At 40.8% G+C, this 115,343-nt stretch carries 111 protein-coding genes, 17 tRNA genes, 9 rRNA genes and 2 other annotated features; of the genes, 130 read left to right on the forward strand and 7 right to left on the reverse strand.

Annotated features, from left to right (window positions below):
- Positions 1–88 precede the first annotated feature (88 nt).
- From spoIIE to rpsI, 99 genes are all read left to right on the forward strand, one after another.
- Positions 89–2,572, forward strand: a complete 2,484-nt coding sequence (gene spoIIE, locus MKX82_RS00385) for a stage II sporulation protein E (protein WP_237940520.1) — start codon at positions 89–91, stop codon at positions 2,570–2,572.
- Between the two features lie 78 nt (positions 2,573–2,650).
- Positions 2,651–3,388, forward strand: a complete 738-nt coding sequence (locus MKX82_RS00390) for a vWA domain-containing protein (protein ID WP_237940522.1) — start codon at positions 2,651–2,653, stop codon at positions 3,386–3,388.
- Positions 3,372–4,367 (forward strand): protein kinase domain-containing protein, encoded by a 996-nt coding sequence (locus MKX82_RS00395; RefSeq protein ID WP_341074487.1) that lies wholly within the window; start codon positions 3,372–3,374, stop codon positions 4,365–4,367. Before MKX82_RS00390 ends, MKX82_RS00395 begins: the two co-directional genes overlap by 17 nt.
- Positions 4,368–4,508: 141 nt before the next feature.
- A complete protein-coding gene (gene tilS, locus MKX82_RS00400; protein ID WP_237940524.1) occupies positions 4,509–5,894 on the forward strand; it encodes a tRNA lysidine(34) synthetase TilS in 1,386 nt (461 codons plus the stop codon).
- Positions 5,895–5,916: 22 nt separating this feature from the next.
- Entirely contained in the window at positions 5,917–6,465 is a 549-nt protein-coding gene (gene hpt, locus MKX82_RS00405) for a hypoxanthine phosphoribosyltransferase (protein WP_233318777.1), read from the forward strand.
- Between the two features lie 107 nt (positions 6,466–6,572).
- Positions 6,573–8,492, forward strand: a complete 1,920-nt coding sequence (gene ftsH / locus MKX82_RS00410; protein WP_233318775.1) for an ATP-dependent zinc metalloprotease FtsH — start codon at positions 6,573–6,575, stop codon at positions 8,490–8,492.
- Positions 8,493–8,677: 185 nt separating this feature from the next.
- A complete protein-coding gene (locus tag MKX82_RS00415) occupies positions 8,678–9,448 on the forward strand; it encodes a type III pantothenate kinase (protein WP_233318773.1) in 771 nt (256 codons plus the stop codon).
- A gap of 30 nt (positions 9,449–9,478) precedes the next feature.
- Complete coding sequence (gene hslO / locus MKX82_RS00420) at positions 9,479–10,357, forward strand: Hsp33 family molecular chaperone HslO (protein ID WP_233318771.1); 879 nt, start codon at positions 9,479–9,481, stop codon at positions 10,355–10,357.
- A 195-nt stretch (positions 10,358–10,552) separates the two neighbouring features.
- Positions 10,553–11,485 (forward strand): cysteine synthase A, encoded by a 933-nt coding sequence (cysK, locus tag MKX82_RS00425; protein ID WP_233318769.1) that lies wholly within the window; start codon positions 10,553–10,555, stop codon positions 11,483–11,485.
- Positions 11,486–11,632: 147 nt separating this feature from the next.
- The gene (locus tag MKX82_RS00430; protein WP_233318766.1) at positions 11,633–13,030 is read left to right on the forward strand and encodes an anthranilate synthase component I family protein; all 1,398 of its coding nucleotides are present in this window, start codon (positions 11,633–11,635) and stop codon (positions 13,028–13,030) included.
- A gap of 8 nt (positions 13,031–13,038) precedes the next feature.
- Complete coding sequence (pabA, locus tag MKX82_RS00435; RefSeq protein WP_341074491.1) at positions 13,039–13,623, forward strand: aminodeoxychorismate/anthranilate synthase component II; 585 nt, start codon at positions 13,039–13,041, stop codon at positions 13,621–13,623.
- A gap of 2 nt (positions 13,624–13,625) precedes the next feature.
- Positions 13,626–14,495 carry an aminodeoxychorismate lyase gene (gene pabC, locus MKX82_RS00440; protein ID WP_341074492.1) on the forward strand — a complete coding sequence of 290 codons (870 nt, stop codon included), beginning with the start codon at positions 13,626–13,628 and terminating at the stop codon, positions 14,493–14,495.
- Positions 14,496–14,497: 2 nt separating this feature from the next.
- A complete protein-coding gene (gene folP, locus MKX82_RS00445) occupies positions 14,498–15,328 on the forward strand; it encodes a dihydropteroate synthase (RefSeq protein WP_341074494.1) in 831 nt (276 codons plus the stop codon).
- A complete protein-coding gene (gene folB, locus MKX82_RS00450; RefSeq protein WP_251648007.1) occupies positions 15,321–15,683 on the forward strand; it encodes a dihydroneopterin aldolase in 363 nt (120 codons plus the stop codon). Before folP ends, folB begins: the two co-directional genes overlap by 8 nt.
- Complete coding sequence (gene folK, locus MKX82_RS00455; protein ID WP_251648006.1) at positions 15,680–16,210, forward strand: 2-amino-4-hydroxy-6-hydroxymethyldihydropteridine diphosphokinase; 531 nt, start codon at positions 15,680–15,682, stop codon at positions 16,208–16,210. The genes folB and folK overlap by 4 nt, the downstream gene beginning before the upstream one ends.
- Positions 16,159–16,374, forward strand: a complete 216-nt coding sequence (locus tag MKX82_RS00460; protein ID WP_233318752.1) for a helix-turn-helix domain-containing protein — start codon at positions 16,159–16,161, stop codon at positions 16,372–16,374. The genes folK and MKX82_RS00460 overlap by 52 nt, the downstream gene beginning before the upstream one ends.
- A gap of 20 nt (positions 16,375–16,394) precedes the next feature.
- On the forward strand, positions 16,395–17,393 hold the full coding sequence (dusB, locus tag MKX82_RS00465) for a tRNA dihydrouridine synthase DusB (RefSeq protein WP_233318750.1): 999 nt from the start codon (positions 16,395–16,397) through the stop codon (positions 17,391–17,393).
- Positions 17,394–17,572: 179 nt separating this feature from the next.
- The gene (gene lysS, locus MKX82_RS00470) at positions 17,573–19,066 is read left to right on the forward strand and encodes a lysine--tRNA ligase (protein WP_237940529.1); all 1,494 of its coding nucleotides are present in this window, start codon (positions 17,573–17,575) and stop codon (positions 19,064–19,066) included.
- Between the two features lie 402 nt (positions 19,067–19,468).
- Positions 19,469–21,017: ribosomal RNA gene (locus MKX82_RS00475) — 16S ribosomal RNA — on the forward strand.
- Positions 21,018–21,253: 236 nt separating this feature from the next.
- A 23S ribosomal RNA gene (locus MKX82_RS00480) occupies positions 21,254–24,189 on the forward strand.
- A 72-nt stretch (positions 24,190–24,261) separates the two neighbouring features.
- Positions 24,262–24,378, forward strand: a 5S ribosomal RNA gene (rrf, locus tag MKX82_RS00485).
- A 7-nt stretch (positions 24,379–24,385) separates the two neighbouring features.
- Positions 24,386–24,461, forward strand: a tRNA-Val gene (locus MKX82_RS00490).
- Positions 24,462–24,468: 7 nt separating this feature from the next.
- Positions 24,469–24,544 (forward strand) — tRNA-Thr (locus MKX82_RS00495).
- Between the two features lie 18 nt (positions 24,545–24,562).
- Positions 24,563–24,638, forward strand: a tRNA-Lys gene (locus tag MKX82_RS00500).
- 5 nt (positions 24,639–24,643) lie between these two features.
- A tRNA-Leu gene (locus MKX82_RS00505) sits at positions 24,644–24,728 on the forward strand.
- Positions 24,729–24,745: 17 nt separating this feature from the next.
- Positions 24,746–24,820 (forward strand) — tRNA-Gly (locus MKX82_RS00510).
- A gap of 15 nt (positions 24,821–24,835) precedes the next feature.
- Positions 24,836–24,924: transfer RNA gene (locus MKX82_RS00515), tRNA-Leu, on the forward strand.
- Between the two features lie 18 nt (positions 24,925–24,942).
- Positions 24,943–25,019, forward strand: a tRNA-Arg gene (locus MKX82_RS00520).
- A gap of 6 nt (positions 25,020–25,025) precedes the next feature.
- Positions 25,026–25,102 (forward strand) — tRNA-Pro (locus MKX82_RS00525).
- A gap of 19 nt (positions 25,103–25,121) precedes the next feature.
- Positions 25,122–25,197 (forward strand) — tRNA-Ala (locus MKX82_RS00530).
- A 192-nt stretch (positions 25,198–25,389) separates the two neighbouring features.
- Positions 25,390–26,938: ribosomal RNA gene (locus MKX82_RS00535) — 16S ribosomal RNA — on the forward strand.
- A 236-nt stretch (positions 26,939–27,174) separates the two neighbouring features.
- Positions 27,175–30,110, forward strand: a 23S ribosomal RNA gene (locus tag MKX82_RS00540).
- Between the two features lie 72 nt (positions 30,111–30,182).
- Positions 30,183–30,299, forward strand: a 5S ribosomal RNA gene (gene rrf, locus MKX82_RS00545).
- The 16S, 23S and 5S rRNA genes sit together here with 9 tRNA genes alongside, the layout of an rRNA operon.
- A 310-nt stretch (positions 30,300–30,609) precedes the next feature.
- A complete protein-coding gene (locus MKX82_RS00550) occupies positions 30,610–31,071 on the forward strand; it encodes a CtsR family transcriptional regulator (RefSeq protein WP_192486452.1) in 462 nt (153 codons plus the stop codon).
- A 24-nt stretch (positions 31,072–31,095) separates the two neighbouring features.
- The gene (locus tag MKX82_RS00555; RefSeq protein WP_233318650.1) at positions 31,096–31,644 is read left to right on the forward strand and encodes a UvrB/UvrC motif-containing protein; all 549 of its coding nucleotides are present in this window, start codon (positions 31,096–31,098) and stop codon (positions 31,642–31,644) included.
- Positions 31,645–31,647: 3 nt separating this feature from the next.
- A complete protein-coding gene (locus MKX82_RS00560; protein ID WP_192486450.1) occupies positions 31,648–32,715 on the forward strand; it encodes a protein arginine kinase in 1,068 nt (355 codons plus the stop codon).
- A 24-nt stretch (positions 32,716–32,739) separates the two neighbouring features.
- A complete protein-coding gene (gene clpC, locus MKX82_RS00565; protein WP_192486449.1) occupies positions 32,740–35,190 on the forward strand; it encodes an ATP-dependent protease ATP-binding subunit ClpC in 2,451 nt (816 codons plus the stop codon).
- Between the two features lie 96 nt (positions 35,191–35,286).
- A complete protein-coding gene (radA, locus tag MKX82_RS00570; RefSeq protein ID WP_192486448.1) occupies positions 35,287–36,666 on the forward strand; it encodes a DNA repair protein RadA in 1,380 nt (459 codons plus the stop codon).
- A 227-nt stretch (positions 36,667–36,893) separates the two neighbouring features.
- On the forward strand, positions 36,894–37,973 hold the full coding sequence (locus tag MKX82_RS00575; protein WP_192486447.1) for a PIN/TRAM domain-containing protein: 1,080 nt from the start codon (positions 36,894–36,896) through the stop codon (positions 37,971–37,973).
- Between the two features lie 18 nt (positions 37,974–37,991).
- On the forward strand, positions 37,992–38,681 hold the full coding sequence (gene ispD, locus MKX82_RS00580) for a 2-C-methyl-D-erythritol 4-phosphate cytidylyltransferase (protein ID WP_192486446.1): 690 nt from the start codon (positions 37,992–37,994) through the stop codon (positions 38,679–38,681).
- Positions 38,682–38,701: 20 nt separating this feature from the next.
- On the forward strand, positions 38,702–39,181 hold the full coding sequence (gene ispF, locus MKX82_RS00585) for a 2-C-methyl-D-erythritol 2,4-cyclodiphosphate synthase (RefSeq protein ID WP_237940531.1): 480 nt from the start codon (positions 38,702–38,704) through the stop codon (positions 39,179–39,181).
- Between the two features lie 79 nt (positions 39,182–39,260).
- The gene (gltX, locus tag MKX82_RS00590) at positions 39,261–40,718 is read left to right on the forward strand and encodes a glutamate--tRNA ligase (RefSeq protein ID WP_341074504.1); all 1,458 of its coding nucleotides are present in this window, start codon (positions 39,261–39,263) and stop codon (positions 40,716–40,718) included.
- A gap of 44 nt (positions 40,719–40,762) precedes the next feature.
- Positions 40,763–41,015: a binding site (T-box leader), on the forward strand.
- 97 nt (positions 41,016–41,112) lie between these two features.
- Positions 41,113–41,763: a serine O-acetyltransferase gene (gene cysE, locus MKX82_RS00595; protein ID WP_192486443.1), complete on the forward strand. Its 651-nt coding sequence runs from the start codon at positions 41,113–41,115 to the stop codon at positions 41,761–41,763.
- Entirely contained in the window at positions 41,763–43,160 is a 1,398-nt protein-coding gene (gene cysS / locus MKX82_RS00600; RefSeq protein ID WP_341074506.1) for a cysteine--tRNA ligase, read from the forward strand. The genes cysE and cysS overlap by 1 nt, the downstream gene beginning before the upstream one ends.
- Before the next feature lie 3 nt (positions 43,161–43,163).
- Positions 43,164–43,568 carry a Mini-ribonuclease 3 gene (locus MKX82_RS00605; RefSeq protein WP_341074507.1) on the forward strand — a complete coding sequence of 135 codons (405 nt, stop codon included), beginning with the start codon at positions 43,164–43,166 and terminating at the stop codon, positions 43,566–43,568.
- Positions 43,569–43,583: 15 nt separating this feature from the next.
- Complete coding sequence (gene rlmB, locus MKX82_RS00610; RefSeq protein ID WP_192486440.1) at positions 43,584–44,327, forward strand: 23S rRNA (guanosine(2251)-2'-O)-methyltransferase RlmB; 744 nt, start codon at positions 43,584–43,586, stop codon at positions 44,325–44,327.
- Between the two features lie 2 nt (positions 44,328–44,329).
- Positions 44,330–44,839, forward strand: coding sequence for an NYN domain-containing protein (locus MKX82_RS00615; RefSeq protein WP_192486455.1), 510 nt, complete (start codon positions 44,330–44,332; stop codon positions 44,837–44,839).
- Between the two features lie 70 nt (positions 44,840–44,909).
- Complete coding sequence (gene sigH, locus MKX82_RS00620; RefSeq protein ID WP_192486439.1) at positions 44,910–45,569, forward strand: RNA polymerase sporulation sigma factor SigH; 660 nt, start codon at positions 44,910–44,912, stop codon at positions 45,567–45,569.
- Between the two features lie 105 nt (positions 45,570–45,674).
- Positions 45,675–45,818: a 50S ribosomal protein L33 gene (rpmG, locus tag MKX82_RS00625; RefSeq protein ID WP_192486438.1), complete on the forward strand. Its 144-nt coding sequence runs from the start codon at positions 45,675–45,677 to the stop codon at positions 45,816–45,818.
- A 49-nt stretch (positions 45,819–45,867) separates the two neighbouring features.
- Complete coding sequence (secE, locus tag MKX82_RS00630; RefSeq protein ID WP_192486437.1) at positions 45,868–46,050, forward strand: preprotein translocase subunit SecE; 183 nt, start codon at positions 45,868–45,870, stop codon at positions 46,048–46,050.
- Positions 46,051–46,237: 187 nt separating this feature from the next.
- On the forward strand, positions 46,238–46,771 hold the full coding sequence (gene nusG, locus MKX82_RS00635; RefSeq protein ID WP_192486436.1) for a transcription termination/antitermination protein NusG: 534 nt from the start codon (positions 46,238–46,240) through the stop codon (positions 46,769–46,771).
- 173 nt (positions 46,772–46,944) lie between these two features.
- A complete protein-coding gene (rplK, locus tag MKX82_RS00640) occupies positions 46,945–47,370 on the forward strand; it encodes a 50S ribosomal protein L11 (RefSeq protein WP_141434103.1) in 426 nt (141 codons plus the stop codon).
- A gap of 115 nt (positions 47,371–47,485) precedes the next feature.
- Positions 47,486–48,175, forward strand: a complete 690-nt coding sequence (rplA, locus tag MKX82_RS00645) for a 50S ribosomal protein L1 (protein ID WP_192486454.1) — start codon at positions 47,486–47,488, stop codon at positions 48,173–48,175.
- Positions 48,176–48,233: 58 nt separating this feature from the next.
- Positions 48,234–48,377, forward strand: a sequence feature (ribosomal protein L10 leader region).
- Between the two features lie 29 nt (positions 48,378–48,406).
- Positions 48,407–48,907, forward strand: coding sequence for a 50S ribosomal protein L10 (gene rplJ / locus MKX82_RS00650; protein WP_192486435.1), 501 nt, complete (start codon positions 48,407–48,409; stop codon positions 48,905–48,907).
- A 61-nt stretch (positions 48,908–48,968) separates the two neighbouring features.
- Complete coding sequence (gene rplL / locus MKX82_RS00655; RefSeq protein ID WP_192486434.1) at positions 48,969–49,331, forward strand: 50S ribosomal protein L7/L12; 363 nt, start codon at positions 48,969–48,971, stop codon at positions 49,329–49,331.
- Between the two features lie 128 nt (positions 49,332–49,459).
- A complete protein-coding gene (locus tag MKX82_RS00660) occupies positions 49,460–50,065 on the forward strand; it encodes a class I SAM-dependent methyltransferase (protein ID WP_233318662.1) in 606 nt (201 codons plus the stop codon).
- 244 nt (positions 50,066–50,309) lie between these two features.
- Positions 50,310–53,870: a DNA-directed RNA polymerase subunit beta gene (rpoB, locus tag MKX82_RS00665; RefSeq protein ID WP_233318664.1), complete on the forward strand. Its 3,561-nt coding sequence runs from the start codon at positions 50,310–50,312 to the stop codon at positions 53,868–53,870.
- 120 nt (positions 53,871–53,990) lie between these two features.
- Entirely contained in the window at positions 53,991–57,590 is a 3,600-nt protein-coding gene (gene rpoC / locus MKX82_RS00670) for a DNA-directed RNA polymerase subunit beta' (RefSeq protein WP_233318666.1), read from the forward strand.
- 185 nt (positions 57,591–57,775) lie between these two features.
- Entirely contained in the window at positions 57,776–58,024 is a 249-nt protein-coding gene (locus MKX82_RS00675) for a 50S ribosomal protein L7ae-like protein (RefSeq protein ID WP_233318668.1), read from the forward strand.
- Between the two features lie 103 nt (positions 58,025–58,127).
- On the forward strand, positions 58,128–58,550 hold the full coding sequence (gene rpsL, locus MKX82_RS00680; RefSeq protein ID WP_233318670.1) for a 30S ribosomal protein S12: 423 nt from the start codon (positions 58,128–58,130) through the stop codon (positions 58,548–58,550).
- A gap of 42 nt (positions 58,551–58,592) precedes the next feature.
- Positions 58,593–59,063, forward strand: coding sequence for a 30S ribosomal protein S7 (gene rpsG / locus MKX82_RS00685; protein ID WP_127742395.1), 471 nt, complete (start codon positions 58,593–58,595; stop codon positions 59,061–59,063).
- 45 nt (positions 59,064–59,108) lie between these two features.
- Positions 59,109–61,184 (forward strand): elongation factor G, encoded by a 2,076-nt coding sequence (fusA, locus tag MKX82_RS00690; protein WP_233318672.1) that lies wholly within the window; start codon positions 59,109–59,111, stop codon positions 61,182–61,184.
- 113 nt (positions 61,185–61,297) lie between these two features.
- Positions 61,298–62,485, forward strand: a complete 1,188-nt coding sequence (gene tuf, locus MKX82_RS00695; protein ID WP_233318674.1) for an elongation factor Tu — start codon at positions 61,298–61,300, stop codon at positions 62,483–62,485.
- 252 nt (positions 62,486–62,737) lie between these two features.
- A complete protein-coding gene (locus MKX82_RS00700; protein WP_237940537.1) occupies positions 62,738–62,878 on the forward strand; it encodes a hypothetical protein in 141 nt (46 codons plus the stop codon).
- The gene (rpsJ, locus tag MKX82_RS00705; RefSeq protein WP_233318676.1) at positions 62,878–63,186 is read left to right on the forward strand and encodes a 30S ribosomal protein S10; all 309 of its coding nucleotides are present in this window, start codon (positions 62,878–62,880) and stop codon (positions 63,184–63,186) included. The genes MKX82_RS00700 and rpsJ overlap by 1 nt, the downstream gene beginning before the upstream one ends.
- A 38-nt stretch (positions 63,187–63,224) precedes the next feature.
- On the forward strand, positions 63,225–63,851 hold the full coding sequence (gene rplC / locus MKX82_RS00710; RefSeq protein WP_233318678.1) for a 50S ribosomal protein L3: 627 nt from the start codon (positions 63,225–63,227) through the stop codon (positions 63,849–63,851).
- 28 nt (positions 63,852–63,879) lie between these two features.
- Positions 63,880–64,503: a 50S ribosomal protein L4 gene (gene rplD, locus MKX82_RS00715; protein WP_233318680.1), complete on the forward strand. Its 624-nt coding sequence runs from the start codon at positions 63,880–63,882 to the stop codon at positions 64,501–64,503.
- Complete coding sequence (rplW, locus tag MKX82_RS00720; RefSeq protein ID WP_144458335.1) at positions 64,503–64,787, forward strand: 50S ribosomal protein L23; 285 nt, start codon at positions 64,503–64,505, stop codon at positions 64,785–64,787. The genes rplD and rplW overlap by 1 nt, the downstream gene beginning before the upstream one ends.
- Positions 64,788–64,816: 29 nt before the next feature.
- Positions 64,817–65,647 (forward strand): 50S ribosomal protein L2, encoded by an 831-nt coding sequence (rplB, locus tag MKX82_RS00725; RefSeq protein WP_233318682.1) that lies wholly within the window; start codon positions 64,817–64,819, stop codon positions 65,645–65,647.
- Positions 65,648–65,707: 60 nt separating this feature from the next.
- Entirely contained in the window at positions 65,708–65,986 is a 279-nt protein-coding gene (gene rpsS, locus MKX82_RS00730; RefSeq protein ID WP_233318684.1) for a 30S ribosomal protein S19, read from the forward strand.
- 18 nt (positions 65,987–66,004) lie between these two features.
- Positions 66,005–66,346 carry a 50S ribosomal protein L22 gene (gene rplV / locus MKX82_RS00735; RefSeq protein ID WP_233318686.1) on the forward strand — a complete coding sequence of 114 codons (342 nt, stop codon included), beginning with the start codon at positions 66,005–66,007 and terminating at the stop codon, positions 66,344–66,346.
- Positions 66,347–66,349: 3 nt separating this feature from the next.
- Positions 66,350–67,006 carry a 30S ribosomal protein S3 gene (gene rpsC / locus MKX82_RS00740; protein ID WP_127742415.1) on the forward strand — a complete coding sequence of 219 codons (657 nt, stop codon included), beginning with the start codon at positions 66,350–66,352 and terminating at the stop codon, positions 67,004–67,006.
- A gap of 2 nt (positions 67,007–67,008) precedes the next feature.
- Complete coding sequence (gene rplP / locus MKX82_RS00745; protein WP_127742417.1) at positions 67,009–67,443, forward strand: 50S ribosomal protein L16; 435 nt, start codon at positions 67,009–67,011, stop codon at positions 67,441–67,443.
- On the forward strand, positions 67,433–67,636 hold the full coding sequence (rpmC, locus tag MKX82_RS00750; RefSeq protein ID WP_003351417.1) for a 50S ribosomal protein L29: 204 nt from the start codon (positions 67,433–67,435) through the stop codon (positions 67,634–67,636). The genes rplP and rpmC overlap by 11 nt, the downstream gene beginning before the upstream one ends.
- Before the next feature lie 20 nt (positions 67,637–67,656).
- Positions 67,657–67,920: a 30S ribosomal protein S17 gene (gene rpsQ, locus MKX82_RS00755; RefSeq protein ID WP_233318739.1), complete on the forward strand. Its 264-nt coding sequence runs from the start codon at positions 67,657–67,659 to the stop codon at positions 67,918–67,920.
- Positions 67,921–67,960: 40 nt separating this feature from the next.
- The gene (rplN, locus tag MKX82_RS00760) at positions 67,961–68,329 is read left to right on the forward strand and encodes a 50S ribosomal protein L14 (RefSeq protein ID WP_016204567.1); all 369 of its coding nucleotides are present in this window, start codon (positions 67,961–67,963) and stop codon (positions 68,327–68,329) included.
- Between the two features lie 37 nt (positions 68,330–68,366).
- Complete coding sequence (gene rplX, locus MKX82_RS00765) at positions 68,367–68,678, forward strand: 50S ribosomal protein L24 (protein WP_233318690.1); 312 nt, start codon at positions 68,367–68,369, stop codon at positions 68,676–68,678.
- Positions 68,679–68,704: 26 nt separating this feature from the next.
- A complete protein-coding gene (gene rplE / locus MKX82_RS00770) occupies positions 68,705–69,244 on the forward strand; it encodes a 50S ribosomal protein L5 (RefSeq protein ID WP_233318692.1) in 540 nt (179 codons plus the stop codon).
- Between the two features lie 25 nt (positions 69,245–69,269).
- Positions 69,270–69,455, forward strand: coding sequence for a 30S ribosomal protein S14 (rpsN, locus tag MKX82_RS00775; RefSeq protein ID WP_009499044.1), 186 nt, complete (start codon positions 69,270–69,272; stop codon positions 69,453–69,455).
- A 29-nt stretch (positions 69,456–69,484) separates the two neighbouring features.
- On the forward strand, positions 69,485–69,883 hold the full coding sequence (gene rpsH, locus MKX82_RS00780; protein WP_233318694.1) for a 30S ribosomal protein S8: 399 nt from the start codon (positions 69,485–69,487) through the stop codon (positions 69,881–69,883).
- A 31-nt stretch (positions 69,884–69,914) separates the two neighbouring features.
- Positions 69,915–70,451, forward strand: a complete 537-nt coding sequence (gene rplF, locus MKX82_RS00785; RefSeq protein ID WP_233318696.1) for a 50S ribosomal protein L6 — start codon at positions 69,915–69,917, stop codon at positions 70,449–70,451.
- Between the two features lie 32 nt (positions 70,452–70,483).
- Positions 70,484–70,846, forward strand: a complete 363-nt coding sequence (gene rplR, locus MKX82_RS00790) for a 50S ribosomal protein L18 (protein WP_233318698.1) — start codon at positions 70,484–70,486, stop codon at positions 70,844–70,846.
- A 24-nt stretch (positions 70,847–70,870) separates the two neighbouring features.
- The gene (gene rpsE, locus MKX82_RS00795) at positions 70,871–71,377 is read left to right on the forward strand and encodes a 30S ribosomal protein S5 (RefSeq protein ID WP_233318700.1); all 507 of its coding nucleotides are present in this window, start codon (positions 70,871–70,873) and stop codon (positions 71,375–71,377) included.
- Positions 71,378–71,390: 13 nt separating this feature from the next.
- The gene (gene rpmD, locus MKX82_RS00800) at positions 71,391–71,573 is read left to right on the forward strand and encodes a 50S ribosomal protein L30 (protein ID WP_233318701.1); all 183 of its coding nucleotides are present in this window, start codon (positions 71,391–71,393) and stop codon (positions 71,571–71,573) included.
- Between the two features lie 32 nt (positions 71,574–71,605).
- Positions 71,606–72,046 carry a 50S ribosomal protein L15 gene (gene rplO, locus MKX82_RS00805; RefSeq protein WP_233318703.1) on the forward strand — a complete coding sequence of 147 codons (441 nt, stop codon included), beginning with the start codon at positions 71,606–71,608 and terminating at the stop codon, positions 72,044–72,046.
- Positions 72,046–73,341 (forward strand): preprotein translocase subunit SecY, encoded by a 1,296-nt coding sequence (gene secY / locus MKX82_RS00810; protein WP_233318704.1) that lies wholly within the window; start codon positions 72,046–72,048, stop codon positions 73,339–73,341. The genes rplO and secY overlap by 1 nt, the downstream gene beginning before the upstream one ends.
- A gap of 68 nt (positions 73,342–73,409) precedes the next feature.
- Positions 73,410–74,060 carry an adenylate kinase gene (locus MKX82_RS00815; RefSeq protein WP_233318706.1) on the forward strand — a complete coding sequence of 217 codons (651 nt, stop codon included), beginning with the start codon at positions 73,410–73,412 and terminating at the stop codon, positions 74,058–74,060.
- Positions 74,061–74,917: 857 nt separating this feature from the next.
- Positions 74,918–75,136 carry a translation initiation factor IF-1 gene (gene infA / locus MKX82_RS00820; protein ID WP_016204578.1) on the forward strand — a complete coding sequence of 73 codons (219 nt, stop codon included), beginning with the start codon at positions 74,918–74,920 and terminating at the stop codon, positions 75,134–75,136.
- A gap of 37 nt (positions 75,137–75,173) precedes the next feature.
- The gene (gene rpmJ / locus MKX82_RS00825; RefSeq protein ID WP_000868344.1) at positions 75,174–75,287 is read left to right on the forward strand and encodes a 50S ribosomal protein L36; all 114 of its coding nucleotides are present in this window, start codon (positions 75,174–75,176) and stop codon (positions 75,285–75,287) included.
- A 22-nt stretch (positions 75,288–75,309) separates the two neighbouring features.
- Positions 75,310–75,675, forward strand: coding sequence for a 30S ribosomal protein S13 (rpsM, locus tag MKX82_RS00830; RefSeq protein WP_127742447.1), 366 nt, complete (start codon positions 75,310–75,312; stop codon positions 75,673–75,675).
- Between the two features lie 21 nt (positions 75,676–75,696).
- On the forward strand, positions 75,697–76,086 hold the full coding sequence (rpsK, locus tag MKX82_RS00835; RefSeq protein WP_233318710.1) for a 30S ribosomal protein S11: 390 nt from the start codon (positions 75,697–75,699) through the stop codon (positions 76,084–76,086).
- A 177-nt stretch (positions 76,087–76,263) separates the two neighbouring features.
- Positions 76,264–77,208 (forward strand): DNA-directed RNA polymerase subunit alpha, encoded by a 945-nt coding sequence (locus MKX82_RS00840; RefSeq protein WP_233318741.1) that lies wholly within the window; start codon positions 76,264–76,266, stop codon positions 77,206–77,208.
- 59 nt (positions 77,209–77,267) lie between these two features.
- Positions 77,268–77,630 (forward strand): 50S ribosomal protein L17, encoded by a 363-nt coding sequence (gene rplQ / locus MKX82_RS00845; RefSeq protein WP_127742449.1) that lies wholly within the window; start codon positions 77,268–77,270, stop codon positions 77,628–77,630.
- Positions 77,631–78,028: 398 nt separating this feature from the next.
- Positions 78,029–78,868, forward strand: a complete 840-nt coding sequence (locus MKX82_RS00850; RefSeq protein ID WP_237940541.1) for an energy-coupling factor ABC transporter ATP-binding protein — start codon at positions 78,029–78,031, stop codon at positions 78,866–78,868.
- Positions 78,844–79,716 carry an energy-coupling factor ABC transporter ATP-binding protein gene (locus MKX82_RS00855; protein WP_233318713.1) on the forward strand — a complete coding sequence of 291 codons (873 nt, stop codon included), beginning with the start codon at positions 78,844–78,846 and terminating at the stop codon, positions 79,714–79,716. The genes MKX82_RS00850 and MKX82_RS00855 overlap by 25 nt, the downstream gene beginning before the upstream one ends.
- Complete coding sequence (locus MKX82_RS00860) at positions 79,713–80,510, forward strand: energy-coupling factor transporter transmembrane component T family protein (RefSeq protein ID WP_237940542.1); 798 nt, start codon at positions 79,713–79,715, stop codon at positions 80,508–80,510. The genes MKX82_RS00855 and MKX82_RS00860 overlap by 4 nt, the downstream gene beginning before the upstream one ends.
- A gap of 12 nt (positions 80,511–80,522) precedes the next feature.
- Positions 80,523–81,260, forward strand: coding sequence for a tRNA pseudouridine(38-40) synthase TruA (truA, locus tag MKX82_RS00865; protein WP_341074534.1), 738 nt, complete (start codon positions 80,523–80,525; stop codon positions 81,258–81,260).
- A 206-nt stretch (positions 81,261–81,466) separates the two neighbouring features.
- A complete protein-coding gene (gene rplM / locus MKX82_RS00870) occupies positions 81,467–81,904 on the forward strand; it encodes a 50S ribosomal protein L13 (RefSeq protein ID WP_127742459.1) in 438 nt (145 codons plus the stop codon).
- 21 nt (positions 81,905–81,925) lie between these two features.
- Positions 81,926–82,318: a 30S ribosomal protein S9 gene (gene rpsI / locus MKX82_RS00875; RefSeq protein WP_150911003.1), complete on the forward strand. Its 393-nt coding sequence runs from the start codon at positions 81,926–81,928 to the stop codon at positions 82,316–82,318.
- A 589-nt stretch (positions 82,319–82,907) separates the two neighbouring features.
- Here the strand turns inward: rpsI and MKX82_RS00880 are convergent.
- The 3 genes from MKX82_RS00880 to MKX82_RS00890 form a co-directional block, all read right to left on the reverse strand.
- On the reverse strand, positions 82,908–83,087 hold the full coding sequence (locus MKX82_RS00880) for a hypothetical protein (RefSeq protein ID WP_233318719.1): 180 nt from the start codon (positions 83,085–83,087) through the stop codon (positions 82,908–82,910).
- Between the two features lie 68 nt (positions 83,088–83,155).
- Positions 83,156–83,416 (reverse strand): WXG100 family type VII secretion target, encoded by a 261-nt coding sequence (locus tag MKX82_RS00885; RefSeq protein WP_341079336.1) that lies wholly within the window; start codon positions 83,414–83,416, stop codon positions 83,156–83,158.
- Positions 83,417–83,781: 365 nt separating this feature from the next.
- Positions 83,782–86,310 (reverse strand): LamG-like jellyroll fold domain-containing protein, encoded by a 2,529-nt coding sequence (locus MKX82_RS00890; protein ID WP_445738821.1) that lies wholly within the window; start codon positions 86,308–86,310, stop codon positions 83,782–83,784.
- Positions 86,311–86,637: 327 nt separating this feature from the next.
- Here MKX82_RS00890 and MKX82_RS00895 point away from each other — a divergent pair, with 327 nt between their 5' ends.
- From MKX82_RS00895 to MKX82_RS00905, 3 genes are all read left to right on the forward strand, one after another.
- A complete protein-coding gene (locus MKX82_RS00895; RefSeq protein WP_233318723.1) occupies positions 86,638–87,132 on the forward strand; it encodes a PH domain-containing protein in 495 nt (164 codons plus the stop codon).
- Complete coding sequence (locus MKX82_RS00900) at positions 87,129–88,604, forward strand: PH domain-containing protein (RefSeq protein ID WP_341074538.1); 1,476 nt, start codon at positions 87,129–87,131, stop codon at positions 88,602–88,604. The genes MKX82_RS00895 and MKX82_RS00900 overlap by 4 nt, the downstream gene beginning before the upstream one ends.
- Positions 88,605–88,725: 121 nt before the next feature.
- Positions 88,726–89,496: a TraR/DksA C4-type zinc finger protein gene (locus MKX82_RS00905; RefSeq protein ID WP_233318726.1), complete on the forward strand. Its 771-nt coding sequence runs from the start codon at positions 88,726–88,728 to the stop codon at positions 89,494–89,496.
- A 58-nt stretch (positions 89,497–89,554) separates the two neighbouring features.
- Here MKX82_RS00905 and MKX82_RS00910 read toward each other — a convergent pair whose 3' ends face one another.
- Complete coding sequence (locus MKX82_RS00910; RefSeq protein WP_233318728.1) at positions 89,555–89,806, reverse strand: sigma-G-dependent sporulation-specific acid-soluble spore protein CsgA; 252 nt, start codon at positions 89,804–89,806, stop codon at positions 89,555–89,557.
- Positions 89,807–89,986: 180 nt separating this feature from the next.
- Between MKX82_RS00910 and MKX82_RS00915 the strand changes: the two genes are divergently transcribed.
- The 3 genes from MKX82_RS00915 to MKX82_RS00925 all read left to right on the forward strand — a co-directional run bounded on the left by MKX82_RS00915 (position 89,987) and on the right by MKX82_RS00925 (position 92,417).
- The gene (locus tag MKX82_RS00915) at positions 89,987–90,427 is read left to right on the forward strand and encodes a DUF2521 family protein (protein WP_233318730.1); all 441 of its coding nucleotides are present in this window, start codon (positions 89,987–89,989) and stop codon (positions 90,425–90,427) included.
- A 109-nt stretch (positions 90,428–90,536) separates the two neighbouring features.
- On the forward strand, positions 90,537–91,253 hold the full coding sequence (gene cwlD, locus MKX82_RS00920) for an N-acetylmuramoyl-L-alanine amidase CwlD (protein ID WP_233318732.1): 717 nt from the start codon (positions 90,537–90,539) through the stop codon (positions 91,251–91,253).
- A gap of 123 nt (positions 91,254–91,376) precedes the next feature.
- Complete coding sequence (locus tag MKX82_RS00925) at positions 91,377–92,417, forward strand: Mrp/NBP35 family ATP-binding protein (RefSeq protein WP_233318745.1); 1,041 nt, start codon at positions 91,377–91,379, stop codon at positions 92,415–92,417.
- Positions 92,418–92,465: 48 nt separating this feature from the next.
- On the opposite strand, the gene gerD is transcribed toward MKX82_RS00925, so the two are convergent.
- Both gerD and pdaB read right to left on the reverse strand, forming a co-directional pair.
- Positions 92,466–93,038 carry a spore germination lipoprotein GerD gene (gene gerD, locus MKX82_RS00930; protein WP_233318734.1) on the reverse strand — a complete coding sequence of 191 codons (573 nt, stop codon included), beginning with the start codon at positions 93,036–93,038 and terminating at the stop codon, positions 92,466–92,468.
- Between the two features lie 168 nt (positions 93,039–93,206).
- On the reverse strand, positions 93,207–93,956 hold the full coding sequence (gene pdaB / locus MKX82_RS00935; RefSeq protein ID WP_341074541.1) for a polysaccharide deacetylase family sporulation protein PdaB: 750 nt from the start codon (positions 93,954–93,956) through the stop codon (positions 93,207–93,209).
- A gap of 219 nt (positions 93,957–94,175) precedes the next feature.
- Between pdaB and MKX82_RS00940 the strand changes: the two genes are divergently transcribed.
- From MKX82_RS00940 to MKX82_RS00995, 12 genes are all read left to right on the forward strand, one after another.
- Positions 94,176–94,409 carry a hypothetical protein gene (locus MKX82_RS00940; protein WP_233318738.1) on the forward strand — a complete coding sequence of 78 codons (234 nt, stop codon included), beginning with the start codon at positions 94,176–94,178 and terminating at the stop codon, positions 94,407–94,409.
- Between the two features lie 277 nt (positions 94,410–94,686).
- Positions 94,687–96,235, forward strand: a 16S ribosomal RNA gene (locus MKX82_RS00945).
- Between the two features lie 326 nt (positions 96,236–96,561).
- Positions 96,562–99,496: ribosomal RNA gene (locus MKX82_RS00950) — 23S ribosomal RNA — on the forward strand.
- A 228-nt stretch (positions 99,497–99,724) separates the two neighbouring features.
- A 5S ribosomal RNA gene (rrf, locus tag MKX82_RS00955) occupies positions 99,725–99,841 on the forward strand.
- Between the two features lie 10 nt (positions 99,842–99,851).
- A tRNA-Asn gene (locus tag MKX82_RS00960) sits at positions 99,852–99,926 on the forward strand.
- Between the two features lie 30 nt (positions 99,927–99,956).
- Positions 99,957–100,029 (forward strand) — tRNA-Thr (locus MKX82_RS00965).
- A 14-nt stretch (positions 100,030–100,043) separates the two neighbouring features.
- Positions 100,044–100,118: transfer RNA gene (locus MKX82_RS00970), tRNA-Glu, on the forward strand.
- Between the two features lie 3 nt (positions 100,119–100,121).
- Positions 100,122–100,197 (forward strand) — tRNA-Val (locus MKX82_RS00975).
- A 30-nt stretch (positions 100,198–100,227) separates the two neighbouring features.
- Positions 100,228–100,303, forward strand: a tRNA-Thr gene (locus tag MKX82_RS00980).
- Positions 100,304–100,331: 28 nt separating this feature from the next.
- Positions 100,332–100,415 (forward strand) — tRNA-Tyr (locus MKX82_RS00985).
- A gap of 36 nt (positions 100,416–100,451) precedes the next feature.
- Positions 100,452–100,526: transfer RNA gene (locus MKX82_RS00990), tRNA-Gln, on the forward strand.
- Between the two features lies 1 nt (position 100,527).
- Positions 100,528–100,600: transfer RNA gene (locus MKX82_RS00995), tRNA-Lys, on the forward strand.
- Between the two features lie 115 nt (positions 100,601–100,715).
- Here MKX82_RS00995 and MKX82_RS01000 read toward each other — a convergent pair.
- A complete protein-coding gene (locus MKX82_RS01000) occupies positions 100,716–100,889 on the reverse strand; it encodes an aspartyl-phosphate phosphatase Spo0E family protein (protein ID WP_192486552.1) in 174 nt (57 codons plus the stop codon).
- A gap of 405 nt (positions 100,890–101,294) precedes the next feature.
- Between MKX82_RS01000 and sigW the strand changes: the two genes are divergently transcribed.
- The 13 genes from sigW (at position 101,295) to MKX82_RS01065 (ending at position 115,256) form a co-directional block, all read left to right on the forward strand.
- The gene (gene sigW / locus MKX82_RS01005) at positions 101,295–101,858 is read left to right on the forward strand and encodes an RNA polymerase sigma factor SigW (protein WP_192486551.1); all 564 of its coding nucleotides are present in this window, start codon (positions 101,295–101,297) and stop codon (positions 101,856–101,858) included.
- Positions 101,859–101,875: 17 nt separating this feature from the next.
- Complete coding sequence (locus tag MKX82_RS01010) at positions 101,876–102,520, forward strand: anti-sigma factor family protein (RefSeq protein ID WP_192486550.1); 645 nt, start codon at positions 101,876–101,878, stop codon at positions 102,518–102,520.
- 218 nt (positions 102,521–102,738) lie between these two features.
- The gene (gene cdaA / locus MKX82_RS01015) at positions 102,739–103,560 is read left to right on the forward strand and encodes a diadenylate cyclase CdaA (RefSeq protein WP_192486549.1); all 822 of its coding nucleotides are present in this window, start codon (positions 102,739–102,741) and stop codon (positions 103,558–103,560) included.
- Positions 103,557–104,876, forward strand: coding sequence for a CdaR family protein (locus MKX82_RS01020; RefSeq protein WP_341074543.1), 1,320 nt, complete (start codon positions 103,557–103,559; stop codon positions 104,874–104,876). Before cdaA ends, MKX82_RS01020 begins: the two co-directional genes overlap by 4 nt.
- A gap of 42 nt (positions 104,877–104,918) precedes the next feature.
- The gene (gene glmM, locus MKX82_RS01025; protein ID WP_341074544.1) at positions 104,919–106,271 is read left to right on the forward strand and encodes a phosphoglucosamine mutase; all 1,353 of its coding nucleotides are present in this window, start codon (positions 104,919–104,921) and stop codon (positions 106,269–106,271) included.
- A gap of 460 nt (positions 106,272–106,731) precedes the next feature.
- On the forward strand, positions 106,732–108,534 hold the full coding sequence (glmS, locus tag MKX82_RS01030; protein WP_233316815.1) for a glutamine--fructose-6-phosphate transaminase (isomerizing): 1,803 nt from the start codon (positions 106,732–106,734) through the stop codon (positions 108,532–108,534).
- Positions 108,535–108,776: 242 nt separating this feature from the next.
- Positions 108,777–109,829, forward strand: a complete 1,053-nt coding sequence (locus MKX82_RS01035) for an iron-siderophore ABC transporter substrate-binding protein (protein ID WP_341074549.1) — start codon at positions 108,777–108,779, stop codon at positions 109,827–109,829.
- Complete coding sequence (locus MKX82_RS01040; RefSeq protein WP_233316817.1) at positions 109,822–110,862, forward strand: FecCD family ABC transporter permease; 1,041 nt, start codon at positions 109,822–109,824, stop codon at positions 110,860–110,862. The genes MKX82_RS01035 and MKX82_RS01040 overlap by 8 nt, the downstream gene beginning before the upstream one ends.
- Complete coding sequence (locus tag MKX82_RS01045) at positions 110,859–111,896, forward strand: FecCD family ABC transporter permease (protein WP_233316818.1); 1,038 nt, start codon at positions 110,859–110,861, stop codon at positions 111,894–111,896. The genes MKX82_RS01040 and MKX82_RS01045 overlap by 4 nt, the downstream gene beginning before the upstream one ends.
- The gene (locus MKX82_RS01050; RefSeq protein WP_233316819.1) at positions 111,896–112,699 is read left to right on the forward strand and encodes an ABC transporter ATP-binding protein; all 804 of its coding nucleotides are present in this window, start codon (positions 111,896–111,898) and stop codon (positions 112,697–112,699) included. The genes MKX82_RS01045 and MKX82_RS01050 overlap by 1 nt, the downstream gene beginning before the upstream one ends.
- 171 nt (positions 112,700–112,870) lie before the next feature.
- Positions 112,871–113,554: a DUF2278 family protein gene (locus MKX82_RS01055; RefSeq protein WP_233316820.1), complete on the forward strand. Its 684-nt coding sequence runs from the start codon at positions 112,871–112,873 to the stop codon at positions 113,552–113,554.
- A gap of 12 nt (positions 113,555–113,566) precedes the next feature.
- On the forward strand, positions 113,567–114,448 hold the full coding sequence (locus tag MKX82_RS01060) for an aminoglycoside 6-adenylyltransferase (RefSeq protein WP_233316932.1): 882 nt from the start codon (positions 113,567–113,569) through the stop codon (positions 114,446–114,448).
- A 109-nt stretch (positions 114,449–114,557) separates the two neighbouring features.
- The gene (locus MKX82_RS01065) at positions 114,558–115,256 is read left to right on the forward strand and encodes a YjjG family noncanonical pyrimidine nucleotidase (RefSeq protein WP_341074552.1); all 699 of its coding nucleotides are present in this window, start codon (positions 114,558–114,560) and stop codon (positions 115,254–115,256) included.
- The last annotated feature ends 87 nt before the right edge of the window (positions 115,257–115,343 follow it).

Below are 115,343 nucleotides of genomic sequence, written 5' to 3' on the forward strand. Positions count from 1 at the left end.
ATATAGGCTTGTCCGCTCTTTTGACAAACTTTTACTATTACAACTCTTATAATTGTGTGCAACGATACCTGATAGGGAGTTGAGTTAAATGGAAAAAGTGGAAAGGGATATTATGGACGGTATTGCAGATGTAGACTTTGGCAAATCAAAAGAGGGATTTGGCGTTATATATCATAAATTCCATACGAAAGTAGAAAGCTTTTTTTTGGCCAAAGGCTATATACTTTTGGTTATTGGTTTTCTTTTGGGGAGAGCGCTAATTCTGGCTAAACTGACCCCGTTTGTCCTCCCTTTCTTTGCGGCGGTGTACTTAACGCGAAAGGATAAGGCGCCTTTAGCGCTAGTAGGCTTAATTGGAGGAGCTGCTACTCTTTCCTTAAGGGAGGCTTTTATTAGTTTTATACTCGCATTTTTATTCCTCATTATTTATAAACCTCTCAGTAAGTGGAGAAAAAATGAGAATAATAATAATTTTGTCCCTGTTCTTGTACTTTCAACTGTTTTGTTAGTTAGCTTAGGCGAGTCTTATATTATTTCGGGCGCAATTACAATGTATGGAGCGATGATGGCGCTTGTTGAAGCGAGTCTAGGATATATTCTTACTTTAATTTTTATGCAGAGTCTGCCATTATTGACTATCGGCAAAAGGAGACAAGCATTAAAAACAGAAGAAATCGTATGTCTCATTATTATGCTGGCTTCTGTTATGACGGGAACAATCGGGTGGAGTCTGTATGACTTGTCAATCGAACATATTATGTCACGCTACTTAGTGCTTTTATTTGCATTTATGGCAGGTGCAACAATTGGCTCGACAGTAGGGGTTGTAACTGGTCTTATATTTAGTCTGGCAAGCATTTCGAGTTTCTATCATATGAGCTTGCTTGCGTTCTCTGGTTTACTTGGCGGATTATTGAAGGAAGGCAGAAAGGTAGGTGTTGCATTAGGACTTTATATTGCAACACTATTAATCGGCATGTATGGAGAAGGTGGCGGTGTGCTGTCAGTTTCCCTTATGGAAACAACTGTCTCTGTTTTTCTATTTATGCTTACGCCATCTTTACTTACGTCACGGATAGCTAAGCATATTCCAGGTACTGCCGAATATTCGCAGGAGCAGCAACAATATATGAGGAAAATGCGTGACGTCACAGCTCAAAGAGTCTCCCAATTTTCCACAGTGTTTGAAGCACTTTCAAATAGTTTTTCTGCGAATAATATACAAAAAGATATAGACGATTCAGATAGAGAGCTTGATTATTTCTTAAGCAATGTGACAGAAAAAACATGTCAAACTTGCTTTAGAAAAGAAGCTTGCTGGGCAAGGAACTTTAATACAACTTATGACTATATGAAAGATATTATGACAGAAATGTCAGAGACGGATGGTAGTATTTCATTAGGGTTATCACGAGAATGGGAGAAGCATTGTACAAGATCGAAAAAAGTAGTAGATGCGATTCATCAGGAATTAACACTGTATCAAGCAAACCAGAAACTTAAAAAGCAAGTTCAAGAAAGCAGAAAGCTAGTTGCAGACCAATTATTAGGTGTTTCAGAGGTGATGGGGGATTTTGCGAAAGAAATACAAAGAGAAAGAGAAAACCACCATAAACAGGAGGAATTAATACTTGAAGCTATCCAAGAATTTGGCATTCATATTGAGAATGTGGAAATTTACAGTCTAGAACAAGGAAATGTTGATATTGATATAACCATTCCATATAACACAGGATTCGGAGAGTGTGAAAAGCTTATAGCGCCAATGCTGTCAGATATTTTAAATGAAACAATCATTGTCAATAAAGAAGAGACTGGAGCTTATGGGAATGATTACAGCCATGCAACATTCCGTTCTGCAAAAGCATTTGTCGTTGAAACAGGTGTTGCTCATGCTGCAAAGGATGGTGGGTTTATCTCGGGAGACAGTTATTCAACGATCGAACTTGGATTAGGCAAATATGCTGTAGCAATAAGTGACGGGATGGGTAATGGAGAGCGGGCGCATATCGAAAGTGAGGAAACATTGCAGCTTCTCCAGAAAATACTTCAATCTGGAATTGAAGAACAGGTTGCGATCAAATCTATCAACTCTGTGCTGTCATTAAGAACAACTGATGAGGTATTTGCAACTCTAGATTTGGCGATGATTGATTTGCAAAATGCAAATGCTAAGTTTCTTAAAATTGGGTCCACACCAAGTTTTATAAAAAGGGGATCGAAAGTAATTAAAATACAAGCTAGCAACTTGCCGATGGGGATTGTTCAGGAATTTGATGTTGATGTGGTAAGTGAGCAATTAAAAGCAGGAGATTTATTGATCATGATGAGTGATGGGGTATTTGAGGGACCAAAGCATGTCGAAAACTTTGACTTGTGGATGAAGAGGAAAATCAAAGAGCTTAAAACAGAAAGTCCACAGGAGGTTGCTGACCTTATTATGGAAGAGGTTATCAGGTCTCGGTCTGGTCTAATTGAGGATGATATGACTGTGCTTGTAGCACAGATTAACCATAATATACCGAAATGGGCTTCTATCCCAATGAGAGGATTTCATCAAAAAGCAAACTAGTTCACTAAAATAGAGGTATAAATGCTCTCTTTTCCGTCGAAAATGGGACTAACTCATTAATAGATGGAGGGGAGAAATATGAAAACAGGTACAATAAAACAAATATTGCTTATAACAGACGGGTGTTCTAATCAGGGAAATGATCCAATTGCAATGGCTGCATTAGCGAACGAACAAGGAATTACTGTAAATGTAATCGGGGTAATGGAAAAGGATATTATTGATGATCGTGGTTTGAAAGAAATAGAGGAAATTGCCCTTTCAGGCGGAGGGGTGAGTCAGGTTGTATACGCTCAAGCTTTAGCGCAAACAGTTCAAATGGTAACAAAAAAAGCAATGACTCAAACATTGCAGGGCGTTGTCAACAAAGAGCTGCAGCAGATATTAGGAAAATCAAGCAGTGTGGAAGATTTACCACCGGAAAAACGGGGAGAAGTGATGGAGGTTGTCGATGAGCTCGGTGAAACAGTTGAGCTGGAGGTGCTTGTTTTAGTTGATACTAGTGCGAGTATGAAGCATAAGCTCCCTACAGTGAAAGAAGCTTTGATTGACTTGTCTTTGAGTTTGAATGCAAGATCAGGTGAAAACAGATATTCAGTATTTGTATTTCCCGGGAAAAAGAAAGATGTCGAAAAGCTGCTTGACTGGACTCCGCGGCTAGAATCATTAACAAGTATTTTTTCTAGGCTTACAACTGGGGGTATTACACCTACTGGTCCGGCTTTAAAAGAAGCAATCCAATACTTTAAGCAAAAACGTTCATTAAGGAGTCTGATTAGACGTGACGATGATGAATTCTATGAAGAGTCCATTTAAGATTAATCGCGGAACAATAATCAAAGGGAAATGGCATCGGAAGGATTATACCATAATTAAAGAGCTTGGCTTTGGGGCAAATGGGACTGTGTTTCTCGCAGACTCTGCCCTTGGAAAGGTTGCTTTAAAGCTAAGTGATAATGGCATGTCGATTATTTCAGAGGTAAATGTATTAAAATCCTTTGCTAAGGTCCAAGGTTACAGCCTTGGACCTTCTTTAATAGATGTTGATGATTGGGTCACGACGAGTGGAACAGTATCTTTTTATGTTATGGAGTATATAAATGGACCTGATTTATTAACTTATATTGAAAATAAGGATAGTTCTTGGGTCAATGTATTAATGATACAGCTATTAAAGGATCTTCAAGTTCTACATGATAACAATTGGGTGTTCGGAGATTTAAAGCCGGAAAACTTAATTATAAATGGGCCTCCTACTAGAATAAGATGTATTGATGTAGGTGGTACTACTATTATAGGCAGAGCAATAAAAGAGTTCACAGAATTTTATGACCGCGGCTACTGGGGACTCGGATCAAGAAAGGCAGAGCCTTCTTATGATCTGTTTGCTGTCGCTATGATTATGATAAATATTTTTTATCCGAAGAGATTTAATAAGCTAGAAGGAGGACTTAAGCAGCTCCAAATGATGATTCAAAAGAAGCGGGAATTATTACCTTATGAACAGGTGCTAACAAAAGCGCTAACTGGTAGATACGGCAGTGCTAATGAGATGAGAGGCGAGCTGATTAAACTTTCTAGCGGCCAAGAAGCTAGGACAAATACAAGGACAAGCAACTCTGGCAAAACAAAGGCTCCATCTATAAAAAACAGAGGGGCTAGTCCAAAAAGAGCACAGGCACAGCAAAAAAAGATGGCCAAAAAGAAAAAAAGGACAGGTTATCTAGAATCTATTCTATTAATAGTAGTCATATCATTGCTTTATATTGTATATATTTATGGTCAATTGACTTAATATACGATAGGAAACATAAGGGAAAGCATTTGATGTAGCTTTCGCAAAAATGTTATTCTTACATAAGCAGACTGCATGCTTACATAAAAAGGTCATAACAGATTACTATGCAGAATAGTGATAAATTAAGGAAGTATTTTAATGTTGGAAGAAAAGGTAGTAGAGTATCTGAAAAAGAAGGAATTGTCGCTTAGCGGTGCGAGAGTGCTTGTTGGAGTGTCTGGTGGACCAGATTCCTTGGCACTGCTTCACTTCCTTTGGAGCAAAGAGTCAGCCTGGAATATAAAGGTGATAGCGGCACATGTTGATCATATGTTCAGAGGGGAGGAATCATTAGAAGATGCAAAATTTGTAGAAGAATTTTGCAAGGGAAAATCCATTCCATTCATTTGGAAGCAAATCGATATGCCGGCTATTATAAAGCAAACCGGAAAAAATGGCCAGCTGGCTTCACGAGAATGCCGATATGCATTTTACAAAGAAATTATGGAAGAGAGTGGTATATCCCTTCTTGCCCTCGGTCATCATGCAGATGATCAGATTGAGACGATTTTAATGCGCTTGACGAGAGGAAGTAGTGCTAAGTCGAGAGCTGGAATTCCCTTCAGCCGCCCTTTTGGGCCGGGAAGATTATTTAGGCCATTTTTATGTTTAGAAAAGCAGGAAATAGAGGAATACTGTAATAGGCATATGCTTTTCCCTAGAAGAGATCCGAGCAATGATAAAGAAGTATACAGCAGGAACAGATTTCGAAAGCATGTTCTGCCATTCTTAAAGCAGGAAAATCCGAATGCCGCAGCCCATTTTCAGCGTTTTAGCGAGGAAGCGGAGGAGGACGAGGCCTTTTTATTGGCAGCAACGAAATCAGTTTGGAGTAAAGTGGTAAAGAGCCAGAGAGAAAATGAGATAACAGTTGATATTAACGCATTCCTCTCAATAGCTATTTCTTTACAAAGAAGATGTATTCATCTAATATTAAATTATCTCTATAAAGAGAAGATATCTTCCTTATCCGCATTACATACTAACCAAATTATTGCATTGTTTCAGAATCCTCATTCTTCCGGAAACATTGATCTCCCAGAAGGTTTGAAGGTAATTAAATCCTACCATTTGGCACACTTTCAATTAAATATTTCACCAAATGAACCCTTTTATCATGAATTTTTGAAATCGGGAGAGATATTATTACCAAATGGGCATTATATTAGGGTAGAATATACTAGCAGCATTCAAACTCCGATTGCAGATGCTATCCTTGTTGATCCTGAATCAATTACCTTTCCGCTTGTTATAAGGACAAGGAAAAACGGGGATAAGATACAAGTTAGAGGAATGAATGGGATGAAGAAAGTGAAGAAACTGTTCATCGATGCAAAGATTCCTCTGCAAGAGAGAGACGGATGGCCAATCATTACAGATGGGAACGATAACATATTATGGGTTCCTGGGCTAAAAAAATCTGTTTTTTCTTTAAAGCAGGCGAATAGTGGTTATAATCTATTAATAACATATAAAAAGCAATGATCTTCTAGGGGGCACACAAGCAATGAAACATGATATCGAAAAAATATTGATTTCTGAAGATGAACTACAAGGTAAGATTAAGGACCTTGGTTTTCAATTAACAGAGGATTATAAGGATAAATTTCCTTTAGCTGTGGGAGTGCTTAAAGGAGCTATGCCATTTATGGCTGACCTTTTGAAACGCATGGATACATATCTGGAAATGGACTTTATGGATGTTTCTAGCTATGGAAACTCAACAGTATCTTCTGGTGAAGTGAAAATCTTAAAGGATTTGGATACTTCTGTAGAAGGAAGAGATATCCTTATTATTGAAGACATAATTGACAGCGGCTTAACATTAAGCTACCTTGTTGAGCTATTCCGTTACCGCAAAGCAAAATCCATCAAGATTGTGACGCTGCTTGATAAGCCTTCTGGAAGGAAAGTAGATTTACAAGCTGATTACATTGGATTTATCGTTCCAGATGAATTTGTTGTAGGTTATGGACTTGATTATGCTGAAAGATACCGTAATTTGCCTTACATTGGTGTTTTAAAACCAGAAGTTTATACTAACAATAACGAGTAATTGGAGTGACAGGGAAGTTTTGTGTTCAAGAGGGTAATTTCTTGAATTTACACAATTTTCTATGTTACTATACAATATAGTTTGTTTACCGTGGGAGGAGGTAAGGGATGAACCGTATTTTCCGTAATACCATCTTTTATTTATTAATATTTTTAGTAATTATTGGTGTGGTAAGTTTCTTTAATGGTAATAACGAGCCAACCAAGCAATTATCGTATACCGATCTGATTAAGCACCTTGAAGAAGGTGATGTCAGTTCCATTACACAGCAGCCTGAACGAGGCGTTTTAGAATTACGCGGGCAGTTAGATTCTTACAGTGAAGATGAATACTTCGTTTCTTACGTAACGAATAATGAAACTGTTCAAAACCGCATTGATAAAGCGGCTACAGAAGGATCAAAAATTGATGTCCTTCCTGCTCAAGAAACGAGCAGCTGGGTGACATTCTTTACTTCTATTATTCCTTTTGTCATTATATTCATCTTGTTCTTCTTCTTGCTCAACCAAGCGCAAGGCGGCGGCAGTCGAGTAATGAACTTTGGAAAGAGCAAAGCGAAGCTTTATAATGAAGAGAAGAAGAAAGTCCGTTTTAAAGATGTAGCAGGAGCGGATGAAGAGAAGCAAGAGTTAGTAGAAGTTGTAGAATTCCTGAAAGACCCAAGAAAATTTGCTGAGCTAGGAGCAAGAATTCCGAAGGGTGTCCTTCTTAATGGACCTCCTGGAACAGGTAAAACATTATTAGCAAGAGCTGTCGCAGGTGAAGCAGGAGTTCCATTCTTCTCCATCAGCGGATCTGACTTTGTGGAAATGTTTGTTGGGGTCGGTGCATCTCGTGTACGTGACCTATTTGAAACAGCGAAAAAGAATGCACCATGTATTATCTTTATAGATGAGATTGACGCAGTAGGTCGTCAGCGTGGGGCAGGGCTCGGCGGAGGCCATGATGAGCGTGAACAAACTCTGAACCAATTGTTGGTTGAGATGGATGGTTTTGGAGCAAACGAAGGGATCATCATTATCGCTGCGACTAACCGACCGGACATTCTTGACCCAGCGTTATTGCGTCCAGGACGTTTTGACCGTCAAATCACTGTTGACCGACCTGATGTTACTGGCCGTGAAGCAGTATTGCGTGTACATGCCCGCAACAAGCCATTAGATCCATCAGTAGATTTAAAAAGCATTGCGATGCGTACACCTGGTTTCTCAGGCGCAGATTTAGAAAACTTGCTTAACGAAGCAGCACTTGTCGCTGCAAGAGCAGATAAGAAAAAGATTGATATGGAAGATATGGATGAGGCAACAGACCGTGTAATTGCTGGTCCGTCCAAAAAGAGCCGTGTCATTTCTAAAAAAGAAAGAAATATTGTGGCATACCACGAAGCTGGTCATACAATCATAGGTGTTGTCCTTGATGAGGCAGATATGGTGCATAAAGTTACCATCGTACCAAGGGGTCAAGCTGGAGGCTATGCAGTTATGCTTCCAAAAGAAGACCGCTTCTTACTGACAAGGCAAGAGTTGTTAGACAAAATTACTGGATTGCTTGGCGGCCGTGTGGCAGAGGATATTGTCTTCGGTGAAGTCAGCACTGGTGCACATAATGATTTCCAAAGAGCAACAAACATTGCTCGCAAAATGGTTACTGAATATGGAATGAGCGAAAAGCTTGGACCGCTTCAATTCGGTCAAGCGCAAGGAGGTCAAGTCTTCCTTGGCAGAGATTTGAATAATGAACAAAACTATTCAGATGCTATCGCATATGATATTGACCAAGAAATTCAACGCATCATTAAAGAGAGCTATGAAAGAGCGAAAACAATCTTAACTGAAAACAGGGAGAAGCTAAACTTGATTGCCGAAACATTGTTAGAAATCGAAACATTGGATGCGGAACAAATCACTAGCCTGTATAAAGATGGAGTTCTTCCAGACCGTTCTAAAAAAGCTGAATCATTCACAAATGATGATGTGAAAGTCAACATCAATATGAAAAAAGAAGATGAAGAGACTAAAGAAGATTAAAACCTTCACTATAAGGGAATGCACACTTGTGCATTCCCTTTTTTCTTCCGTAAAGTTCATTGGATTTCACTTACATATGCTCGTATGTTATGATATTTTAGTGCTAATAATCCATACATCTATTAAGGGCAACAGCTGCTTAAATAGATGGTGTTTGAAGAATAATAAAAAAGTGGTGACTGACTTTGATTTTTGTTTTTGATATTGGGAATACAAATATAGTGCTAGGTGTATACGAAGGCGATAAGCTGACACAACACTGGAGAATAGAAACGAACCGCTTTAAAACGGAAGATGAATATGGCATGATAATCAAGTCTCTGTTTGACCATGTGGGCTTAAAGTTTTCGGATATTGACGGAATTATTATTTCCTCTGTAGTACCGCCGATTATGTTCTCTCTAGAAAGAATGTGTCATAAATACTTTAATATTAAACCGTTAGTAGTTGGTCCTGGAACGAAAACAGGGCTGAACATTAAATATGATAATCCAAAAGAGGTAGGTGCAGACAGGATTGTTAATGCAGTTGCTGCGATACATGAATACGGGAGCCCATTAATAATTGTAGACTTTGGAACTGCAACAACATTCTGCTATGTTAATGAGCATAAACAATATATGGGTGGAGCTATTGCACCTGGTATTAATATTGCGACAGAAGCTCTATATTCTAAAGCTGCTAAGCTGCCGAGAATAGAAATTGCCCGCCCGGATGGAGTGGTAGGCAAAAACACAGTATCTGCTATGCAGTCTGGAATATTATATGGATATGTTGGACAAGTTGAGGGTATTGTAAAGAGAATGAAAGAGCAGAGCTCAGAAAATCCAAAGGTAATTGCAACAGGCGGACTAGCTAATCTCATCAGTCAAGAATCAAATGCAATTGACGTAGTAGATCCATTTTTAACATTAAAAGGTTTACAGCTTATATATAAGAAAAATAAGGAAAAGTAAGTAATAAGAATATAGGAAAAGAGGTATTTTATGAGTGATTATTTAGTAAAGGCTTTAGCCTTTAACGATCAAGTACGTGCATATGCTGTTAGAAGCACAGAGACAGTTGCTGAGGCTCAACGCAGGCACTACACTTGGCCTACTGCATCTGCGGCATTAGGAAGAACTTTATCTGCTACAGCAATGTTGGGAGCAATGCTTAAAGGTGATCAAAAGCTAACGGTGAAAGTAGATGGAGATGGACCTATAGGGCTAATCCTTGTTGATGGAAATGCGAAAGGTGAAGTAAGGGGCTATGTAACGAATCCACAAACTCATTTTGATTTAAACGAACATGGAAAGCTGGATGTTAGAAGAGCGGTAGGAACAGAGGGAACACTGTCTGTTGTTAAAGATATCGGAATGCGTGACTACTTCACAGGGCAAGTGCCGATTGTATCTGGGGAGCTTGGAGAAGATTTTACTTACTACTTGGTGACATCAGAGCAAGTACCTTCATCTGTCGGTGTCGGAGTACTTGTTAATCCAGATAACTCAATCTTAGCGGCTGGCGGATTCATCATTCAGCTTATGCCAGGAACAGATGATGAAACCATCACAAAAATTGAGAAGAGATTACAAGAAATACCGCCGATCTCTAAGCTGATTGAAAAAGGTCTTACTCCGGAAGAAATTCTGGAAGAAATCTTTGGAAAAGATAATATGAAAATTATTGAGAAGATGCCCGTATCGTTCACATGTACATGCTCAAAGGAGCGATTTTCAACGGCAATTATCAGTTTAGGCAAGGCAGAAATAGAAGATATGATCGCAACAGATGAAAAGGCTGAAGCACACTGCCACTTCTGTAATGAAAAATACCTTTTCTCCAAAACTGAATTAGAGGAGCTTCTTGAAGAAGCGCTATAAAAAATAAGCCTGGTGCATGTTTGCACCAGGCTTATTTTTTTATTCTGGTAAGTGGATTTTCAATCAAGGATTATGTTTGGATTTTTTCGAAAATAAGAACAAATCAATTGACAAAATGGGCATTCATTGATAAATTAATAATTAATAGAATACCAATTAAGATACTCGGATTAAGAGATAAGGGAGAGATTAAGAATGACTCGTATAGCTAATTCAGTTGTAGATTTAATAGGTCAAACTCCTATTGTAAAATTAAACCGTTTAACAGATGAAGCAAGTGCAGATGTATATCTTAAATTAGAATATATGAATCCAGGTAGCAGTGTTAAAGACCGTATTGCTCTAGCGATGATTGAAGCTGCTGAGCAGAGCGGTGATTTGAAGCCTGGCAGCACACTTATTGAGCCTACTAGCGGAAACACAGGGATTGGCTTAGCAATGGTTGCAGCTGCAAAAGGATATAAAGCAATTCTTGTTATGCCTGAAACAATGAGCTTGGAGCGCCGTAACTTGCTAAGAGCATACGGTGCAGAACTAGTATTAACACCAGGACCTGAGGGCATGGGTGGCGCAATTCGCAAAGCGGAAGAATTGTCTAAAGAAAATGGATATTTCCTACCACAGCAGTTTAAAAATGTTTCTAATCCTGAAGTTCATAGAAGCACTACTGGTCCAGAAATCGTGGCAGCTTTTGGTGATGAAGGCTTAGATGCGTTTATCGCAGGAATTGGCACTGGCGGAACAATTACAGGAGCCGGAGAAGTATTAAAAGAAAAATATAATGATATTAAAATATATGCAGTAGAACCAACGGATTCTCCAGTATTATCTGGAGGAAAACCAGGTCCTCACAAAATTCAAGGAATTGGGGCAGGTTTTGTGCCAGAAATCCTGAATAGTGAAGTTTATGATGATATTATTCAAGTAACAACAGATCAAGCATTCGAATATGCTAGAAAAGCAGGTAAAGAAGAAGGTATTCTTGGTGGAATCTCTTCTGGTGCTGCTATCTATGCTGCCATTAAGGTTGCTAAAGAACTAGGAAAAGGCAAAAAAGTCTTGGCTGTAATTCCAAGTAACGGAGAGCGTTATTTGAGCACAGCTTTATACCAATTTGATGAAGAGTAATCATGCAAGAAAAAGACAGCCGGTGGGCTGTCTTTTTTTTGCTTAGCAATATAGACGGCCACCTGAAAAATGCCGGCAAATTTTTTTGTTTTTCCTCTGCTTCATCATGTATGATGATAAAAGAGAAATAGAAGGAGCGAGAGTGAATTGAAAAAATTTAAGGTTTTCAGCAAGAGTTTAAGTATTTCATATGCTCAATTTTATGAGCAGTTCATTCAGTTATCCCAAGAATCACAGTATTATGCCATCTTGGAAAGCGGCAGGGGTGGAAGATACAGCATTGCTGCAATGAACCCTATTGCCACGATGATCGGAAAAGACAATACATTAGAAGTAGTGGGCATAGAGGGAACAACTATACATAAAGGCAATCCGCTCCATACAGTTAAACAGATAATGAAGGAGTATGAAGTAGAAGCTAACCATGAATCTCCAGAGTTTCAAGGGGGAGCGATTGGATTCATAAGCTATGATTATATCCGCTATATTGAAGAAATCCCGAATATTGCAGTTGATGATTTAGAAACACCAGATGTATTTTTTATGCTTTTTGATAATTGGTTTGTTTATGATCTGAAGGAAAACAAATTATGGCTGTCAGCCTTATACACAGAAGCAACTTCCTCCGAAGTGGAAGATAGAATAGATAAAGCAGTGGAAAAGCTACAGGAGAACAGGAAAGTTGAACACCAAATGCTTACTCCTGAAAAAACAATGGGACAAGAGGTTTCTATTAAGGATAATGAATTTCAACAGTCAGTCAGGAAAATACAAGAATATATTTCTCAAGGAGACGTTTTTCAAGTAAACTTGTCTGTTCGCCAAATGAAGTCACTAAACGTTTCAGCTTTGGAAGTGTATAATCAGCTGCGCATCCTCAACCCATCACCGTATATGGGGTATTTTCACACACCTGATTTTCAGCTTGTTTCCGGTTCGCCTGAGCTGTTAGTGAAGAAAAAAGGTGATGAGGTTAGTACTCGCCCGATTGCAGGCACAAGATCGAGAGGTAAAGATAATGATGAGGATCAGAAGCTTGCTGATGAACTCATTAACAGTGAAAAGGAACGGGCAGAGCATGTGATGCTCGTTGATCTCGAACGGAATGACCTAGGAAGGGTTTGTGAGTACGGTTCAGTTGAAGTTGATGAGTTCATGGCAATAGAAAAGTACTCTCATGTGATGCATATTGTTTCTAATGTCCGTGGGAAATTAGCTGCTAAGTATGATGAATACGACCTGATTGACAGTATGTTCCCGGGAGGAACGATAACAGGAGCCCCGAAAATACGAACAATGGAAATTATTGAAGAACTCGAGCCTGTAAGAAGAGGACCTTATACCGGGTCAATGGGCTGGATTGGTTTTAATAAAGATATTGAATTAAATATTATGATTAGAACGATGCTTGTGAAAGATAAGAAATCGTATGTACAAGCTGGGGCTGGGATTGTCATAGATTCTGTCCCAAGTAATGAGTATAAGGAATCAATGAAAAAAGCCAGAGCTCTATGGAATGCGAAAGAACTGGCAGAAGAGAAATAGGTGAAGAAATGATATATATGATCGATAATTATGATTCATTTACGTATAATCTTGTGCAGTATTTAGGTTCATTAGGCAGTGATCTGACTGTCAGCCGCAATGATAAAACTTCTTTAGAAGAAATCAGAAGAGTAAATCCTGAATACTTAATGATATCTCCAGGACCTTGTACGCCAAATGAGGCGGGGATAAGTCTTGAGGCGATAAGTGCATTTGCTGGAGAGTTGCCTATCTTTGGTGTGTGTTTAGGACATCAAGCAATTGCTCAAGCATTCGGTGGAAAGGTAATCCGAGCTGGAAATTTAATGCACGGCAAAACTTCTCCAATCTACCATGATAATAAGACTATATTTGAAGGCTTGCCGAACCCCTTCCCAGCAACAAGATATCATTCTCTTCTTGTCGAAAAAACTTCCTTGCCTGACTGTCTGGAAGTTTCTGCATGGACTAAGGAGGGGGAAATAATGGCGCTGCGCCATAAGGAGCTTCCTATCGAGGCAGTGCAATTTCATCCAGAATCAATCATGACAACAGCTGGTATGGATATTCTAGCCAACTTTGTTGAGTTATATAAAAAAGGGGCTGCTTCCTGATAGTGTATATTTATATAAATGGAGAAATCATCCCTCGCGAAAAGGCACAGATTTCTGTTTTCGATCATGGGTTTATGTACGGTGCTGGTCTGTTTGAAACTTTCCGCACATACAGAGGACATCCGTTCCTATTGGACAGTCATCTGGGCCGGCTTAATAAAGGGTTAAGGCAGCTGAATATAGACCGTTCCTTTTGCAGAGAAGAAACAAATCAAATCATTCAGCGATTATTGAATGAAAATAAGCTGGAAAATGCATATATTCGCTTTAATGTTTCGGCCGGAATCGGTGGTATAGGACTTCAAACATCCTCTTATACCGAACCAAACGTTATAATGTATATGAAATCATTGCAAACCGGTGAATCACTTGGAGAGAAAAAAGCGGAATGGCTGAGGATACGGCGGAATACTCCTGAGGGTGATGAAAGACTGAAGTCCCATCATTATTTGAATAACCTTTTAGCTAAGAGAGAGATAGGTGAGGATGTTCAGATGGAGGGACTTTTTTTGACAAAAGAAGGTTACGTGGCTGAAGGGATAACATCTAATTTATTTTGGATAAGAAATGGGATTTTATATACTCCAAGTGTGGAAACAGGTATATTGAACGGAATTACTAGACGGTTTATCCTAGCGTTGGCAGCTCAATCAGGGTTAGAGGTGCGGGAAGGACTATATAAGCAGGAAAATTTATTGGAGGCAGATGAGGTATTTATCACAAATTCCATTCAGGAAATTGTCGCAATCAAAAGTATTGGGTCAGAATCGTACAAAGGAGTCAGTGGTCCCATTGTGCAGATGCTCTATACAAGATATAAAGATAATTGTTCATACTTATGGTCAATTGATGAGTTAGGAGGACATAGATAAGGATGCAGAATATAAAATTCGGGAAGTACAAACTGCCGTTTCAAGAAAGAACAATTGTGATGGGCATATTAAATGTTAATCCAGATTCCTTCTCAGATGGGGGCAAGTATAACGAGCGAGACAAAGCACTATTGCATGCTCAGGAAATGGTTGAAAACGGCGCGGATATTTTAGATATTGGCGGAGAATCAACAAGACCAGGGTATACAGAAATCTCTGCAGAAGAGGAAATAGAAAGGGTTGCTCCTATCATTGAGTTGATCTCGAATGAAGTAGACGTTCCTATTTCCATTGACACTTATAAGGCAAAGGTTGCAAGAGCAGCTATGGCATCCGGGGCTCATATTATTAATGATATTTGGGGAGCAAAACGAGAACCAGAAATTGCAGCTGTAGCTGTAGAGTATGATGCACCGATTGTGCTTATGCATAATCGCAATGACAAGGACTATCAATCATTTGTAGAAGATGTTATTGCTGATATGAACGAAAGTATTGATATCTCCGTAAAAGCGGGTGTGAAAAAAGACAAAATCATTCTTGATCCAGGTATTGGTTTTGCGAAGGATTTAACGTATAACCTTGAAATGATGCGTAATTTGGACAAGCTCGTAGCACTAGGTTACCCTGTGCTGCTTGGCACCTCTAAAAAGTCCATGATTGGAAAGATCTTAGACTTGCCAGTAGCGGAAAGACTAGAAGGCACTGGTGCAACTGTATGTTTTGGAATTCAGAAAGGCTGCCAAATTATCCGGGTGCATGATGTCAAGGAGATGACAAGAATGGCTCGTATGATGGATGCTTTAATGGGAAAGGGGCAGTACGGTGGATAAGATAGCATTAAACAAAATGGAGTTCTATGGGTATCATGGAGTTTTCAAAGAAGAAACAAAACTGGGGCAAAGATTTATTATTGACCTAGAAGTTGAGACAGATCTACAACAAGCAGGAACTACTGATAATCTGGAGTATTCCATTAATTATGGACAGCTTTATTTCGATGTGAAGGAAGTTGTAGAAGGTGACCCTGTTAAACTGATTGAGTCTGTTGCAGAGGCAATAGCACAAAAGTTGCTGGGAAGCTACGAGCGCATTTTTAGTGTGATGGTACGCGTGATTAAGCCGGACCCGCCAATTCCGGGTCATTATCAATCTGTTTCTGTTGAGATAACGAGGAAGCGCGGATGAATAACGCGGCGTTCTTATCATTAGGATCAAATATAGGCAATCGATTGCAGAATTTGGAGGAAGCCGTCCGAAAGCTGAACCAATACGAGGATATAAAAGTGGTAAGTGTTTCCTCCATTTATGAAACAGATCCTGTAGGTTATAGGGATCAGGAAATGTTCCTAAATATAGCTGTTGAAGTATGCACTTCATTATCGCCGTTTGCATTATTAGAAGTTTGCCAAAGTATTGAGCAAGAACTTGGAAGGAAAAGGATAATTAAATGGGGCCCAAGGACAATAGACCTTGACATTTTATTGTATAATCACGAAAATATAGAATCAGAGAAGCTAATTGTTCCACATCCAAGAATAGAGGAAAGGGCTTTTGTTCTAATTCCATTAATAGAGATAGCTCCTTTCGTGAAGATACCGAATAAATCCACACGTTTACAAGAAAGTCTAGAGCTTTTGCAGGATAAAGAAGGAGTAAGAGTATGGAGACATCAGAAAAATGGGGAAGACGTATTCGAGCTTTTCGAAAACTAAAAGGATATACACAAGAGAATCTTGCTAAAGAACTGCTTGTGTCTGTATCTATATTAGGAGAAATAGAAAGAGGTAACCGAGTTCCCTCTGATGAGATAATTGATTCAATCGTTAAAGTGTTAAAGATAAGCAGAGAAGAGCTAGATCCGAATATTAATAGCTGAAAACAAAGGGAGGTAAAAATTTGTTTAAGATAGGCAATGTTGAGATGAATAACCGTGTTGTTTTAGCGCCAATGGCAGGAATATCTAACTCGGCATTTCGCTTAACAGTAAAGGAATTCGGCGCAGGTTTAGTTTGTGCAGAAATGATCAGCGATAAAGGGATTGTCTCAAAAAATCAAAAAACAATGAACATGTTATATATAGATGAAAGAGAAAATCCTCTAAGCTTGCAGATTTTCGGCGGAGAAAAGGAAACGTTGGTTGAGGCTGCTCGATTTGTTGATAAGAATACTAATGCTGATATTATTGATATCAACATGGGTTGCCCTGTTCCTAAAATTACGAAATGCGATGCAGGAGCTAAATGGCTGCTTGATCCCAACAAAATATATGATATGGTATCAGCTGTAGTTGAAGCGGTAGATAAGCCAGTTACAGTAAAGATGCGCATGGGTTGGGATGAAGAGCATATATATGCTGTGCGCAATGCCCAGGCAGTGGAGCGTGCTGGTGGTTCAGCAGTAGCACTGCATGGACGGACACGTGTGCAATTGTATGAGGGCCAAGCGAATTGGGATATTATCCGTGAGGTTAAGCAATCCATCAACATCCCGCTGATTGGGAATGGAGATGTTAATACGCCCCAAGATGCAAAAAGAATGCTTGATGAAACTGGTTGTGATGCAGTAATGATCGGCAGAGCTGCTTTAGGAAACCCATGGATGATCTATCGTACTGTAAACTATCTTGAAACAGGGAAGCTTGCAGGTGAACCATCTGTACGTGAAAAGATAGATGTTTGTATCCTTCATTTAGATCGTTTAATAAATTTAAAAGATGAATATATCGCCGTTAGAGAAATGAGAAAGCATGCAGCCTGGTACTTAAAGGGTATTCGAGGAAATGCGAAAGCACGCAATGGAGTGAATGAATGTGAAACTCGCGAGCAGCTCGTTTCGTTATTAAATGGTTTAGTATTGGAAGAAGAAGCGAAAGAAAGGGAAATTCAAGTAGGATAATACCTTATTTCTTATTTCATACACGACCAAAAGGCTGCCGGTGAAAAAAACTGGCGGTTTTTTTTCTTTTTTAGTGTCTGTAGTTGTAACATTGTGTAGAATAATAAAGTATGTAATTAAAGTCACGACTACCTTAAAAGGTGTCATACATAAATAAAGATGGTGGAGTTGATTTAAGCATGAGTCATGAAGAATTGAATTTAAATGACCAATTACAAGTTAGACGAAACAAAATGACTGATCTTCGTGATCAAGGTATAGATCCTTTCGGCAAAAGATTTGAACGTACCCATTTATCGGAGGAGTTAAAAAGCCAATTTGATTCTCTTTCTAAGGAAGAACTTGAAGAGAAGGGGATTATTGTTTCTCTTGCAGGGCGAGTAATGACTAAAAGAGGAAAAGGTAAAGCAGGTTTTGCTCATATTCAAGATCTTGCAGGACAAATCCAGCTTTATGTTAGAAAAGATGCTGTTGGAGAGGACCAATACGCAATTTTTAACACAGTAGATCTAGGGGATATTGTCGGAGTGGAAGGAACTCTATTTAAAACGAATGTTGGAGAGCTGTCTATAAAGGTTAAGGATTTCACTTTGCTTACAAAAGCATTGCGCCCGCTTCCTGATAAGTTCCATGGATTAAAAGATATTGAACAGCGCTACCGTCAGCGTTATCTTGATTTAATTTCTAGTGAAGAAAGCAAGCATACATTTATTCTTCGCAGTAAAATTATTCAGGCTATGCGCAGATACTTAGACGACCATGGTTATTTAGAAGTAGAAACACCGATGATGCATTCGATTGCAGGTGGTGCATCTGCACGTCCATTTATTACACATCATAATGCTTTAGATATGCCGTTATACATGCGTATTGCGATTGAACTACATCTGAAAAGATTAATTGTCGGCGGTATGGAGAAGGTTTATGAAATAGGCCGTGTATTTAGGAACGAAGGGGTTTCTACTAGACATAATCCTGAATTTACAATGATTGAACTTTATGAAGCGTATGCTGATTACCGTGATATCATGAGTCTGACAGAAAATTTAGTTGCACATATTGCTCAAGAAATTCATGGTACGACAACAATACCATACGGAGAATATGAAGTAGATCTTAAACCAGAATGGACAAGACTTCATATGGTTGATGCAATTAAACAATATACAGGTGTTGATTTCTGGCCTGAGATGTCAGTAGAGGAAGCAAGAAAACTAGCTAAAGAAAACAATATTGAAATCAATGAGCACATGACTTATGGACATATAGTTAATGAGTTCTTTGAGCAAAGAGTAGAAGAGAAGCTGATTCAACCAACATTTATTTTCGGGCACCCGCTTGAAATCTCACCATTAGCGAAGAAAAATGATGAGGATCCGCGATTCACTGATCGTTTCGAATTGTTTATCGTAGGTAGAGAGCATGCGAATGCATTTACAGAGTTAAATGATCCGATTGATCAAAGAGAAAGATTTGAAGCACAGCTGAAAGAAAGAGAGCAAGGAAATGATGAAGCTCATCTAATGGATGACGACTTTGTAGAGGCGCTTGAATATGGTATGCCTCCAACAGGTGGACTAGGTATCGGTATCGACAGACTAGTTATGCTATTGACAAATGCACCATCTATCAGAGATGTACTATTATTCCCATTAATGAGACACCGCTCATAATTAAAAAAGACCTGGAATGCAGAGACATTCCAGGTCTTTTAATATAATAAAAACTTTTAGGTTGTCTGCTGGTTTTGTTCATGTACTTATGGGTAAAATGCAGATATAGTTATTAGAATATTTTTTCTTTAAAAAAAGAGTTGCATAGGGTCGAATAGGGTGGTATATTTATATTCGTTGCTGAAACAAGCCAGTAACACAAATGAAAAATAATTTTAAAAACTGTTGACTTGAAAGTAGGCTTCTGGTAATATTAAAAAAGTCGTCTGATAGCGACAGAAATTGCTCTTTGAAAACTGAACAAACAAAACGTCAACAATAATCGTTTTTATAACTTGCGTTATAAAGATGAAAACAAAGTAACAAAAAGCTAGAGTTTAGCAAATGAGCTAATCTTACTCTTTATCGGAGAGTTTGATCCTGGCTCAGGACGAACGCTGGCGGCGTGCCTAATACATGCAAGTCGAGCGGACTTAAAAAGCTTGCTTTTTAAGTTAGCGGCGGACGGGTGAGTAACACGTGGGCAACCTGCCTGTAAGACTGGGATAACTTCGGGAAACCGGAGCTAATACCGGATAATCCTTTTCTACTCATGTAGAAAAGCTGAAAGACGGTTTACGCTGTCACTTACAGATGGGCCCGCGGCGCATTAGCTAGTTGGTGAGGTAACGGCTCACCAAGGCGACGATGCGTAGCCGACCTGAGAGGGTGATCGGCCACACTGGGACTGAGACACGGCCCAGACTCCTACGGGAGGCAGCAGTAGGGAATCTTCCGCAATGGACGAAAGTCTGACGGAGCAACGCCGCGTGAGTGATGAAGGTTTTCGGATCGTAAAACTCTGTTGTTAGGGAAGAACAAGTACGAGAGTAACTGCTCGTACCTTGACGGTACCTAACCAGAAAGCCACGGCTAACTACGTGCCAGCAGCCGCGGTAATACGTAGGTGGCAAGCGTTGTCCGGAATTATTGGGCGTAAAGCGCGCGCAGGCGGTCCTTTAAGTCTGATGTGAAAGCCCACGGCTCAACCGTGGAGGGTCATTGGAAACTGGGGGACTTGAGTGCAGAAGAGAAGAGTGGAATTCCACGTGTAGCGGTGAAATGCGTAGAGATGTGGAGGAACACCAGTGGCGAAGGCGACTCTTTGGTCTGTAACTGACGCTGAGGCGCGAAAGCGTGGGGAGCAAACAGGATTAGATACCCTGGTAGTCCACGCCGTAAACGATGAGTGCTAAGTGTTAGAGGGTTTCCGCCCTTTAGTGCTGCAGCAAACGCATTAAGCACTCCGCCTGGGGAGTACGGCCGCAAGGCTGAAACTCAAAGGAATTGACGGGGGCCCGCACAAGCGGTGGAGCATGTGGTTTAATTCGAAGCAACGCGAAGAACCTTACCAGGTCTTGACATCTCCTGACAATCCTAGAGATAGGACGTTCCCCTTCGGGGGACAGGATGACAGGTGGTGCATGGTTGTCGTCAGCTCGTGTCGTGAGATGTTGGGTTAAGTCCCGCAACGAGCGCAACCCTTGATCTTAGTTGCCAGCATTTAGTTGGGCACTCTAAGGTGACTGCCGGTGACAAACCGGAGGAAGGTGGGGATGACGTCAAATCATCATGCCCCTTATGACCTGGGCTACACACGTGCTACAATGGATGGTACAAAGGGCAGCAAAACCGCGAGGTCGAGCCAATCCCATAAAACCATTCTCAGTTCGGATTGTAGGCTGCAACTCGCCTACATGAAGCTGGAATCGCTAGTAATCGCGGATCAGCATGCCGCGGTGAATACGTTCCCGGGCCTTGTACACACCGCCCGTCACACCACGAGAGTTTGTAACACCCGAAGTCGGTGGGGTAACCTTTTAGGAGCCAGCCGCCTAAGGTGGGATAGATGATTGGGGTGAAGTCGTAACAAGGTAGCCGTATCGGAAGGTGCGGCTGGATCACCTCCTTTCTAAGGAAAAATGGAATTCGTTCCATTCACAGATTGTTGATGATTTTGTTGTTCAGTTTTGAGGGAGCAATTCCTCAAAACATCAGGGTAATGATTAACATCATTAGCCGAATTTGTTCCTTGAAAACTAGATTATGAATAGTAAGAACCAAGAAAGAAACCGAGTAATCGCCATCTTAGATTCTCTATTTAATAGAAGAATTTTAGGGTAAAGAGTAACATCTTTAGCCGAAACAAGTTAAGTTAGAAAGGGCGCACGGTGGATGCCTTGGCACTAGGAGCCGATGAAGGACGGTACTAACACCGATATGCTTCGGGGAGCTGTAAGTAAGCTTTGATCCGGAGATTTCCGAATGGGGGAACCCACTATCCGTAATGGGATAGTATCGTTACTTGAATACATAGAGTAACAGAAGGCAGACCCGGGGAACTGAAACATCTAAGTACCCGGAGGAAGAGAAAGCAAACGCGATTCCCTGAGTAGCGGCGAGCGAAACGGGATTAGCCCAAACCAAGAGGCTTGCCTCTTGGGGTTGTAGGACACTCTACATGGAGTTACAAAGGAACGGGGTAGATGAATAGGTCTGGAAAGGCCAGTCATAGAAGGTAAAAACCCTGTAGTCGAAACTTCGTTCCCTCCTGAGTGGATCCTGAGTACGGCGGGACACGTGAAATCCCGTCGGAAGCAGGGAGGACCATCTCCCAAGGCTAAATACTCCCTAGTGACCGATAGTGAACCAGTACCGTGAGGGAAAGGTGAAAAGCACCCCGGAAGGGGAGTGAAATAGATCCTGAAACCGTGTGCCTACAAGTAGTTAGAGCCCATTAATGGGTGATAGCGTGCCTTTTGTAGAATGAACCGGCGAGTTACGATTACATGCGAGGTTAAGTTGAAGAGACGGAGCCGCAGCGAAAGCGAGTCTGAATAGGGCGTAATAGTATGTGGTCGTAGACCCGAAACCAGGTGATCTACCCATGTCCAGGGTGAAGTCCAGGTAACACTGGATGGAGGCCCGAACCCACGCACGTTGAAAAGTGCGGGGATGAGGTGTGGGTAGCGGAGAAATTCCAATCGAACTTGGAGATAGCTGGTTCTCTCCGAAATAGCTTTAGGGCTAGCCTCAAGGTAAGAGTATTGGAGGTAGAGCACTGTTTGGACTAGGGGCCCCCATCGGGTTACCGAATTCAGACAAACTCCGAATGCCAAATACTTATCCTTGGGAGTCAGACTGCGAGTGATAAGATCCGTAGTCAAGAGGGAAACAGCCCAGACCACCAGCTAAGGTCCCAAAGTATACGTTAAGTGGAAAAGGATGTGGAGTTGCTTAGACAACCAGGATGTTGGCTTAGAAGCAGCCACCATTTAAAGAGTGCGTAATAGCTCACTGGTCGAGTGACTCTGCGCCGAAAATGTACCGGGGCTAAACGTATCACCGAAGCTGTGGATTGACATCTAGTGATGTCAGTGGTAGGAGAGCGTTCTAAGGGCGTTGAAGCTAGACCGTAAGGACTGGTGGAGCGCTTAGAAGTGAGAATGCCGGTATGAGTAGCGAAAGATGAGTGAGAATCTCATCCACCGAATGCCTAAGGTTTCCTGAGGAAGGCTCGTCCACTCAGGGTTAGTCGGGACCTAAGCCGAGGCTGAAGAGCGTAGGCGATGGACAACAGGTTGATATTCCTGTACCACCTTATGAATCGTTTGAGCGATGGGGGGACGCAGGAGGATAGGGTAAGCGTGCTGTTGGATTAGCACGTCCAAGCAGTTAGGCTGGTAATGAGGCAAATCCCATTACCGTGAAGGCGGAGCTGTGACGGCGAGGGAAATATAGTACCGAAGTTCCTGATTCCACACTGCCAAGAAAAGCCTCTAGCGAGATTCAAGGTGCCCGTACCGCAAACCGACACAGGTAGGCGAGGAGAGAATCCTAAGGTGAGCGAGAGAACTCTCGTTAAGGAACTCGGCAAAATGACCCCGTAACTTCGGGAGAAGGGGTGCTCTTTTGGGTGCAAGCCCGAGAGAGCCGCAGTGAATAGGCCCAGGCGACTGTTTAGCAAAAACACAGGTCTCTGCGAAGCCGTAAGGCGAAGTATAGGGGCTGACACCTGCCCGGTGCTGGAAGGTTAAGAGGAGGGGTTAGCGTTCGCGCGAAGCTCTGAATTGAAGCCCCAGTAAACGGCGGCCGTAACTATAACGGTCCTAAGGTAGCGAAATTCCTTGTCGGGTAAGTTCCGACCCGCACGAAAGGTGTAACGATCTGGGCACTGTCTCAACGAGAGACTCGGTGAAATTATAGTACCTGTGAAGATGCAGGTTACCCGCGACAGGACGGAAAGACCCCGTGGAGCTTTACTGTAGCCTGATATTGAATTTTGGTACAGCTTGTACAGGATAGGTAGGAGCCTTGGAAGCCGGAGCGCCAGCTTCGGTGGAGGCATTGGTGGGATACTACCCTGGCTGTATTGACATTCTAACCCGCACCCCTTATCGGGGTGGGAGACAGTGTCAGGTGGGCAGTTTGACTGGGGCGGTCGCCTCCTAAAAAGTAACGGAGGCGCCCAAAGGTTCCCTCAGAATGGTTGGAAATCATTCGTAGAGTGTAAAGGCACAAGGGAGCTTGACTGCGAGACCTACAAGTCGAGCAGGGACGAAAGTCGGGCTTAGTGATCCGGTGGTTCCGCATGGAAGGGCCATCGCTCAACGGATAAAAGCTACCCCGGGGATAACAGGCTTATCTCCCCCAAGAGTCCACATCGACGGGGAGGTTTGGCACCTCGATGTCGGCTCATCGCATCCTGGGGCTGTAGTCGGTCCCAAGGGTTGGGCTGTTCGCCCATTAAAGCGGTACGCGAGCTGGGTTCAGAACGTCGTGAGACAGTTCGGTCCCTATCCGTCGTGGGCGTAGGAAATTTGAGAGGAGCTGTCCTTAGTACGAGAGGACCGGGATGGACGCACCGCTGGTGTACCAGTTGTCTTGCCAAAGGCATAGCTGGGTAGCTATGTGCGGAAGGGATAAGTGCTGAAAGCATCTAAGCATGAAGCCCCCCTCAAGATGAGATTTCCCATAGCGTAAGCTAGTAAGATCCCTGAAAGATGATCAGGTTGATAGGTTTGAGGTGGAAGCGTGGTGACACGTGGAGCTGACAAATACTAATAGATCGAGGACTTAACTAATAAATGATTACTCATTCTTTCTTCTTACAACATAATCTAGTTTTGAGGGAATAACTCTCAAAATACAAATAGTCTGGTGGCGATAGCGAGAAGGTCACACCCGTTCCCATACCGAACACGGAAGTTAAGCTTCTCAGCGCCGATGGTAGTTGGGGGCTCTCCCCCTGTGAGAGTAGGACGTCGCCAGGCGTATAATGGAGGATTAGCTCAGCTGGGAGAGCATCTGCCTTACAAGCAGAGGGTCGGCGGTTCGATCCCGTCATCCTCCACCATACAAACGCCGATGTAGCTCAATTGGTAGAGCAACTGACTTGTAATCAGTAGGTTGGGGGTTCAAGTCCTCTCGTCGGCACCATCTTTTATTAATAGAGATGAGTCATTAGCTCAGTTGGTAGAGCATCTGACTTTTAATCAGAGGGTCGCAGGTTCGAATCCTGCATGACTCACCATTTATGCGGGTGTGGCGGAATTGGCAGACGCACTAGACTTAGGATCTAGCGCCGCAAGGCGTGGGGGTTCGACTCCCTTCACCCGCACCATTTAATTTAATACTCGAGCGGAAGTAGTTCAGTGGTAGAACACCACCTTGCCAAGGTGGGGGTCGCGAGTTCGAACCTCGTCTTCCGCTCCATTTTTAAAAAACAATGCCGGGGTGGCGGAACTGGCAGACGCACAGGACTTAAAATCCTGCGGTAGGTGACTACCGTACCGGTTCGATTCCGGTCCTCGGCACCATTGTTTTTCAAATATTTAGCGCCCGTAGCTCAATTGGATAGAGCGTCTGACTACGGATCAGAAGGTTATGGGTTCGACTCCTTTCGGGCGCGCCAAATATACGGGAAGTAGCTCAGCTTGGTAGAGCACTTGGTTTGGGACCAAGGGGTCGCAGGTTCGAATCCTGTCTTCCCGACCATTATTTCTCATTAAAAGATGGGGCCTTAGCTCAGCTGGGAGAGCGCCTGCCTTGCACGCAGGAGGTCAGCGGTTCGATCCCGCTAGGCTCCACCAATATTTTTTTGGGTATTGACAATGTATCCAATTTTTATTATAGTTGAAAAGCTGCATTAAGCAGTTTACTAATTGCTCTTTGAAAACTGAACAAACAAAACGTCAACAATAATCGTTTTTATAACTTGCGTTATAAAGATGAAAACAAAGTAACAAAAAGCTAGAGTTTAGCAAATGAGCTAATCTTACTCTTTATCGGAGAGTTTGATCCTGGCTCAGGACGAACGCTGGCGGCGTGCCTAATACATGCAAGTCGAGCGGACTTAAAAAGCTTGCTTTTTAAGTTAGCGGCGGACGGGTGAGTAACACGTGGGCAACCTGCCTGTAAGACTGGGATAACTTCGGGAAACCGGAGCTAATACCGGATAATCCTTTTCTACTCATGTAGAAAAGCTGAAAGACGGTTTACGCTGTCACTTACAGATGGGCCCGCGGCGCATTAGCTAGTTGGTGAGGTAACGGCTCACCAAGGCGACGATGCGTAGCCGACCTGAGAGGGTGATCGGCCACACTGGGACTGAGACACGGCCCAGACTCCTACGGGAGGCAGCAGTAGGGAATCTTCCGCAATGGACGAAAGTCTGACGGAGCAACGCCGCGTGAGTGATGAAGGTTTTCGGATCGTAAAACTCTGTTGTTAGGGAAGAACAAGTACGAGAGTAACTGCTCGTACCTTGACGGTACCTAACCAGAAAGCCACGGCTAACTACGTGCCAGCAGCCGCGGTAATACGTAGGTGGCAAGCGTTGTCCGGAATTATTGGGCGTAAAGCGCGCGCAGGCGGTCCTTTAAGTCTGATGTGAAAGCCCACGGCTCAACCGTGGAGGGTCATTGGAAACTGGGGGACTTGAGTGCAGAAGAGAAGAGTGGAATTCCACGTGTAGCGGTGAAATGCGTAGAGATGTGGAGGAACACCAGTGGCGAAGGCGACTCTTTGGTCTGTAACTGACGCTGAGGCGCGAAAGCGTGGGGAGCAAACAGGATTAGATACCCTGGTAGTCCACGCCGTAAACGATGAGTGCTAAGTGTTAGAGGGTTTCCGCCCTTTAGTGCTGCAGCAAACGCATTAAGCACTCCGCCTGGGGAGTACGGCCGCAAGGCTGAAACTCAAAGGAATTGACGGGGGCCCGCACAAGCGGTGGAGCATGTGGTTTAATTCGAAGCAACGCGAAGAACCTTACCAGGTCTTGACATCTCCTGACAATCCTAGAGATAGGACGTTCCCCTTCGGGGGACAGGATGACAGGTGGTGCATGGTTGTCGTCAGCTCGTGTCGTGAGATGTTGGGTTAAGTCCCGCAACGAGCGCAACCCTTGATCTTAGTTGCCAGCATTTAGTTGGGCACTCTAAGGTGACTGCCGGTGACAAACCGGAGGAAGGTGGGGATGACGTCAAATCATCATGCCCCTTATGACCTGGGCTACACACGTGCTACAATGGATGGTACAAAGGGCAGCAAAACCGCGAGGTCGAGCCAATCCCATAAAACCATTCTCAGTTCGGATTGTAGGCTGCAACTCGCCTACATGAAGCTGGAATCGCTAGTAATCGCGGATCAGCATGCCGCGGTGAATACGTTCCCGGGCCTTGTACACACCGCCCGTCACACCACGAGAGTTTGTAACACCCGAAGTCGGTGGGGTAACCTTTTAGGAGCCAGCCGCCTAAGGTGGGATAGATGATTGGGGTGAAGTCGTAACAAGGTAGCCGTATCGGAAGGTGCGGCTGGATCACCTCCTTTCTAAGGAAAAATGGAATTCGTTCCATTCACAGATTGTTGATGATTTTGTTGTTCAGTTTTGAGGGAGCAATTCCTCAAAACATCAGGGTAATGATTAACATCATTAGCCGAATTTGTTCCTTGAAAACTAGATTATGAATAGTAAGAACCAAGAAAGAAACCGAGTAATCGCCATCTTAGATTCTCTATTTAATAGAAGAATTTTAGGGTAAAGAGTAACATCTTTAGCCGAAACAAGTTAAGTTAGAAAGGGCGCACGGTGGATGCCTTGGCACTAGGAGCCGATGAAGGACGGTACTAACACCGATATGCTTCGGGGAGCTGTAAGTAAGCTTTGATCCGGAGATTTCCGAATGGGGGAACCCACTATCCGTAATGGGATAGTATCGTTACTTGAATACATAGAGTAACAGAAGGCAGACCCGGGGAACTGAAACATCTAAGTACCCGGAGGAAGAGAAAGCAAACGCGATTCCCTGAGTAGCGGCGAGCGAAACGGGATTAGCCCAAACCAAGAGGCTTGCCTCTTGGGGTTGTAGGACACTCTACATGGAGTTACAAAGGAACGGGGTAGATGAATAGGTCTGGAAAGGCCAGTCATAGAAGGTAAAAACCCTGTAGTCGAAACTTCGTTCCCTCCTGAGTGGATCCTGAGTACGGCGGGACACGTGAAATCCCGTCGGAAGCAGGGAGGACCATCTCCCAAGGCTAAATACTCCCTAGTGACCGATAGTGAACCAGTACCGTGAGGGAAAGGTGAAAAGCACCCCGGAAGGGGAGTGAAATAGATCCTGAAACCGTGTGCCTACAAGTAGTTAGAGCCCATTAATGGGTGATAGCGTGCCTTTTGTAGAATGAACCGGCGAGTTACGATTACATGCGAGGTTAAGTTGAAGAGACGGAGCCGCAGCGAAAGCGAGTCTGAATAGGGCGTAATAGTATGTGGTCGTAGACCCGAAACCAGGTGATCTACCCATGTCCAGGGTGAAGTCCAGGTAACACTGGATGGAGGCCCGAACCCACGCACGTTGAAAAGTGCGGGGATGAGGTGTGGGTAGCGGAGAAATTCCAATCGAACTTGGAGATAGCTGGTTCTCTCCGAAATAGCTTTAGGGCTAGCCTCAAGGTAAGAGTATTGGAGGTAGAGCACTGTTTGGACTAGGGGCCCCCATCGGGTTACCGAATTCAGACAAACTCCGAATGCCAAATACTTATCCTTGGGAGTCAGACTGCGAGTGATAAGATCCGTAGTCAAGAGGGAAACAGCCCAGACCACCAGCTAAGGTCCCAAAGTATACGTTAAGTGGAAAAGGATGTGGAGTTGCTTAGACAACCAGGATGTTGGCTTAGAAGCAGCCACCATTTAAAGAGTGCGTAATAGCTCACTGGTCGAGTGACTCTGCGCCGAAAATGTACCGGGGCTAAACGTATCACCGAAGCTGTGGATTGACATCTAGTGATGTCAGTGGTAGGAGAGCGTTCTAAGGGCGTTGAAGCTAGACCGTAAGGACTGGTGGAGCGCTTAGAAGTGAGAATGCCGGTATGAGTAGCGAAAGATGAGTGAGAATCTCATCCACCGAATGCCTAAGGTTTCCTGAGGAAGGCTCGTCCACTCAGGGTTAGTCGGGACCTAAGCCGAGGCTGAAGAGCGTAGGCGATGGACAACAGGTTGATATTCCTGTACCACCTTATGAATCGTTTGAGCGATGGGGGGACGCAGGAGGATAGGGTAAGCGTGCTGTTGGATTAGCACGTCCAAGCAGTTAGGCTGGTAATGAGGCAAATCCCATTACCGTGAAGGCGGAGCTGTGACGGCGAGGGAAATATAGTACCGAAGTTCCTGATTCCACACTGCCAAGAAAAGCCTCTAGCGAGATTCAAGGTGCCCGTACCGCAAACCGACACAGGTAGGCGAGGAGAGAATCCTAAGGTGAGCGAGAGAACTCTCGTTAAGGAACTCGGCAAAATGACCCCGTAACTTCGGGAGAAGGGGTGCTCTTTTGGGTGCAAGCCCGAGAGAGCCGCAGTGAATAGGCCCAGGCGACTGTTTAGCAAAAACACAGGTCTCTGCGAAGCCGTAAGGCGAAGTATAGGGGCTGACACCTGCCCGGTGCTGGAAGGTTAAGAGGAGGGGTTAGCGTTCGCGCGAAGCTCTGAATTGAAGCCCCAGTAAACGGCGGCCGTAACTATAACGGTCCTAAGGTAGCGAAATTCCTTGTCGGGTAAGTTCCGACCCGCACGAAAGGTGTAACGATCTGGGCACTGTCTCAACGAGAGACTCGGTGAAATTATAGTACCTGTGAAGATGCAGGTTACCCGCGACAGGACGGAAAGACCCCGTGGAGCTTTACTGTAGCCTGATATTGAATTTTGGTACAGCTTGTACAGGATAGGTAGGAGCCTTGGAAGCCGGAGCGCCAGCTTCGGTGGAGGCATTGGTGGGATACTACCCTGGCTGTATTGACATTCTAACCCGCACCCCTTATCGGGGTGGGAGACAGTGTCAGGTGGGCAGTTTGACTGGGGCGGTCGCCTCCTAAAAAGTAACGGAGGCGCCCAAAGGTTCCCTCAGAATGGTTGGAAATCATTCGTAGAGTGTAAAGGCACAAGGGAGCTTGACTGCGAGACCTACAAGTCGAGCAGGGACGAAAGTCGGGCTTAGTGATCCGGTGGTTCCGCATGGAAGGGCCATCGCTCAACGGATAAAAGCTACCCCGGGGATAACAGGCTTATCTCCCCCAAGAGTCCACATCGACGGGGAGGTTTGGCACCTCGATGTCGGCTCATCGCATCCTGGGGCTGTAGTCGGTCCCAAGGGTTGGGCTGTTCGCCCATTAAAGCGGTACGCGAGCTGGGTTCAGAACGTCGTGAGACAGTTCGGTCCCTATCCGTCGTGGGCGTAGGAAATTTGAGAGGAGCTGTCCTTAGTACGAGAGGACCGGGATGGACGCACCGCTGGTGTACCAGTTGTCTTGCCAAAGGCATAGCTGGGTAGCTATGTGCGGAAGGGATAAGTGCTGAAAGCATCTAAGCATGAAGCCCCCCTCAAGATGAGATTTCCCATAGCGTAAGCTAGTAAGATCCCTGAAAGATGATCAGGTTGATAGGTTTGAGGTGGAAGCGTGGTGACACGTGGAGCTGACAAATACTAATAGATCGAGGACTTAACTAATAAATGATTACTCATTCTTTCTTCTTACAACATAATCTAGTTTTGAGGGAATAACTCTCAAAATACAAATAGTCTGGTGGCGATAGCGAGAAGGTCACACCCGTTCCCATACCGAACACGGAAGTTAAGCTTCTCAGCGCCGATGGTAGTTGGGGGCTCTCCCCCTGTGAGAGTAGGACGTCGCCAGGCACCTGAAAAGTCTTAAAGGCATTTTGCTTTTAAGACTTTTTTTATTTATAACCCCCAAAAATCATGCTTCTTAAAATCCACTTACCATTACCTCAAAAAATGCTCATGCTATTACTTGAAAATCTACACAAATCCGACTATAGTTAAATATAATTTATCAATCCCCCCTCTAATACCTATAAAAATTTTTTCTCTAGGTTTGAAATTAAGCGATAATGGGAAAATTAATAAAACATCAATCTTGCTAAACGACTTTTTTATCATGTATAATTATAGTCAAATATAGTCAAAGTCAGAAGGGGGAGGCTTGGTGAGAAATATTTCGGATATAATTGAGCATTATTTAAAAGAAGTATTAGAGATGAGCGGAAAATCACTTGTTGAAATAAAACGAAGCGAAGTTGCCGACAAATTCGATTGTGTACCATCACAAATAAATTACGTCATCAATACCCGATTCACAATTGAAAAAGGGTATTTAGTTGAAAGCAAACGTGGCGGAGGCGGCTTCATTCGAATAATGAAGGTTCAATCACATGATTACGCTCATCTGATCGACCAATTACTTTCCCTTATTCAAAGTCGAATACCTCAAAGCAGTGCAGAAGACGTCATTTACCGTCTTGTTGAAGAAGAGGTCATAAATGAAAGAGAAGCGAAAATAATGCTAAGTGTTATTGATCGCTCTGTACTGTATCTTGACCTTCCATATAGAGATGAACTAAGAGCAAGACTGTTAAAAGCGATGTTAACTACCCTAAAATATAAATAATAATGTTAGTTGTGAGGTGAAAGCATGAATTGTTCAGAATGTAATCAAAGGCCTGCAACACTTCATTACTCCAAAATCATTAATGGGAATAAAACGGAATTTCATCTATGTGAACATTGTGCCAGAGAAAAGGGAGATTTGTTTACGGCAAATGAAACTCCGGGATTTTCATTCAATAGCCTGTTAGCCGGTTTACTAAACATGGAACCGAGCATTCAACATATTAAACATGACCCGTATCAAAAGGAAGCAGAGCTTCAATGTAAGGAATGCTCAATGACTTTCCCTCAATTCACGAAAATTGGGAGGTTTGGCTGTCCTAATTGCTATGAAACTTTCAAAGACAGACTTCAGCCAATTTTAAAGAGATTGCATGGAGGAAATGTCGAACATAAAGGAAAGGTTCCAGAAAGAGTAGGCGGACATATCTTAATCAAAAAGGAAATTGGCAAACTTAGAGAAACACTTAAAGATCTTATCATACAAGAGGAGTTTGAAAAGGCTGCTGAGGTAAGAGACGAGATTAGAAAAAAGGAAAAACAATTGGTTACTTTTAATGAGGGGAGCGAGTAAGGGTTGTCTTTTGAAAAATTCATTAATAAAGCAAAAACATCTTGGATGTGCTCAGATGGACCAGACTCTGACATCGTTCTGACCTCTCGAATAAGATTAGCTAGAAACATAAATTCCATCAAGTTTCCGATACTTTTCTCTAATGAAGAAGCAGAAACAGTGATTCAAAAAGTCGGTGAAAAGGTATCAGCACAGTCAAACGAAAGTTTTGACAACTTAGAACTACTTAAAATGGAAGATCTTCAGCAACTTGAAAAAAGGGTTCTTGTTGAAAAACATTTAATCAGTCCTCTTCTTGCCAATGATGCTGCATATGGAGCATGCGTTCTTTCTGAGGATGAGGAAGTAAGCATCATGCTCAATGAAGAAGACCACATTAGAATCCAATGTATAAAGCCTGGTTTGCAGGTTATGGAAGCATTAGAGAAAGCAAATAAAATAGACAATTGGCTGGAAGAGTCCATTGATTATGCTTATCACCTTGAGCTTGGGTATATAACAAGCTGTCCGACAAATATAGGCACTGGCTTAAGAGCATCTGTTATGATGCATCTCCCTGGGATGGTTCTAACCCAACAAATGAATAGAATTATTCCTGCCATCAATCAATTAGGTTTAGTTGTTAGAGGAATTTACGGTGAGGGCAGCGAAGCTTTAGGTAATATATTTCAAATATCCAACCAGATAACATTAGGGAAATCAGAAAGCGATATAGTAGAAGAATTAAAAAGCGTCGTGCATCAGCTTATTGAACAAGAAAGAGCTGCAAGAGAGGCATTAGTAAGAACTTCAAACATACAATTAGAAGATAGGGTTTTCCGATCATATGGAATCCTCTGTAACAGCAGAATAATAGAAACAAAAGAAGCAGCTAAATGCTTATCGGACCTTCAATTAGGTATCGATATGGGCTTTATTAAAAATGTATCAAAAGGGATACTAAATGAACTGCTTATCTTGACTCAGCCTGGTTTTCTGCAACTTTATTCAGGCGGGCAAATGAATCCAAATGATCGCGACATACGCCGCGCATCCTTAATAAGAGAAAGATTATTGTTGGAAACAGAGTAATTATATAATTGGGAGGATGACATTATGATGTTTGGACGTTTTACAGAAAGAGCACAAAAGGTACTGGCACTTTCACAAGAGGAAGCAATCCGCTTAGGACATAACAATATTGGTACAGAACATATTCTTCTTGGTTTAGTCCGAGAAGGAGAAGGCATTGCTGCAAAGGCACTGCAAGCACTTGGCTTAAGTCCTGAAAAAATCCAGGAGGAGGTAGAAAACCTGATTGGCAGAGGTCAGGAGGGTTCTCAAACAATCCACTACACTCCTAGAGCAAAAAAAGTAATTGAACTTTCTATGGATGAAGCAAGAAAGCTTGGTCATTCTTATGTAGGTACAGAGCATATTCTTCTTGGTCTTATCCGAGAAGGAGAAGGTGTAGCAGCACGAGTCCTCAATAATGTTGGTGTTAGTTTAAATAAAGCAAGACAGCAAGTATTACAACTACTTGGAAGCAGTGAATCGGGAAGCCATCAAGGCAGCTCTGCTGCAAGCGCAAATACTCCAACTCTAGACAGTCTTGCAAGAGATTTAACTGCTATTGCAAGAGAAGGTAGTCTGGATCCAGTTATTGGTAGAAGTAAGGAAATTCAACGTGTAATTGAAGTATTGAGCAGAAGAACTAAAAACAATCCTGTGCTTATCGGTGAGCCTGGTGTCGGTAAAACGGCAATAGCAGAAGGATTGGCACAGCAAATTGTTCAAAATGAAGTACCTGAAATTTTAAGAGATAAAAGGGTTATGACTTTAGATATGGGTACTGTTGTAGCAGGAACAAAATACCGCGGTGAATTTGAGGACCGTTTGAAAAAGGTTATGGATGAGATTCGCCAAGCAGGTAACATCATTCTCTTTATTGATGAGTTGCATACACTGATTGGAGCAGGCGGTGCTGAAGGTGCAATTGATGCATCTAATATTCTAAAGCCTTCCCTTGCTCGAGGAGAGCTGCAATGTATTGGTGCGACTACATTAGATGAGTACCGCAAATATATTGAGAAAGATGCTGCTCTAGAAAGACGTTTCCAACCAATCACAGTTGATGAGCCTACTATTGATGAATCTATCCAGATTTTAAAAGGTCTGCGTGACAGATATGAGGCGCATCACCGTGTATCAATCATTGATGAAGCAATTGAAGCAGCAGTGAAATTGTCAGATCGTTATATTTCTGATCGCTTCTTGCCAGATAAAGCAATTGATTTAATAGATGAAGCAGGTTCGAAGGTAAGATTAAGATCTTACACAACTCCTCCTAACTTAAAGGAACTAGAAGTTAAATTAGAGGAAGTGCGCAAAGAAAAGGATGCATCAGTCCAAAGCCAAGAGTTTGAAAAGGCTGCTTCCTTGCGTGACACAGAGCAAAGACTTCGTGAACAGCTGGAAGAAACGAAGAAGAATTGGAAAGAAAAACAGGGTCAAGAAAATACAGAAGTAACAGTGGAAGATATCGCAACTGTTGTATCAAGCTGGACTGGAATCCCTGTATCAAGATTGGCACAAACTGAAACAGATAAGCTTCTTAATATGGAAAACATTCTTCATAACAGGGTAATTGGCCAAGAGGAAGCAGTAAAAGCTATCTCCAAAGCTGTAAGAAGAGCAAGAGCCGGTTTGAAAGATCCAAAACGCCCTATTGGTTCCTTCATTTTCTTAGGACCAACAGGTGTAGGTAAAACAGAGCTTGCGCGTGCCCTTGCTGAATCAATGTTTGGCGATGAAGATGCAATGATTCGCATTGATATGTCCGAGTACATGGAGAAGCATTCTACGTCAAGACTTGTTGGTTCACCTCCAGGGTATGTAGGTTATGAGGAAGGCGGACAGCTTACTGAGAAAGTAAGAAGAAAACCTTATTCAGTTGTACTTTTAGATGAAATAGAAAAAGCTCACCCGGATGTTTTCAATATTCTGCTGCAGGTGTTAGAAGACGGGCGCTTAACTGACTCTAAAGGAAGAACAGTTGATTTTAGAAATACAGTACTAATCATGACATCGAATGTTGGTGCGTCTGCTTTAAAAACGAATAAATATGTAGGCTTTAATATTCAGGATGGTGAACAGGACTACAAAGATATGAAAGGACGTGTGATGGAAGAGCTGAAAAGAGCATTCCGTCCAGAGTTCTTAAACCGTATCGATGAGATTATTGTGTTCCATTCCTTAGAGAAGAAGCATCTTCAAGAGATTGTATCTCTAATGGCAGATCAGTTAGTAAGCAGATTGAAAGAACAAGAAATATATTTGACTATCACTGATGCTGCTAAGGAGAAGATCGCACAAGAAGGTTATGATCCTGAATATGGAGCTAGACCACTACGCAGGGCCATTCAGAAGCATATCGAAGACCGTCTGTCAGAGGAGCTTTTAAAAGGCACAGTCTTAAACGGACAGCATATTGATCTAGATGTGGAAGATGGGGAATTCACTGTAAGGGTGAAAGATACACAGCAATTGACAAACCTGCAAAAATAACGCTTAATATCATAAATGGCACACGTTTTACTATTGCGTGTGCCATTTATACTTTGTAAGAATAGAAGAGATAGTTAAAGGTAAGGAGATACAAGCATGGCGAAAAGAAAGACAAAGTTCTTATGTCAGGAATGCGGCTATGAGTCTGCAAAATGGATGGGTAAATGTCCAGGCTGTGGAAATTGGAATACAATGGTGGAAGAAGTAGAAAAGGCTCCAGCACAGAGGAAAGGGGCATTTGCTCATTCTCAAGGTGTGACAATAGCTGCCAAGCCTATTCCTGTAACAAGCATTGAGACAGTTAATGAGCCTCGAATTAAAACAGATCTAGAAGAGCTTAACCGCGTGCTCGGAGGTGGGGTGGTACCTGGTTCTCTTGTGCTTATCGGAGGAGATCCGGGGATTGGGAAATCGACACTGCTCTTGCAGGTATCTGCACAATTAGCCCTGAAAAAACAGTCTGTTTTATATGTTTCAGGAGAGGAATCACAAAAACAAACAAAGCTGAGAGCGGACAGGCTTGGAGTTATGTCTGATGATCTCCTTGTATATTCAGAGACAAACTTAGAGGAAATCAGCAGAACGATAGAAAACTCAAAGGTAGATTTTGTGGTAATAGACTCTATCCAAACAATTTTTCATCCAGAAGTCACTTCTGCCCCGGGGAGTGTCTCCCAAGTGCGAGAGTGTACAGCTGAACTGATGAGGATAGGAAAAACAAAGGGAATTGCCATTTTTATAGTTGGTCATGTGACAAAGGAAGGGTCTATTGCAGGCCCAAGACTGCTTGAGCACATGGTGGATACCGTTTTATATTTTGAGGGAGAACGACATCATACCTACAGGATATTGCGGGCTGTTAAAAACCGCTTCGGCTCCACGAATGAAATGGGAATCTTTGAAATGAAGGAATTTGGACTGGAAGAAGTGGAAAATCCATCAGAAATATTTCTGGAGGAACGTTCACAAGGTGCTGCTGGATCAACAGTTGTGGCATCCATGGAAGGAACAAGACCTGTGCTTGTCGAGATACAAGCCCTTATTTCTCCAACAAGCTTTGGAAATCCAAGACGGATGGCAACAGGGATAGATCATAATCGTGTGCCATTATTGATGGCAGTACTTGAAAAAAGAGTTGGAATGCTGTTGCAAAACCAAGATGCTTATTTAAAGGTTGCTGGAGGAGTTAAGCTTGATGAACCGGCGATTGATCTTGCTATAGCTGTTAGTATTGCTTCCAGCTTCAGAGATAAGACCACAAGGGCGACAGACTGCATTATTGGAGAAGTAGGTCTGACTGGGGAAGTGCGAAGAGTATCCAGAATCGAACAACGAGTACAAGAAGCGGCTAAATTAGGATTTGAGCGCGTTATATTGCCTGCTAATAACCTATCAGGTCTTAGTGCTCCCAAGGGGATTGAACTAATTGGTGTCAGTTCTGTTGGAGAGGCGTTAAAAGCTGCCTTAGGAGAGTAACCGGACAAGTTCTATAGAAAAAACAATTGAAGTTGCATTATTGGTATGATAAAATGTAATGTTTAAATAATTTGACATTTAATTACCAAGAATGCTACTCTAAAAATAGCCAAAAAAGAACAAAAAGTTTGCTATTTAACTTTTTCATTACAAATAAAAAAATTCTCTGTAATATTAGGTTTCAAATTCGGGAATTTGTTTATAATGTGAAAGAGGAGGTGTAAGTATTGTTAAGACGGATTGTACAGGCATGTTTTTTAATTATTGGAGGGACTTTGGGAATCGTTTTTATTCCTGATTTATTAAATATGGTTAACTTAAATCATAATTTAATAAATAACCCTTATGTATCGGCAATACTTGGTGCCATTATTTTTTATTTTATTACTTTTTGGGCGATAGATTATATTGTTAATTTTATCAAGCTGGTGGAAGAAACCCTTGTTAAGGCTCCAATCACTGATATTATTACAGGAAGTGTCGGTTTAGCATTTGGACTGATATTAGCCTTCTTGATAGGCTATGCACTAACCGCCATAAAAGTACCGTTAATCAATACGGTCGCGCCTATTCTTTTAACTTTACTTTTTGGCTATTTAGGTTTTCAGGTAGGGTTCAAAAAGAGAGACGAGCTATCCACTCTTTTTGCAGCTAGAAAGAAGAAAGCAAATGAAGAGGAAGTATCAAAACCAGAAAAGAGCAATTTGAAAATTCTAGATACGAGTGTCATTATTGATGGAAGAATCGCTGACATTTGCCAGACAGGTTTCCTTGAGGGAACGATTGTAATTCCGCAGTTTGTACTTGGTGAATTGCAGCATATCGCAGATTCATCTGATGCTTTGAAAAGAAACAGAGGAAGAAGAGGTCTTGATATCCTCAATCGCATTCAGAAAGAGCTTGCAATCAAAGTGGAGATTTATGAAGGCGACTTTGAAGAAATTACAGAAGTGGACAGCAAGCTTGTAAAGCTCGCTAAAATCACAAATGGTGTTGTAGTTACTAATGATTTTAACCTAAATAAGGTTTGTGAATTGCAAAAGGTATCCGTTCTAAATATTAATGACTTGGCGAATGCTGTAAAACCAGTTGTTTTGCCAGGGGAAGAAATGAAGATACTTATTATTAAAGATGGTAAAGAGCATAACCAAGGTGTTGCCTATTTGGATGACGGCACGATGATCGTTGTTGAAGAAGGACGCAACTTTATAGGAAAACATATTGATGTGCTTGTCACTAGTGTTTTGCAGACATCGGCAGGAAGAATGATTTTTGCAAAACCAAAGTTATTAGAAAAAGCATTGTAATGGATGGGAGTTTGTTTTATGGCTTATGAAGTCATTATACCGGCCGCGGGTCAGGGGAAAAGAATGGGAGCAGGGAAGAATAAACTGTTCCTTAAAATAGACGGTCTGCCAGTATTTATCCATACTCTCAAGGTGTTTGAAAAGGATGAAAACTGTAGCAAGATTTGGTTGGTTACCAGCCCCCAGGATAAACAAGAAATGCATGGACTGATAAAAAGGAATAAAATAACGAAAATTGCTGCAATCGTAAACGGTGGAGATGAAAGGCAGTATAGTGTCTACAATGCTGTAAAGGAAATTTCAGATGATGCTATCGTCCTTGTTCATGATGCCGCTAGACCATTCATCGACCTTCATCAGATGAAGGAGTTGACTGAAGCTGCAGCAGCGAGTGGAGCATCTGTCTTAGCGGTCCCAATTAAAGATACCGTCAAAAAGGTAAAAGACGGGGTAGTTGAAGAGACAGTAGAACGTTCTAGCTTGTGGGCTATCCAGACCCCACAAGCTTTTCGTATTTCCTTGTTAAAAGAAGCCCATGAAAGAGCAATTGAAGAGGGGTTTCTAGGCACAGATGATGCTAGTCTTGTAGAGAGATTGGGGCAAGACGTTAGAATTGTCATGGGCAACTATGACAATATAAAATTAACTACACCAGAAGATCTATATTTTGCAGAGGCAATCATACAAAAAATAAAGTATAAATCTTAACAGCAAAAGGAGTACAAGACATGTTGCGAATAGGACAAGGTTTTGATGTGCATCAACTAGTAGAGGGGAGACCGCTTATAATCGGCGGGATTGAGATTCCTTATGAAAAAGGACTGCTTGGACACTCTGACGCAGATGTGCTTTTACATACTATAGCAGATGCTTGCTTGGGTGCTATAGGAGAAGGAGACATTGGCAGGCATTTTCCTGATACAGATCAGGCTTTCAAGGACTTTGATTCAGCAGTTCTGTTAAAAGAAGTTTGGAGTATGGTGAAGTCAAAAGGCTATGAGTTGGTGAATGCTGATTGTACAATTATGGCACAGCAGCCAAAAATGGCGCCGCATATTAAGGAAATGCAATCTAGAATTGCTGAGCTGTTGGAAACACCGCTTGAAAACGTAAATGTAAAGGCGACAACAACAGAGAAATTAGGATTTACAGGAAGAGGAGAAGGAATTGCCTCTTTGGCAGTTGTTCTTTTACAGAGAAAAGTGTAGTAACACTCTTTTAATGGAAAATACTAAGTGATAGAATAAACAAGAAATATTTATGAAACAAATTCGAGGAGGCAGAACCATGAGTAACGAAATACGTGTTCGTTATGCCCCAAGTCCAACGGGACATTTACACATAGGGAATGCGCGTACTGCATTATTCAATTATTTATATGCACGCAATTTGGGTGGGAAGTTTATTATCCGAATTGAGGATACAGATAAAAAACGTAATATCGAAGGTGGAGAGCAAAGCCAATTAAAATACTTAAAGTGGCTTGGCATAGATTGGGACGAAAGCGTAGATGTCGGTGGAGATTTTGGTCCTTACCGTCAATCAGAGCGAAATGACATCTATAAAAAATATTATACTGAATTGCTTGATCGCGAATTAGCGTATAAGTGCTACTGTACGGAAGAAGAAATTGAAGCAGAGCGGGAAGAGCAAGTAAAGAATAATGAAACACCGAAATACTCCGGCAAATGCCGTCATTTGACTAAGGAAGAACAGGCGAAACTAGAAGCGGAAGGCAGACAGCCTAGCATCCGAATTAAGGTTCCAGAGAATGTTGTGTATGAATTTGAGGACATGGTCAAAGGATCTGTTTCTTTTGAATCAGAAACAATTGGGGATTATGTTATCGTTAAAAAAGACGGCACCCCTACATATAACTTTGCGGTTGCTATAGATGATCATCTAATGGAAATTTCCCACGTTCTTAGAGGAGATGACCATATTACAAACACACCTAAGCAGCTGATGATTTATGATGCGCTTAATTGGGAGAGACCAGTGTTTGGCCATATGACTTTAATCGTCAATGAAAGCAGAAAGAAACTGAGCAAACGAGATGAATCTATTATTCAATTTATCGAGCAATATGAAGAGCTTGGCTATCTGCCAGAAGCACTTTTCAACTTTATTACCCTGCTAGGTTGGTCTCCAGAAGGAGAGGAAGAGCTCTTTACGAAGGATGAATTCATCAAAATCTTTGACGCAGCAAGACTTTCGAAGTCACCTGCTCTCTTTGACCAGAATAAACTGGCATGGATGAACAACCAGTACATTAAAAAGGCTGACCTAAGCAAGGTCATTGAGCTGGCGTTACCTCATCTTATTAAAGCAGGACTTGTTGAGGAGAACCGTTCAAGTGAAGAGGACATGTGGGTTCATAATCTAATCGGCTTGTACCAGGAGCAAATGAGCTGTGGTGCTGATATTGTCGGTCTATCTACATTGTTCTTCAGTGAAGATATAGAGTATGATGAAGAAGCAAAAGAGGTATTATCTGGTGAACAAGTGAAGGAAGTGCTGTCTTCCTTTAAGGAAGAGCTGGATGCTTTGAGTGAATGGACTGCAGATAATATTAAAGCTGCTATTAAAAAAGTCCAGAAGGCTACAGGCCAAAAAGGCAAAAATTTATTTATGCCGATTCGTGTAGCTGCAACTGGTCAAACACATGGACCAGATCTTCCTAAAGCAATTGAATTGCTTGGATCTTCTAAAATTGAAAAAAGATTATTATCTCTAATTGGTTAACATTCTGATAAAAATGTAATATAGTAAAGGAAAACCAAATAAATAATAAATCGTAGAAGAGGAAAAGTAAAAAAAGGATGCTTTTTAGAGAGAACCATCAGCGGCTGAAAGTGGTTCAAGCCTCTCCTTTTTTGAAGTGCCCCTCTGAGTCCTATATTGAAAAACGAAAAGCAGTTTCTAGGTCTTTTGTTTAGTAAATAGAGGCGGTTCCTAACCGTTAACAAGGTTTGAGTGGAGATTATTACCTAGGGAATAATCTAAACAGAGTGGAACCGCGCATATAAAAGCGTCTCTGTCTTTATGGACAGAGACGCTTTTTTTTGTAGGTATAAAGCAAAGTTGGGGGAATATAAACGGCTTTCATGTAAATAGAGAAGGAATTGGGAGGGTTAAAATGTTTAAGCGCATTAAAGAAGACATATCAGTAGTATTTGAACAAGATCCTGCAGCAAGAAGCACAATTGAAGTAGTCCTTACTTACTCTGGATTGCATGCGATTTGGCTTCATCGCCTTGCGCATCGTTTTTACAAACATAGATGGTTTTTTCTTGCCCGCACGATATCTCAATTCAGCCGTTTAGTAACTGGTGTAGAAATACACCCAGGAGCGACGATTGGAAAAAGACTCTTTATAGATCATGGCATGGGAGTTGTTATAGGGGAAACTTGCGAAATTGGTGATAATGTGACGATATTTCAAGGGGTAACCTTAGGAGGAACCGGGAAAGAAAAAGGAAAGAGACATCCAACGGTCAAGGATAATGCGTTAATTGCAACTGGAGCAAAAGTATTAGGTTCGATAATTATTGGTGAGAATGCAAAAATTGGAGCCGGTTCTGTTGTTTTGAAAGATGTTCCGCCAAATTCCACAGTCGTAGGTATTCCTGGGACGGTAGTGGTGCAGGATGGTATTAGAATAAAAAAAGACTTAAACCACTCCGATTTACCTGACCCATTTGCGGAGAGAATGAAGGAATTAGAGAATGAGCTGCTTCATTTAAAAACCGAATTGAAAGAGCTGAAAAAGGAAGGGAGATATAGGTAATGCCTATTCAAATTTATAATACATTATCAAGGGAAAAAGAAGATTTTGTACCTTTAGAAGAGGGTAAGGTTAAAATGTATGTTTGCGGTCCAACCGTATACAACTATATTCATATTGGAAATGCAAGACCAGCAATAGTATTTGATACAGTAAGACGCTATCTAGAATTTAGAGGCTATGATGTAAACTTTGTTTCTAATTTCACTGATGTAGACGATAAATTGATTAGGGCTGCCAATGAGCTTGGAGAAGAGGTTCCTGCTATTGCAGACCGCTTTATTGAAGCTTATTTTGAAGACGTTACAGCACTTGGTTGCAAAAAAGCAGATACCCATCCTCGTGTAACAGAAAGTATGGATATCATTATTGAATTCATCGCAGCGCTAATTGATAAAGGCTTTGCTTATGAGTCAGAGGGAGATGTCTATTATCATACTAGAAAATTTGAAGGATACGGTAAATTATCGCATCAATCAATTGATGAGCTTAGATCTGGAGCAAGAATAGCTGTTGGTGAAAAAAAGCAAGATTCTCTTGATTTCGCTCTATGGAAAAATGCAAAAGAGGGAGAAATCTCTTGGGAAAGCCCGTGGGGACAAGGAAGACCAGGATGGCATATAGAGTGCTCAGCAATGGTTAAAAAGTATTTAGGGGACACAATTGACATTCATGCAGGAGGACAGGATCTAGCCTTCCCTCATCATGAGAATGAGATTGCCCAATCAGAGGCATTATCAGGAAAGACGTTTGCAAACTATTGGATGCACAATGGCTATATTAATATTGATAATGAGAAAATGTCTAAGTCGTTAGGTAACTTTATTACAGTTCACGATATTCTGCAGATCCACGATCCACAAGTATTAAGATTCTTTATGCTGTCGGTTCATTACCGCAACCCAATCAATTACAGTGAAGAAGTACTAGAGAATACAAGAGCTGGATTGGAGCGTATTAGAACTTCTTACGATAACTTGCTGCACCGCAAGGTTACAAGCACTGACCTAACGGATACGAATGAAGAATGGCTGAATAAAATCACTAATTTGCATAATCAATTCATTGAAAGTATGGATGATGATTTTAACACAGCTAACAGTATTTCCGTGTTATTTGAACTTTCCCAGCAAGCTAATTATTACTTATTGGAAAAGACAACGTCAGCGGCTGTCATCAATGCGTTTATAAAAGAATTTGAAGAGCTTTTCGGAGTGCTTGGGCTTTCGCTTGCGCAGGAAGATTTGCTTGACGAGGAAATAGAAGCACTTATCGAGAAACGAAATCAGGCACGCAAAGAACGTAATTTCCAATTGGCTGACCAAATTAGAGACCAATTGAAAGCGATGAACATCATATTAGAAGATACGCCACAGGGCATTCGCTGGAAAAGAGGGTAATGAATGCTCCTTTACGATAAGAATATTGATGAAAAACAACTGAATAGCTTGGCTCTTGCGTATATGGGTGATGCTGTACTGGAGATATACGTCAGAAGGCATCTTCTATATAGCGGCAAGGTGAGGCCTAACCAGCTCCATAGGGAAGCTACTAAGTATGTTTCAGCAAAGGGGCAAGCAAAGGTCGTCCATGCGCTGATAGCGGAGGATTTTTTCACACCTGAAGAATTTGCGGTCATGAAAAGAGGCAGAAACGCAAAATCTGGGAGTATACCAAAAAATACGGATGTTCAAACATACCGGTATAGCACTGGTTTTGAAGCTGTGCTTGGGTATTTATATTTGTCTAAGGATGAGGAGCGGCTTGAAAAAATTATTCAAGCTGCCTTATCCATCATTGAAAAGTAGTAGGAGGAACCAATAGTGGATAATGATTATATTGTTGGAAAGAACGCAGTAATTGAAGCGTTAAAATCAGAAAGGGATGTCAATAAGATTCTTATTGCAGAAGGCTCCCAAAAAGGGCAAATGCAGACCGTGATCGGTTTAGCGAAAAATTCGAATGTACTTGTTCAATTTGTGCCAAAGAAAAAGCTTGATACACTTGTAGATGCAAACCACCAGGGGGTTGTGGCTCAGGTTGCCGCTTACCAATATGCTGAAATGGATGATTTGTTCGCACTTGCTGAAAAGCGAAATGAAGCACCATTTTTTATGCTGTTGGATGAGATTGAAGATCCGCATAATCTAGGCTCTATTATGCGTACAGCCGATGCTGTAGGAGCACATGGAATTATTATTCCAAGAAGAAGAGCAGTAGGGCTGACTGCAACTGTTGCTAAAGCATCGACGGGAGCGATTGAACATATCCCGGTTGTTAGGGTGACAAATATGGCCAGAGCGATTGATGAGCTCAAGGAAAGAGGAGTATGGATCGCAGGAACTGATGCGAAAGGCAAAGAAGATTACCGCAGGTTTGATGGAACAATGCCGCTTGGCCTTGTAATTGGAAGTGAAGGGAAAGGGATGGGAAGGCTCATCCGTGACAAGTGCGACTTTCTTATCCAGCTGCCTATGGCAGGTGCAGTGACATCATTAAATGCATCCGTAGCTGCAGCACTTTTAATGTATGAGGTATACCGTAAACGCCATCCAATTGAGGGATAATGATGGATATACTTATAGTTGACGGCTATAACATTATAGGAGCATGGCCAGAGCTCAATAAGTTGAAGAATAATGATTTGGCGGCTGCTAGAGATGCCTTGCTCGAGAAAATGGCAGAATATCAGGGGTATTCAGGGTATCGTGTCATCATAGTTTTTGATGCCTACTATGTCAGGGGTACGGAAAAAAAGTACAGAAACTCTAAGGTTGAAGTGATTTTCACAAAGGAAAATGAAACGGCTGATGAAAGAATCGAAAAGCTAGCAAAAGAGCTAAGCAATAGAAGAACACAAGTTCATGTTGCTACATCGGATTTTACTGAACAGTGGGCTATATTTGGACAAGGAGCTCTAAGGATTTCAGCGAGAGAGCTCCTGATAGAAATGGCTGATATTGAAAAAAATATCGAAAAAAAAGTAAAGCGAATTAAAGAAAGAAAGCCTGTAATTAAGATACCGCTTTCTAAAGAAATGGAAGAATTATTTGAAAAATGGCGCCGCGGCGAGAAATGAGTTGTTGACGCTTAAAAAAACCCTACTGTATAATGGTTTTATCCATGATTGTGCGGTCGGGGGGATCTGAATGAGTGCTGACAACAGGAGTAAGAGTAATGAAAGTGTTGAGAAGTATTTAGAACTTGATGATGAAACACTGGTCGAATTAGTTCATAAGGGAGAAAGTGATGCTTTAGACTTTCTCATTCAAAAATATCGTAATTTTGTAAGAGCTAAAGCTAGATCTTATTTCCTAATCGGTGCTGATAAAGAAGATATTGTTCAAGAAGGCATGATTGGTTTGTATAAAGCCATCCGAGATTTTAAAGGGGACAAGCTGTCGTCATTTAAGGCTTTTGCTGAATTATGCATTACGAGGCAAATTATCACTGCAATAAAGACGGCAACAAGACAGAAGCATATTCCTTTAAATTCCTACGTCTCTCTTGATAAGCCAATTTACGATGAAGAGTCAGATCGAACATTAATGGATGTTATTTCTGGAGCGAAGATATTAGATCCAGAGGAATTAATAATCAATCAAGAAGAGTTTGACCATATCGAAGTGAAAATGTCCGAGCTTCTGAGTGATTTGGAAAGGAAAGTGTTAGCTCTGTATTTAGATGGACAATCCTATCAGGAGATTTCAGAAGAGCTTAACAGGCATGTAAAGTCGATAGATAACGCTCTCCAAAGGGTTAAAAGAAAGCTTGAGCGATACCTGGAGATCCGAGAGTTTTCACTGTGATAGTAACAAAACCGCAGAAAAGGCAATTAACTGACTAATATTGACATACATTCATGTCCATGTTACAGTTTGGGGAGATATAAAGGACGTAGTAGGTGTTATTTAATGAGAAATAAGCTTGTATTGGCTTGTGGAAAATGCGGCTCCAGAAACTATTCGACAATGAGCAGCAAAACCACAGATCGCCTTGAAGTGAAGAAATATTGTCAAACATGCAATGCACATACAGTTCATAAAGAGACAAAATAGCAAATGCTGCTAAGACAGGCTACCCGCTTTTAAATATGGAGGTAACGAAATGCAACGCACTGTTAACTTTTTCCGCGAAGTAGGCAGAGAATTAAGAAAGGTTAGTTGGCCGAAAAGAAAGGAACTGACTAACTACACAATCACCGTCCTTGCGACAGTAGTGTTCTTTGCTTTGTTCTTTGCACTAGTTGATATGGGAATTTCCGAACTAATTCGTTTAATACTTGAATAACTGTTGTCCACTCATGGTATAATGGTAACACAATAGGAAACACACAAAGCCCGGAAACGGGTTTTTTCATTGCTTGAAAATAACTATTAAGCTTTTTTATGGGATTGCTCTTTTTAAATGAATGCATTACATAAGGCATGAAGAGTAAAATAGCGTTAAGGAGGGACGGACATAACAGTCCTCAAATATGGAAAAAAATTGGTATGTAGTACATACTTACTCTGGCTATGAGAACAAAGTCAAAGCCAACCTAGAAAAACGTGTTGAAACAATGGGAATGCAGGATAAAATTTTCCGTGTAATCGTTCCAGAAGAAGAAGAAACTGATATAAGAAACGGCAAGAAGAAAGTTGTAAAAAGAAAGGTATTCCCGGGCTATGTGCTTGTAGAAATCGTGATGACAGATGATTCATGGTATGTTGTCCGCAACACTCCTGGTGTAACAGGATTCGTTGGATCTGCAGGTTCGGGTTCAAAGCCGACTCCGCTTATGCCTGACGAAGTACAAGTTATTCTTAAGAGAATGGGCGTTGACGAACAACGTATTGATATCGAGTTTGAATTGGGTGAAACAGTTAAAGTAAATGAAGGTCCATTTGCAAACTTCACAGGATCTGTCGAAGAGATAGATAATGATAAAGCAAAAGTAAAAGTTTTAGTGAATATGTTCGGCAGGGATACACCTGTAGAGCTTGATTTTACACAAATTGAAAAATTTTAACCTGAAAAACTTGAAATGAACGAGAAAAAGTGTTAATATTTCAAAGGTCAGTATGTCTCAAAAGATGAGATGGAATATTGTCGCATTCTTTATGATAATATAAAGATTATATGTGTTGAGTGGGAGGGGAAAACCCCTATTACCACATCACGGACTTTAAGGAGGTGTGTCTCGTGGCTAAAAAAGTAATTAAAGTTGTTAAATTGCAAATTCCAGCAGCTAAAGCAAATCCGGCGCCACCAGTTGGACCAGCACTAGGTCAAGCAGGTGTTAACATCATGGGATTCTGTAAGGAGTTTAACGCTCGTACAGCTGAACAAGCTGGTTTAATTATTCCTGTTGAGATTACGGTTTTCGAAGACCGTTCATTTACATTTATTACAAAAACTCCACCTGCTGCAGTTTTATTGAAAAAAGCAGCTGGTATTGAGTCTGGTTCTGGTGAACCTAACCGTAATAAAGTAGCAACTGTTAAGCGTGATAAAGTACGCGAGATTGCTGAAACAAAAATGCCTGATCTAAATGCAGCTAGCGTTGAAGCAGCTATGCGTATGGTTGAAGGTACTGCCCGCAGCATGGGTATTGTTATTGAAGACTAAACCATATCCAATATGGTTCTGTTGATTAAGGTTGCGACATCTTTTGTTAGCGTCGCAACCTTTATTCGTGGGAGGTAATTCCGCTAAAACCACAATTCAAGGAGGAAATATAGTTATGGCTAAAAAAGGTAAGAAGTATTTAGAAGCTATCAAGCAAGTTGATCGTACTAAAGCTTACCCAGTTGCAGAAGCAATTGAACTAGTTAAAAAAACAAGCACTACAAAATTTGATGCATCAGTTGAAGTTGCTTTCCGTCTAGGAGTAGATCCTAAGAAAGCTGACCAACAAATCCGTGGAGCTGTTGTGCTTCCACACGGTACTGGTAAAACTCAACGCGTGTTAGTTTTTGCTAAAGGCGATAAGCTTAAAGAAGCAGAAGCTGCAGGTGCAGATTTTGTTGGAGATGCTGAATATATCACTAAAATCCAACAAGGTTGGTTCGATTTCGACGTTATCGTTGCTACTCCAGACATGATGGGTGAAGTTGGTAAACTTGGTCGCGTATTGGGACCTAAAGGTTTAATGCCAAACCCTAAAACTGGAACAGTTACTTTTGATGTTACAAAAGCAGTTAACGAAATTAAAGCTGGTAAAGTAGAATACCGTGTGGACAAAGCTGGAAACATCCACGTTCCAATCGGTAAAGTATCTTTCGAAGATGCTAAACTAGTTGATAACTTCACAACTATCTTTGAAACAATGCAAAAAGTAAAACCTGCAGCAGCAAAAGGAACTTACATGAAGAACGTTTCTGTTACTTCAACAATGGGTCCTGGCGTAAAAGTAGATCCTTCTACTGTTTGATAAAAATTGGCATTTGACAAAACAAGATAGATAGCCTATACTACATCTTGTTGTTAAAATAAATATAACATTTATACCAAAGACAGCAGGTGCTTAACGCTTAATTCCCTGCCGAGGTAATACGATAGACTTAACAGTTGTGTAAACGACTATTGTATATTCCTCCATGTCTTTTCGGATGTGGAGGATTTTATTTGTCGGTATGAATGTAATTCTACAGGAGGTGTAAAGATGAGCAGCATTATCGAACAAAAGCAGCAAATTGTATCTGATATCGCAGAGAAATTGAAAGCTAGTAAATCAACAATCGTTGTTGACTACCGTGGTCTTTCTGTTTCTCAAGTAACTGAACTTCGTAAACAGCTTCGTGAAGCTGGCGTTGAATTCAAAGTTTACAAAAACTCAATGACACGCCGCGCTGCTGAAGCTGCTGGACTAAGCGGTCTTAATGATGCTTTGACTGGTCCTAACGCTATTGCATTCAGTAATGAAGATGTAGTTTCACCAGCAAAAATTCTTAACGACTTCGCTAAGAAAAACGAAGCGCTTGAAATTAAAGCGGGTGTAATTGAAGGAAATATCGCTTCTGTTGAAGATGTTAAAGCTCTTGCTGAGCTACCATCTCGCGAAGGACTTCTTTCTATGCTACTCAGCGTGCTTCAAGCACCAATCCGCAACTTCGCTCTTGTTACAAAAGCAGTTGCAGAACAAAAAGAAGAACAAGGAGCGTAATCTATTACGCTACTATCATGTATCCTAATAAAACACATACAAAACAAGGAGGAAAAATATAATGTCTAAAGAACAAATCTTAGAAGCAGTTAAAAACATGACTGTTTTAGAACTAAACGACCTAGTTAAAGCTATTGAAGAAGAATTCGGTGTAACTGCAGCAGCTCCTGTTGCTGTTGTTGGTGCTGCTGGTGGAGACGCTGCAGCTGAAAAAACTGAGTTTGATGTAGTTCTTGCATCTGCTGGAGATCAAAAAATCAAAGTTATCAAAGTTGTTCGTGAAATCACAGGCCTTGGTCTTAAAGAAGCGAAAGAACTTGTTGACAACACTCCTAAAGCTGTTAAAGAAGGAGCTACTAAAGAAGAAGCTGAAGAAATCAAAGCTAAACTTGAAGAAGTTGGAGCTAACGTTGAAGTTAAGTAATGTTAGTTTGGAAAAGCCCGCTGCATAGGCGGGCTTTTTTGACCTTGAAATAAACAAATGTTAAAATACATTTTGTTAATATCCTCGGAAGCATTTCTTCTATTAAATCTCCATGGAGGTGGTCAAGTATGACTGAACATTATTACTCTCGTTCCCAGAATGTTAGCAGTGATCCAAATTATTGGGACTTTACCCTAAAAGAAAACAAATTTCGTTTTAAGACAGACAATGGGGTGTTCTCCAAGAAAGAAGTAGACTTCGGTTCACGGGTATTAATCGAGGCTTTTACATACCCAGAAGTTGATGGCGACATACTTGATGTAGGTTGCGGGTATGGTCCAATCGGACTCTCTATTGCAAAAGAAGCAATGGATAGAAAAGTGCATATGGTTGATGTCAATGAAAGAGCATTGGCACTAGCGAAAGAAAATGCTGCTCTCAATCAAATTGGCAATGTTGTTATTTATGAGAGTGACAGACTACTGCAGGTAAAAGGGAACAAATTTGCAAGTATCTTAACAAATCCGCCAATCCGCGCAGGAAAAAAGGTTGTCCATGATATATTTGAACAAAGCTATGAGCATCTCATCAATAATGGAGAGCTGTGGGTTGTTATTCAAAAAAAACAGGGAGCTCCATCTGCTTTGGAAAAACTGGAACAGTTATTCCAAGAAGTAGATGTTGTTGATAAGCAAAAAGGTTATTTTATTATAAAAGCAAAAAGGATTGACTAGTCCGAATCGTTGTGATAGCATTGTATAATGCCAATATATTATTTTTCTTTTATCCATTTTTTTATTCAATTAATGTATAAAATTGGTGGATTTCGGAAAAGCTAACAAAATAATACTTGAAATATGAAAAATGCGGTTTTTTGTTTTGAAAACCCTTTTTCTTTTTGTCTTATAAATAACATTGTATGCTGTTTATAAGATGTTAATAGATGTACTATAACGTTTGATTTGAGGGGTGAATCAGTTGACAGGTCAACTTGTTCAGTATGGACGACACCGCCAGCGCAGAAGCTATGCACGAATTAGTGAAGTTTTAGAATTACCAAATCTAATAGAAATCCAAACCTCTTCCTATCAATGGTTTCTAGATGAGGGATTGCGTGAAATGTTCCAAGATATTTCACCAATTGAAGATTTTACTGGCAACTTATCATTGGATTTTATCGACTACAGTTTAGGTGAACCAAAGTACTCTGTCGAGGAATCAAAAGAGCGAGATGTTACATATTCAGCACCATTGCGTGTAAAGGTTCGTCTTGTTAACAAAGAAACAGGGGAAGTAAAGGACCAGGATGTATTCATGGGTGATTTCCCACTTATGACAGAGACTGGTACGTTCGTAATTAACGGTGCAGAACGTGTAATCGTATCACAGTTAGTTCGTTCTCCAAGTGTTTACTATAATGGTAAATTAGATAAAAACGGTAAAAAAGGATTTACTGCTACTGTAATTCCAAACCGTGGTGCTTGGCTAGAGTACGAAACAGACGCGAAGGATGTAGTGTATGTGCGTATTGACCGTACACGTAAACTTCCAATAACAGTATTATTGCGTGCGTTAGGATTTGGATCCGATCAAGAGATTCTTGACTTAATCGGGGACAATGAATACTTGCGAAATACTCTTGAAAAAGATAACACAGAAGGTACGGAGAAAGCTCTTTTAGAAATTTATGAGCGTTTACGTCCTGGTGAGCCGCCTACTGTTGAAAATGCGAAAAGTCTATTGGTGTCAAGATTCTTTGATCCAAAGAGATATGACTTAGCAAATGTAGGTAGATATAAAATTAATAAAAAGCTTCATATCAAAAATAGATTGTTCGGCCAACGTTTGGCAGAAACACTTGTGGACCCTGAAACAGGCGAAATTATCGCAGAGAAGGGTACTCTTTTAGACAGACGTGCATTGGACCGTATCATTCCTAACTTGGAAAATAACATCGGCTTTAAAACTCTTAACCCATACGGTGGCGTTTTAGAAGATGATGTAACAGTTCAATCTGTTAAAATCTATGCACCAATTGATGATGGAGAAAAAGAAATTAACGTTATTAGCAATGCATATGTAGAGGAAGCTGTTAAAAACATCTCTCCTGCAGATATCATTTCATCAATCAGTTATTTCTTTAACCTGCTTCATGGTGTTGGTCTGACAGATGATATCGACCACTTAGGTAACAGACGTCTGCGTTCTGTTGGGGAATTGCTTCAAAACCAATTCCGCATCGGTTTATCAAGAATGGAGCGTGTAGTTCGTGAAAGAATGTCTATTCAGGATACAAACACGATTACTCCGCAACAATTGATTAATATCAGACCTGTTATTGCGTCTATTAAAGAATTCTTCGGAAGCTCACAGCTTTCACAGTTCATGGACCAAACAAACCCGCTTGCTGAGTTGACTCATAAACGTCGTTTATCTGCATTGGGACCTGGTGGTTTGACACGTGAACGTGCTGGTTTCGAAGTACGTGATGTTCACTACTCTCACTATGGACGTATGTGTCCAATTGAAACTCCAGAGGGACCGAACATTGGTTTGATCAACTCCTTGTCTTCATTTGCGAAAGTGAACCGTTTTGGTTTCATTGAAACGCCGTATAGACGTGTAGATGCAGAGACAGGCCAAGTAACGAATCATATCGATTACTTGACTGCTGATGAGGAAGACAACTATGTTGTTGCCCAAGCGAATTCTCGCCTTGGCGATGACGGTTCTTTCCTAGATGAGGAAGTAGTTGCACGTTTCAGAGGGGAAAACACTGTTGTTAAACGCGATCGCATCGACTATATGGATGTATCTCCTAAACAGGTTGTGTCTGCAGCGACAGCATGTATTCCGTTCTTAGAAAATGATGACTCGAACCGTGCCCTTATGGGAGCGAACATGCAACGTCAAGCTGTGCCTTTGATGCAGCCGGAAGCTCCAAGAGTAGGTACTGGAATGGAATATGTTTCTGGTAAAGACTCAGGTGCTGCTGTTATCTGTAAGCATGAAGGTATTGTTGAACATGTTGAAGCACGTGAAGTGTGGGTAAGAAGAGTTACTGTTATTGACGGTCAAGAAGTTAAAGGTAACTTAGATAAATATAGAATGCTTAAATTCATTCGTTCTAACCAAGGAACTTGCTACAACCAAAGACCTATTGTAGCTGTTGGGAACAGAGTAACAAAAGGTGAAATCCTTGCTGACGGACCTTCTATGGAATTGGGAGAACTGGCTCTAGGAAGAAACGTTCTTGTTGCCTTCATGACATGGGATGGCTATAACTATGAAGATGCCATCATCATGAGCGAACGCCTTGTTAAAGACGATGTGTATACATCTATTCATATTGAAGAATATGAGTCAGAGTCTCGTGATACGAAACTAGGACCTGAAGAAATTACACGTGACATTCCAAACGTTGGGGAAGATGCTCTTCGCAACTTGGATGACCGCGGAATTATCCGTGTTGGTGCTGAAGTGAAAGATGGAGACCTTCTTGTTGGTAAAGTAACTCCAAAAGGAGTAACAGAACTTACTGCAGAAGAGCGTCTACTTCATGCAATCTTCGGAGAAAAAGCACGTGAAGTGCGCGATACAAGTCTTCGTGTACCACACGGCGGCGGCGGAATTGTCCACGACGTGAAGGTGTTTAACCGTGAAGACGGAGATGAACTGCCACCAGGTGTTAACCAGCTTGTACGCGTTTATATCGTACAAAAACGTAAAATCCACGAAGGAGATAAAATGGCGGGACGTCATGGTAACAAAGGGGTTATTTCCCGAATCTTACCTGAAGAAGATATGCCATATCTACCTGATGGTACACCTGTTGATATCATGTTAAACCCACTTGGGGTTCCATCTCGTATGAACATCGGTCAGGTTCTTGAGCTGCACTTAGGTATGGCAGCACGAAGCTTGAATATCCATGTTGCATCACCTGTATTTGATGGTGCTCGTGAGGAAGATGTTTGGGAAACAATTAGAGAAGCTGGAATGGCTCAAGATGCTAAAACAGTTCTTTATGATGGACGTACAGGTGAACCGTTTGATAACAGAGTATCTGTCGGTGTCATGTACATGATTAAACTTGCACACATGGTTGATGATAAGCTTCATGCTAGATCAACTGGTCCTTACTCTCTTGTTACGCAGCAGCCATTGGGCGGTAAAGCGCAATTCGGCGGACAGCGTTTCGGTGAGATGGAGGTTTGGGCACTTGAAGCATACGGTGCGGCTTATACTTTGCAAGAGATTCTTACTGTTAAATCAGATGACGTAGTTGGTCGTGTGAAAACATATGAAGCCATTGTAAAAGGTGAGAATGTACCTGAACCAGGTGTTCCTGAATCATTCCGTGTATTAATGAAAGAGCTTCAAAGCTTAGGATTGGATGTTAAAATCCTATCCAGCACAGAAGAAGAAATAGAAATGCGAGATACAGAAGATGATGATGATATTCAACAAGCTGAATCTCTAACAATAGCACCAGATGCACAAGAGCCTGAATCAGAAAAAGTAGGCATGCAAGAGTAACTTGACGCAATTTTGGAGGGAGGCTGACGCTAGTGAAAAGGGGTCAGCCTTCCTAAATTAAACACGTATTAGCAAATGTATGTAGGGCTTAGCCTGAAGATCAAAAGGGAGGTAGGACCCTTGTTGGATGTAAACAATTTTGAATTTATGAAAATAGGTTTGGCTTCACCGGACAAAATCCGTTCATGGTCATTTGGTGAGGTAAAAAAACCTGAAACAATTAACTATAGAACTTTAAAACCAGAAAAAGACGGCTTATTCTGTGAGCGTATTTTTGGTCCTACAAAAGACTGGGAATGTCATTGTGGGAAATACAAGCGTGTAAGATATAAAGGTGTAGTCTGTGACCGTTGTGGTGTAGAGGTAACTCGCGCTAAAGTACGCCGTGAGCGTATGGGTCATATTGAACTAGCAGCACCTGTTTCTCACATTTGGTACTTCAAAGGCATCCCTAGCCGTATGGGTCTTGTATTGGATATGTCACCACGTGCTTTAGAAGAAGTTATCTACTTTGCTTCATATGTAGTGACAGACCCAGGTGATACTGCACTTGAAAAGAAACAGCTTCTTTCTGAAAAAGAATTTCGCGCTTACCGCGACAAGTACGGTGTTAAATTCCAAGCATCTATGGGTGCTGAGGCAATTAAAAAGCTTCTTTCAGACATAGATTTAAACAAGGATGTAGAAGGCTTAAAAGAAGAGTTGAAAACAGCACAAGGCCAACGCCGTACACGTGCAATTAAAAGACTGGAAGTTCTAGAAGCATTCCGCGGTTCAGGCAATGAGCCTTCTTGGATGATCCTAGATGTGCTTCCTGTTATTCCTCCAGAATTGCGCCCGATGGTTCAATTGGATGGTGGACGTTTTGCAACATCTGACCTTAACGATCTATATCGCCGTGTAATCAACCGTAATAATCGTCTGAAAAGATTATTAGATTTAGGTGCTCCAAGCATCATTGTTCAAAACGAAAAACGCATGCTTCAAGAAGCAGTAGATGCGCTTATCGATAATGGTCGCCGTGGCCGTCCGGTTACAGGACCAGGTAACAGACCGCTTAAATCTCTTTCTCATATGCTTAAAGGGAAACAAGGTCGTTTCCGTCAAAACTTGCTGGGTAAACGTGTTGACTACTCAGGTCGTTCTGTTATCGTAGTTGGACCGAACTTGAAAATGTATCAGTGCGGACTTCCAAGAGAGATGGCACTAGAATTATTCAAGCCTTTCGTTATGAAAGAATTGGTTGAAAAAGGTTTGGCGCATAACATTAAATCTGCTAAGCGTAAAATCGAAAGAGTACAACCAGAAGTATGGGATGTCTTAGAAGAAGTTATCAGAGAGCATCCAGTATTGCTTAACCGTGCACCGACATTGCACAGACTTGGTATCCAAGCGTTTGAACCTACTCTAGTAGAAGGTCGCGCTATCCGTTTGCATCCACTTGTTTGTACAGCATATAACGCTGACTTCGATGGTGACCAAATGGCTGTCCATGTTCCATTATCTTCTGAAGCACAAGCTGAAGCTAGATTGCTTATGCTCGCTGCTCAGAACATCTTGAACCCTAAGGATGGAAAACCGGTTGTTACACCGTCACAGGATATGGTTCTAGGTAACTATTACTTGACTCTTGAAAGAGAAGGCGCTGTTGGTGAAGGTATGATCTTCAATGATACGAGCGAGGCGCTGTTAGCATACCAAAACGGTTATGTTCATTTACACACTCGTGTTGCTGTACGTGCAAGCTCTTTGAATAACCAAACATTCACTGAAGAGCAAAACAATCAGCTATTATTAACGACTGTAGGGAAATTAGTATTCAACGAAATTCTTCCTGAATCTTTCCCATACATTAACGAACCAACAAAAGCTAATCTTGAAGAAAAGACTCCAGAAAGATTCTTCGTGGAGCAAGGCACAGATGTGCGTGCAGCGATTCAAGCAATGCCAATCATTGAGCCGTTCAAGAAGAAAATACTTGGAAATATTATCGCGGAAGTATTCAAGCGATTCAAAATCACTGAAACTTCTAAGATGCTTGATAGAATGAAGGATCTTGGCTTCAGACACTCCACAAAAGCTGGTATCACAGTTGGGGTTGCAGATATCGTCGTTCTTGGTGAAAAACAAGAAATTATCGATGAAGCACAAGGTAAAGTAGACAATGTTATGAAGCAATTCAGACGTGGTCTAATCACAGAAGAAGAGCGTTATGACAGAGTAATTTCGATTTGGAGTTCCGCTAAGGATGTTATCCAAGCGAAACTGATGAAATCATTGGATAAACGAAATCCAATCTTTATGATGAGTGATTCCGGTGCCCGTGGTAACGCATCTAACTTTACACAGTTAGCTGGTATGCGCGGATTGATGGCCAACCCGGCTGGTAGAATTATCGAGTTACCTATCATCTCAAGTTTCCGTGAAGGATTAACAGTATTGGAATACTTCATTTCAACACATGGTGCTCGTAAAGGTCTTGCCGATACAGCACTTAAAACAGCGGATTCTGGTTACTTGACTCGCCGTCTTGTTGACGTAGCACAAGATGTCATTGTCCGTGATGATGACTGTGGTACAGACAGAGGCTTGCTTGTTGCAGCACTTAAAGAAGGCACAGAAATCATTGAGCCGTTGGATGAGCGTCTAATTGGACGTTATGCAAGAAGACCAATCAGACATCCAGAAACAAATGCAGTTATTGTAGCAGAAAATGAGCTTATCACAGAAGATCTTGCTGTTGAAATCGTAGCTGCTGACATTAAAGAAGTGTGGATTCGCTCTGCATTCACATGTAACACTCGCCATGGCGTATGTAAAAAATGTTACGGACGCAACCTTGCAACTGGCCAAGAAGTTGAAGTTGGTGAAGCAGTTGGTATTATTGCTGCCCAATCTATCGGTGAGCCAGGAACTCAGTTGACAATGCGTACATTCCATACAGGTGGGGTTGCTGGAGACGATATCACACAAGGTCTACCTCGTATTCAAGAGATTTTTGAAGCGCGTAACCCTAAAGGTCAGGCTGTTATTACAGAAATGGCAGGGGTTATTGTCGGAATCAACGAAGGAAGAGACCGTCAGCATGAGATTGTAGTTCAAGGTGAACTTGAAACAAGAACGTATACTGCACCATATACTGCAAGACTTAAAGTGAAGATTGATGATAGAGTTGAACAAGGTCAAGAATTGACTGAGGGTTCTATCGATCCGAAAGAATTAATTAAAGTGAAGAACGTTACTGCAGTACAAGAGTATCTTCTTCGCGAAGTTCAAAAAGTTTATCGTATGCAAGGGGTTGAAATTGGAGATAAGCACGTTGAGGTAATGGTTCGCCAAATGCTTCGTAAAGTGCGCGTAGTTGATGCTGGTGAAACAGAAGTATTGCCAGGTACACTATTAGATATTCACCAATTTACTGATGCAAACGCAAAAGCTTTAAGAGAAGGTAAACTACCTGCAACTGGAAGACCAGTATTGCTAGGTATTACAAAAGCATCTCTTGAAACTGATTCATTCCTATCTGCAGCATCATTCCAAGAAACTACAAGAGTTCTTACAGATGCAGCTATTAAAGGTAAACGTGATGAATTGCTTGGATTGAAAGAAAATGTTATCATTGGTAAACTTGTTCCAGCAGGTACAGGTATGCCTAGATACCGTCATGCAGAACCAATTACTGTGGACGAAACAACAGAAGAATCTGTTCCAGTTGAGTAATTTACTGGTATAAAACAATGAATTCCAATAGGCAAGGTCTAATAAGTGTAACCGTAAGTTAGATCTTGCTGTTGGTTCATTGTAAGTAATATTTAATTTTTTTGGGAAAAGAATTGACATCTATTTTCATAGATGATACTATATCAAAGGTGCTCCTATTCACCTGTTGCTTTGGAGGATATCTTATGTCTTATGAAAAAGTATCACAGGCCAAAAAAATAGTAGTAGGAACAAAGCAAACAGTAAAAGCGTTAAAGGCTGGGAAAGTAGCAGAAGTAGTAGTTGCTGAAGATGCAGATCCATTTATAATTGGAAAGGTAACTGAAGCTGCCAATGAAGCGAACATCCCAATCATACTTGTGGATTCCATGATGAAGCTCGGCAAATCATGTGGTATAGAAGTAGGCGCAGCAACTGTTGCCATAAATAATTAAAAACTGTTTTTATGGATTTGAACCATGAAAACTTTGTTTTTGCCCTAATATGAACCACCTGGATGTGTGGACTTCAAACATAAATGGAAGGGAGGAAAATTAAATGCCAACTATTAACCAATTAGTGCGCAAGCCTCGTCAATCTGCTCAAGAGAAGTCGAAGTCTCCTGCGTTAAACAAAGGTTATAACAGCTTCAAAAAAACACAAACTGATGTATCTTCACCTCAAAAACGCGGGGTATGTACTCGTGTTGGTACAATGACACCGAAAAAACCAAACTCAGCGTTGCGTAAATATGCTCGTGTACGTTTGACTAACGGTATCGAGGTTACAGCTTACATCCCAGGAATTGGTCACAACCTACAAGAACACAGTGTTGTACTAATCCGTGGAGGACGTGTAAAAGATTTACCAGGGGTACGTTACCATATCGTACGTGGTGCTCTTGACACAGCTGGTGTTAACAACCGTATGCAAGGTCGTTCTAAATACGGTACTAAAAAACCAAAAGCAGCAAAAAAATAATAAAACAAATAATATAACAATTGGTTGAAAGGAGGAAATCAAATGCCACGTAAAGGTCCTGTAGCAAAAAGAGACGTATTACCAGATCCAATATACAATTCTAAACTTGTATCTCGTTTGATTAACAAAATGATGATAGATGGTAAGAGAGGTAAATCTCAAGCTATCCTATACTCAGCTTTTGATATCGTTGCACAACGTTCTGGACAAGAGGCTATCGAAGTATTCGATCAAGCTCTTAAGAACATCATGCCAGTACTTGAAGTTAAAGCACGCCGTGTTGGTGGTTCTAACTATCAAGTACCAGTGGAGGTTCGTCCAGACAGACGTACTACTTTAGGTCTTCGCTGGTTAGTTAACTACGCTCGTCTTCGCGGTGAGAAAACGATGGAAGAGAGATTAGCTAACGAAATTCTTGATGCAGCTAACAACACTGGTGCATCAGTTAAAAAGCGTGAAGATACACACAAAATGGCAGAAGCAAACAAAGCGTTTGCTCACTATCGTTGGTAAGATCAAAAATCTAAAAAATACTTTCTTATGGAAGGAGAAAAACCAATGGCTAGAGAGTTCTCCTTAGAAAATACTCGTAATATCGGCATCATGGCTCACATCGATGCTGGTAAAACGACTACAACTGAGCGCGTACTTTACTATACTGGTCGTATCCACAAAATTGGTGAAACTCACGAAGGTGCATCTCAAATGGACTGGATGGAGCAAGAACAAGAACGTGGTATCACGATCACATCTGCAGCAACAACTGCACAATGGAAAGGTAATCGTGTAAACATTATCGATACTCCAGGACACGTAGACTTCACTGTTGAAGTTGAACGTTCTCTTCGTGTATTAGATGGTGCTGTAGCAGTATTGGATGCACAGTCTGGTGTTGAGCCTCAAACTGAAACAGTTTGGCGCCAAGCAACAACTTACGGTGTACCTCGTGTTGTATTTGTTAACAAAATGGATAAAATCGGAGCTGACTTCCTTTATTCATTAAAAACTTTGCATGACCGTCTTCAAGCTAATGCTCATGCAATTCAACTTCCAATCGGTGCTGAAGATCAATTCGAAGGCATTATTGACCTAGTTGAAATGAAGGCAACGTTCTATGGTAATGACCTTGGAACAGATATTGAAGATAGAGAAATTCCTGAAGAGTACAAAGATCTTGCTGAAGAATACCGTGAAAAATTGGTTGAAGCAGTAGCAGAACTTGATGAAGACTTAATGGAAAAATATCTTGGTGGAGAAGAAATTACTAAAGAAGAATTGAAAGCTGCAATCCGTAAAGGAACTGTAAACGTTGAATTCTATCCAGTAATTTGTGGATCTGCCTTCAAAAACAAAGGTGTTCAAAAAATGCTTGATGCAGTAATTGATTACTTGCCTTCTCCATTAGACGTACCAGCAATTAAAGGTACAATTCCTAATTCAGAAGAAGAAGTAACAAGACCATCAAGTGATGATGAGCCATTCGCTGCATTGGCGTTTAAAGTTATGACTGACCCTTATGTTGGTAAATTAACTTTCTTCCGTGTTTATTCTGGTACATTGAGCTCAGGTTCTTACGTACAAAACTCTACTAAAGGTAAGCGTGAGCGTGTAGGACGTATCCTACAAATGCATGCTAACAGCCGTGAAGAGATTACAGAAGTACATGCTGGAGACATCGCTGCAGCTGTTGGTTTAAAAGATACAACAACTGGAGATACTCTATGTGATGACAAAAACCTAGTAATTCTAGAGTCTATGGAATTCCCAGAGCCAGTTATTGAATTGTCTATTGAACCAAAATCAAAAGCTGACCAAGATAAAATGACAACAGCTCTACAAAAACTACAAGAAGAAGATCCTACATTCCGTGCGCATACTAACCAGGAAACTGGACAAGTAATCATCGCTGGTATGGGTGAGCTTCACTTGGATATTTTAGTAGACCGTATGCGTCGTGAATTCAAGGTTGAAGCTAATGTTGGTGCTCCTCAGGTTGCATACCGTGAAACATTCCGTTCTTCTGCTGCAGTTGAAGGTAAGTTCTCACGTCAATCTGGTGGACGCGGACAATACGGCCATGTTTGGATCGAATTCGCTCCAAACGAAGAAGGTAAAGGCTTCGAATTCGAAAATGCTATCGTCGGTGGTGTTGTTCCTCGTGAATACATCGCACCAGTTCAAGCTGGTCTAGAAGATGCATTAGAAAGAGGAGTACTTGCAGGTTACCCATTGGTAGACATTAAAGCTAAATTGTTTGATGGATCATACCATGATGTTGACTCATCTGAAATGGCGTTTAAAATTGCCGCTTCTATGGCACTTAAAAATGCTGCTTCAAAATGTAACCCTGTAATTCTTGAGCCAGTAATGAAAGTTGAAGTAATCATCCCTGAAGAATACATGGGTGATATCATGGGTAACATTACTTCTCGCCGTGGACGCGTAGAAGGAATGGAAGCTCGTGGTAACGCACAAGTAGTTCGTGCGATGGTTCCACTTTCTGAGATGTTTGGATATGCTACAACTCTACGTTCTAGCACACAAGGTCGTGGTGTGTTCTCAATGACATTTGACCACTACGAAGAAGTGCCAAAATCAATCTCTGAAGAGATCATCAAAAAAAATAAAGGGTAATGATTGATTTTACCTTTTCAATGAAGTATAACTACTATGTAAGCAATAAAGCTGTGATATAAATATCACAGCTCCCATACTTAATTTTTACAAATCAAAGGAGGATTTTCCTAATGGCAAAAGCTAAATATGATCGTTCAAAGCCCCATGTAAATATCGGAACTATTGGTCACGTTGACCATGGTAAAACAACTCTAACAGCTGCTATCACTACTGTACTTGCTAAAGCAGGCGGTGGGGAAGCTAAAGGTTACGACCAAATCGACGCAGCTCCTGAAGAGCGCGAGCGTGGAATCACAATCTCAACTGCACACGTTGAGTACGAAACTGCTACTCGTCACTATGCACACGTTGACTGCCCAGGACATGCTGACTATGTTAAAAACATGATCACTGGTGCTGCACAAATGGACGGCGGTATCCTAGTTGTTTCTGCAACTGATGGTCCAATGCCACAAACTCGTGAGCACATCCTATTGTCTCGCCAAGTTGGTGTACCTCACCTAGTTGTATTCTTGAACAAATGTGACATGGTTGATGACGAAGAGCTTCTTGAACTAGTTGAAATGGAAGTTCGCGACCTTCTTTCTGAGTATGAGTTCCCTGGTGATGACATTCCAGTTATCAAAGGTTCTGCTCTTAAAGCTCTTGAAGGTGAAGCAGAGTGGGAAGAAAAAATCAACGAGCTTATGGCTGCAGTTGATGAGTACATCCCAACACCAGCTCGTGACACTGAAAAACCATTCATGATGCCTGTTGAGGACGTATTCTCAATCACAGGTCGTGGTACAGTTGCTACTGGACGTGTTGAGCGTGGACAAGTTAAAGTCGGTGACGTTGTAGACATCATCGGTCTTGCTGAAGAGAAAAAATCTACTACTGTAACTGGTGTAGAAATGTTCCGTAAATTGCTTGATTATGCTGAAGCTGGTGACAACATTGGTGCACTTCTTCGTGGGGTTGCTCGTGAAGATATCCAACGTGGTCAAGTATTGGCTAAACCAGGCACAATTACTCCACACGTAAAATTCAAAGCTGAAGTTTACGTATTGTCTAAAGAAGAAGGTGGACGTCATACTCCATTCTTCACAAACTACCGCCCACAGTTCTACTTCCGTACAACTGACGTAACTGGTATCTGCAACCTTCCTGAAGGTGTAGAAATGGTTATGCCTGGCGACAACATCGAAATGGATGTTGAATTGATTTCTTCTATCGCTATCGAAGAAGGTACTAAATTCTCTATCCGTGAGGGTGGACGTACTGTAGGCGCTGGCGTAGTTGCTACAATCGTTGAATAATAACCTTTAAAATAAACGGGCCGGTCTAACCGGCTCGTTTTTATTTAGAAATAACGAAAGTGATCTTAGTTTCTTCTATATATATGATGTAATTTTGTTATTTATTATTCTACATAATTATTGAAGAATAGATTGTAATTTTATGACTATTCATTAATGGGTTGAAATATAACGATAGTCGCTGTATAATAATCAAAGTGTACAAAACGTAAAAAGAAAAATAATTTAAGTATTGCTTTTCTTAGAATGTTTATGTATAATAGACAATGTTGGTCTTTGACTGCGATGATGCAGAAGGTTGCTGACACACCCGGCCGCTTTGCCATGGCGAGTGTGTGGGAAATTTCTGCGGAGAATGTCTATTTTAAAATAGGCGAAAAGGAGGGAAAATAATGGCAAAACAAAAAATCCGTATCCGTTTAAAAGCGTATGATCACAAGATTTTAGATCAATCTGCTGAGAAAATTGTTGAAACTGCAAAACGTTCTGGTGCTGCTGTATCTGGACCTATTCCGTTACCAACTGAAAAGTCTATATACACAATCCTACGTGCGGTTCATAAATATAAAGATTCTCGTGAGCAATTTGAAATGCGTACGCACAAACGTCTAATCGATATTGTGAACCCAACACCACAAACTGTTGATTCATTAATGCGTTTGGATTTACCATCAGGTGTAGATATCGAAATTAAACTTTAATTGAAATAAATATATAACTATCAGGAGGTGTGACTGAAATGACCAAAGGAATCTTAGGAAGAAAAATTGGTATGACTCAAGTTTTTGCTGAAAACGGCGATCTTATCCCGGTAACAGTAGTTGAAGCTGCTCAAAACGTTGTACTTCAAAAGAAATCTGTTGAAACAGACGGCTATGAAGCTGTTCAAATCGGTTTCGAAGATAAACGTGAAAAGTTGTCTAACAAACCTGAAAAAGGACACGTTGCTAAAGCAAACACTGCTCCTAAGCGCTTCGTTCGTGAATTGCGAGAAGTTAGCTTAGCAGAGTACGAAGTTGGTCAAGAAGTCAAAGTAGACGTATTCGCTGAAGGCGATATCGTTGATGTTACAGGAATATCTAAAGGTAAAGGTTTCCAAGGCTCTATCAAGCGCCACGGACAATCACGCGGGCCAATGGCTCACGGTTCTCGCTACCACCGTCGCCCAGGTTCAATGGGTCCAGTAGCTCCAAACCGTGTATTCAAAGGTAAAGCATTACCAGGACGCATGGGCGGAGAGCAAGTAACTGTTCAAAACCTAGAAATCGTTAAGGTTGATGTTGAGCGTAACCTTCTATTGATTAAAGGTAACGTACCAGGAGCTAAAAAAGCTCTATTAAAAGTAAAAAGTGCTGTTAAAGCATAATTAGTAATCCGGAAAGGAGGAAACAAGAATGCCTAAAGTTGCATTATTCAACCAAGACGGTACTCAAGCTGGAGATATCGAATTAAAGGATTCTGTATTCGGTATCGAGCCTAACAACCACGTTCTTTTCGAAGCAGTTGTTATGCAAAGAGCTTCTTTACGTCAAGGTACACATAAAACAAAAATTCGTTCTGAGGTTGCTGGTGGTGGCCGTAAGCCATGGCGCCAAAAAGGCACAGGACGTGCACGTCAAGGTTCTATCAGATCTCCGCAATGGCGTGGTGGTGGAACAGTGTTTGGACCAGTTCCACGTAGCTACAGCTACAAATTGCCTAAAAAGGTACGCAGACTAGCAATCAAATCTGCACTTTCTACTAAAGTATTAGAAGAAAGCATTTTAGTATTGCAAAGCCTTGCTTTCGATGCACCAAAAACAAAAGAATTCAAAACTGTTTTAGGTAATCTTTCTGTAGAGAAGAAAGCACTTATCGTAACAGCTGACCTAGATGAGAACGTAGCATTATCTGCTCGTAACATCCCTGGAATCACTGTTGTATCTGCTTCTGATGTTACAGTATTAGATGTATTAAATCATGATAAATTAATCATGACGAAAGCAGCAGTTGAAAAAGTAGAGGAGGTGCTTGCATAATGGATGCACGCGATACTATTAAGCGCCCCGTTATCACAGAACGTTCTACTGACTTAATGGCTGAGAAAAAATATACGTTTGAAGTTGATGTTAGAGCTAACAAAACTCAAGTTAAAGATGCTGTAGAAGAAATCTTTGGCGTTGAAGTTGAGAAAGTAAACATCATGAACTACAAAGGTAAGTTCAAGCGTATGGGCCGTTTCGGAGGCTACACTAACAAACGTCGTAAGGCAATTGTTAAACTAACAGCTGACAGCAAAGAAATCGAATTTTTCGAAGCTTAATATATAACTGAGAAGAGGAGGGAACACAAATGGCGATTAAAAAATACAAACCTACCTCTAATGGTCGACGCAACATGACTTCTTCTGACTTTAGTGAAATCACTACAAGTACTCCAGAAAAATCATTGCTTGCTCCTTTACACAGAAAAGGCGGCCGTAATAACCAAGGTAAGTTAACTGTTCGTCATCAAGGTGGAGGCCATAAGCGTCAATATCGTGTGATTGATTTCAAACGTGACAAAGATGGCATTCCAGGACGCGTTGCTACAATTGAGTATGATCCAAACAGATCTGCTAACATCGCGTTAATCAACTATGTAGACGGTGAAAAACGCTACATTCTTGCACCAAAAAATCTAGAAGTTGGCTTAGAAGTAATGTCAGGACCAGAGGCTGATATCAAGCCAGGTAATGCACTTCCACTAGCTAACATTCCAGTGGGTACTGTTATCCACAACATCGAATTAAAACCAGGTAAAGGCGGACAATTGGTTCGTTCTGCAGGCACTTCTGCACAAGTACTTGGTAAAGAAGGTAAATACGTACTTGTACGTTTAAATTCTGGTGAAGTTCGTCTAGTTCTTGCTACTTGCCGTGCGTCAATCGGTCAAGTTGGTAACGAACAACACGAATTAATCAAGATTGGTAAAGCAGGTCGCTCTCGCTGGTTAGGCAAACGCCCAACTGTTCGTGGATCTGTAATGAACCCTAACGACCATCCACACGGTGGTGGTGAAGGACGCGCTCCAATCGGACGTAAATCACCAATGTCTCCTTGGGGTAAACCAACTCTTGGTGCTAAAACTCGCAAGAAGAAAAACAAATCAGATAAATTTATCGTACGTAGCCGTAAAAAATAACGGGGTTGAACTACGGTTCATAATAAGAACCGTAGAACAATCACGAAGGGAGGTTCAATCATGGGTCGCAGCTTAAAAAAAGGGCCTTTTGTTGATGATCATTTACTAACAAAGATCGAAAAATTAAGTGAGTCTGATAAGAAACAAGTTATCAAAACTTGGTCTCGTCGTTCTACTATCTTCCCACAATTCATCGGTCAAACAATCGCTGTTTATGATGGTCGTAAGCATGTACCTGTTTACATCACTGAAGACATGGTAGGTCACAAACTTGGAGAATTCGCTCCATCCCGTACTTACAAAGGTCATGCAAGTGACGATAAGAAAACAAGACGTTAATGAGAGGAGGGCATTCACATGCAAGCTAAAGCTGTTGCAAATACAGTTCGTATTGCTCCTCGTAAAGCTCGTTTAGTCGTAGATTTAATTCGAGGTAAGCAAGTAGGTGAAGCAGTATCAATTTTGAAGTTAACTCCAAAAGCTGCTTCTCCTATCGTTGAAAAAGTTCTAAAGTCTGCTATTGCAAATGCAGAGCATAACTACGAAATGGATATCAATAACCTAGTGGTTGAGCAAGCATACGTTAACGAAGGACCAACACTTAAACGTTTCCGTCCACGTGCGATGGGTCGTGCAAGTCAAATCAACAAACGTACTAGCCACATCACTATCGTTGTATCAGAAAAGAAGGAGGGGTAATCAGTGGGTCAAAAAGTAAATCCAGTCGGTTTGCGTGTCGGGATCATCCGTGATTGGGAATCTAAATGGTACGCAGGCAAAGACTATGCTGATCTTTTACACGAAGACCTTAAAGTACGTGAGTACATTACAAAACGTTTAAACGACGCTTCTGTTTCTAAAGTAGAAATCGAACGTGCTGCTAACCGTTTGAATGTTACTGTTCACACTGCTAAACCAGGAATGGTTATCGGTAAAGGTGGTACAGAAGTTGAAGCTTTACGCAAAGCTTTAAACTCACTTACTGGCAAACGTGTACACATCAATATTCTTGAAATTAAAAGAGCGGACATGGATGCAAAACTAGTTGCTGAGAACATTGCTCGTCAATTAGAAAACCGTGTATCTTTCCGTCGCGCTCAAAAACAAGCTATCCAACGTTCAATGCGTGCGGGTGCTAAAGGTATCAAAACTATGGTATCAGGTCGTCTAGGCGGAGCAGATATCGCTCGTTCTGAGTCTTATAGTGAAGGAACTGTTCCTTTGCATACTCTACGTGCTGACATTGATTACGCTACAGCAGAAGCAGATACTACTTATGGTAAATTAGGCGTTAAAGTTTGGATCTATCGTGGAGAGATCCTTCCAACGAAGAAGAAAACTGAGGAAGGAGGCAAATAATAATGTTACTACCTAAACGTGTTAAATACCGTCGTGTACACCGTGGAAAAATGCGCGGTCAAGCAAAAGGCGGCACAGAAGTAACTTTCGGTGAATACGGTCTACAATCTTTAGAAGCATCTTGGATTACTAACCGTCAAATTGAATCCGCTCGTATCGCGATGACTCGTTACATGAAACGTGGCGGTAAAGTTTGGATTAAAATTTTCCCACATAAGCCTTACACTGCAAAGCCTCTAGAAGTCCGCATGGGTTCCGGTAAGGGTGCTCCAGAAGGTTGGGTAGCAGTTGTTAAGCCTGGTAAAATTATGTTCGAAATTGCTGGTGTTTCTGAAGAGATCGCTCGTGAAGCACTTCGCCTTGCATCACACAAGCTTCCAGTAAAATGTAAGTTTGTAAAACGTGAAGAAATTGGTGGTGAAACTAATGAAAGCTAATGAAATTCGTGACCTTACCACTGCAGAAATTGAACAAAAAGTTAAATCTTTAAAAGAAGAGCTTTTCAACCTTCGCTTTCAATTAGCGACAGGACAACTTGAAAATACAGCTCGCATTCGTGAAGTACGCAAAGCGATTGCTCGCATGAAAACAGTAATTCGTGAAAGAGAAATCGGCGTCAATAATCGATAACGTGAGAGGAGGTTCGTATGATGAGCGAACGCAATCAACGCAAAGTCTATACTGGCCGTGTTGTTTCTGACAAAATGGATAAAACCGTTACTGTTGTTGTTGAAACGTACAAAAAACACCCACTATATGGCAAACGCGTGAAATACTCTAAAAAGTATAAAGCTCACGATGAGCAAAATACAGCTAAAATTGGCGATGTTGTACGTATTATGGAAACACGTCCATTATCAGCTACAAAACGTTTCCGTCTTGTAGAAGTAGTAGAAAAAGCAGTTATTATCTAATTGTTCGGAATAAGCTTCATCCCGAAGGGAGGTTACACACATGATTCAACAAGAATCACGTTTGAAAGTTGCTGACAACTCTGGTGCTCGTGAAGTACTAACTATTAAAGTTCTTGGTGGTTCAGGCCGCAAAACTGCTAATATCGGTGATATCATCGTTGTTACTGTGAAACAAGCAACACCAGGTGGCGTTGTTAAAAAAGGTGACGTAGTAAAAGCAGTAGTAGTAAGAACAAAGAGTGGTGTACGCCGCGCAGACGGTACTTACATTCGTTTCGATGAAAACGCATGTGTAATTATCCGTGATGATAAGAGTCCACGTGGAACTCGTATCTTTGGACCAGTTGCTCGCGAACTTCGCGATAACAACTTCATGAAGATTGTATCATTAGCTCCAGAAGTACTATAAATCATAAATTCAATTGCCTTTAAGGAGGTGCGAAAAGATGCATGTTAAAAAAGGTGACAAAGTAATGGTCATCTCTGGTAAGGATAAAGGCAAAACTGGTGTAGTTCTTGCAGCGTTCCCTAAAAAGAGCCGTGTGCTAGTTGAAGGAGTAAACATTGTTAAGAAACACAACAAGCCATCCCAGTTGAATCCACAAGGTGGAATCAATGACCAGGAAGCAGCTATTCATGTATCCAACGTTATGCCTATCGATCCTAAAACAGGTGAACCTACACGTGTAGGATCTACATCTGTTGATGGTAAAAAAGTACGCGTAGCGAAAAAATCCGGTGAAATTCTAGATAAATAGTTTAAAAAAGAAGGGAGGTACTATGAATGAACCGCCTAAAAGAAAAGTACACAAAAGAAACTGTACCTGCTCTTATGAGCAAGTTCAACTATAAATCTGTAATGCAAGTTCCAAAGCTTGAGAAAATTGTTATCAACATGGGTGTTGGTGAAGCAGTTGCAAATGCTAAAGCATTGGACATTGCAGTAGAAGAATTGACAGTAATTTCTGGTCAAAAGCCAGTAATCACTCGTGCAAAGAAATCTATCGCAGGCTTCCGTCTACGTGAAGGTATGCCAATCGGTGCGAAAGTTACACTTCGTGGAGAACGCATGTATGAGTTTTTCGATAAACTAGTATCTGTTTCTCTACCACGTGTTCGTGACTTCCGCGGTGTTTCTAAGAAATCTTTTGACGGCCGTGGAAACTACACTCTAGGTGTTAAAGAACAATTGATCTTCCCTGAAGTTGATTACGATAAAGTAAACAAAGTTAGAGGTATGGATATTGTTATCGTTACTACAGCTAACACTGATGAAGAAGCTCGTGAATTATTAACTCAATTTGGAATGCCGTTCCAAAAGTAATCTCTAATTAGAGGGAGGCGTAAATGTGGCTAAGAAGTCAATGATTGCGAAACAAAAACGCACGCCTAAATATAAAGTACAAGAATATACTCGCTGCGAACGCTGCGGACGTCCACATTCTGTGTACCGTAAATTTAAGCTTTGCCGTATTTGTTTCCGTGAATTAGCATATAAGGGACAAATTCCTGGTGTGAAAAAAGCTAGCTGGTAAAACCCCATTATGGGAAGGAGGTTAAAACAATGGTTATGACAGATCCAATTGCAGATTTGCTTACAAGAATCCGTAATGCGAATATGGTACGTCACGAAAAATTAGAGGTACCTGCTTCTAATGTGAAAAAAGAAATCGCTGAAATCTTGAAGCGTGAAGGTTTCATCCGTGATGTTGAATATATTGAAGATAACAAACAAGGAATCATCCGCATTTTCCTTAAATACGGTTCTAGCAACGAGCGTGTAATTACTGGACTTAAACGTATTAGTAAACCTGGTCTTCGCGTATATGCGAAAGCAACTGAAGTACCACGCGTACTAAACGGTCTTGGAATCGCACTAGTTTCTACTTCTCAAGGAGTACTTACTGATAAAGAAGCTCGCGCTAAACAAGTTGGCGGAGAAGTTTTAGCATACGTTTGGTAATATAGGTTTAAATGAATGGAGGTGCAACTAAATGTCTCGTGTAGGTAAAAAACCAGTCGAAGTACCAGCAGGTGTTACAGTTACTATTGATAACAGTACTGTAACGGTTAAAGGTCCTAAAGGCGAATTAACTCGTACTTTTAACTCTGATATCGCAATCAACGTTGAAGAGAACGTGATTAACGTTACTCGTCCTTCAGATGCGAAGGAACATCGTGCATTGCACGGAACAACTCGCGCTTTGTTATCTAACATGGTGGAAGGTGTTTCTAAAGGCTTTGAAAGAGGTCTTGAACTAATCGGTGTAGGTTACCGTGCTCAAAAACAAGGAAACAAACTTGTTCTTAACGTAGGTTACTCTCACCCAGTTGAGATCGAACCAGAAGCAGGAATCGAAATCGAAGTTCCTTCTGCAACTAAAGTAGTTGTAAAAGGTACTAGCAAAGAGCGCGTTGGAGCACTTGCTGCTAACATCCGTGACGTTCGCCCACCAGAGCCTTACAAAGGTAAAGGTATTCGTTACGAAGGCGAATTCGTACGTAGAAAAGAAGGTAAAACAGGTAAGTAATGCCGGATAGGTAAACGAAAGGAGTGACCTGAATGATTACGAAGGCTGACAAGAATGAAACCCGTAAAAAAAGACACGCACGTGTGCGTTCTAAACTAAGCGGTACTCAAGCTCGTCCTCGTCTAAATGTGTTCCGTTCAAACAAACACATTTACGCTCAACTTATTGATGATGTTAATGGCGTAACAATCGCTAGCGCATCTACTTTAGATAAAGAGCTTAACTTAGAATCTGCTAGCAACCTTGATGCTGCTGTTAAGATCGGTGAATTAGTAGCTAAACGTGCTGTAGAAAAAGGTGTTAAATCAGTTGTTTTTGACCGCGGTGGATATTTATATCATGGTCGCGTAAAAGCTTTAGCTGATGCTGCTCGTGAGAACGGCTTAGAATTTTAATAGTCAAAGGAGGGACAAAAATAGATGCGTAGTCGTAGTATTGATCCAAACAAACTTGAACTTGAAGAACGCGTTGTTACTATCAACCGTGTAGCGAAAGTTGTTAAAGGTGGACGTCGTTTCCGTTTCTCTGCACTTGTAGTAGTTGGAGATAAAAACGGCAATGTTGGTTTTGGTACTGGTAAAGCTCAAGAGGTACCAGATGCAATCCGCAAAGCAGTTGAAGATGCGAAGAAAAATCTTGTGGAAGTACCTATGGTTGGTACAACAATCCCACACGAAATTATCGGACATTTCGGTGCTGGTGAAATCTTGCTAAAACCTGCTTCTGAAGGTACTGGTGTTATCGCTGGTGGTCCAGTACGTGCAGTGCTTGAGTTAGCTGGTGTTGCTGATATCCTATCTAAATCTTTAGGTACAAACACACCAATTAACATGGTTCGTGCAACTTTAGACGGTTTAAAACAATTAAAACGTGCTGAAGACGTAGCGAAGTTACGTGGTAAATCAGTAGAAGAACTGTTAGGATAAGGAGGGAAATTAGATGGCAAACAAACTGGAAATTACCCTCACTAAAAGCGTTATTGGTCGTCCTCAAGACCAACGCGAAACAGTTAAAGCGTTAGGTTTGCGTAAAGTAAACCAAACAGTACAACAACAAGATAATGCTGCTATCCGCGGCATGATCACTAAAGTATCACATTTAGTATCTGTTAAAGAAAACTAAAAATCATTCTTCTTCAATAAGGAGGTGCCAATATGAAACTTCATGAATTAAAACCTGCAGAAGGTTCTCGTAAAGAACGTAAGCGTGTCGGTCGTGGTATCGGTTCAGGTACTGGTAAGACTGCTGGTAAAGGTCATAAAGGTCAAAATGCACGTTCAGGTGGGGGTGTAAGACTAGGATTTGAAGGTGGTCAAACTCCTTTATTCCGTCGTTTACCAAAACGTGGTTTTACAAACATCAACCGTAAAGAATACGCAATTGTTAACCTTGATGTTCTTAACCGTTTCGAAGATGGAGCAGAAGTGACTCCAGAACTTCTTATCGAAACTGGAATCGTGAGCAACGAGAAAGCAGGAATTAAGATTCTTGCAAATGGCAAAGTTGAGAAAAAGCTTACTGTTAAAGCACATAAATTCTCCTCTGCTGCAAAGGAAGCTATTGAAGCTGCCGGCGGTCAAACTGAGGTGATTTAATGTTTCAGACAATCTCCAATTTTATGCGCGTGGGTGAAATAAGACGTAAAATCATATTCACCCTATTAATGTTGATTATATTCCGTATCGGTACTTTCATACCGGTACCTTATGTAAATGCAGAGTTTTTACAAGCGCAGGATGCTTTTAGTGCCTTCGGTATTCTAAATACATTCGGCGGCGGCGCGCTTAGCAACTTTTCTATACTTGCTATGGGGATTATGCCATATATCACAGCATCTATCATTGTCAGCTTGCTGCAGATGGATGTTGTACCTAAGTTCACTGAATGGTCTAAACAAGGTGATGCTGGTCGACGTAAGTTAACTCAATTTACTAGATACTTCACTATCGTCTTAGGCTTCATTCAGGGCTTTGGAATGTCTTATGGTTTCAATAACCTTGCAGGTGGTGCTTTGATTACTAATCCTGGATTTAGTTCCTACTTGGTAATCTCTGTTGTGTTAACAGCAGGAACTGCTTTCTTGATGTGGCTTGGGGAACTAATCACGTCAAAAGGTGTTGGTAATGGTATATCTATTATCATCTTTGCTGGGATAGCTGCTGGAATTCCAAATATCGCTAACCAAATTTATGCACAACAGTTTGAAAACCCTGGTGATCAATTATTCTTGCGCATTGCTACAGTGCTTCTAATTCTAGTTGCAGTGGTAGCTCTTGTAGTTGGAGTAATCTTCATCCAGCAAGCACTTAGAAAGATCCCAATTCAATATGCGAAAAGAATGACAAATGGAAACAGCTCGGTTGGAGGACAATCTACACATCTTCCGCTAAAGGTTAACTCTGCTGGAGTTATCCCGGTTATTTTCGCGGTTTCATTCTTGGTTACTCCAAGAACAATCGCATCATTCTTTGAGCAAAATGCTGTAACAACTTGGATACAAAAAGTATTCGACTACACGCATCCTATTGGAATGGTTATCTATACAGTATTAATTCTTGCATTCACTTATTTCTATGCTTTTATCCAAGTTAATCCTGAACAAGTTTCAGAGAACTTGAAAAAGCAAGGTGGATACATTCCAGGTATCAGACCAGGAAAAAGTACGCAAGAATATTTGACTCGTGTTCTTTACCGTTTAACATTAGTCGGTGCATTATTCTTGGCTGTTATTGCCATTCTTCCAGTGTTCTTTATCAACATTGCCGGGTTACCGCAATCTGCGCAAATTGGTGGAACGAGTCTACTAATCGTAGTCGGTGTTGCACTGGAAACAATGAAGCAGTTAGAATCCCAACTAGTTAAACGTCACTATAAAGGATTTATAAAATAACATATAATTTTAGGGGACTCTTGTCCCTTGAATTTTATGTGCAAGACTTTATTTAGGGGGGAATACGCATGAATTTAGTCTTAATGGGGCTCCCTGGCGCAGGCAAAGGTACACAAGCCGAGAAGATTGTCGAGAAATATGGCATCCCTCATATCTCAACTGGTGATATGTTCCGTGCTGCAATGAAAGATGAAACAGAGCTTGGACTAAAAGCAAAATCATTTATGGATAAAGGTGAATTGGTTCCTGATGAAGTTACTATCGGGATCGTTCGCGAAAGACTTAGTAAGGATGATTGTGAAAAGGGTTTTCTTCTAGACGGATTCCCTCGTACTGTTCCACAAGCTGAAGCTTTAGAATCCATTTTGTCTGATTTAGAAAAAAGACTTGATTATGTAATCAATGTTCAAGTCGATCAAGAAATATTAATGGAAAGACTGACAGGACGCCGTATTTGTAAGTCTTGCGGAGCGACATACCATTTGGTGTTCAACCCGCCTGCTAAAGAAGATACATGCGATCGCTGTGGCGGTGAGTTATATCAACGCGCAGATGATAATGAAGCTACTGTCAAAAACCGTTTGGATGTTAACATCAAACAATCTCAACCATTACTTGATTTTTATGAGTCAAAAGGCTACTTGAAAAACTTCAATGGCCAACAAGATATTTCAAAAGTATTCTCAGATCTGGATGAATTACTAAGTACTCTTAAGTAATCCTAAATTCATAAAACACTTTTGCTTAGACTAATCTGAATCTAGCATGGACTTAAATCAGAGAATAAAATAGAAGAATTGGGATGAAATGGCTAAGGAGTTTATTCCTAAACATGATGCATTTCCTTTTTTCAAAAGGTATAATAATTCCTATGGTTATATCTGTAACAAATAAAGCATAAATATGAATTTTAATGTTTATGTGAGTTAGAAGAATAATCAATTTATGATAATTGGTGCAGAGTATTTTGGATTTCATGGTAGCTCCGCTTGAATTGCTTTTTTATCTAGTAGTGAAGAAGGTAACTATTATTCTTTCTATTATGGACATAAGGTATAGGACCAGGTGTGCGCAATCGGTAATCCCTCTTTATTTTAATATCGGAATGCGAAGATCTTTACGGCATTTCATGTAGCGATTGTGTATGTGATGCGAAAAATACGGTTAGACTCTTGAAGAAGTGTCCATGCTATTTTTTTTGCAGTAATTAACAAAAGCAGTGAAACAGCCGCAGTTAGCACTTTGCTAGTGTTTTTATATTACCCTGTTAGCAAGAAATATTACTTTTAATATAGCTTTATAACGGAGTGTAAAAGCAATATTAGCTGTGTTGGTGGTCACATTGGTCGATTCTGATGGAAGTTTATAATTTTTATTATTAATTTGTCATTATTAGCGGACGAAGGTTTAACATTGTGTTATAATCAATTAGTTGCAGTTATATGACGAATTAGTATATTATAGAGCAGTTCAGAGTAGTTGATGTACACCGATCGTGTTACAAAAGAGAGAACTACACTTTGCTATATTTAGTTTAAAGTATTTCGCATTTTAAAATGAAGGGAGAATTTATTCGATGGCTAAAGACGATGTAATCGAAATTGAAGGCACAATCACTGAAACTTTGCCGAACGCCATGTTTAAGGTAGAATTAGAAAATGGTCATACTGTATTGGCTCACGTTTCTGGTAAAATTCGTATGCATTTTATCCGCATTTTACCTGGTGATAAAGTAACGGTTGAGTTATCTCCATATGACTTGACTCGCGGAAGAATCACTTACCGCTTTAAATAATCTGATTGCACTCCGTACTATCAAGGAGGTTAGGATAATGAAAGTTAGACCATCTGTTAAACCTATCTGCGAAAAATGCAAAGTTATCCGCAGACGTGGGAAAGTTATGGTTATCTGTGAAAACCCTAAACATAAACAAAAACAAGGTTAATAATAAGGAGGTGCGCATATAGATGGCACGTATTGCTGGTGTGGATATTCCACGTGAAAAACGCGTAGTAATATCTTTAACATACATTTTTGGTATCGGAAAAATTACTGCACAAAAAGTATTGGCAGAAGCTGGTGTTTCTGAAGATACTCGTGTTCGTGACTTGACGGAAGATGAACTTAACAAAATCCGTGATATCATTGACAAACTAAAAGTTGAAGGTGACCTTCGTCGTGAAGTTTCACTTAACATCAAACGTCTAATGGAGATCGGTTGCTACCGTGGTCTTCGTCACCGCCGTGGTCTTCCAGTTCGCGGACAAAACACGAAAAACAACGCTCGTACACGCAAAGGTCCTCGTAAGACTGTAGCTAACAAGAAAAAATAATCGGTAAAGGAGGTACTAGTAATGGCACGTAAAACGAATACTCGTAAACGTCGTGTGAAAAAGAATATCGAATCTGGTATTGCACACATTCGTTCAACATTCAACAACACAATCGTAACTATCACTGATGTTCATGGTAATGCTCTTTCTTGGTCAAGTGCAGGAGCTCTAGGATTTAGAGGTTCTCGTAAATCTACTCCTTTCGCTGCTCAAATGGCTGCTGAAACTGCTGCTAAATCATCAATGGAACATGGTATGAAAACTCTTGAAGTAACTGTAAAAGGACCAGGTGCTGGTCGTGAAGCTGCTATCCGTGCTCTTCAAGCTGCAGGTCTTGAAGTTACTGCTATCAGAGATGTAACTCCAGTTCCTCATAATGGCTGCCGACCACCTAAACGTCGCCGCGTTTAATTTTTCTGTATAAAATCATTTATCCTTGTCTATACTGGGATTTGATTAAAACTTTTTAAAAAAGCCCGTACAGAATTATTAACCCAGTTGTTGTGCACAAAGCGGGAACGTAAACATGGGGAATTTCGGTTACTCAGTTAGCCGGGGTTTCGACGTTTTGAAGGAGGGTATATTTTGATGATCGAAATAGAAAAACCAAAAATCGAAACGGTTGAGATCAACGATGATGCCAAATACGGCAAATTCGTCGTAGAGCCACTTGAGCGTGGATATGGTACTACTTTGGGTAACTCCTTACGTCGTATTCTATTATCCTCACTCCCTGGTGCCGCTATCACATCCATTCAAATTGATGGGGTACTTCATGAGTTCTCAACAATTGAAGGCGTCGTGGAAGATGTAACATCTATCATATTGAACATCAAAAAACTAGCACTTAAAATCTACTCTGATGATGAAAAAACTTTAGAGATTGATATGCAAGGTGAAGGAGTTGTCACTGCAGCGGACATCACTCATGACAGTGATGTAGAGATCTTGAATCCAGATCTTCATATCGCTACATTGGGCAGCAACGGAAATCTTCGCATGCGTTTAACTGCTAAGCGTGGTCGTGGATACGCACCTGCTGAGCAGAACAAGCGTGAAGATCAGCCGATTGGTGTTATTCCAATTGACTCTATCTATACGCCTGTATCTAGAGTGAATTATCAAGTTGAAAACACTCGTGTTGGTCAATTGACTAATTATGATAAACTAACATTTGACGTTTGGACTGACGGTAGTACAGGTCCTCAAGATGCTATTGCACTTGGTGCAAAGATTTTGACAGAGCATTTAAACATCTTCGTTGGTTTAACTGATGAAGCACAAAATGCTGAGATAATGGTAGAAAAAGAAGAAGATCAAAAAGAAAAAGTTCTTGAGATGACGATTGAAGAGCTTGATCTATCTGTTCGTTCTTATAACTGCCTAAAACGTGCTGGCATTAATACAGTACAAGAATTGGCAAATAAAACTGAAGAAGATATGATGAAGGTTCGAAATCTAGGTAGAAAATCTCTGGAAGAAGTTAAGCATAAACTGGAAGAGCTAGGTTTAGGCCTGAGAAAAGACGACTGATAAACAGCCGTTTTTGATTGCCCAGCTGCTTGAATAACAACAAAAGGAGGGAATCACACATGGGTTACAGAAAGTTAGGACGCACTAGCGCACAGCGTAAAGCTATGTTACGTGACTTAACAACAGACTTAATCATCAACGAGCGCATTGAAACAACTGAAGCTCGTGCAAAAGAACTTCGTTCTGTTGTAGAAAAAATGATTACACTTGGTAAACGTGGAGATCTTCATGCACGTCGTCAAGCTGCTGCTTACGTACGTAATGAAGTTGCTAACGTTGAAGAAAACCAAGATGCTGTTCAAAAATTGTTCAGCGACATCGCTGCTCGTTACACTGAACGTCAAGGTGGATACACACGTATCATGAAAATGGGACCTCGTCGCGGAGACGGTGCACCAATGGTAATTATCGAGTTAGTATAATAAAGAGATTTTAAAAGAACTTAGGGTGCGGGACAGTTTATATTGCTATCAAACTTGTTCAAGTACCCTTTTTCTTTAGCAGTCTCATTCTATATGCTATCAAGCCAAAACAGAGTGTTACGATGAGCATTAAGGAAAAAAAGATAGAAATGTCTCGTCTAGCTCTAGCACCTCAATAAATTCAATGTGAATTTGGGGTGCGGGCTTTTTTCGTTTTTAAAGAAGCATTCAGGGTGCGAAGAATAGGAATATCATAAGATTCTTTACAACATATGAATTACCTGGGTAACAGGGACATAGGATTTTATAAAAAATATCAATCTTATGTTAAACCAATTCAAAGCTCGCCCGTAAGGCGAGTTTTCTTTTTGGCAAAAGAAAAATGAGTGGGGTATTATATGGACCATAAAGTATTGGTAACAGTTGATTCCTTATCTTTTATGTACGAAGATCAACAAAGAAAAGCTCTCGATAACGTTTCCTTTCAAGTAAAGCAAGGGGAATGGGTGGCGATAGTAGGACATAATGGCTCTGGCAAATCTACACTTGCAAAGCTGTTAAACGGCTTATATTTTTCGTCGGAAGGTTCAATTCAAATAGGTGATGTAACTATTTCTGAAGAAACAGTATGGGAAGCAAGAAGAAAGATAGGCATGGTATTTCAAAACCCTGATAACCAGTTTGTAGGTACTACAGTAAAAGATGATGTGGCTTTTGGGTTAGAAAATATTGCCGTCCCCAGAGAAGAAATGCATAAAAGGGTAGAAGCAGCTTTATCAAAAGTTAATATGTTGCCTTTTCTTGATCAAGAGCCGCACCATCTTTCAGGCGGTCAAAAACAGAGAGTAGCTATTGCTGGGGTAATTGCTTTGAAACCTAGCATCATCGTGCTGGATGAAGCTACTTCCATGCTTGACCCGCAAGGCAGGCAAGAAGTGCTGGAATTAATGAAAGAGCTGAAGGAGGAGAACATGACCGTTATCTCCATCACTCATGATTTAGACGAAGCTGCAAGAGCAGACCGGATCATAATTATGAATGAAGGGAAGATATATAAAGAGGGGAATCCTTCTGAAATCTTTCAGTTAGAAAAGGAATTAATTGATATTGGGTTGGATATCCCATTTGCGATAAAGCTGAGAAGCGGTCTTCGTAAGCAGGGAGTTCAACTGGACAAAATTACATTGACAGAAGAAGAGTTGGTGACAGAGTTATGGACATCTCACTTCAAAGAGTAGCTTATAAGTATCAAGAGAATACACCATTTGAAACTTTGGCTATTAAGGATGTAGACATAAACATTACCTCTGGATCATATACAGCTATTATTGGACATACAGGCTCTGGGAAATCTACCGTCCTTCAACATTTGAATGCTCTGTTAACACCTTCAAATGGTAGTGTTGTAATTGGCGACAGACTAATCGAATCTGGACGTAAAAATAAAAACCTTGCCCCTATTCGTCAAAAGGTAGGAATCGTCTTCCAGTTTCCCGAAAGCCAGCTTTTCGAGGAGACAGTGGAAAAGGATATTTGCTTTGGACCGATGAACTTTGGTGTAAGCGAGGAAGAAGCTAAAGTAAGAGCAAAAAAGGCGCTTAAAGAAGTTGGTCTGTCTGAAGAGTATTTGACTAAATCTCCATTTGATTTATCTGGAGGACAGATGAGAAGGGTTGCAATTGCAGGAGTTCTGGCAATGGAACCAGAGGTGCTTGTGCTTGATGAACCAACCGCTGGACTTGATCCAAGAGGGCGCAAAGAAATTATGGATATGTTCTACAGACTTCATAAAGAGCGGAATTTAACGACCATTCTTGTTACTCACAGCATGGAAGATGCCGCAATCTATGCTGATAAAATAGTTATTATGAACAAAGGAAATGTTTATAAAGAAGGAACACCAGAGAATATATTCTCAAATAGTGAAGGTTTAATAGAAATTGGTCTTAATGTTCCGGATATAGTTAGATTTCAACAGAAATTAGAATCACTGCTAGGATACAAGTTAGACAGAGTGCATTTAAACATGGAGACATTTATTATGGAAGTTTCAGATCATTTAAAGAAAAAAGAGGCTAATCAATGATGGGGAAGATGATAATCGGCCGTTTTGTTCCCATTGACTCTCTTCTTCACAGGATGGACCCTCGCTCTAAACTGATAATCGTATTTTTATTTATATGTATCGTTTTCCTTGCTAACAATGCGGTTACCTACTTTATACTTGCTGTTTATGTTGGTATGATGATTCTGTTATCCAAGGTGCCCTTCCGATATATTTATCTCGGGTTAAGGCCGATTTTATGGCTTATATTATTTACTTTCTGTCTTCATTTATTCTTTACTAAAGGTGGCAACCTTTTATTTGAATACGGATGGATAAAGATTTATGAAGAAGGTTTAAGGATGGGGATTCTTATTTCATTAAGATTCTTTCTGCTTATCATTATGACATCCTTGCTTACCTTGACAACGACTCCAATCGAGCTGACAGATGCCTTAGAAACGCTTCTAGGGCCGTTGAAAAAAGTCCGTTTTCCAGTTCATGAGCTTGCTTTAATGATGTCTATTTCCCTGCGCTTTATCCCGACACTTATGGATGAGACGGAGAAGATAATGAAGGCACAGATGGCAAGAGGGGTCGAATTTTCTAGCGGCCCAATCAAGAACAGAATTAAAGCTATTGTTCCATTGTTAATTCCGTTGTTTGTCAATGCTTTTAAGCGTGCGGAAGAGCTAGCAACTGCAATGGAGGCAAGAGGCTATCAAGGCGGAGAGGGCAGGACCAAGTACCGTCAATTAGTATGGAAGCAAACAGATAGTATCATGATTTTATTATTAGTGCTAGTGGCAGGATTGCTGTTTGTATTTAAATCATAATGGAGATAAATAATGCAAAGATATAAAGGGATAGTCAGCTATGACGGCACCGAATACTGCGGTTTTCAGTTGCAGCCAAAAGACCGAACTGTTCAAGGAGAAATTGAAAAAGCTCTTAAAAAGCTTCATAAAGGCAGTGAAATTAAGATACAAGCATCGGGCCGTACAGATGCAGGTGTTCATGCAAAGGGTCAAGTTATTCATTTCGATTCAGATCTTGATATTCCTGCAGGTAAGTGGGAGCTTGCTTTAAATGCACTGCTGCCGCATGATATTGTTTTTTCCACAATAGAGGCGGTTGATAGGAGCTTTCATGCGAGATACAATGTGGAGGGCAAGGAATACCGTTATTTTATTCATCTCTCTGAAAGGAGAGACCCGTTTAAGCGTAATTTTGCCTATTATTACCCATATCAGCTGGATATAGGTGCCATTAGGGAAGCACTGGAGTATTTCATCGGAGAACATGATTTTACGAGTTTTTGTTCCATGAAGACAGACAAAGAAGATAAGGTTAGGACCATTCATTCCATGAGATTGGTGGAAGAAGGGGACATGCTTGTTTTTTGCTTCGAAGGGAATGGTTTCCTGTACAATATGGTCCGGATTATTATTGGGACGCTGTTAGATGTGGGCAGAGGCAAACGAAAGCCGGAATCCATTAAAGAGATACTAGAGAAGAAAGACCGCAAAGCCGCAGGAAAGACAGCTTCTGCAAACGGACTTTATCTTTGGAAGGTCTTTTATTAGGGCCGAAAGAGCCAGGTTTTCAAGAAATATTCATAACAACTAAACCTGGTGTAACATTTTCTTGACATATGCCACTCTAGCATATATCATAATATGGTATGTATTATAAACCCACATTAAGCCCCGGAATCTTATTGTGTGAACATATAGACGTAAATCATTAAAACAAACAAAAAATTAAAAACTTACATTCAGGAGGGAAACTCATGCGTACAACGTTCATGGCTAATTCAAATACTGTTGACCGTAAATGGTACGTGATTGATGCTGAAGGCAAAACTTTAGGTCGTCTTGCTAGTGAAGTAGCATCAATTCTACGTGGTAAACACAAACCAACTTTCACACCACATGTGGACACTGGTGATCATGTTATTCTTTTAAATGCTTCAAAAATCGAATTGACTGGTAAAAAATTGACTGATAAAATTTACTACCGTCACACAATGCATCCAGGTGGACTAAAGCAAAGAACAGCTTTAGAAATGCGTACAAACTACGCTGAGAAAATGCTTGAGCTTGCTATCAAAGGCATGCTTCCAAAGAATTCTCTTGGTCGTCAAATGTTTAAAAAATTACATGTATACGCTGGTAGCGAGCATCCGCACCAAGCACAACAACCAGAAGTTTACGAACTTCGCGGATAATTAATAAGGGAGGTAAAAAAAATGGCACAGGTTCAATATATCGGTACTGGTCGTCGTAAAAGTTCCGTTGCACGTGTACGTTTAGTACCAGGCGACGGTCAAATCATCATCAATGGTCGTGAAATTGAAAACTATATTCCATTTGCAGCTTTGCGTGAAGTTGTAAAACAACCATTAGTAGCTACTGAAACTACTGGAAGCTACAATATCCTAGTAAACGTTAGCGGTGGAGGTTACACTGGTCAAGCTGGAGCTATCCGTCATGGTATCGCTCGTGCTTTACTACAAGCAGATCCTGAATACCGTCCAACACTTAAACGTGCTGGATTGCTAACTCGTGACGCTCGTATGAAAGAACGTAAAAAATACGGTCTTAAAGGCGCTCGTCGTGCACCTCAGTTCTCAAAACGTTAATTTTGCGTTTCAAAGACCCTTTCCACTTTTGTGGAAAGGGTCTTTTTTATGTCTGAAAATTATCTCTGACGGCGGCCTATGTTAACTCCTAAATATAAATCTTCACATCTAATCATTCTAGAGCTTAAATATCTTTTAATTTATGATGCAGGGGGCCTTTATAAGTTAGTAACGTTATATAATAATATAGGTTAAACTTCTTCAATTGGTTTATAGAAGCTTTTGGCGGGATATTCTAAATCGAGGACTGATTAAAATAAGCTGAATGGAAAAAATTATTAAGATAATCAGCATTTCTTAATAAGCGCATTTATTTTATAGCTGCTGTTTCTTGAACAAAGGATAACCCTGAAGATATATCTTCAGGGTTATCCTTTGTAATTAAGCTATTGACCGTTAATCAATATTTTGTTTTTGTCGCACGTATTTGGCTATTTTCAACAGTTTGTCCAAATTAACTTTTTGATTCCACATAGTTTTCGCATCATCTGTCATATAAGGATAAATATATTGATCAATCACAACCTGATAATCTAAGTCAAATTTGTAAAACTGTTAACTTAAATAAAGAAAATGATGATGTTGTTTTTTATAATATCTTCTTAAAAAGACTGGTCGTTTGATGTGCCAAAAAACCAAATTGAATGAACAAAATAAAGATATCACTACAACCGGGGAGCAAACTACCATCTTTATTTTTCTTATTTTTATCAGGGAGGATCCAGCCTTCCTTTTCTAAACTTTTTTGATCTCTATTTTTTGATTTCATATGGCACCTCTATATATTCATTTAATTTACTACTACTCATCGTTAATACAAGCAAGACGATCTAACTGTCATTGTCTTTCAGTCTCTTCTCTAACTCTTTCAACATTATTTGCAGAGCTTTCTAATTCTCGACTGATTTGAAATAAATTGTCTGAAAGTCTTTGAAATAATGTAGCTGTCTCATCAAGCATTGAAGTAAATTTTCTTCGAGCTTCCCCTGTCCAAGGATCTGTATTTTCATGTACACTCTGCATTAATTTCAATTCATCTAATTTTAATATTTCAGAAGATTCATGGAAAACCTTTGCTAATGCACGGACTCTCCGAATTCATAAACTTCCGTTCGTTTTATACTTGCTTTTCTATTCATTGGCCTTTTAGATTAAAATAATGGCTAAGTAAATATTACTATGATTTCCACATAACTTCCATAAGTCATCACGAGTGGTGTAATTAGAAATGAATATAGGAAACGTAACCTTCATACCTTGTGCAATTGATATTTGCTTTTTTATAGTGGGGGACGTACCTCAGTCCTTATAAGTGATTTCTTGCTCTCAAACATTTGCCTTTGGGAACTTTATTTTATTTATGGTGTGAATTGCTAAAAGAATGAATCTAGAAGTATAAAAAGAGGGGATGGGGAAGATAACAGAGAAGAAAGACCCGTTCTTTTTACGGGCCTTTCCATCACTTATTCGTTCCTTTGAGCAAGGTTGCTTATTTCATCAGCTGTAAGTGAGCCATCATAAATCTTCAATTCATCCATGCTACCTTTAAATGGTGGGTCCCACCAGTTCACGCCTAAACTAAAGCTTGTGCTAGCCGTTGTGAATATGTTTGGGAATCCTGTGCCTTTATATTTTTCATTTCCGTTTACGTACACGGAAATCGCATCCTTATCAACTGTAAAAGCAAGATGTGTCCACTCACCTGTTTTTATTTGGCTGCCGACAGATGCATCATACCATGTAGAGCTGCCTGACCATACTTCTGTGCTTCCATTTCCTGTGCCATATGGAAGCAGACTTATCCAGTTGTTACTGTCTCTTGCACCGAAGAAAGTAGTAGTGTATTGCGTCAGCTGTTCTGGTTTAATCCAGAGAGAAACACTATAGCTATCACTAGATATTAATCCGTTTGGCAAGCGGATGCCTGAAGCTCCGTCAAATTTTGCTGCTTTTCCTCCGTTTACTCCATCTGTATAGGAGATTGTTCCACCATTATTATCAATTCTATTTCCTGTCACTGTACCGCTGCCGAATTGTGCATTGCTGTCACTTAAATCACCTTCGAATGAGTATTGGGCTGCCAAGCCATTTTCCTTATATGGCAAAACAGTAATGACGAAGGTTTTAGTAGTCGTGGACTTGCCTTTTGTAATAGTTGCGGTTAGCGTTGCTTCTTTACTGGCAGCACCAGCCTCTGGACGTGTTACTGCACCTGTTGCTGATATGACATTTGAATCAGAGGTTTTCCAAGTAATTGTTGTATGACGGGTTCCCTCAGTCGGCAAGGATATATTTGAAACTACGTTAGCTGTATCACCAAGGTTTAGGTCGGTTTTTACATCCTGGACTATTTCCTTGTCTGACTTATCTTCCATTTTGCTGCCCCAGATTGTAACTCCTTCGTTTGACATTGCTGTAAATGCCATCACATAGCTTTGGGACGTTTCATCCCATTGGCGGACAAACACACCGTTATAGGTACTGCCATCGATTTTTATTTCTGCTTCGTTATGACTTGTTTTTTTCCAAGTACCTGTCGCATCTCCTGTTATTTTACCGTTTTTATTCAGTTCAATATAAACTGATTCTGTAATATCGCCTGAATAAGCTTTTCCATGATTAATGAACTGATATTGGCCTATAAGATTTTGTCTATTCACTTTTTCTAACTTTTCCCCGCTGTAGCGGTATGGTGCTGCAACAGGCCAGCCTTCACTGTTCATGAACATTTGATGGACACGTACTTCATGCATTTCACCTGTTTCAGGGAAGCGGGAATGGAATACTAAGAAATGCTGCCCAGTTTTAGAATCGATGAAAGCTGAGTTATGCCCAGGAGATACATAGCCGACTCCGATACCAGTTCCTGGATCGCCAATTCTTCGTTCAAACAGGAAATTTCCCATTACCTTATTTCCGTATGGAGAATTGTCAACATTCCCAGGTAGCACTGCAGATTGACCACTTGCATCTACATAAGGACCATCAGGTGATTTGGAACGGAACAGCCTCATATTATAACCTCCATCAGCACCTAACCAGCCATATGTCACATACAGATAATAATATTTCGTATTTTTATCATAAACCACATACGGACCTTCTCCAGATTTGTAATAGCCTCCGGCGATTTTTGTGCCGAAGTAGCGGTCAATCATTCTGCCGTCCTTTGTTTTTCCGTCTTTGCCAGGATAAATTGGTTTTCCAGTTTTCTTATCAATCTCCAGCAGATAAATTCCGCCAGACCAAGAACCATATGTCATCCACAACTTGCCGTCAGCAGCTGTGAACACATTAGCATCAATCGCATTAGGATAAAGATTATTGTTATAGGAGCCGTCAGCATTAAACCAGCTGTCGTTTTCATTTGTTAATTCTTTAGAGCTTATTAAGTTACTGATATTTGTATTTACCCATTTTTTATCAACATTGCTGTTAGCATCTTTTGCACTTTGTTTTGTGAAACCTGAATACACAATGGTGTCGACATATTCAAATGGACCTTCAATATTTTGAGAAACTGCATAACCGATCGCTGAGCGTATATATGTGGAGGAAGCACTGTAGTAAATCATGTAAGCACCTTTGCTACCATCCTTATTAACATAATTTTCGTTCCAGAAAACATCCGGAGCCCAAACAGCAAAACCTCCTTTGCTGTCGGAGTCATTTTCACCAGCCCATTTGAATGATCCGGCTAAATTTTTGGATAAATCTCCATACAGCTTGTTATTAGGTGTTGTATACCCATTTGTGAATGTCTCCCAATTTATTAAATCGTTTGACTTGGCTGCTTCAATATGAGAACCAAATACATAGTATGTGTCACCATCCTTGATAATAGATGGATCATGAACAGATACATTTTGAAAACTAGGATTTGTGCTAGAAGGGGATTTTTGTTTATCTTTTTCTGCAAAGGCAGCGCTGGGAATCATCAATACAAAAGCTAGAATGGCGGACAGCAAAACCCGCATATGATTTGTTTTCATTGACAGATCTCCTTCATTTTGAAATGGAAAATTACTTGCCAAAGGACAACTCCATTCTAAGAGGCGATGTTATGTATGAGGGAGGAGCTCCGTTGTGGTGAACTAAGTGATTATCGGCTTTATCAACTCCTTTTCTCTTAATTTTTGAAACGCTTTCATAATCTATCATACGTTAACAAAATTAGGAAAACAGAACCTATTGGCCTATTTTTAACTACTAATTTTTTTGAATAAAAATACTTAAATAATAACGTTTTTTGGAAATAGTAGAAACTAATCTGGCTTTTCACCCGTATAACAATTACAAGGCTTGGAGGTGAATGAAGAATGTATACAAAAATTGAGGAACCGAATAGATGTATTTCTGAAAAGGCAATGAAAGTGTGGCGGATATCGGAAGCTCTCCTAAATGGGGGAATTCTAGTTGTACTTGGCATAGTATATTATTTAGATGTTTATTTTGATTGGAAGTACTGGATAGGCTGGATAATAATTGGGCTTCTTGGGCTAACAGTATTATCCGCAATTTGGGGGATTATTCTTGAACCGTCATTAAAGCAAAAATATTGGCGTTATGATGTGGATGAAGAGTTCATTCAATTGAAATCAGGTATCTGGAATAAACAGCATCAACTCATTCCGATGACAAAGGTACAATCTGTTGAACTTATTCAAGGGCCATTATTAAGAAAATACGAGCTGTATTCCATCTCTGTCGGCACAATGGGCAGCAGTCATAAAATACCAGCTATACCGCAAGAAGAAGCACGAGAACTAAGGGATCAGATAGCACATTATGCAAAAATAAAGGAAGTGGAATGATGGAAGGGAGAACAGTAAGGCTGCATCCGGTAAAAATGCTGCTGGACCTCATTACATTGGTTAAAACCAATATAATATTTATTTTCTTTCTTTATGTCATCCATTTTGGCACAGACAATAAGGTTTGGATAGCTTTACAGTATTTATTTGCAGTATTTATACTTATTGCCATTGTTTATATAATCTTTGATTGGTGCTTCTACCGTTATACAGTGAAAGATGAAGCTATTCATATTATATCGGGTGTCATAAAAAAATCAGAGCGGGTTATTTACTTAAATAAGATACAAAATATTCAAAGACGCACTACTGTTATCCATAAGTTATTTAATATCTCTTCCATTACTATGGAAACTGGTGAGTCAGGGGATAATGGTTCGATTGCACTGCCTGCTGTCTCTCGAAAGGAAGCAGATTGGCTGGAGACTATAGCTTCAACTGAGTATATGGATGTACTTGATGAAGCGGCTGAGGATAACATAGAATATACGGTGGAGAAAACAAATGACAGACAGATTCACTTTATAGCGTCAAAAAAAGATGTCTTAAAGGCATCCTTTACATCATTTAGTTTTTTTGCACTAATTCCTGTTGTTTTTTCTATCTATTCCAATGTAGAAGATGTTTTCCCTGTTACAAATAAAATGGGGGATTGGTTTAGCAGCATTATGAGATACTGGTGGATGATCGCTATACTGCTGTTTCTTTTTACAATAGCTGCAGTTGCTTATGGTGTAATCTCCACGTACTGGAGATATGGAAAATACCAAATATTATCTGACAGCAATAGAATTTATATTAGAAAAGGACTTGTGGATGAGGTTGCATTTTCTATCTTAAAAGAGAAGGTGCAAGCAATTGAAGTAATCCAATCGCCTTTGAAAAGAATCCTGAAACTTGCAGAGGTCAAGTTAGTCAGTGCAGGGGAGACAGGGGAAGAAGATTTAAAGACAAACTCTCTTTATCCGTTTTTGCCGATAGAGAAAGCATATGAAATTGTTCATGAATTATTGCCTGAGTACAAAATTCATTCAAAAATGACTAGCCTGCCGAAGAACGCGCTAGCAGCAAGGTTGTTAAGACCGAGCTATTTATGGATTATATCATTAATTGCTCTATGTATTTTTAAACCAAGTTTATGGTATGCATCGTTTGCCGTATTGCTGTTTGTTTATCTATTACGAACTCTGGACTTCGTGAACAGCCGCTATATAGTAAAGGATGAATATATCCAGATGAAAACAGGCAGCTTCCAAACGGCCTTATTTCTCACAAAAAGAAATAAAGTAATCGAGATTGAAGTAGGACAGTCCCGTTGGCAAAAGCGATTTGGTTTAGCGACAATTGATATTGTCAACCGTTCAAAGCCAATTGTACATACTGAAATATCGGATATTCCGTATGAAGCAGCTGCTGGCTTTTATTATTGGTATAGGATGCGGACAAAGGAAATTCGCATTGATAAGCAGTAGTGACATCTTTTCCTATCGTTCCCCAATCAATGAAGTGTATACAAGTACATATTTCCTTCAATGTTCTTGTTTTTTTCGTTCATACTAATAAGGCAAAAGATTTAATGAAAGGAAAAATCTCATGCTGACTAAACAACAACTTAATGAATTCCAATCACTGTTAGAAAATGAAAAACAAGACATAGAAGAAAGATATGATATAAATGATCACTTAGGTTTAATCCGCAGTCATGCACATGATTCGGTTGGGGAATTATCGAGTTATGATAATCACCCAGGAGATGAGGGCACCGAGTTATATGAAAGAGAAAAGGATATTGCCTTAAATGAGCATTATAGATTTGAATATGCTGGTGTTGTAAATGCGTTAAAGGCAATTGAAAATGGAACATATGGAAAATGTGAAGAATGTGGAAAGGAAATTCCTCTTGAAAGACTTGAAGCTCTTCCAACAGCAAGATATTGCATTGAGCATACCCCGGACCAAGTTGTTTCACACGAGCGGCCGGTAGAGGAAGGTGTGCTTATGCCTCCATTTGGAAAGTTTGACATGGATGAACAGGATGAAACAGTTGCATATGATGCGGAGGATTCCTGGCAGGATGTTGAGAGCTTTGGTACGTCAGAGACTCCATCTGACTTTGTTCATCCTGTATTTGATCATTATAATGATCTCTCCATTGATTCTTATGAAAATGTTGGGTACGTAGAGGAGTATGAAAATTTTGTAGGTGTTGATATAGAGGGAAAAAATATCACGGTATATCCTAATCAGCAGCATAAAAGATATGAGCAGAGCTTAGATGAAGAAGGAATCATGACGAGCTTCGGAGATTTGCCTGCATATGAGCATGACCCTTATGTTGAAGATGAGGATGGCAGAGAACGCTAATAAGAAAGGTCAGGCACACATCTAGATTTATATCTAGTGCGCAGCCTGACCTTTTTGTTTAAAACAACAGTTCATATATGTCGTTTAGGTGGTGAGCCCTTTTGGAGTCTTGCTCGTTTTTAGCATGCTGTATTTCCTCTTCTAATACTTGATTTAAGAAGCTACTTTCTTCTTCGGATAATTCGCGGACAAATGCTTCTTCAGATTTATAATGACCCTTCATCATTTTGCTGTAAATGCTTTTTCCAGTATCTGAACGGTCTGTATACAGAGATAAAACTTCTCTTACATAGGCTAATGACTGATTCATTTAAGCACCTCATACTTATCATTTTTTCTATATTATTATGGGTTATTCTCTTGATTTTTATTATCCGTCTTACATTTTTCCATATATAGAAACATCCATATTATTTGGATATGGAAATTAGCCTTATCCTTGAATTGCTCCTCTCGATTAGTTAAAAACTATTTTCAAGAGGTGAAATCAGTGACAGTTATTATGAACTTCGATTTAAAAAAAAGAGAAAAACAAATAAAATATGAAAGATCTGTTCTTAAAGAGCTTTCTGTAAAGGATTTAAAAGAAAAGGTTGCTCGTTATTTTGGCTCATCTCAATTGACATCAAGCGTTATTATGAACGAAGGTATGGAAGAGGCTTGTTATGATGTAGCTATTGAAGCATTTTTGTTAGGGGCAAACTTTAGCAAGTTCAGCGCATGGGGTGAAGATATCCCCACTATTAAAAATAGATGCTTAGAAGAAGATAAACATTTAAAGGATACATTATTTCATTTTCTCCTCTACTGGGGAAGTGAAGAAAGCAGTAAAAATGAATCGCTATACTATCTTTGTGAACAATTCGTAAATGCATGGTGGTTAGAGGGTTTTAATAAAGCAATTAAAAGAAAAAAACTTAGACTTCATTAAAATCAAGCGGTGCGCACACCGCTTGATTTTTTTCTGGTTTGTTCTAAATTGCCTCCTTGTCCCATATATTTAGAATAAGGACGAGCAGCAGGAGGGATTGACTAGGACAGTGAATAAAAAACTTAAAATCAGTATATTTGCAGTGGGACTCATCCTTCTTTTTTTCATCTTGCAATTTGACTTTTCTGATGATGACTCATGGGACGCTTGGAATTTGCCTTTAACCGGGAAAATTATTGTCATTGATCCTGGTCATGGTGGCCCAGATGGTGGAGCGGGTGATGAGGAAGTGTTAGAGAAAGATGTTGCTTTGGATGTATCCTTAAAAATCCGCGATTATCTTCAAGAACAAGGCGCGCTAGTTATAATGACTAGAGAGGAAGATAAGGATTTAGCAGGGGATGATGTAAAGGGATATCGCAATCGGAAGGTAGCAGACCTGAAGGAAAGGCTCAATATGATTAATTCCTCAGATGCTGATTTGTTTTTAAGTATACATCTGAATGCCATTCCGTCCTCTAAATGGAGCGGAGCACAAACCTTCTTTTCCCCACAGCTGGAGGATAATGAGATTGCCGCAAAGTTTATTCAAGATGAGCTGATTGATAACCTGGAAAACACAACAAGAAAAGCAAAGCCACTAAACAGTGTTTATATTTTAAAGTATGCCAAAAAGCCAGGTGCTTTAGTGGAAATTGGTTTTCTATCCAATCCTGCAGAGAAAAAGAACTTAATGGATAAGGAGTACCAAAATAAAATAGCTGCATCCATCTATAAAGGTGTTAATCGATATTTTTCTAACGAGGATGCAATTAAAGGGGAATAGCTATAGGCTAATTCTCCTTATTCTTTTCTCCCGTAATTCCTGGGAAATATAAAGGGAGAATCTGAAATATGTAAAGGTTATCATTTTCTATGTTATACTTACTAAAAAGAGGAGGGGATTGTCATTTTAAACGCAGAAGCGATTGAACGCATGATAGAACAGATAACAGATCCTTTTTTACATAAGACATTGTTAGAATTGAATTCCATAAAGGATTTAAAATGGGATGCAGAAAAGTCACATGTCAGCATTAAGTTAGCAGTTGCGGAAATGGGATCTCCTGCACAAATGGAATTGCAGCAGGAAGTTGTCAGCATACTTAAACAAAATGGGGTGCAGACTGTTGGTATGCGATTCACTGAACTTTCAAGTGCCCTAGTCCGGGAGATACAAGCAGAACATGCTGAGATGGAAAATAAGAATTCCCCTACATATATTGCTGTGGCCAGCGGAAAGGGAGGGGTTGGTAAATCAACTGTTTCTGTCAACTTGGCTGTTTCTATGGCAAGGCTTGGAAAAAAGGTTGGGCTTCTAGATGCAGATATATATGGATTTAGTGTTCCTGATATGATGGGAATAACGAAGAGACCGGAAGTGGTAAATGATCGAATTATACCTGTAGAGCGTTTAGGAGTACAGGTCATTTCTATGGGTTTCTTTGTTGAGGATAATGCCCCAATCATTTGGAGAGGTCCTATGCTCGGGAAAATGCTGACAAGCTTTTTGCAAGAAGTGGAGTGGGGAGATTTAGATTATCTCATTCTAGACTTGCCACCTGGAACAGGTGATATAGCTTTAGATGTACATACGATGCTACCTTCTAGCAAAGAAATAATTGTAACAACTCCACATCCTACTGCAGCATTTGTAGCAGCTAGAGCGGGAGCAATGGCAATAAAAACGGAACATGAGATATTAGGTGTTATTGAAAATATGTCCTACTTTGAGAGTAAATTAACAGGAGAAAAGGAATATGTGTTTGGACAAGGCGGGGGCAAGAAGTTGGCAGAGGATTTGCAAACCTCCATGTTGGGACAGCTTCCGTTAGGTCAGCCTGATTGGGATAAAAATGATTTTGCCCCTTCTGTTTATGGGCAGGAACATGTAATAGGCGATATCTATATAAAGATTGCAGAGAAGGTCATTCAAAAGGTAGGAAAATAAGAAGCCTAAATAAAAGAAAGCAGGGGATTCCCTGCTTTCTTATTTTGACTAGATTTTAAAGGACTTAGTATTAAAGTTAGAGGCTGCCTCTTTAGCTGCTTTGTCGAGCATTTCCTGAAACTTTTTCTTGAATTCAGGTGTATCCATTGATTCCTGCATAACCTGCATTAGATGTTCTCGATATTCTGTGCTTTTTAACACATTTTTCAAGTCTGATTCAATTGCCGGGTCTTGCAGTAGTTCGACCATCATCTTTCGATAATCTGGATCCTTCATCAAGTCTTTGAGTAATTTCTCATTCTCTGTTTTCAGGCTTTTTGCCATTGTTTCTGCAAATTCCGGATCTTTAAATTTCTCTGTCCAAAACTTAGCTGCTTTATCAGAAACTAAAGTAGATTCAATGGTCTTTGTTACAGCCTCTTCATTCATTACGAGATTTTCCTTAATTTCTTCATCCCCAATAACATCACGTATTGCTTTTTTTCCGTCATCGGTTTTTAGTATATCTACTACCATTTTTTTGGTTTGGTCATAGTCCATCTGTTGCGCAGACTCGCCGGCTGAACATCCGCTTAAAATGGAAAGAGATAAAAGCAGGACGATGCTGTATTTTTTGAACATTGCAGCTGCTCCTTTCAAAAGGAAATATCCCTGTTCATTAGGATGCTTTGTTTTTTATTTATTATTCCTTTCGATTTCAAGTTTGCAGGATATGTTTTGCCGGGAATAGGGGATAATGATAAAGGCCCTTAATGAAATAAATCATCAAGGACCTTTATGTTATGGGAATTAATTCACTTCTTTTGAACTTGAGTCAGCGTTTGAAAGCATTTCTGTTACAGAAACGAACTTCAAGTTTTTGTCTTTGAGATTGTCGATTATCGCTGGCAGTGCGTTAGCTGTCTGCTTTGCTGAATCTGATGCATGAAGCAATACAATATCTCCTTTTTTTGCCGGAGCAACGTTTTTAACAATTTGTTCGGTTCCTGGATTTGTCCAATCTTTAGAATCAACACTCCAATGAACAAGTGTGTAGTTGTACCTGTTTGTGATGGTTAAAGCCTTTTGGTCAAAATGCCCTGTTGGTGCTCTGAATAAGGAGATATTCTCCTCTTTCAGTTTTTCAAATGCTGTTTTTGCTTTTGAAACATCTTGATTAATCTTTTCTTCTTTTACATCGGAATAATCAACATAGTCATAGCCGAGGATACCAATTTCATGGCCTTCCTTAACGATTCTTGCGATGAGGTCAGGATGTCTTTCAGCCCAAGAACCAGCGAGAAAAAAGGTAGCGGTCACTTTCTCTTTTTTTAATATATCCAATATCGGCTCAGCTTTTTCATCGCCCCATCCGATGTTGAATGTCAATGCAATACCCTTTTCTCCTTTATAAACTGCTTTAGGTCCATCCTTTGATGAAAAGACAGGGACTTGTACAATGTTTTCCATATACAAGAACCAAGCGGTAAAGAAAGATACGACAACGATTAATGTTAACTGCTTCAACCTTTTGCCATTAAGTACATAAAAGTTATTCATACTAAGCTCACCTCGTCCAATTTACTGCTTGGTTCATCCTATGCAGAGAAAGAAATGAAAATAACAAAAAAAGTTTATTCATAAAAAAATATAAGATGGCAATAATACTGAGACAAAGTGCCATTATATTTGTTGATGATGGATATCATCTCTCCTAGATTGCAGTGGCTGTATATAGGAATAATAAAATTTCACACAAGTACATCAAGGAGGAGCCATATGGTAGGACTACTATTAACGCAAAGAGAAGTGAAGGAAATAGAGTATTTGATTAAACGGGAATTAGACGAAATATTGTTGGATCTAGGTGATGAAAGAATTGATATTGTTGTCAAGAAATCAATGGTAGAAAGGTATAAAGACCTTTTTTCATTGTTCAAAAGAGTTGCTTCTCCAAAAGAGTGTATGAATTATATCATTAAGGATAATAAGTACCTGGATGAAAAAATATAAAAAACTTCTAAATAGTTGTTGACGAAGTTTAGATAACTTGCTATATTAATAAACGTCACTTCGACAAAAAACACCAAAATAAAAAAGTTAAAAAATATTTGACAATGAGTTTTGGTTATGTTAAATTGATAAAGTCGCTTGAGAGAGCGGCATGAAATTGCTCTTTGAAAACTGAACAAACAAAACGTCAACAATAATCGTTTTTATAACTTGCGTTATAAAGATGAAAACAAAGTAACAAAAAGCTAGAGTTTAGCAAATGAGCTAATCTTACTCTTTATCGGAGAGTTTGATCCTGGCTCAGGACGAACGCTGGCGGCGTGCCTAATACATGCAAGTCGAGCGGACTTAAAAAGCTTGCTTTTTAAGTTAGCGGCGGACGGGTGAGTAACACGTGGGCAACCTGCCTGTAAGACTGGGATAACTTCGGGAAACCGGAGCTAATACCGGATAATCCTTTTCTACTCATGTAGAAAAGCTGAAAGACGGTTTACGCTGTCACTTACAGATGGGCCCGCGGCGCATTAGCTAGTTGGTGAGGTAACGGCTCACCAAGGCGACGATGCGTAGCCGACCTGAGAGGGTGATCGGCCACACTGGGACTGAGACACGGCCCAGACTCCTACGGGAGGCAGCAGTAGGGAATCTTCCGCAATGGACGAAAGTCTGACGGAGCAACGCCGCGTGAGTGATGAAGGTTTTCGGATCGTAAAACTCTGTTGTTAGGGAAGAACAAGTACGAGAGTAACTGCTCGTACCTTGACGGTACCTAACCAGAAAGCCACGGCTAACTACGTGCCAGCAGCCGCGGTAATACGTAGGTGGCAAGCGTTGTCCGGAATTATTGGGCGTAAAGCGCGCGCAGGCGGTCCTTTAAGTCTGATGTGAAAGCCCACGGCTCAACCGTGGAGGGTCATTGGAAACTGGGGGACTTGAGTGCAGAAGAGAAGAGTGGAATTCCACGTGTAGCGGTGAAATGCGTAGAGATGTGGAGGAACACCAGTGGCGAAGGCGACTCTTTGGTCTGTAACTGACGCTGAGGCGCGAAAGCGTGGGGAGCAAACAGGATTAGATACCCTGGTAGTCCACGCCGTAAACGATGAGTGCTAAGTGTTAGAGGGTTTCCGCCCTTTAGTGCTGCAGCAAACGCATTAAGCACTCCGCCTGGGGAGTACGGCCGCAAGGCTGAAACTCAAAGGAATTGACGGGGGCCCGCACAAGCGGTGGAGCATGTGGTTTAATTCGAAGCAACGCGAAGAACCTTACCAGGTCTTGACATCTCCTGACAATCCTAGAGATAGGACGTTCCCCTTCGGGGGACAGGATGACAGGTGGTGCATGGTTGTCGTCAGCTCGTGTCGTGAGATGTTGGGTTAAGTCCCGCAACGAGCGCAACCCTTGATCTTAGTTGCCAGCATTTAGTTGGGCACTCTAAGGTGACTGCCGGTGACAAACCGGAGGAAGGTGGGGATGACGTCAAATCATCATGCCCCTTATGACCTGGGCTACACACGTGCTACAATGGATGGTACAAAGGGCAGCAAAACCGCGAGGTCGAGCCAATCCCATAAAACCATTCTCAGTTCGGATTGTAGGCTGCAACTCGCCTACATGAAGCTGGAATCGCTAGTAATCGCGGATCAGCATGCCGCGGTGAATACGTTCCCGGGCCTTGTACACACCGCCCGTCACACCACGAGAGTTTGTAACACCCGAAGTCGGTGGGGTAACCTTTTAGGAGCCAGCCGCCTAAGGTGGGATAGATGATTGGGGTGAAGTCGTAACAAGGTAGCCGTATCGGAAGGTGCGGCTGGATCACCTCCTTTCTAAGGAAAAATGGAATTCGTTCCATTCACAGATTGTTGATGATTTTGTTGTTCAGTTTTGAGGGAGCAATTCCTCAAAACATCAGGGTAATGATTAACATCATTAGCCGAATTTGTTCCTTGAAAACTAGATTATGAATAGTAAGAACCAAGAAAGAAACCGAGTAATCGCCATCTTAGATTCTCTATTATTAGTAGAATTTTAGGGTAAAGAGAAACGAGCAGGTCGAGGAAGCGACTAAACGAGCACCGGAGCGTACGACAGTACGTGAGGAGCGGAGTGAGGGAGCTGACGAAGAGATGCGAAGTTTATCTTTAGCCGAATAAGTTAAGTTAGAAAGGGCGCACGGTGGATGCCTTGGCACTAGGAGCCGATGAAGGACGGTACTAACACCGATATGCTTCGGGGAGCTGTAAGTAAGCTTTGATCCGGAGATTTCCGAATGGGGGAACCCACTATCCGTAATGGGATAGTATCGTTACTTGAATACATAGAGTAACAGAAGGCAGACCCGGGGAACTGAAACATCTAAGTACCCGGAGGAAGAGAAAGCAAACGCGATTCCCTGAGTAGCGGCGAGCGAAACGGGATTAGCCCAAACCAAGAGGCTTGCCTCTTGGGGTTGTAGGACACTCTACATGGAGTTACAAAGGAACGGGGTAGATGAATAGGTCTGGAAAGGCCAGTCATAGAAGGTAAAAACCCTGTAGTCGAAACTTCGTTCCCTCCTGAGTGGATCCTGAGTACGGCGGGACACGTGAAATCCCGTCGGAAGCAGGGAGGACCATCTCCCAAGGCTAAATACTCCCTAGTGACCGATAGTGAACCAGTACCGTGAGGGAAAGGTGAAAAGCACCCCGGAAGGGGAGTGAAATAGATCCTGAAACCGTGTGCCTACAAGTAGTTAGAGCCCATTAATGGGTGATAGCGTGCCTTTTGTAGAATGAACCGGCGAGTTACGATTACATGCGAGGTTAAGTTGAAGAGACGGAGCCGCAGCGAAAGCGAGTCTGAATAGGGCGTAATAGTATGTGGTCGTAGACCCGAAACCAGGTGATCTACCCATGTCCAGGGTGAAGTCCAGGTAACACTGGATGGAGGCCCGAACCCACGCACGTTGAAAAGTGCGGGGATGAGGTGTGGGTAGCGGAGAAATTCCAATCGAACTTGGAGATAGCTGGTTCTCTCCGAAATAGCTTTAGGGCTAGCCTCAAGGTAAGAGTATTGGAGGTAGAGCACTGTTTGGACTAGGGGCCCCCATCGGGTTACCGAATTCAGACAAACTCCGAATGCCAAATACTTATCCTTGGGAGTCAGACTGCGAGTGATAAGATCCGTAGTCAAGAGGGAAACAGCCCAGACCACCAGCTAAGGTCCCAAAGTATACGTTAAGTGGAAAAGGATGTGGAGTTGCTTAGACAACCAGGATGTTGGCTTAGAAGCAGCCACCATTTAAAGAGTGCGTAATAGCTCACTGGTCGAGTGACTCTGCGCCGAAAATGTACCGGGGCTAAACGTATCACCGAAGCTGTGGATTGACATCTACGATGTCAGTGGTAGGAGAGCGTTCTAAGGGCGTTGAAGCTAGACCGTAAGGACTGGTGGAGCGCTTAGAAGTGAGAATGCCGGTATGAGTAGCGAAAGATGAGTGAGAATCTCATCCACCGAATGCCTAAGGTTTCCTGAGGAAGGCTCGTCCACTCAGGGTTAGTCGGGACCTAAGCCGAGGCTGAAGAGCGTAGGCGATGGACAACAGGTTGATATTCCTGTACCACCTTATGAATCGTTTGAGCGATGGGGGGACGCAGGAGGATAGGGTAAGCGTGCTGTTGGATTAGCACGTCCAAGCAGTTAGGCTGGTAATGAGGCAAATCCCATTACCGTGAAGGCGGAGCTGTGACGGCGAGGGAAATATAGTACCGAAGTTCCTGATTCCACACTGCCAAGAAAAGCCTCTAGCGAGATTCAAGGTGCCCGTACCGCAAACCGACACAGGTAGGCGAGGAGAGAATCCTAAGGTGAGCGAGAGAACTCTCGTTAAGGAACTCGGCAAAATGACCCCGTAACTTCGGGAGAAGGGGTGCTCTTTTGGGTGCAAGCCCGAGAGAGCCGCAGTGAATAGGCCCAGGCGACTGTTTAGCAAAAACACAGGTCTCTGCGAAGCCGTAAGGCGAAGTATAGGGGCTGACACCTGCCCGGTGCTGGAAGGTTAAGAGGAGGGGTTAGCGTTCGCGCGAAGCTCTGAATTGAAGCCCCAGTAAACGGCGGCCGTAACTATAACGGTCCTAAGGTAGCGAAATTCCTTGTCGGGTAAGTTCCGACCCGCACGAAAGGTGTAACGATCTGGGCACTGTCTCAACGAGAGACTCGGTGAAATTATAGTACCTGTGAAGATGCAGGTTACCCGCGACAGGACGGAAAGACCCCGTGGAGCTTTACTGTAGCCTGATATTGAATTTTGGTACAGCTTGTACAGGATAGGTAGGAGCCTTGGAAGCCGGAGCGCCAGCTTCGGTGGAGGCATTGGTGGGATACTACCCTGGCTGTATTGACATTCTAACCCGCACCCCTTATCGGGGTGGGAGACAGTGTCAGGTGGGCAGTTTGACTGGGGCGGTCGCCTCCTAAAAAGTAACGGAGGCGCCCAAAGGTTCCCTCAGAATGGTTGGAAATCATTCGTAGAGTGTAAAGGCACAAGGGAGCTTGACTGCGAGACCTACAAGTCGAGCAGGGACGAAAGTCGGGCTTAGTGATCCGGTGGTTCCGCATGGAAGGGCCATCGCTCAACGGATAAAAGCTACCCCGGGGATAACAGGCTTATCTCCCCCAAGAGTCCACATCGACGGGGAGGTTTGGCACCTCGATGTCGGCTCATCGCATCCTGGGGCTGTAGTCGGTCCCAAGGGTTGGGCTGTTCGCCCATTAAAGCGGTACGCGAGCTGGGTTCAGAACGTCGTGAGACAGTTCGGTCCCTATCCGTCGTGGGCGTAGGAAATTTGAGAGGAGCTGTCCTTAGTACGAGAGGACCGGGATGGACGCACCGCTGGTGTACCAGTTGTCTTGCCAAAGGCATAGCTGGGTAGCTATGTGCGGAAGGGATAAGTGCTGAAAGCATCTAAGCATGAAGCCCCCCTCAAGATGAGATTTCCCATAGCGTAAGCTAGTAAGATCCCTGAAAGATGATCAGGTTGATAGGTTTGAGGTGGAAGCGTGGTGACACGTGGAGCTGACAAATACTAATAGATCGAGGACTTAACTAAAACGAAAAGCGGAAGAAGCCCGCTTAAATCGATAGGATGTTGGAGCGCGCGAGAAGCAGTCGCAAGACTGTGCACGAGTGAGTGAAACAGCCGTACGATTTGGCTTCTGCAGCTGGACATGAATGATTACTCATTCTTTCTTCTTACAACATAATCTAGTTTTCAGGGAATAAAAACCTTGAAAAGAAATTGAGAATATGATATAATAATATCTGTCTCAAAAAAGAGTCTGGTGGCGATAGCGAGAAGGTCACACCCGTTCCCATACCGAACACGGAAGTTAAGCTTCTCAGCGCCGATGGTAGTTGGAGGTTCTCCTCCTGTGAGAGTAGGACGTCGCCAGGCATACCATTATTCCGCAGTAGCTCAGTGGTAGAGCACTCGGCTGTTAACCGAGCGGTCGTAGGTTCGAATCCTACCTGCGGAGCCATAATGATTTTGAGTTATATGTTAGCAATTTGCTTCCATAGCTCAGCAGGTAGAGCACTTCCATGGTAAGGAAGAGGTCACCGGTTCGAGCCCGGTTGGAAGCTTAAAAAACAATAAAGGCCCATTGGTCAAGCGGTTAAGACACCGCCCTTTCACGGCGGTAACACGGGTTCGAATCCCGTATGGGTCACCAAATGGAGGATTAGCTCAGCTGGGAGAGCATCTGCCTTACAAGCAGAGGGTCGGCGGTTCGATCCCGTCATCCTCCACCATTTATAATATAATACAAGATTAAGATATGTGCCGATGTAGCTCAATTGGTAGAGCAACTGACTTGTAATCAGTAGGTTGGGGGTTCAAGTCCTCTCGTCGGCACCATTTATGAAACAATTCTTTCCAATATTACGGAGGGGTAGCGAAGTGGCTAAACGCGGCGGACTGTAAATCCGCTCCTTCGGGTTCGGCGGTTCGAATCCGTCCCCCTCCACCATTTTACAATTGGACATTAAGTCCTTTTATTTATTTTTGGGCTATAGCCAAGCGGTAAGGCAACGGACTTTGACTCCGTCACTCGTTGGTTCGAATCCAGCTAGCCCAGCCAAGAGCCATTAGCTCAGTTGGTAGAGCATCTGACTTTTAATCAGAGGGTCGCAGGTTCGAATCCTGCATGGCTCATCTGTAAAAACCAAGCATAAATTGCTTGGTTTTTTTTATGTTTTCTTATTTCAAAAAAATATGTAAGACATCAATTATGAGTAACTGTAATATGCTGTATAATGATTAAATTTCATTAATAATTTTCTTTCCAACTTGCTTTCATAAAGCTGTCGTACTTGTTTAACAACACGTCTAATTTAGCGCTTAAATCAATCACTTTAGGGTGCGAAAAAGAAGTGCGAGTTGCTAAATTAATCATCTGTTCACGATGTTCCTCAATATCTTTTAACAACTTTTGCTCACACATTGGCTTCACCCTCATTCATTAGTTAGTCTTCATTTTATCTGAAAAGAATAATATTGTCATGATTTTAACATAATATACCTAATTTTTATAACCAAATAACAAAAATTTTAAACATAACTTGTCATAATTTGTTAAAATAGTAGTAAAGTCATTCAAAAGTAGTAAATATACATATTATAAAAAAATGTGAAAAATAAATCTCCTGATAGTTGGACGGTTAAGCCTTTAGATAGACAACTTGACTATAATTATAAGTAGAAGTCACTAAACTCTTTTTTTTTGTACACAAATATGAGCACAGATTTATTTTAAGCAGATTTAGGAGGAATTTTTTAAAAAAATGAAACCTTATTCGCTATCGATACGTATTAATCGATTAGCCGCATTTAGAGCGGAGGTAAATAGATGGAAGCATTAGTTAAAAAGAGAATTAAGCAAGTAATAAAAGGGGATCAAAATGCCTTCGGTGACATAATTGACATCTACAAAGATAAGGTGTTCCAAATATGTTATCGGATGCTGGGGAATAGACATGAAGCGGAGGATATTTCACAAGAAGCCTTTCTTCGAGCATATGTTAATATAAACAGATTTAACATGGACTTGAAGTTTTCCACATGGCTTTATCGCATTGCAACTAATTTGTGTATTGACAGGATCAGAAAGAAAAAGCCAGATTATTATTTGGATGCTGAGGTACCTGGTACAGATGGTTTGAACATGTACTCGCAAATCTCTTCAGATTCGAGATTGCCAGAAGAAGATGTTGAAAGTCTTGAATTGCAAGCTTCAATACAACGTGAAATATCAAAACTGCCAGAGAAGTATCGTTCTGTAATTGTGCTAAAATACATTGAAGAACTGTCTCTGAATGAGATTAGCGAAATTCTAGAACTTCCTCTGGGAACGGTAAAAACTCGCATCCATAGGGGTAGAGAGGCTTTAAGAAAGCAATTACGGCATGTCTAATAAGAAGGTGAAATAATATGACTTGTTCATCAAAGGTTATAGAATATATGCATGAATATCTTGATGAGGAAATATCAGAACAAGATAAGCATCAGTTAAAAAAACACTTGGATGAATGTGAAGATTGTGCAATTCATTTTCATGAATTGAAAAAGACGATTGCACTTGTACAAAGCACATCTCATATACAGGCTCCAGTTAATTTTACGGAGAATGTGCTGGCACTGCTGCCGAAGGAAAAGAAGCAGGCTGTCTTTAAAAGATGGGTGCGTAATCATCCCATGTTTGCTGCAGCATCTTTATTTATTGTATTAATGATTTCAAGTCTCCTTTCCGCTTGGAATGAAAACCATGAATTTTCTGTTTCAAAACAGCCTAATTTGGTTGTTGAAAATGATACGGTTATTGTTCCTAAAGGAGAGGTAGTTGAGGGAGATATCGTAGTCCGAAATGGAAATATTAAGATAGAAGGACAAGTGAAAGGCGATGTCACCGTTATAAATGGAGAGAAGTATATGGCTTCTGCGAACCAGGTTACAGGTGAGATTGAGGAAGTTAATGAAGTCTTTGATTGGCTTTGGTACTACATCAAGTCAACATTCGATGATATCACGGACATATTTAAAGGTGAAGAAGCAAAGAATAGCCTCCCTGCATATTAATTGCAGGGATTTTTCATTCCTAACACTGATAAAAACGGAAGAAGCATCATATAATAAAACCAAGAATTTTCCAATGGTTTATAGAAACATCCTCCTGTTTTTTAAAATTAGTATGTCCTGATTGGTATTAAACACAAATGTGATATAATATGATAATTGTAGGTAAATAAAACAAGCAGCGATTGCTTATGAAATATATATGCTTTGGAGGAAGGAAAATGTCGTTTGCAGATTTCCCTTTTTTAAAATATTTAGCGAATACCGTAGACATTCTCCTTGTGTGGTATGTCATCTATAAAATCCTTATGATAGTAAAGGGTACAAAAGCTGTCCAATTATTAAAAGGAATCTTTGTTATCCTAATCGTGAAGCTGCTGAGTGATTATTTCAACTTGCAGACAATGGGAACAATGATGGAGCAAGTGATTCAGTGGGGAGCACTAGGGCTCATCATCATTTTCCAAGGAGAACTGAGAAGGGCACTCGAACAGCTTGGTAGAGGAAAGTTCTTTTCGCGAAGCGGAATACCGGAAGACCAAGCACAGCAACATGTGGTCGAATCCATTGTAAAAGCTGTTGATTATATGGCAAAACGGAGAATTGGTGCGCTTATCTCCATTGAAAGAGAGACAGGCATGAATGACTATATTGAAACGGGGATTTCATTAGATTCCAAAATATCTTCTGAGCTTTTGATTAACATCTTTATCCCAAACACTCCTCTGCACGACGGTGCCGTTATTTTGCAAAAAAATAATATAGCTGCAGCTGCCTGTTATCTTCCTTTGTCTGAGAGTCCTTTCATATCAAAGGAGCTGGGCACAAGGCATAGAGCTGCACTTGGCATCAGTGAGGTAACGGACAGCATTACTATTGTTGTTTCTGAAGAAACTGGAGCTATTTCTATTACCAAAAATGGCGACCTCCATCGAGATCTTAAATTGGAAGCATTTAAAGAACTATTGTCCAGTGCATTAATTGCACCTTCTGCCAAACATGCTTCCTCTGTTAAGTGGAGCTGGAAGGGGAAGAATAAATGAATAAGTTATTTGACAGAATCGGAGAAAGCAATTGGTTTATGAAGGTAATTGCCTTCGCTCTTGCGTTGCTATTGTTTTTATATGTATATGATGGAAATGATAACTCTAATGATGTGAATGTCCCAGGAACAGAGGATACTGGGGTAGTAAAGGATATGCCTGTAAAGGTCTACTATGATACAGAGAATCTTATCGTATCCGGAGTGCCGGAAACAGTGGATGTTACGCTGACAGGACCCACAGTCCATTTACAATCGGCAAGACTGCAAAAGAATTTTGAAGTGTATGTTGATTTGACTGATGCAGAAATTGGCACGAAAAAGGTTACCCTTCAGGTCAAAGATCTTTCCGATAAACTGAAAGCCGATATTGATCCTGACACTATTGAGGTAACTTTAAAAGAGAAAGTAACAAAAGAAGTAAGCGTAGAAGCTGAGTATAACAGCAGCTTGATTGCTAAGGGGTATTCAACTGGCTCGGCAACTGTCAGTCCTTCGACTGTAAAGGTTACAGGAGCTAAGGATGAAATTGAGAAGATAGCCTATGTCAAAGCAAATGTAGAGCTGGAAGAAGGAACTAGTAAGGATATAAGCCAAAAGGCCAAAATATCTGTTTTAGATAGCAGTTTAAATAAATTGGATGTCGAAGTGGAACCAGAAACGGTGGATGTGAATATCCCTGTAACAAGAACAAGTAAAACAGTTCCAATCAATATTGTAGAAAAAGGTGATCCGCCATCCAATATTACCATTGATTCTATTACTTTAAACAAAACGGAAGCGACAATTTCCGGTCCAGAAGATATACTAAAAGAAGTGGACAGTACAAGAGTTGAAGTGGACTTAAGTGATATAGATAAGGATTCAAATATTGAACTTCCTGTAATTATTTCAAATGGCGTGACGGCTGTAGAACCGGAGCTTGTAACGGCCACTGTTAAAGTGACAGTTGGGAAGGATAGTGCAGATTCAGAGCAATCTTCCTCCTCAAGCGAAGATGATTCAGATGAAACAGCATCTGCAGAAGAACCGAGCACAAAAACAATCAGCGGTATACCTATTAACATACAAGGTCTGGGTGATGAGCTTGTGGCAGAAATAACAGACCCTGCTGATAAAAGCGCAAGTCTCGATGTAACTGGAGCAGATGAGATTGTTAAAGGCTTAGCAGCATCAGATTTTTCTCTGTATCTAGATCTGACCGGGATGTCTGCTGGTGAACATGAAGTACAGATAACGGTTGAAGGTCCTGATGAGATCAGCTGGGAGCTGGCAAAAGAGACAGCAAGTGTATCAATAACGGAAAAAGACGCTTAACATGGATAAAGATTTATATTAGTTAGAAGGAGCGATTTAGGAATGGGTAAATATTTCGGTACGGACGGAGTACGAGGAGTAGCAAATAGCGAACTGACACCTGAAATAGCATTTAAGCTTGGGAGATTCGGTGGTTTCGTCCTGACAAAAGATCAAGATCGGCCTAAAGTACTGATTGGCCGTGATACTCGTATTTCAGGCCATATGCTGGAAGGAGCCCTAGTAGCAGGATTGCTTTCCATCGGTGCGGAAGTAATGCGCTTAGGTGTTATTTCTACACCTGGGGTATCCTATTTGACAAAAGTTCTGGGAGCACAGGCCGGTGTAATGATATCCGCTTCCCATAACCCTGTTGCCGATAATGGCATTAAGTTTTTCGGTCCAGATGGCTTTAAACTTTCAGATGAACAAGAATTAGAAATAGAAGCATTGATTGATCAAGGTGTTGACTCATTGCCAAGACCAACTGGAGCAGATCTTGGACAAGTTAATGATTATTTTGAAGGTGGGCAAAAATACCTGCAGTTCCTGAAGCAAACTGTTGATGAAGAGTTTGACGGCATTCATGTTGCGCTTGACTGTGCACACGGAGCAACATCTGCTCTTGCTATGCATCTTTTTGCTGATTTGGATGCTGACATTTCAACAATGGGAGCATCTCCAAATGGATTAAATATAAATGACGGGGTAGGCTCTACTCATCCAGAAACTTTGGCGGAATTTGTGAAGGAAAAACAAGCGGATGTTGGTTTAGCTTTTGATGGGGATGGCGATCGCCTAATAGCTGTTGATGAAAAAGGTGAGATCGTTGATGGCGATCAAATCATGTATATTTGTGCTAAATATCTGAAAGAAACTGGCCGCCTTAAACAAGATACAGTCGTATCGACTGTAATGAGCAATTTAGGCTTTTATAAGGCGCTAAAGCAGCATGGAATTAATAGCATACCTACAGCTGTTGGTGACCGCTATGTAGTGGAGGAAATGCGTAAAAATGGTTATAATCTTGGCGGAGAACAGTCAGGCCATATTATTTTCCTTGATTTTAATACAACTGGTGATGGTCTGTTGACAGGTCTTCAACTTGTAAACATTATGAAGGCAACGAAAAAGCCGTTATCAGAGTTGGCAGGAGAAATGAAGAAGTTCCCGCAAAAGTTAGTGAACATTAGGGTGACTGACAAGTACCATGTGACAGATAATGAGCAGGTGAAGGAAGTCATCAGTAAAGTGGAAGAGGACATGAATGGCAACGGCAGAATTTTAGTTCGTCCTTCTGGAACTGAACCGCTTGTCCGCGTAATGGCAGAGGCTCCAACAAGCGAATTATGTGATGCATATGTTAATATCATTGCTGAAGTAGTAGAGAAGGAAATGGGCTTGAAAGAGCAGTAAGCAAGGTATTGTCACATTTTTTTAAATACTGAATAGGATAGAGGGTAAAGAAAATTCACTGGTTGAATCTTTCTTTATCCTCTTTTTTCATAAAAGTAAAATACCTTAACTATTAGTATTTGACGGATTATTTGAAAGTAAGGTATGATTAACTTGCTTTTGTGAAAAAAAGCAATATAAGAAAAGGGAGGGAGAAAAAGAAAGTAAAATTTCATAAAGCGCCTGAACTAGCAGTGGACGAAACTTATGCTAGTTGACGAGGAGGAGGTTTATCGATATTTCGGCGGATGCCTCCCGGTTATAGCAAGTCGTGAGCTTTATTTTAAAACATTAAGGTAACTTAATGGACAAAGAATAGGGCATGCTAACATAAAGATTAATTATAAACATTACAGAGATAGGGGAGCAAGTTTGTCCCCTAAGAAGACTTCTTGCTCCCCTAGAACGGAGGAAAAGAAGTATGTGTGGAATAGTTGGTATTATTGGAAACCAGGATGCAAAAGAGATTTTATTAAAAGGGCTTGAAAAGCTTGAATATAGAGGATATGATTCTGCAGGTATTGCCTTAAGCAATGCGGACGGAGTACAGGTATTTAAAGAAAAAGGCAGAATTGCAGATTTGCGCAGCATTGTGGATGAAACAGTGTTTGCTGATACAGGAATCGGCCATACACGCTGGGCAACACATGGTGTGCCAAGCAGATTGAATGCACATCCGCATAAAAGTGCGTCTGGTCGTTTTACCATTGTTCATAATGGAGTAATTGAGAACTACGATCTGTTAAAAAAGGAATACTTGCCAGAAGTTGAAATGAAAAGTGATACAGATACAGAAGTAGTTATTCAATTAATTGAACAAATTGTTGAGAGCGGCAAAGATGTTAAAGCAGCATTTGTGCAAACGTTGAAGATGCTAAAAGGTTCTTATGCTTTTGCTCTATTGGATGAGCAAAACAAAGATGTAATTTATGTTGCTAAAAACAAAAGTCCCCTTTTAGTCGGATTGGGAGAAGACTTCAACGTAGTAGCGAGCGATGCAATGGCAATGCTGCAAGTGACAGACCAATATGTTGAACTAATGGATAAAGAAATTGTTCTAGTTTCAAAGGACAGAGTAGTAATTGAGACTTTAAACGGAGAAGTTATTTCCCGGGAAGCTTATACAGCTGAATTGGACGCAAGTGACATTGAAAAAGGAACTTATCCTCATTACATGTTGAAGGAAATTGACGAGCAGCCGCTTGCTATTCGTAAAATCATTCAACAATACAGAGATGAAGATGGGAAGCTTACAATTGATCCTGCTATAATAGATGCAGTAAAAGCAGCAGATCGCCTATATATCATTGCAGCAGGAACTTCTTATCATGCAGGTCTGCTAGGCAAACAATTTATTGAAAGCTTAGCTAAGATTCCGGTAGAGGTTCATGTAGCTAGTGAATTCGGATACAATATGCCATTGCTTTCTGAAAAACCATTGTTCATTTTCATTACGCAAAGTGGTGAAACAGCTGATAGCAGAGCTGTGCTTGTGCAAGTGAAGGAGCTTGGTTATCCAGCAATCACTATCACAAATGTTCCTGGTTCTACACTGTCTCGTGAAGCAGACCACACATTGCTGCTGCATGCAGGTCCTGAAATCGCGGTTGCTTCCACAAAGGCATATACTGCGCAGATGGCAGTATTGTCTATACTTGCTGAAGTAACAGGCAGAAGCAAGGGCTATGATAGCAGCTTTGACTTAGTGCATGAGCTAGGCATCATTGCAAATGCAATGGAAGTTGTCTTTGAGCAAAAAGACGAACTTGAAACGATTGCTAGAGAATATCTATCTACAACAAGAAATGCATTCTTTATTGGCCGCGGAATTGATTATTATGTTGGTCTAGAAGGTGCGCTTAAGCTTAAAGAAATCTCTTACATCCAGGCAGAAGGCTTTGCAGGCGGAGAATTAAAGCATGGTACGATTGCTTTAATTGAAGAAGGAACGCCAATCATTGCTTTAGCAACACAGGAAAGTGTTAACTTGAGCATACGCGGAAATGTTAAAGAAGTGGTAGCACGCGGTGCTAATCCGTGCATCATCTCCATGAAAGGCTTGGAGATGGACGGCGACCGTTTTATCGTTCCGGCTGTGCATGAGTTATTGACACCCCTTATCTCTGTATTACCGCTGCAGCTTATTTCTTATTATGCAGCACTTCATAGAGACTGTGATGTTGATAAGCCGCGTAACTTGGCTAAATCTGTTACAGTTGAATAAATAGATAAAAGTAAACCCTATAGACTAATTTGTCTATAGGGTTTATTTATTTTAAAAATCTAGTACAAGGGCTTGCTTGAATTTGGTTCAAAAAGAAACAATTGACAGAAAAATAAAAAAGAATTATTATTGTTGAGAATGATAATCATTGTAAAATGTGATGAATATGACTTTTTCAATAATTCTTGATCACTTTTTGCTCTATTAAACTTTCATAATACATAATAAGAGGGGACCTAGATATGCATATAAAACGCAATAAGTCATTTCTTCAGTTACTATTATTTTCAATTATTGCAATCTTAGTATTAGCAGGTTGTTCTAATTCATCATCAAATGATTCTGATAAAGAGGAATCTGCTTCTTCCGATTCAGATTCCCAATATCCGATTACAATAAAACATGCTTTAGGTGAAGCAGTTATTGAAAAGAAACCAGAACGTGTTGTTACTATTCAATGGGGAAATCAAGATGTTGCTTTAGCTCTTGGTGTAGTGCCTGCAGGATTCTCAGCAGCAAACTTTGGGGTACAGGATGACAGTGGTCTGCTTCCATGGACTGCAGAGAAGCTAGAAGAGCTTAATGCAGAAAACCCTAATGTTTTCCAAGATACTGACGGTCTTGATTTTGAGGCTATTTCAGATGCAAAACCAGACGTTATTCTTGCTGCTTACTCTGGTATTACGCAAGAAGATTATGATACCCTTTCTGAAATCGCTCCCGTTGTTGCATACCCAAAAGCAGCTTGGGCTACAACATGGCGTGAACAAGTGGAACTGAATGCAACAGGTATGGGAATGAAAGAAGAAGGCGAACAGCTTATTACAGATGTTGAGGATATGATTAAAGAGAAATTGACTAAATACCCTCAAATTGAAGGTAAAAAAGTAGTTTGGGTAAACTTCTCAGCTGATGACTTATCTAAGCTTCATTTATATACACCGGTTGACTCCCGTGTTGCTTTCTTGAAAGAACTTGGACTTGATTATCCAGACAGTGTTAAAGATTTAATTACAGACCCTAACAGTTATTCTCTAGAGTTAAGTGCGGAAAATGTAGAAGCACTTAATGATGCTGATGTAATTGTAGGTTACGGTAACGACGATTTATATAACGCAATTAAGGCTGACCCATTACTTGGAAACATCCCTGCTGTAAAAAGAGGTTCAGTAGCATTTATTGCAAGTGATACACCATTGGTTGCAGCGGGAACACCAACTCCGCTTTCAATCGAATACACTATTGATGAGTATTTAGAGCTAATTGGCGGAGCTATCGATAAGATCAATGAATAGTTTCTCCGCTTCAAAAGTTAAACAGATGGACCTGCATGTTCCCAGAAACTTTAAGCTAGTTATTGTTTTGTCCATAATATTATTAATCGCCAGTATTATTGCTTCTCTCTCCTTTGGGGCTCGTGTGGTCAGCTTTCAAGACATAATGGACGGATTGTTTAGTCAGAATAAAGATTCCTTTGCGGCAAATATTGTGCGTAAGCGTCTGTCCAGAACGATTTTTAGTTTATTATGCGGAGCTGCATTAGGAGTATCTGGAGCGCTAATGCAAGCTATTACACGCAATCCGCTTGCAGATCCTAGCATACTTGGAGTAAATACTGGAGCAGCATTATTTGTTGTTTGTGGACTGGCATTCTTTAATATTAGTACAGCAAATCAATATATATGGTTTGCTTTAATAGGAGCAGCATTAACAGCAGCATTTGTTTTTGGAATTGGTTCAATGGGACGAGGGGGAGCAACACCAATAAAGCTTGTATTGGCGGGAGCTGCAACAACTGCAGCTCTCTCTTCCCTTGTAACGGCTATTTTGATACCTAATTCTTATGCTATGGATCAATTCAGATTCTGGCAAGTAGGCAGTGTTGGTTCAGGAACTTGGGATTCTATTACAACATTTCTTCCTTTTCTGGCAATTGGTCTAATCATCGCCTTTATTTCGGCACCAGCATTGAATGCTCTTGCACTAGGAGACGATGTTGCATCAGGACTTGGCGTCAGACCAGGACTTTTACGTCTTGGGGCGGCTGTTGGCGGTGTGATATTATGTGGAGCAGCTACTGCGTTAGCAGGTCCAATTGGCTTTATTGGACTTTTATCTACACATGTTATGCGGCTAATACTTGGTCCAGATGTACGATTTACCATTCCGATGTCCGCAATTGCAGGGGCAATTATATTAACGTTCTCTGATGTAATTGGACGTCTTGTTGCCAGTCCTGGAGAACTAGAAGTTGGTGTTGTCACTGCATTTATAGGGGCACCAATACTCATCATATTAGCGAAGAAATCGAAAGTGCGGTCATTATGAAAAATCAATCTAGTGAAGTTAACTTTATTATGACAGGCATCCGCAAAAGACGGCGTCGATGGATACAAGTTACTAGCTTACTGCTTCTGCTGACTTGTATTCTTTGCTGCGCAATGCTTTTATTGGGTAACACAATCTATCCCATCCAAGAAGTTATTCGAACACTTTCAGGGGAAAAAATTGCAGGTGTTTCTTTTGCAGTCAATACGATACGTTTACCAAGAATGGTTGCAGGTCTTTTTGCAGGCTTTGCCTTTGGTGTTGCTGGCTATATATTTCAAACAATGCTGCGCAATCCACTTGCAAACCCAAATGTTCTAGGAATAACATCTGGCTCAAGTGCTGCAGCTGTTCTGTGTATCACTATGTTTCATACGAGCAATGCAGTTGTGTCTATTGCTTCTGTTATTGCAGGTCTTGTAACTGTTATTTTTATGTACGTATTATCCCGAGGGAAATCTTTCTCTATTGGACGCTTAATTCTTATTGGAATAGGAATACAGGCTATACTTGATGCCGTAATATCTTATCTTTTGTTAATCAGTTCGCAGCAGGATATTCCAGCAGCACTTAGGTGGCTTAATGGAAGTTTGAATGGCTCTCGGATGGAAGAGCTGCCGCCGCTGATAATTACGGTCATTCTATTTACGCCAATTGTTCTATTGTTAGGCAGACACTTGAATATTTTAGAACTTGGTGAGCAAATGGCAACTTCCCTTGGTGTTGCTGCTGGTAAGACAAGGGTTTTACTTATTGTAAGTTCTGTTTTTATGATTGCTATTGCGACATCAACGACAGGTCCGATTGCATTTGTCTCCTTTCTTGCAGGTCCGATTGCTAATAGATTAGTAGGCGCGAGTTTCTCTAATATTTTACCAGCAGGTCTTGTAGGAGCCAGCTTAGTGTTAGCGGCAGATTTAATTGGCCAATTTGCTTTTGAGTATCGGTTCCCGGTAGGGGTAATAACTGGATTGCTAGGAGCGCCGTATTTAATCTTGCTGTTAATCCGAATGAATCGAAAGGGAGAATTGTAATGGAAACAATACATGATTTTCGGGCGGAAAAGTTAATAGCAGGCTATGAAAATAAAATGATTTTAAACGAGATAGAGCTGAAGATTCCGAGCAACAAAATCAGCGTTATAATCGGAGCTAACGGCTGCGGAAAATCGACTCTTCTAAAAACTCTTGCCAAGTTGATAAAACCTTCATCTGGTCAAATTACGCTTGATGGGAAAGCAATCAGCAAAATTCCACCAAAGCAATTAGCGAGAGTTTTAGGTATCTTACCGCAATCTCCTGTAGTCCCAGAAGGTATTACAGTAGCAGATTTAATCGGTCGTGGACGGTTTCCGCACCAATCCTTGCTAAGCGGCTGGTCGAAGAAGGACTATGAAGCAGTTGCAGAAGCAATGGAAATTATGAATATAACAGAATTTGCAAATCATGATATTGATGAACTTTCAGGCGGTCAAAGGCAGCGAGTTTGGATTGCGATGGCGCTGGCACAGCAAACGGATATATTATTTCTTGATGAGCCGACCACTTTTTTAGATATTACGTATCAAGTAGAAATCTTAGATTTGTTAACAGACCTTAATCGTAAGTACGGGACGACAATTGTAATGGTTCTTCATGATATAAACCTGTCAGCTCGTTATGCAGATTATATTTTTGCCCTTGAAAAAGGAAAGCTGGTAGGAGAAGGCAAGCCTTCCGAGATAATTACTAGTACATTAGTGAAAGATATATTTGGACTCAATTGTACAGTGATTAGTGATCCAGTTTCCGCTACTCCTTTAGTTGTGCCTAAAGGCAGATACCATGTTAAGGAATAATAATTTTAAAAAGCCCTCAAGTGTATAATAAAACTTGAGGGTTTTTTTCAGCAGTTAATGCTCTTAGGGCTTGCTGCTTATTTTAATCGTAAAGAAATATTTTAAGAGGATATTCGCATTGCGTAGCGAAAATGTTGATAGGAAAACATCTTTAAAAGAGGAGGAATAGGAATGTCTTTAAACAAATACGGTGTGCTAAAGGGGAAGGTTATAAACACGATGTTGGGAAGCGGTGATTCTCCTCATTATCAGATTCATATAAAGGATGATGAAGGTGTTGATTACCGGATTGCTGTTAATATTAAGTCACAAGCGTATCCTTCAGAAGTACTTTTTTATGTGGGAGAGGACTTTAATTCTGACGATATCTCCAAGCTGCCTGCGCTTAAGTCTGGTTTTACACTTATAAAAAATAATGAACCTGATCTTGCGCTTGATTATGTTAGAGGCAATCTATTTGATCCTAAAAAAATGGTTCCCCTTCCAGCAGATCTTGATGGGGAAGATAATGACCTCAATGAGAAGATGCAGCGTTATGTGAAAGAGGCTCTGGAGAAGGAGGCTGTCATTTATGCTTTTGGGGAAAGATGGGGCCCAGAGGAGAATAAAGCAGATCAGTACTTTAAATTTAAGCCGGGAAACGGCATTCATGATATTCATATGAATCAAGGTAATGTTGGAAGATGGAAAAAGGATAATGGAGCATGGCAGGACGGTGGCATCCTTATCCATTTTGAAAAAGAAAATCGTTGGGCAGCTATCTTCCTTGCCTTTCAATCACAGTCATGGTGTACAGATGATAACGGACATGCGCTTAAGCCTGTGGAGGAATGCAGTTATTTATCGGTAAAATAGGGGGCGGCACAAATCAGAACAGAACAGGAAATGCTTGAGCTTATCCTTGGATATGCTAAAAGGGATGATAGAATTAGAGCAGTGTATATGAACGGCTCCAGAACAAATCCAAATGTGAAAAAGGATATCCTGCAGGATTATGATTTCGTTTATGTTGTCACAGAAACAGGCTCCTTTCTTTCGGATGAGTGCTGGATACAGGTGTTTGGCAATCTTATTATGCTTCAGGAGCCTGATAAAATGGATTTGGCTGCTGGACGTAAGGCTGACGTCAGCCAATCATACGGATATTTAATGTTGTTTACCGACGGCAATCGAATTGATCTTCATCTTGAAACAAAAGAGTCGATGCAAAAACATTACGGGTCTGATTCTCTCACTGTGCCCTTATTGGATAAGGACGGCATCCTTCCGAAAATTAATTCTGCTTCTGACAGGAGCTATCATGTAAAGGCACCGTCAGATATTCAATATCAGCATGTATGCAATGAATTTTGGTGGTGCCAACAGAATGTTGCAAAGGGAATATGGCGGAAGGAGCTGCCATATGCAAAAAACATGGCAGAAACAATTGTGAGACCAATGCTTGATGAAATGATTTCCTGGTGGATTGGTATTCACCATGATTTCAGAGTGTCGACAGGAAAGATGGGGAAATATTTTGGAGAATATTTGCCAGAGGAATATTGGCGTATGTATAAACAAACTTATACAGACAGTAATGATGAGAGCTTGTGGCAAGCCTTGTTTATGATGAGTGATTTATTCAGGCATCTTGGAGCAGCTGTGGCCACACACTTACATTATCGTTATCCTCTTGAAGAAGATCAAGCGATGACAAAATACTTGGAGCGCATCAGAAGCATGGCAGCAGATGCTAAGCATATATTTTAGCTGTTGATTGGACTTCCTTTTTGATTTCCATTTCTATATAGTTAAGTATAAAAAGAGGTGCGCACAGGTATAAAAGGGCTAGCTTCTGTGTTGTAGGGGGAATACTATCATGAGAAAATACAGGACATTGCTGTTTGATATTGATGACACATTATTGGATTTTGCAGCGGCAGAGCAAGAATCATTGCGCATGTTGCTGGAAAGCCAAGGTATTCAATATAGTACAGATAACCATAACAAATATTCACAAATTAACCGCCGCTTATGGGCAGCCTTTGAGGACGGCAAGATTTCGCGAGAGGAATTATTCAGTACACGATTCAGCCTGCTGTTTAAAGAGCTGGGGAAAGTGGTGGATGGCATGCAGCTGGAAGAGCATTACCGCAGAGGTCTTAGTGAGGGACATCAGCTTATTGCTGGTGCACTGGAGCTTATTCAGGAGCTGCAGAATGAATTTGACTTGTATATTGTTACAAACGGTATTTCCAAAACACAGGATAGACGTTTAAAGCTGTCAGGCTTGTTCTCATCCTTTAAAGCTGTATTTGTATCTGAGGATACAGGATATCAGAAGCCGATGAAGGAGTTTTTTGATTTCGTATTTGAGCGCATACCAAATTTGACATTAAATGAAACGTTGATTATCGGTGATTCTTTAAGTGCAGATATTAAGGGCGGCATTTTAGCTGGTATTGATACATGTTGGGTTAATCCGAAGGGGGTTGCAAATACTACGGAGTGGAAGCCTACTTATGAGATTAAGAGTCTTTCTGAGCTGTATAACATACTTGAGGTTAACAGAAAATAAAATCAGTACAAAATTTGGGAAGTCATCTAAAGTGCAGATGACTTCTTTTCTATAATCAAACTATTTGAAGTTATGATAAGGAGAATG

This window comes from Niallia sp. FSL R7-0271, assembly GCF_038005785.1.
GTDB lineage: Bacteria > Bacillota > Bacilli > Bacillales > Cytobacillaceae > Niallia.

Bases quoted from the DNA above. Each gene is read 5' to 3' on its own strand.
- spoIIE (WP_237940520.1), top strand. From the start codon at position 89: ATGGAAAAAGTGGAAAGGGATATTATGGACGGTATTGCAGATGTAGAC.
- MKX82_RS00390 (WP_237940522.1), top strand. From the start codon at position 2,651: ATGAAAACAGGTACAATAAAACAAATATTGCTTATAACAGACGGGTGT.
- MKX82_RS00395 (WP_341074487.1), top strand. From the start codon at position 3,372: ATGAAGAGTCCATTTAAGATTAATCGCGGAACAATAATCAAAGGGAAA.
- tilS (WP_237940524.1), top strand. From the start codon at position 4,509: ATGTTGGAAGAAAAGGTAGTAGAGTATCTGAAAAAGAAGGAATTGTCG.
- hpt (WP_233318777.1), top strand. From the start codon at position 5,917: ATGAAACATGATATCGAAAAAATATTGATTTCTGAAGATGAACTACAA.
- ftsH (WP_233318775.1), top strand. From the start codon at position 6,573: ATGAACCGTATTTTCCGTAATACCATCTTTTATTTATTAATATTTTTA.
- hslO (WP_233318771.1), top strand. From the start codon at position 9,479: ATGAGTGATTATTTAGTAAAGGCTTTAGCCTTTAACGATCAAGTACGT.
- cysK (WP_233318769.1), top strand. From the start codon at position 10,553: ATGACTCGTATAGCTAATTCAGTTGTAGATTTAATAGGTCAAACTCCT.
- pabA (WP_341074491.1), top strand. From the start codon at position 13,039: ATGATATATATGATCGATAATTATGATTCATTTACGTATAATCTTGTG.
- folP (WP_341074494.1), top strand. From the start codon at position 14,498: ATGCAGAATATAAAATTCGGGAAGTACAAACTGCCGTTTCAAGAAAGA.
- folK (WP_251648006.1), top strand. From the start codon at position 15,680: ATGAATAACGCGGCGTTCTTATCATTAGGATCAAATATAGGCAATCGA.
- MKX82_RS00460 (WP_233318752.1), top strand. From the start codon at position 16,159: ATGGAGACATCAGAAAAATGGGGAAGACGTATTCGAGCTTTTCGAAAA.
- lysS (WP_237940529.1), top strand. From the start codon at position 17,573: ATGAGTCATGAAGAATTGAATTTAAATGACCAATTACAAGTTAGACGA.
- MKX82_RS00555 (WP_233318650.1), top strand. From the start codon at position 31,096: ATGAATTGTTCAGAATGTAATCAAAGGCCTGCAACACTTCATTACTCC.
- clpC (WP_192486449.1), top strand. From the start codon at position 32,740: ATGATGTTTGGACGTTTTACAGAAAGAGCACAAAAGGTACTGGCACTT.
- radA (WP_192486448.1), top strand. From the start codon at position 35,287: ATGGCGAAAAGAAAGACAAAGTTCTTATGTCAGGAATGCGGCTATGAG.
- ispD (WP_192486446.1), top strand. From the start codon at position 37,992: ATGGCTTATGAAGTCATTATACCGGCCGCGGGTCAGGGGAAAAGAATG.
- ispF (WP_237940531.1), top strand. From the start codon at position 38,702: ATGTTGCGAATAGGACAAGGTTTTGATGTGCATCAACTAGTAGAGGGG.
- gltX (WP_341074504.1), top strand. From the start codon at position 39,261: ATGAGTAACGAAATACGTGTTCGTTATGCCCCAAGTCCAACGGGACAT.
- cysE (WP_192486443.1), top strand. From the start codon at position 41,113: ATGTTTAAGCGCATTAAAGAAGACATATCAGTAGTATTTGAACAAGAT.
- cysS (WP_341074506.1), top strand. From the start codon at position 41,763: ATGCCTATTCAAATTTATAATACATTATCAAGGGAAAAAGAAGATTTT.
- MKX82_RS00605 (WP_341074507.1), top strand. From the start codon at position 43,164: ATGCTCCTTTACGATAAGAATATTGATGAAAAACAACTGAATAGCTTG.
- MKX82_RS00615 (WP_192486455.1), top strand. From the start codon at position 44,330: ATGGATATACTTATAGTTGACGGCTATAACATTATAGGAGCATGGCCA.
- sigH (WP_192486439.1), top strand. From the start codon at position 44,910: ATGAGTGCTGACAACAGGAGTAAGAGTAATGAAAGTGTTGAGAAGTAT.
- rpmG (WP_192486438.1), top strand. From the start codon at position 45,675: ATGAGAAATAAGCTTGTATTGGCTTGTGGAAAATGCGGCTCCAGAAAC.
- secE (WP_192486437.1), top strand. From the start codon at position 45,868: ATGCAACGCACTGTTAACTTTTTCCGCGAAGTAGGCAGAGAATTAAGA.
- nusG (WP_192486436.1), top strand. From the start codon at position 46,238: ATGGAAAAAAATTGGTATGTAGTACATACTTACTCTGGCTATGAGAAC.
- rplA (WP_192486454.1), top strand. From the start codon at position 47,486: ATGGCTAAAAAAGGTAAGAAGTATTTAGAAGCTATCAAGCAAGTTGAT.
- rplJ (WP_192486435.1), top strand. From the start codon at position 48,407: ATGAGCAGCATTATCGAACAAAAGCAGCAAATTGTATCTGATATCGCA.
- rplL (WP_192486434.1), top strand. From the start codon at position 48,969: ATGTCTAAAGAACAAATCTTAGAAGCAGTTAAAAACATGACTGTTTTA.
- MKX82_RS00660 (WP_233318662.1), top strand. From the start codon at position 49,460: ATGACTGAACATTATTACTCTCGTTCCCAGAATGTTAGCAGTGATCCA.
- MKX82_RS00675 (WP_233318668.1), top strand. From the start codon at position 57,776: ATGTCTTATGAAAAAGTATCACAGGCCAAAAAAATAGTAGTAGGAACA.
- rpsL (WP_233318670.1), top strand. From the start codon at position 58,128: ATGCCAACTATTAACCAATTAGTGCGCAAGCCTCGTCAATCTGCTCAA.
- rpsG (WP_127742395.1), top strand. From the start codon at position 58,593: ATGCCACGTAAAGGTCCTGTAGCAAAAAGAGACGTATTACCAGATCCA.
- fusA (WP_233318672.1), top strand. From the start codon at position 59,109: ATGGCTAGAGAGTTCTCCTTAGAAAATACTCGTAATATCGGCATCATG.
- tuf (WP_233318674.1), top strand. From the start codon at position 61,298: ATGGCAAAAGCTAAATATGATCGTTCAAAGCCCCATGTAAATATCGGA.
- MKX82_RS00700 (WP_237940537.1), top strand. From the start codon at position 62,738: ATGTATAATAGACAATGTTGGTCTTTGACTGCGATGATGCAGAAGGTT.
- rpsJ (WP_233318676.1), top strand. From the start codon at position 62,878: ATGGCAAAACAAAAAATCCGTATCCGTTTAAAAGCGTATGATCACAAG.
- rplC (WP_233318678.1), top strand. From the start codon at position 63,225: ATGACCAAAGGAATCTTAGGAAGAAAAATTGGTATGACTCAAGTTTTT.
- rplD (WP_233318680.1), top strand. From the start codon at position 63,880: ATGCCTAAAGTTGCATTATTCAACCAAGACGGTACTCAAGCTGGAGAT.
- rplW (WP_144458335.1), top strand. From the start codon at position 64,503: ATGGATGCACGCGATACTATTAAGCGCCCCGTTATCACAGAACGTTCT.
- rplB (WP_233318682.1), top strand. From the start codon at position 64,817: ATGGCGATTAAAAAATACAAACCTACCTCTAATGGTCGACGCAACATG.
- rpsS (WP_233318684.1), top strand. From the start codon at position 65,708: ATGGGTCGCAGCTTAAAAAAAGGGCCTTTTGTTGATGATCATTTACTA.
- rplV (WP_233318686.1), top strand. From the start codon at position 66,005: ATGCAAGCTAAAGCTGTTGCAAATACAGTTCGTATTGCTCCTCGTAAA.
- rplP (WP_127742417.1), top strand. From the start codon at position 67,009: ATGTTACTACCTAAACGTGTTAAATACCGTCGTGTACACCGTGGAAAA.
- rpmC (WP_003351417.1), top strand. From the start codon at position 67,433: ATGAAAGCTAATGAAATTCGTGACCTTACCACTGCAGAAATTGAACAA.
- rpsQ (WP_233318739.1), top strand. From the start codon at position 67,657: ATGAGCGAACGCAATCAACGCAAAGTCTATACTGGCCGTGTTGTTTCT.
- rplN (WP_016204567.1), top strand. From the start codon at position 67,961: ATGATTCAACAAGAATCACGTTTGAAAGTTGCTGACAACTCTGGTGCT.
- rplX (WP_233318690.1), top strand. From the start codon at position 68,367: ATGCATGTTAAAAAAGGTGACAAAGTAATGGTCATCTCTGGTAAGGAT.
- rplE (WP_233318692.1), top strand. From the start codon at position 68,705: ATGAACCGCCTAAAAGAAAAGTACACAAAAGAAACTGTACCTGCTCTT.
- rpsH (WP_233318694.1), top strand. From the start codon at position 69,485: ATGGTTATGACAGATCCAATTGCAGATTTGCTTACAAGAATCCGTAAT.
- rplF (WP_233318696.1), top strand. From the start codon at position 69,915: ATGTCTCGTGTAGGTAAAAAACCAGTCGAAGTACCAGCAGGTGTTACA.
- rplR (WP_233318698.1), top strand. From the start codon at position 70,484: ATGATTACGAAGGCTGACAAGAATGAAACCCGTAAAAAAAGACACGCA.
- rpsE (WP_233318700.1), top strand. From the start codon at position 70,871: ATGCGTAGTCGTAGTATTGATCCAAACAAACTTGAACTTGAAGAACGC.
- rpmD (WP_233318701.1), top strand. From the start codon at position 71,391: ATGGCAAACAAACTGGAAATTACCCTCACTAAAAGCGTTATTGGTCGT.
- rplO (WP_233318703.1), top strand. From the start codon at position 71,606: ATGAAACTTCATGAATTAAAACCTGCAGAAGGTTCTCGTAAAGAACGT.
- secY (WP_233318704.1), top strand. From the start codon at position 72,046: ATGTTTCAGACAATCTCCAATTTTATGCGCGTGGGTGAAATAAGACGT.
- MKX82_RS00815 (WP_233318706.1), top strand. From the start codon at position 73,410: ATGAATTTAGTCTTAATGGGGCTCCCTGGCGCAGGCAAAGGTACACAA.
- infA (WP_016204578.1), top strand. From the start codon at position 74,918: ATGGCTAAAGACGATGTAATCGAAATTGAAGGCACAATCACTGAAACT.
- rpmJ (WP_000868344.1), top strand. From the start codon at position 75,174: ATGAAAGTTAGACCATCTGTTAAACCTATCTGCGAAAAATGCAAAGTT.
- rpsM (WP_127742447.1), top strand. From the start codon at position 75,310: ATGGCACGTATTGCTGGTGTGGATATTCCACGTGAAAAACGCGTAGTA.
- rpsK (WP_233318710.1), top strand. From the start codon at position 75,697: ATGGCACGTAAAACGAATACTCGTAAACGTCGTGTGAAAAAGAATATC.
- MKX82_RS00840 (WP_233318741.1), top strand. From the start codon at position 76,264: ATGATCGAAATAGAAAAACCAAAAATCGAAACGGTTGAGATCAACGAT.
- rplQ (WP_127742449.1), top strand. From the start codon at position 77,268: ATGGGTTACAGAAAGTTAGGACGCACTAGCGCACAGCGTAAAGCTATG.
- MKX82_RS00850 (WP_237940541.1), top strand. From the start codon at position 78,029: ATGGACCATAAAGTATTGGTAACAGTTGATTCCTTATCTTTTATGTAC.
- MKX82_RS00855 (WP_233318713.1), top strand. From the start codon at position 78,844: ATGGACATCTCACTTCAAAGAGTAGCTTATAAGTATCAAGAGAATACA.
- MKX82_RS00860 (WP_237940542.1), top strand. From the start codon at position 79,713: ATGATGGGGAAGATGATAATCGGCCGTTTTGTTCCCATTGACTCTCTT.
- truA (WP_341074534.1), top strand. From the start codon at position 80,523: ATGCAAAGATATAAAGGGATAGTCAGCTATGACGGCACCGAATACTGC.
- rplM (WP_127742459.1), top strand. From the start codon at position 81,467: ATGCGTACAACGTTCATGGCTAATTCAAATACTGTTGACCGTAAATGG.
- rpsI (WP_150911003.1), top strand. From the start codon at position 81,926: ATGGCACAGGTTCAATATATCGGTACTGGTCGTCGTAAAAGTTCCGTT.
- MKX82_RS00880 (WP_233318719.1), bottom strand. From the start codon at position 83,087: ATGAAATCAAAAAATAGAGATCAAAAAAGTTTAGAAAAGGAAGGCTGG.
- MKX82_RS00890 (WP_445738821.1), bottom strand. From the start codon at position 86,310: ATGAAAACAAATCATATGCGGGTTTTGCTGTCCGCCATTCTAGCTTTT.
- MKX82_RS00895 (WP_233318723.1), top strand. From the start codon at position 86,638: ATGTATACAAAAATTGAGGAACCGAATAGATGTATTTCTGAAAAGGCA.
- MKX82_RS00900 (WP_341074538.1), top strand. From the start codon at position 87,129: ATGATGGAAGGGAGAACAGTAAGGCTGCATCCGGTAAAAATGCTGCTG.
- MKX82_RS00905 (WP_233318726.1), top strand. From the start codon at position 88,726: ATGCTGACTAAACAACAACTTAATGAATTCCAATCACTGTTAGAAAAT.
- MKX82_RS00910 (WP_233318728.1), bottom strand. From the start codon at position 89,806: ATGAATCAGTCATTAGCCTATGTAAGAGAAGTTTTATCTCTGTATACA.
- gerD (WP_233318734.1), bottom strand. From the start codon at position 93,038: ATGTTCAAAAAATACAGCATCGTCCTGCTTTTATCTCTTTCCATTTTA.
- pdaB (WP_341074541.1), bottom strand. From the start codon at position 93,956: ATGAATAACTTTTATGTACTTAATGGCAAAAGGTTGAAGCAGTTAACA.
- MKX82_RS00940 (WP_233318738.1), top strand. From the start codon at position 94,176: ATGGTAGGACTACTATTAACGCAAAGAGAAGTGAAGGAAATAGAGTAT.
- MKX82_RS01000 (WP_192486552.1), bottom strand. From the start codon at position 100,889: ATGTGTGAGCAAAAGTTGTTAAAAGATATTGAGGAACATCGTGAACAG.
- sigW (WP_192486551.1), top strand. From the start codon at position 101,295: ATGGAAGCATTAGTTAAAAAGAGAATTAAGCAAGTAATAAAAGGGGAT.
- MKX82_RS01010 (WP_192486550.1), top strand. From the start codon at position 101,876: ATGACTTGTTCATCAAAGGTTATAGAATATATGCATGAATATCTTGAT.
- cdaA (WP_192486549.1), top strand. From the start codon at position 102,739: ATGTCGTTTGCAGATTTCCCTTTTTTAAAATATTTAGCGAATACCGTA.
- MKX82_RS01020 (WP_341074543.1), top strand. From the start codon at position 103,557: ATGAATAAGTTATTTGACAGAATCGGAGAAAGCAATTGGTTTATGAAG.
- glmM (WP_341074544.1), top strand. From the start codon at position 104,919: ATGGGTAAATATTTCGGTACGGACGGAGTACGAGGAGTAGCAAATAGC.
- glmS (WP_233316815.1), top strand. From the start codon at position 106,732: ATGTGTGGAATAGTTGGTATTATTGGAAACCAGGATGCAAAAGAGATT.
- MKX82_RS01035 (WP_341074549.1), top strand. From the start codon at position 108,777: ATGCATATAAAACGCAATAAGTCATTTCTTCAGTTACTATTATTTTCA.
- MKX82_RS01040 (WP_233316817.1), top strand. From the start codon at position 109,822: ATGAATAGTTTCTCCGCTTCAAAAGTTAAACAGATGGACCTGCATGTT.
- MKX82_RS01045 (WP_233316818.1), top strand. From the start codon at position 110,859: ATGAAAAATCAATCTAGTGAAGTTAACTTTATTATGACAGGCATCCGC.
- MKX82_RS01050 (WP_233316819.1), top strand. From the start codon at position 111,896: ATGGAAACAATACATGATTTTCGGGCGGAAAAGTTAATAGCAGGCTAT.
- MKX82_RS01055 (WP_233316820.1), top strand. From the start codon at position 112,871: ATGTCTTTAAACAAATACGGTGTGCTAAAGGGGAAGGTTATAAACACG.
- MKX82_RS01065 (WP_341074552.1), top strand. From the start codon at position 114,558: ATGAGAAAATACAGGACATTGCTGTTTGATATTGATGACACATTATTG.